General features: G+C 44.7%; 97 protein-coding genes (1 of these 97 running past the window's edge). 45 read left to right on the top strand and 52 right to left on the bottom strand.

The annotated features are described in order from the left end of the window. Positions 1-537 precede the first annotated feature (537 nt). Positions 538-1,677, bottom strand: a complete 1,140-nt coding sequence (locus tag MD535_RS12310; RefSeq protein ID WP_265675318.1) for a carbohydrate porin — start codon at positions 1,675-1,677, stop codon at positions 538-540. A 607-nt stretch (positions 1,678-2,284) separates the two neighbouring features. Between MD535_RS12310 and MD535_RS12315 the strand changes: the two genes are divergently transcribed. After that, positions 2,285-2,464: a hypothetical protein gene (locus tag MD535_RS12315; RefSeq protein WP_265675319.1), complete on the top strand. Its 180-nt coding sequence runs from the start codon at positions 2,285-2,287 to the stop codon at positions 2,462-2,464. Positions 2,465-2,598: 134 nt separating this feature from the next. Here MD535_RS12315 and MD535_RS12320 read toward each other — a convergent pair whose 3' ends face one another. Further along, positions 2,599-3,129, bottom strand: a complete 531-nt coding sequence (locus MD535_RS12320; protein ID WP_265675320.1) for a GNAT family N-acetyltransferase — start codon at positions 3,127-3,129, stop codon at positions 2,599-2,601. A gap of 202 nt (positions 3,130-3,331) precedes the next feature. Then, positions 3,332-3,817 carry a GNAT family N-acetyltransferase gene (locus MD535_RS12325; RefSeq protein WP_265675321.1) on the bottom strand — a complete coding sequence of 162 codons (486 nt, stop codon included), beginning with the start codon at positions 3,815-3,817 and terminating at the stop codon, positions 3,332-3,334. Between the two features lie 259 nt (positions 3,818-4,076). Between MD535_RS12325 and MD535_RS12330 the strand changes: the two genes are divergently transcribed. Then, positions 4,077-4,952 (top strand): DMT family transporter, encoded by an 876-nt coding sequence (locus MD535_RS12330; protein ID WP_265675322.1) that lies wholly within the window; start codon positions 4,077-4,079, stop codon positions 4,950-4,952. A 126-nt stretch (positions 4,953-5,078) separates the two neighbouring features. Beyond that, entirely contained in the window at positions 5,079-5,726 is a 648-nt protein-coding gene (locus MD535_RS12335; RefSeq protein ID WP_265675323.1) for a hypothetical protein, read from the top strand. On the opposite strand, the gene MD535_RS12340 is transcribed toward MD535_RS12335, so the two are convergent. Next, positions 5,696-7,540: an SgrR family transcriptional regulator gene (locus MD535_RS12340; protein WP_265675324.1), complete on the bottom strand. Its 1,845-nt coding sequence runs from the start codon at positions 7,538-7,540 to the stop codon at positions 5,696-5,698. The two genes, MD535_RS12335 and MD535_RS12340, sit on opposite strands and share 31 nt — an antisense overlap. Before the next feature lie 201 nt (positions 7,541-7,741). On the opposite strand from MD535_RS12340, the gene MD535_RS12345 reads away from it, so the two are divergent. Beyond that, positions 7,742-7,879 (top strand): hypothetical protein, encoded by a 138-nt coding sequence (locus tag MD535_RS12345; protein WP_265675325.1) that lies wholly within the window; start codon positions 7,742-7,744, stop codon positions 7,877-7,879. A gap of 166 nt (positions 7,880-8,045) precedes the next feature. Here MD535_RS12345 and MD535_RS12350 read toward each other — a convergent pair whose 3' ends face one another. After that, entirely contained in the window at positions 8,046-8,474 is a 429-nt protein-coding gene (locus MD535_RS12350) for a L,D-transpeptidase family protein (RefSeq protein WP_265675409.1), read from the bottom strand. 453 nt (positions 8,475-8,927) lie between these two features. Between MD535_RS12350 and MD535_RS12355 the strand changes: the two genes are divergently transcribed. Beyond that, the gene (locus MD535_RS12355) at positions 8,928-9,647 is read left to right on the top strand and encodes an SDR family oxidoreductase (protein WP_265675326.1); all 720 of its coding nucleotides are present in this window, start codon (positions 8,928-8,930) and stop codon (positions 9,645-9,647) included. Between the two features lie 125 nt (positions 9,648-9,772). On the opposite strand, the gene MD535_RS12360 is transcribed toward MD535_RS12355, so the two are convergent. Further along, positions 9,773-10,429 carry a cupin domain-containing protein gene (locus MD535_RS12360; RefSeq protein ID WP_265675327.1) on the bottom strand — a complete coding sequence of 219 codons (657 nt, stop codon included), beginning with the start codon at positions 10,427-10,429 and terminating at the stop codon, positions 9,773-9,775. 315 nt (positions 10,430-10,744) lie between these two features. Here MD535_RS12360 and MD535_RS12365 point away from each other — a divergent pair, with 315 nt between their 5' ends. After that, positions 10,745-11,470, top strand: coding sequence for a sulfite exporter TauE/SafE family protein (locus tag MD535_RS12365; RefSeq protein WP_265675328.1), 726 nt, complete (start codon positions 10,745-10,747; stop codon positions 11,468-11,470). A 107-nt stretch (positions 11,471-11,577) separates the two neighbouring features. Here the strand turns inward: MD535_RS12365 and MD535_RS12370 are convergent, their stop codons facing one another. Continuing rightward, a complete protein-coding gene (locus MD535_RS12370) occupies positions 11,578-11,733 on the bottom strand; it encodes a hypothetical protein (protein WP_265675329.1) in 156 nt (51 codons plus the stop codon). 249 nt (positions 11,734-11,982) lie between these two features. Between MD535_RS12370 and MD535_RS12375 the strand changes: the two genes are divergently transcribed. Beyond that, positions 11,983-13,080: a DUF3541 domain-containing protein gene (locus MD535_RS12375; RefSeq protein ID WP_265675330.1), complete on the top strand. Its 1,098-nt coding sequence runs from the start codon at positions 11,983-11,985 to the stop codon at positions 13,078-13,080. A gap of 106 nt (positions 13,081-13,186) precedes the next feature. Here the strand turns inward: MD535_RS12375 and MD535_RS12380 are convergent, their stop codons facing one another. The 4 genes from MD535_RS12380 to MD535_RS12395 form a co-directional block, all read right to left on the bottom strand. After that, positions 13,187-14,278 carry an ABC transporter ATP-binding protein gene (locus MD535_RS12380; protein WP_265675331.1) on the bottom strand — a complete coding sequence of 364 codons (1,092 nt, stop codon included), beginning with the start codon at positions 14,276-14,278 and terminating at the stop codon, positions 13,187-13,189. Positions 14,279-14,310: 32 nt separating this feature from the next. Continuing rightward, entirely contained in the window at positions 14,311-15,510 is a 1,200-nt protein-coding gene (locus tag MD535_RS12385) for a carbohydrate ABC transporter permease (RefSeq protein WP_265675332.1), read from the bottom strand. Further along, a complete protein-coding gene (locus tag MD535_RS12390) occupies positions 15,511-16,521 on the bottom strand; it encodes a carbohydrate ABC transporter permease (protein ID WP_265675333.1) in 1,011 nt (336 codons plus the stop codon). 134 nt (positions 16,522-16,655) lie between these two features. Then, positions 16,656-18,008, bottom strand: coding sequence for an ABC transporter substrate-binding protein (locus tag MD535_RS12395; protein WP_265675334.1), 1,353 nt, complete (start codon positions 18,006-18,008; stop codon positions 16,656-16,658). 469 nt (positions 18,009-18,477) lie between these two features. On the opposite strand from MD535_RS12395, the gene MD535_RS12400 reads away from it, so the two are divergent. The 3 genes from MD535_RS12400 (at position 18,478) to MD535_RS12410 (ending at position 22,476) form a co-directional block, all read left to right on the top strand. Beyond that, positions 18,478-20,160 carry a glycoside hydrolase family 13 protein gene (locus MD535_RS12400; protein WP_390902929.1) on the top strand — a complete coding sequence of 561 codons (1,683 nt, stop codon included), beginning with the start codon at positions 18,478-18,480 and terminating at the stop codon, positions 20,158-20,160. Between the two features lie 299 nt (positions 20,161-20,459). Beyond that, a complete protein-coding gene (locus MD535_RS12405; RefSeq protein WP_265675336.1) occupies positions 20,460-21,650 on the top strand; it encodes an acetyl-CoA C-acyltransferase family protein in 1,191 nt (396 codons plus the stop codon). A 376-nt stretch (positions 21,651-22,026) separates the two neighbouring features. Beyond that, positions 22,027-22,476 carry a GNAT family N-acetyltransferase gene (locus MD535_RS12410; protein ID WP_265675337.1) on the top strand — a complete coding sequence of 150 codons (450 nt, stop codon included), beginning with the start codon at positions 22,027-22,029 and terminating at the stop codon, positions 22,474-22,476. 365 nt (positions 22,477-22,841) lie between these two features. On the opposite strand, the gene MD535_RS12415 is transcribed toward MD535_RS12410, so the two are convergent. The 3 genes from MD535_RS12415 to MD535_RS12425 form a co-directional block, all read right to left on the bottom strand. Beyond that, positions 22,842-23,240 (bottom strand): MaoC family dehydratase, encoded by a 399-nt coding sequence (locus MD535_RS12415; RefSeq protein ID WP_250617939.1) that lies wholly within the window; start codon positions 23,238-23,240, stop codon positions 22,842-22,844. Further along, the gene (phaC, locus tag MD535_RS12420) at positions 23,230-24,990 is read right to left on the bottom strand and encodes a class I poly(R)-hydroxyalkanoic acid synthase (RefSeq protein ID WP_390902930.1); all 1,761 of its coding nucleotides are present in this window, start codon (positions 24,988-24,990) and stop codon (positions 23,230-23,232) included. Before phaC ends, MD535_RS12415 begins: the two co-directional genes overlap by 11 nt. 124 nt (positions 24,991-25,114) lie before the next feature. Next, positions 25,115-25,465, bottom strand: a complete 351-nt coding sequence (locus MD535_RS12425; RefSeq protein ID WP_265675339.1) for a phasin family protein — start codon at positions 25,463-25,465, stop codon at positions 25,115-25,117. 778 nt (positions 25,466-26,243) lie between these two features. Between MD535_RS12425 and MD535_RS12430 the strand changes: the two genes are divergently transcribed. From MD535_RS12430 to MD535_RS12445, 4 genes are all read left to right on the top strand, one after another. After that, entirely contained in the window at positions 26,244-26,909 is a 666-nt protein-coding gene (locus tag MD535_RS12430) for a TetR/AcrR family transcriptional regulator (protein ID WP_265675340.1), read from the top strand. A gap of 86 nt (positions 26,910-26,995) precedes the next feature. Next, positions 26,996-29,278, top strand: coding sequence for an acyl-CoA dehydrogenase (locus tag MD535_RS12435; RefSeq protein ID WP_265675341.1), 2,283 nt, complete (start codon positions 26,996-26,998; stop codon positions 29,276-29,278). A 546-nt stretch (positions 29,279-29,824) separates the two neighbouring features. Further along, positions 29,825-30,586, top strand: a complete 762-nt coding sequence (locus MD535_RS12440; RefSeq protein WP_265675342.1) for an SDR family NAD(P)-dependent oxidoreductase — start codon at positions 29,825-29,827, stop codon at positions 30,584-30,586. Between the two features lie 305 nt (positions 30,587-30,891). Next, positions 30,892-32,376: a peptide MFS transporter gene (locus MD535_RS12445; protein ID WP_265675343.1), complete on the top strand. Its 1,485-nt coding sequence runs from the start codon at positions 30,892-30,894 to the stop codon at positions 32,374-32,376. A gap of 177 nt (positions 32,377-32,553) precedes the next feature. Here MD535_RS12445 and MD535_RS12450 read toward each other — a convergent pair whose 3' ends face one another. The 5 genes from MD535_RS12450 to MD535_RS12470 form a co-directional block, all read right to left on the bottom strand. After that, positions 32,554-35,085 carry a sensor domain-containing protein gene (locus MD535_RS12450; RefSeq protein ID WP_265675344.1) on the bottom strand — a complete coding sequence of 844 codons (2,532 nt, stop codon included), beginning with the start codon at positions 35,083-35,085 and terminating at the stop codon, positions 32,554-32,556. Between the two features lie 228 nt (positions 35,086-35,313). Beyond that, positions 35,314-37,470: a c-type cytochrome gene (locus MD535_RS12455; protein ID WP_265675410.1), complete on the bottom strand. Its 2,157-nt coding sequence runs from the start codon at positions 37,468-37,470 to the stop codon at positions 35,314-35,316. 14 nt (positions 37,471-37,484) lie between these two features. Then, positions 37,485-38,093: a cbb3-type cytochrome c oxidase subunit II gene (locus tag MD535_RS12460; protein WP_265675345.1), complete on the bottom strand. Its 609-nt coding sequence runs from the start codon at positions 38,091-38,093 to the stop codon at positions 37,485-37,487. A 1-nt stretch (position 38,094) separates the two neighbouring features. Continuing rightward, positions 38,095-39,504, bottom strand: a complete 1,410-nt coding sequence (gene ccoN, locus MD535_RS12465; protein WP_265675346.1) for a cytochrome-c oxidase, cbb3-type subunit I — start codon at positions 39,502-39,504, stop codon at positions 38,095-38,097. A gap of 10 nt (positions 39,505-39,514) precedes the next feature. After that, positions 39,515-39,955 carry a c-type cytochrome gene (locus tag MD535_RS12470; RefSeq protein ID WP_313897276.1) on the bottom strand — a complete coding sequence of 147 codons (441 nt, stop codon included), beginning with the start codon at positions 39,953-39,955 and terminating at the stop codon, positions 39,515-39,517. A gap of 347 nt (positions 39,956-40,302) precedes the next feature. On the opposite strand from MD535_RS12470, the gene MD535_RS12475 reads away from it, so the two are divergent. Beyond that, positions 40,303-41,190, top strand: a complete 888-nt coding sequence (locus tag MD535_RS12475; RefSeq protein WP_265675347.1) for a PA4780 family RIO1-like protein kinase — start codon at positions 40,303-40,305, stop codon at positions 41,188-41,190. Between the two features lie 129 nt (positions 41,191-41,319). Here MD535_RS12475 and MD535_RS12480 read toward each other — a convergent pair whose 3' ends face one another. The 3 genes from MD535_RS12480 to MD535_RS12490 form a co-directional block, all read right to left on the bottom strand. Beyond that, positions 41,320-42,084, bottom strand: a complete 765-nt coding sequence (locus MD535_RS12480; protein ID WP_265675348.1) for a hydratase — start codon at positions 42,082-42,084, stop codon at positions 41,320-41,322. Between the two features lie 251 nt (positions 42,085-42,335). Then, entirely contained in the window at positions 42,336-44,519 is a 2,184-nt protein-coding gene (locus MD535_RS12485; RefSeq protein WP_265675349.1) for a malate synthase G, read from the bottom strand. Between the two features lie 119 nt (positions 44,520-44,638). Then, positions 44,639-45,592, bottom strand: a complete 954-nt coding sequence (locus tag MD535_RS12490; protein WP_265675350.1) for a LysR family transcriptional regulator — start codon at positions 45,590-45,592, stop codon at positions 44,639-44,641. Positions 45,593-45,720: 128 nt separating this feature from the next. Here MD535_RS12490 and MD535_RS12495 point away from each other — a divergent pair, with 128 nt between their 5' ends. Together MD535_RS12495 and MD535_RS12500 are read left to right on the top strand one after the other, a co-directional pair. After that, positions 45,721-47,319 (top strand): isocitrate lyase, encoded by a 1,599-nt coding sequence (locus MD535_RS12495; RefSeq protein WP_265675351.1) that lies wholly within the window; start codon positions 45,721-45,723, stop codon positions 47,317-47,319. Between the two features lie 163 nt (positions 47,320-47,482). Then, positions 47,483-48,067 (top strand): hypothetical protein, encoded by a 585-nt coding sequence (locus tag MD535_RS12500; RefSeq protein WP_265675352.1) that lies wholly within the window; start codon positions 47,483-47,485, stop codon positions 48,065-48,067. A 148-nt stretch (positions 48,068-48,215) separates the two neighbouring features. Here MD535_RS12500 and MD535_RS12505 read toward each other — a convergent pair whose 3' ends face one another. Both MD535_RS12505 and MD535_RS12510 read right to left on the bottom strand, forming a co-directional pair. Next, on the bottom strand, positions 48,216-49,982 hold the full coding sequence (locus MD535_RS12505) for a DUF1501 domain-containing protein (RefSeq protein ID WP_265675353.1): 1,767 nt from the start codon (positions 49,980-49,982) through the stop codon (positions 48,216-48,218). Between the two features lie 6 nt (positions 49,983-49,988). Continuing rightward, complete coding sequence (locus tag MD535_RS12510; protein ID WP_265675354.1) at positions 49,989-51,479, bottom strand: DUF1800 domain-containing protein; 1,491 nt, start codon at positions 51,477-51,479, stop codon at positions 49,989-49,991. A 489-nt stretch (positions 51,480-51,968) separates the two neighbouring features. On the opposite strand from MD535_RS12510, the gene MD535_RS12515 reads away from it, so the two are divergent. Further along, entirely contained in the window at positions 51,969-52,934 is a 966-nt protein-coding gene (locus MD535_RS12515; RefSeq protein WP_265675355.1) for a LysR family transcriptional regulator, read from the top strand. Between the two features lie 61 nt (positions 52,935-52,995). Here the strand turns inward: MD535_RS12515 and MD535_RS12520 are convergent, their stop codons facing one another. Further along, a complete protein-coding gene (locus MD535_RS12520) occupies positions 52,996-53,427 on the bottom strand; it encodes a hypothetical protein (protein ID WP_265675356.1) in 432 nt (143 codons plus the stop codon). A 437-nt stretch (positions 53,428-53,864) separates the two neighbouring features. On the opposite strand from MD535_RS12520, the gene MD535_RS12525 reads away from it, so the two are divergent. The 3 genes from MD535_RS12525 (at position 53,865) to MD535_RS12535 (ending at position 57,745) form a co-directional block, all read left to right on the top strand. Then, positions 53,865-54,911, top strand: a complete 1,047-nt coding sequence (locus MD535_RS12525; protein ID WP_265675357.1) for a hypothetical protein — start codon at positions 53,865-53,867, stop codon at positions 54,909-54,911. Between the two features lie 265 nt (positions 54,912-55,176). Then, positions 55,177-55,740, top strand: coding sequence for a DUF3124 domain-containing protein (locus tag MD535_RS12530; protein ID WP_265675358.1), 564 nt, complete (start codon positions 55,177-55,179; stop codon positions 55,738-55,740). 325 nt (positions 55,741-56,065) lie between these two features. Then, positions 56,066-57,745 carry a glycoside hydrolase family 9 protein gene (locus MD535_RS12535; protein ID WP_265675359.1) on the top strand — a complete coding sequence of 560 codons (1,680 nt, stop codon included), beginning with the start codon at positions 56,066-56,068 and terminating at the stop codon, positions 57,743-57,745. Positions 57,746-57,797: 52 nt separating this feature from the next. Here MD535_RS12535 and yjjG read toward each other — a convergent pair whose 3' ends face one another. Beyond that, on the bottom strand, positions 57,798-58,472 hold the full coding sequence (gene yjjG / locus MD535_RS12540; protein WP_265675360.1) for a pyrimidine 5'-nucleotidase: 675 nt from the start codon (positions 58,470-58,472) through the stop codon (positions 57,798-57,800). Positions 58,473-58,722: 250 nt separating this feature from the next. After that, positions 58,723-59,136, bottom strand: a complete 414-nt coding sequence (locus MD535_RS12545; RefSeq protein ID WP_265675361.1) for a helix-turn-helix domain-containing protein — start codon at positions 59,134-59,136, stop codon at positions 58,723-58,725. Positions 59,137-59,206: 70 nt separating this feature from the next. Here MD535_RS12545 and MD535_RS12550 point away from each other — a divergent pair, with 70 nt between their 5' ends. Further along, on the top strand, positions 59,207-60,496 hold the full coding sequence (locus tag MD535_RS12550) for a serine hydrolase domain-containing protein (RefSeq protein ID WP_265675362.1): 1,290 nt from the start codon (positions 59,207-59,209) through the stop codon (positions 60,494-60,496). A 245-nt stretch (positions 60,497-60,741) separates the two neighbouring features. On the opposite strand, the gene MD535_RS12555 is transcribed toward MD535_RS12550, so the two are convergent. After that, positions 60,742-62,613, bottom strand: coding sequence for a fructose-specific PTS transporter subunit EIIC (locus MD535_RS12555; protein ID WP_265675363.1), 1,872 nt, complete (start codon positions 62,611-62,613; stop codon positions 60,742-60,744). 217 nt (positions 62,614-62,830) lie between these two features. On the opposite strand from MD535_RS12555, the gene MD535_RS12560 reads away from it, so the two are divergent. Next, complete coding sequence (locus tag MD535_RS12560) at positions 62,831-63,133, top strand: PTS fructose transporter subunit IIB (RefSeq protein WP_265675364.1); 303 nt, start codon at positions 62,831-62,833, stop codon at positions 63,131-63,133. A gap of 9 nt (positions 63,134-63,142) precedes the next feature. Then, entirely contained in the window at positions 63,143-63,919 is a 777-nt protein-coding gene (locus tag MD535_RS12565; RefSeq protein WP_265675365.1) for a PTS sugar transporter subunit IIA, read from the top strand. Between the two features lie 4 nt (positions 63,920-63,923). Here the strand turns inward: MD535_RS12565 and MD535_RS12570 are convergent, their stop codons facing one another. After that, on the bottom strand, positions 63,924-64,763 hold the full coding sequence (locus tag MD535_RS12570) for a helix-turn-helix transcriptional regulator (protein ID WP_265675366.1): 840 nt from the start codon (positions 64,761-64,763) through the stop codon (positions 63,924-63,926). A 379-nt stretch (positions 64,764-65,142) separates the two neighbouring features. Between MD535_RS12570 and MD535_RS12575 the strand changes: the two genes are divergently transcribed. The 5 genes from MD535_RS12575 (at position 65,143) to nqrM (ending at position 71,095) form a co-directional block, all read left to right on the top strand. After that, positions 65,143-67,047 (top strand): PTS fructose transporter subunit IIABC, encoded by a 1,905-nt coding sequence (locus MD535_RS12575; protein ID WP_265675367.1) that lies wholly within the window; start codon positions 65,143-65,145, stop codon positions 67,045-67,047. 75 nt (positions 67,048-67,122) lie between these two features. After that, on the top strand, positions 67,123-68,340 hold the full coding sequence (gene manA, locus MD535_RS12580; RefSeq protein WP_265675368.1) for a mannose-6-phosphate isomerase, class I: 1,218 nt from the start codon (positions 67,123-67,125) through the stop codon (positions 68,338-68,340). A 382-nt stretch (positions 68,341-68,722) separates the two neighbouring features. After that, a complete protein-coding gene (locus MD535_RS12585; RefSeq protein ID WP_265675369.1) occupies positions 68,723-70,111 on the top strand; it encodes a fructose-specific PTS transporter subunit EIIC in 1,389 nt (462 codons plus the stop codon). A 211-nt stretch (positions 70,112-70,322) separates the two neighbouring features. Next, complete coding sequence (locus MD535_RS12590; RefSeq protein WP_265675370.1) at positions 70,323-70,862, top strand: NifB/NifX family molybdenum-iron cluster-binding protein; 540 nt, start codon at positions 70,323-70,325, stop codon at positions 70,860-70,862. A 2-nt stretch (positions 70,863-70,864) separates the two neighbouring features. Beyond that, on the top strand, positions 70,865-71,095 hold the full coding sequence (nqrM, locus tag MD535_RS12595; RefSeq protein ID WP_265675371.1) for a (Na+)-NQR maturation NqrM: 231 nt from the start codon (positions 70,865-70,867) through the stop codon (positions 71,093-71,095). Here nqrM and MD535_RS12600 read toward each other — a convergent pair. Further along, positions 71,079-71,360 carry a DUF134 domain-containing protein gene (locus MD535_RS12600; protein WP_265675372.1) on the bottom strand — a complete coding sequence of 94 codons (282 nt, stop codon included), beginning with the start codon at positions 71,358-71,360 and terminating at the stop codon, positions 71,079-71,081. The two genes, nqrM and MD535_RS12600, sit on opposite strands and share 17 nt — an antisense overlap. A gap of 65 nt (positions 71,361-71,425) precedes the next feature. Here MD535_RS12600 and MD535_RS12605 point away from each other — a divergent pair, with 65 nt between their 5' ends. Further along, positions 71,426-71,860 (top strand): PaaI family thioesterase, encoded by a 435-nt coding sequence (locus tag MD535_RS12605; RefSeq protein ID WP_265675373.1) that lies wholly within the window; start codon positions 71,426-71,428, stop codon positions 71,858-71,860. Between the two features lie 131 nt (positions 71,861-71,991). On the opposite strand, the gene MD535_RS12610 is transcribed toward MD535_RS12605, so the two are convergent. The 3 genes from MD535_RS12610 to MD535_RS12620 all read right to left on the bottom strand — a co-directional run bounded on the left by MD535_RS12610 (position 71,992) and on the right by MD535_RS12620 (position 74,029). Beyond that, positions 71,992-72,297 carry a GyrI-like domain-containing protein gene (locus tag MD535_RS12610; RefSeq protein WP_265675412.1) on the bottom strand — a complete coding sequence of 102 codons (306 nt, stop codon included), beginning with the start codon at positions 72,295-72,297 and terminating at the stop codon, positions 71,992-71,994. 206 nt (positions 72,298-72,503) lie between these two features. Next, a complete protein-coding gene (locus MD535_RS12615; protein WP_265675374.1) occupies positions 72,504-72,959 on the bottom strand; it encodes a GNAT family N-acetyltransferase in 456 nt (151 codons plus the stop codon). Positions 72,960-73,486: 527 nt separating this feature from the next. Continuing rightward, positions 73,487-74,029, bottom strand: coding sequence for a cysteine hydrolase family protein (locus MD535_RS12620; protein WP_265675375.1), 543 nt, complete (start codon positions 74,027-74,029; stop codon positions 73,487-73,489). A gap of 86 nt (positions 74,030-74,115) precedes the next feature. Here MD535_RS12620 and MD535_RS12625 point away from each other — a divergent pair, with 86 nt between their 5' ends. The 3 genes from MD535_RS12625 (at position 74,116) to MD535_RS12635 (ending at position 76,393) form a co-directional block, all read left to right on the top strand. Continuing rightward, positions 74,116-75,033 (top strand): GlxA family transcriptional regulator, encoded by a 918-nt coding sequence (locus MD535_RS12625; RefSeq protein WP_265675376.1) that lies wholly within the window; start codon positions 74,116-74,118, stop codon positions 75,031-75,033. 175 nt (positions 75,034-75,208) lie between these two features. Then, complete coding sequence (locus tag MD535_RS12630; protein ID WP_265675377.1) at positions 75,209-75,805, top strand: sugar O-acetyltransferase; 597 nt, start codon at positions 75,209-75,211, stop codon at positions 75,803-75,805. 3 nt (positions 75,806-75,808) lie between these two features. Next, on the top strand, positions 75,809-76,393 hold the full coding sequence (locus MD535_RS12635; protein WP_265675378.1) for a GNAT family N-acetyltransferase: 585 nt from the start codon (positions 75,809-75,811) through the stop codon (positions 76,391-76,393). A 44-nt stretch (positions 76,394-76,437) separates the two neighbouring features. Here MD535_RS12635 and MD535_RS12640 read toward each other — a convergent pair whose 3' ends face one another. Beyond that, a complete protein-coding gene (locus MD535_RS12640; protein ID WP_265675379.1) occupies positions 76,438-77,121 on the bottom strand; it encodes a DNA alkylation repair protein in 684 nt (227 codons plus the stop codon). Positions 77,122-77,382: 261 nt separating this feature from the next. On the opposite strand from MD535_RS12640, the gene MD535_RS12645 reads away from it, so the two are divergent. Continuing rightward, positions 77,383-78,645: a metal-dependent hydrolase family protein gene (locus MD535_RS12645; RefSeq protein ID WP_265675380.1), complete on the top strand. Its 1,263-nt coding sequence runs from the start codon at positions 77,383-77,385 to the stop codon at positions 78,643-78,645. A gap of 80 nt (positions 78,646-78,725) precedes the next feature. Here MD535_RS12645 and MD535_RS12650 read toward each other — a convergent pair whose 3' ends face one another. From MD535_RS12650 to MD535_RS12670, 5 genes are all read right to left on the bottom strand, one after another. After that, the gene (locus tag MD535_RS12650) at positions 78,726-79,376 is read right to left on the bottom strand and encodes a DUF3299 domain-containing protein (RefSeq protein ID WP_265675381.1); all 651 of its coding nucleotides are present in this window, start codon (positions 79,374-79,376) and stop codon (positions 78,726-78,728) included. An 86-nt stretch (positions 79,377-79,462) separates the two neighbouring features. Further along, positions 79,463-80,860, bottom strand: a complete 1,398-nt coding sequence (locus MD535_RS12655) for a metal-dependent hydrolase family protein (RefSeq protein ID WP_265675382.1) — start codon at positions 80,858-80,860, stop codon at positions 79,463-79,465. A gap of 84 nt (positions 80,861-80,944) precedes the next feature. Next, the gene (locus tag MD535_RS12660; protein WP_265675413.1) at positions 80,945-82,150 is read right to left on the bottom strand and encodes a carbohydrate porin; all 1,206 of its coding nucleotides are present in this window, start codon (positions 82,148-82,150) and stop codon (positions 80,945-80,947) included. A 275-nt stretch (positions 82,151-82,425) separates the two neighbouring features. Further along, on the bottom strand, positions 82,426-83,664 hold the full coding sequence (locus MD535_RS12665; protein WP_265675383.1) for an NADH:flavin oxidoreductase/NADH oxidase family protein: 1,239 nt from the start codon (positions 83,662-83,664) through the stop codon (positions 82,426-82,428). Positions 83,665-84,040: 376 nt separating this feature from the next. Continuing rightward, a complete protein-coding gene (locus MD535_RS12670) occupies positions 84,041-84,478 on the bottom strand; it encodes a carboxymuconolactone decarboxylase family protein (protein ID WP_265675384.1) in 438 nt (145 codons plus the stop codon). A 126-nt stretch (positions 84,479-84,604) separates the two neighbouring features. Here MD535_RS12670 and MD535_RS12675 point away from each other — a divergent pair, with 126 nt between their 5' ends. The 3 genes from MD535_RS12675 to MD535_RS12685 all read left to right on the top strand — a co-directional run bounded on the left by MD535_RS12675 (position 84,605) and on the right by MD535_RS12685 (position 87,340). Beyond that, positions 84,605-85,513, top strand: a complete 909-nt coding sequence (locus MD535_RS12675) for a LysR family transcriptional regulator (RefSeq protein ID WP_265675385.1) — start codon at positions 84,605-84,607, stop codon at positions 85,511-85,513. Positions 85,514-85,915: 402 nt separating this feature from the next. Next, positions 85,916-86,107, top strand: a complete 192-nt coding sequence (locus tag MD535_RS12680; RefSeq protein WP_265675386.1) for a hypothetical protein — start codon at positions 85,916-85,918, stop codon at positions 86,105-86,107. A gap of 12 nt (positions 86,108-86,119) precedes the next feature. Beyond that, positions 86,120-87,340, top strand: a complete 1,221-nt coding sequence (locus MD535_RS12685; RefSeq protein ID WP_265675387.1) for an MFS transporter — start codon at positions 86,120-86,122, stop codon at positions 87,338-87,340. A gap of 53 nt (positions 87,341-87,393) precedes the next feature. On the opposite strand, the gene MD535_RS12690 is transcribed toward MD535_RS12685, so the two are convergent. Next, positions 87,394-88,290, bottom strand: a complete 897-nt coding sequence (locus MD535_RS12690) for a LysR substrate-binding domain-containing protein (protein WP_265675414.1) — start codon at positions 88,288-88,290, stop codon at positions 87,394-87,396. A gap of 109 nt (positions 88,291-88,399) precedes the next feature. On the opposite strand from MD535_RS12690, the gene MD535_RS12695 reads away from it, so the two are divergent. Then, positions 88,400-89,731 carry a 6-phospho-beta-glucosidase gene (locus tag MD535_RS12695; protein WP_265675388.1) on the top strand — a complete coding sequence of 444 codons (1,332 nt, stop codon included), beginning with the start codon at positions 88,400-88,402 and terminating at the stop codon, positions 89,729-89,731. Positions 89,732-89,746: 15 nt separating this feature from the next. Then, the gene (locus tag MD535_RS12700) at positions 89,747-90,517 is read left to right on the top strand and encodes a carbohydrate deacetylase (RefSeq protein ID WP_265675389.1); all 771 of its coding nucleotides are present in this window, start codon (positions 89,747-89,749) and stop codon (positions 90,515-90,517) included. A 144-nt stretch (positions 90,518-90,661) separates the two neighbouring features. On the opposite strand, the gene MD535_RS12705 is transcribed toward MD535_RS12700, so the two are convergent. From MD535_RS12705 to MD535_RS12740, 8 genes are all read right to left on the bottom strand, one after another. After that, entirely contained in the window at positions 90,662-92,884 is a 2,223-nt protein-coding gene (locus MD535_RS12705; protein ID WP_265675390.1) for a TonB-dependent receptor, read from the bottom strand. A gap of 175 nt (positions 92,885-93,059) precedes the next feature. Continuing rightward, positions 93,060-94,400 carry a lysine N(6)-hydroxylase/L-ornithine N(5)-oxygenase family protein gene (locus MD535_RS12710; protein ID WP_265675391.1) on the bottom strand — a complete coding sequence of 447 codons (1,341 nt, stop codon included), beginning with the start codon at positions 94,398-94,400 and terminating at the stop codon, positions 93,060-93,062. Between the two features lie 10 nt (positions 94,401-94,410). Then, a complete protein-coding gene (locus tag MD535_RS12715; RefSeq protein ID WP_265675392.1) occupies positions 94,411-96,204 on the bottom strand; it encodes an IucA/IucC family protein in 1,794 nt (597 codons plus the stop codon). Further along, positions 96,197-97,027 (bottom strand): GNAT family N-acetyltransferase, encoded by an 831-nt coding sequence (locus MD535_RS12720; RefSeq protein ID WP_265675393.1) that lies wholly within the window; start codon positions 97,025-97,027, stop codon positions 96,197-96,199. Before MD535_RS12720 ends, MD535_RS12715 begins: the two co-directional genes overlap by 8 nt. Before the next feature lie 4 nt (positions 97,028-97,031). Further along, positions 97,032-98,783, bottom strand: coding sequence for an IucA/IucC family protein (locus MD535_RS12725; protein ID WP_265675394.1), 1,752 nt, complete (start codon positions 98,781-98,783; stop codon positions 97,032-97,034). A gap of 349 nt (positions 98,784-99,132) precedes the next feature. Beyond that, positions 99,133-101,124: a Fe(3+)-hydroxamate ABC transporter permease FhuB gene (fhuB, locus tag MD535_RS12730; protein ID WP_265675415.1), complete on the bottom strand. Its 1,992-nt coding sequence runs from the start codon at positions 101,122-101,124 to the stop codon at positions 99,133-99,135. Positions 101,125-101,132: 8 nt separating this feature from the next. Further along, a complete protein-coding gene (locus MD535_RS12735) occupies positions 101,133-102,047 on the bottom strand; it encodes an ABC transporter substrate-binding protein (RefSeq protein ID WP_265675395.1) in 915 nt (304 codons plus the stop codon). A gap of 49 nt (positions 102,048-102,096) precedes the next feature. Continuing rightward, the gene (locus MD535_RS12740) at positions 102,097-102,864 is read right to left on the bottom strand and encodes an ABC transporter ATP-binding protein (RefSeq protein WP_265675396.1); all 768 of its coding nucleotides are present in this window, start codon (positions 102,862-102,864) and stop codon (positions 102,097-102,099) included. Positions 102,865-102,999: 135 nt separating this feature from the next. On the opposite strand from MD535_RS12740, the gene MD535_RS12745 reads away from it, so the two are divergent. Beyond that, on the top strand, positions 103,000-104,214 hold the full coding sequence (locus tag MD535_RS12745; RefSeq protein ID WP_265675397.1) for an MFS transporter: 1,215 nt from the start codon (positions 103,000-103,002) through the stop codon (positions 104,212-104,214). A gap of 200 nt (positions 104,215-104,414) precedes the next feature. Here the strand turns inward: MD535_RS12745 and pstB are convergent, their stop codons facing one another. From pstB to MD535_RS12765, 4 genes are all read right to left on the bottom strand, one after another. Then, complete coding sequence (gene pstB / locus MD535_RS12750; RefSeq protein WP_265675398.1) at positions 104,415-105,164, bottom strand: phosphate ABC transporter ATP-binding protein PstB; 750 nt, start codon at positions 105,162-105,164, stop codon at positions 104,415-104,417. 101 nt (positions 105,165-105,265) lie between these two features. Continuing rightward, a complete protein-coding gene (pstA, locus tag MD535_RS12755) occupies positions 105,266-106,129 on the bottom strand; it encodes a phosphate ABC transporter permease PstA (protein ID WP_265675399.1) in 864 nt (287 codons plus the stop codon). A 5-nt stretch (positions 106,130-106,134) separates the two neighbouring features. Beyond that, positions 106,135-107,067 (bottom strand): phosphate ABC transporter permease subunit PstC, encoded by a 933-nt coding sequence (gene pstC, locus MD535_RS12760; protein ID WP_265675400.1) that lies wholly within the window; start codon positions 107,065-107,067, stop codon positions 106,135-106,137. Between the two features lie 92 nt (positions 107,068-107,159). Next, a complete protein-coding gene (locus MD535_RS12765) occupies positions 107,160-107,981 on the bottom strand; it encodes a phosphate ABC transporter substrate-binding protein (protein WP_265675401.1) in 822 nt (273 codons plus the stop codon). A gap of 699 nt (positions 107,982-108,680) precedes the next feature. On the opposite strand from MD535_RS12765, the gene MD535_RS12770 reads away from it, so the two are divergent. From MD535_RS12770 to pyrB, 5 genes are all read left to right on the top strand, one after another. Then, positions 108,681-110,132, top strand: a complete 1,452-nt coding sequence (locus MD535_RS12770) for a YfcC family protein (RefSeq protein ID WP_265675402.1) — start codon at positions 108,681-108,683, stop codon at positions 110,130-110,132. A gap of 918 nt (positions 110,133-111,050) precedes the next feature. After that, a complete protein-coding gene (arcA, locus tag MD535_RS12775) occupies positions 111,051-112,271 on the top strand; it encodes an arginine deiminase (protein WP_265675403.1) in 1,221 nt (406 codons plus the stop codon). Between the two features lie 87 nt (positions 112,272-112,358). Beyond that, positions 112,359-113,270: a carbamate kinase gene (gene arcC, locus MD535_RS12780; protein WP_265675404.1), complete on the top strand. Its 912-nt coding sequence runs from the start codon at positions 112,359-112,361 to the stop codon at positions 113,268-113,270. 120 nt (positions 113,271-113,390) lie between these two features. After that, positions 113,391-114,401: an ornithine carbamoyltransferase gene (locus MD535_RS12785; protein WP_265675405.1), complete on the top strand. Its 1,011-nt coding sequence runs from the start codon at positions 113,391-113,393 to the stop codon at positions 114,399-114,401. 402 nt (positions 114,402-114,803) lie between these two features. Further along, positions 114,804-115,343 carry the 5' portion of an aspartate carbamoyltransferase gene (gene pyrB / locus MD535_RS12790; protein WP_265675406.1) on the top strand. The gene runs 396 nt beyond the window's last position, so the window shows 540 of its 936 coding nt (coding positions 1-540); the start codon lies at positions 114,804-114,806; its stop codon lies off the right edge, out of view.

Raw genomic sequence — 115,343 nt, forward strand, 5'->3', positions numbered from 1 at the left:
TCGCTTCGGCGAGCCTTTTTTATTGCAGCGCTGCTTCACCCGGTCGAGTTCTATCTTCGTTAATCATTGCGGTTAACTTTGATAACTAGTACGACGCCCCTCACTTCGACAGACACTCCTAACATATCCCCATAAGTGCCACAGCCAGTTCAAAGCCATGAGAGACTGATTATCGCTTACTGGAAGCCAACCCATACATGCAACCGTTCAACGGACACACAGGGCGATATAGAGCTCGATACTGTTAATGTGCATTCACCTCCCTAAGCAAACTAAGCGGCAATACTTCTAGCAACACGTTCATCCGAGCTAACGCCTTAGAATACGACAACGTAGATAACGGTTATGTGGCCTCACAGCGTCGCTGTGAACCTATAACATCCTACGTAACAGAGGGACGTCTATAACCACGACAGGGAAGTCCAGAGTTCGGTTAATGATTAACTGCTGCGCCAAACAAACAAAAACGGAGCCAACAGGCTCCGTTTATCTACATTTATCAGCAGTGTTTTAATTCTATACGTTTAAGCGATACGCTTAGAAGAAGTATTTGAAACGAACACGAACGCCTTTGTCGTCATCTTCAGCAAAGTTACTTGATGCAGTCTGAGCTGCATCCGTTTTGTCATCTACTGTTGTGTAGTATGCACCTAGGTAGATAGAGAAATCATCAACCGTGAGAACATCAGCAAATTCATAAGATGCATACCAAGTATTCACGTTCACATCACCCGAAGCGTAGCTAGTAGATACTTCTTTGTTTTCATATTCGTTAGCGGCGTGGATAAAACCAAGACCAAAGCCTTTGTATAGAGCGTTAACACCAACAGACATGTTGTTCTCATCAACTGCATCCATGTACGCGAAGTTAGCAATCAAGTTCCAATCTGTTGTTGAGTAGTTCGCCGTTAAGCCATAACCTTTACGGTCTGAGATATCAACTTCACCATTAACGCCATCCACAACTACCGCATCTTTAACTAGGTTTGCTTCCATTGAGGCAGCAATTCCGAAACCACCCATTTGGTAGCCGACTACCGGACGTAATAATACTGCGTCTTTCGTGCTCTTAACATCCTTTCCGTGGTACTGACGTTGACCTACGTTACCGGTAGTGCCAAATAGCACATCTCGCTCGCCTATCATTGAAGCAACTTCAACATATAGATTATCAAATGATTGGCTATACATTAGCTGACCGCTAGAGCCACGACCACGACCTTCTTTCATTTGGTATACATAAGCAGAACCATCCTGAACAAGATCGTTCGCTGTATCACCAGAGTACTCAAGGAAAGTATCTTGACCTACTGGGAACATATCAAATGCTTCGAAACGACCCATACGTAGGTTCCAGCCTTCTTGAGCACCGAACGCAAACCATGCATCATCTAGCGCAACATTGCCGCTGCTTTCCATTAACGGTTGCACATTAACCTGTAAAACGTGGCCATTTTGTGTGTAACGCTCTCCAGCAAATTCAAGAAGAATACGCCCTGTTTGGTCGAACTCTTTTGACGTTTGTGATTCACGATCTTGGAAGTTGAAATCGAATTCAACGTCACCGCCGATTGAGAAGTTACCTGTTTCATTATCAACAATGCTGATTCCAGCATTGGCACCCATTGCTGTTGACACTAAGATTGCAGCAAGCGAAAGCTTAAATGTGTTTTTCATTATGAACCCCGAGAAATGTAATAAAATTTTTATTGTTCGGCTCTTATCTTCGCCTTTACTTAGTTAACTTCTATGAGCCAATCATTTGCAAAGGGAATAACCAAGATGCCTAAAAGTTATATATCCAATGAACGAGGTAAAGTTTCACTAAAAAAAAGAATATCGACAATCCTAATAATTTAAAAATGCCTATCTAAATCACGCTTTTAGATAAATAGAAATATCGTTATATATCAACATCTTATATATAAATAAATATATGTTTAGCATAAAAGATATTTTTTAATATAATTGATGGGAACTTTTTATCAGGAAAAATAAATTCAGTGATTGAGATCACGGTGTAGACTAATGAAACAATAAGAAACATTGCTGCAATAGTGTTAACTAATAGTTTTGTAATTGTAAGTTATTGACTAATCTAGGAGCAATTCAAACCTCGATAATACGACATAGCAGCTCGTCGCTATACTCATACTAAGGCGCCCCTTTCTAAGGTGTCGCCATTTCAATGCATAAGCAACACGTTCCTTAATAACTTCTTGCTATTAGCCGAGATTGAACTAGTTTAAAATATAGAAGCTAGTTTGATTGGAGGCATGGCGTTATGGAAAGAACTCTAGAAAAGGAAATCGTAACGACGGTGCATGATCTTAATAACGCTCAATTACTTGAAGTGAAACGCTTTATAGAAACCATGACGTCAACCAAGCACAGTAGAGAACTGCTGAGTGAGGAAGAGATAGACATGATTCGTTCACTCACCTCTCGCCATCAACGTAAATAGCAAGACTGTATATAGTCTTATTGGACAGATTAAACACAAAGAGGCCAGCATTCTGCTGGCCTCTTTGTGTTTAACTATTTTAAGATGACACGAAGCTAAAAAGTGACAGCGTCACCAAGGTGCGCATCCATTCATTATCTAGATGCCGTAACTAACTCCTGAGGCGTTGGCCATGTATAAACAAACTCATCTACTTTCTTCCCACAAGGTGAATCTCCTCGCTGGCTTAATGTTTTTACACCACCAACAGACTCATAAAAGTGCACCGCCTCTTTATTGTCTGCAAGTACTTCCAAAAACACGCCATTGTCGGGGTAATATTTATCAGCCCATTCCATTGCTTGCAACAGTAAGGTCTGACCAACCCCGCGTCTTTGCGCAGAAGAAGACACATGCAAGTTGTCGATGATAGTTCCATATTCAGCACTATGATTACCAAATAAGCAAATGAAGCCTAATAGCTCACCCTGCTCTTCCGCCAGAATAACGTGCTGGCTGAATGGAGGGTTTAACAACCTCGCCTGCCAAATCAACAACTTATCATCCAGGGCTTGTTCATCAAGATACGATTGTCGCATCATCCCTTTATAACTCAATTGCCAACTTTCAGCATGCAACTGAGCGATACGTTTATAATCAGAATATTCTGCTATTTTAAAATCCATTTAATAGTACCTACTGCTTAACTATTGTCATATCCATTGATTACATACTAATAAAATGTAAACAAATTGCAATCTATGCTACGTAAAAGCTAATGGTTCGCGCAATTATCCTTCGAAACCGACCGTTTACAGCGCATGATTTTACGCTTAGCCAAAAATGCCTTACCTTGCATACAGTCGGCCTCATCGGTCGTGAGCTTGGTTAAAGTAAAGACTTTGTCATCCAAACATCACAACCGTTATGCAGTGTGCCCGGATAAGGCTTATCTAAATGCTGGAAACCCACCGATTCATACAGGTGAATCGCTGACTTCATCCCAGCTAGCGTATCCAAATAACACGAGGTAAACCCCTGCTCTTTCGCAAAGGATAAGCATTGGGTCGTCAGCGCCTTACCAATTCCATGCCCCCGGCTTTCAGGAAGTAGGAATAATTTTTTTAACTCGCAAACGTTAGATTCGCGACCAAAAGGCGCTACGCCACAGCCTCCAACTACCTTGCCGTCAAGTAATGCGACCAAGTATCGACTTTTCAGACCAATACCATAATGGGCACTCATCGCATTGACTTCATCATCCGAAGGACCAAAGCCTTCACCGATCGCTCCAAACTCGGCACCGACTCGCTTAATAATATCTCGAACGGCATCATTATGTGGTTCCGTTATTTCTAAAATGTCTACCTGCATAATGACTCTCCATCAATGTTAAGTTATGCGCGCAATAAAATCAGATTAACGATAACCCCTTACGATTGAAAGGAATTTATTGGCATAAACCATACCCTTAACCATTGATCTAGCGAGAGCATTTAATAGATACATGAAAGCATAAGATAGAAGATAGATGTGATTTCACTCCCACACTCAACACGCTACTATCACCACTTAAGTAGGCTGATCACACTCACACTCACGATGACAGTTTAAAATCACAATGGCTAACACTATGAATTCAAGATATTTACTGGCAACCATCACTATGACGGCGTTTGCGCTCAATTCGTTATTTGCGCGTTATGCGTTGGGGTTCCAGGCCATCGACCCGATGAGCTACACGCTTGTTCGCCTCTTAAGTGGCGCGATCACATTAACCTTACTTGCCCTGGTATCATTCAAATCAGCACGTAGCTCAGACTCATCTTCACTTGGATTTCTACCTTCTTGTTATTTAGGGGGGTCACTCTTAGGATATGCTATCTTATTTTCTCTTGCCTATGACCGCTTAGATACCGGAGTGGGTGCACTGATTCTTTTCGGAACGGTTCAACTAACGCTCATTGGTTATCACCGACTAACAGGTCATGTCATTTCAAAAATGGAAGTGGTTGGTATTGGGATTTCCATAGCGGGGTTTGTCACGCTCATGCAGCCTTCTCAACAGCAGCCTGATTTCGGGGCAGCGATATTAATGTCACTATCGGGGTTAAGTTGGGGGATCTTCACAATTTTAGGTAAGCAAACCAACCAAGCGCTAATTGCAACCAAACAGGGCTTTATATTCGGTGCTAGTTTAATGGTGATCCTCTACTTAAGTAGTGCGCTCTTTAGCGTGACCCCACTCCACCTGACAACGCAAGGCGTTAGCTTTGCGTTACTTTCTGGTATCGGCGCGTCAGCTATTGGCTACTATTTATGGTATTTACTGCTGCCGAAAATCGACCTTTTACAAGCCTCCTTGTTACAGCTTACGGTCCCTGTCATTGCATTAGTGCTTGGGATGATATTTATCAATGAGAAAATAACCGTCTATTCTTGTATTGCTACCCTACTGATTCTAGGTGGTATTGCACTCGTCTCATACAGCAAAGTGCGCTCACAATAATACCGCTAAGAAAACAAACAGTATCGCCAATACCACTTCAAATTAGATACAAAAGGATAATTGGTAACTCAGCGCTATTTAGTCTAGTTTAGGCGTCGATTACGCTTCCACCTTTTAGGATGAATTATGTTGAACTTCAGTCTCAAATCGCTGCTTTTAAGTCTATTATTTTCGGTCATAAGCACGGCTAATGCCAGTTCTGATGACGCTCTACCGCCAGACTCGGAAGCGGGACAACCTCTCGTCAACCTCACTATGATGCTTGACCTCAAAGGCATTGAAGCGTCTATTAATCAATCGAGTCAATCCATTGATAACCTAGCGGTATCTTTAACGTTACTATCAAAGAATAAAAGTTTAAATGAAGAACAACGACAAGTTCTTGTTGATACGATTGAAAATATTGACGAACTTACTGAATTATCAAAAGCATCTTTGATTGCTTTACCGGGAGCATTGGAGCAGTCACAGAATTCGATCGCAAAAAGTACCAAAAACTTTGTCTATGATGTTCGTTTTAATGTTTTATTACTGCTTGGTGTTGTCGTTCTCGCTATCGTATTAGCGCTAATTGCCGCTTACTGGTTTATTTTACGCCCAATGCAAGGCACCATTTTACTCGCCACAAGAAATGTATCTAAAATGGCGAGCGCCATTCACAAGACGGCAAGTGCACTGGAAACAACCACAGAAAATCAGAAAGTCATTACCCAACGCCTCAATGATAAAGACGCCGAACAAACTCAATCATCGGACCAAACCTCTCTCAATTGAGGCCATCCCCATGTGGTAATTTCGACCCCTTTAATCACACCATGAAAGCTCAATGTTTGTCTATGATGGAACATTGGGCTGACGTAACCTTCATAAATTAAAGCCGAGCAAATGGGCTCTAAGTGCTCGAGATAATCTCGAGCGACAATGGACTCCCTTACTGTATTAAGTTGATCGCGTAACCAGCCGTTGGATTCTTCACTCAATACTGATTCAATCACCGGGTCACTTGCAAACGCCAGCATCGCCGACACTTGACGGTTATCATCCAAGTTGAAATTCGTTAACACTAAATCATAATCCAACACGCCCTCCCTCGCCTGCTTTAGAAACTCTCGGTGCGGCAAAACCGCGATCGAGACGGTCACATTAAGGCTCGCTAGGATAGACTGGATAGCTCGACTACAGCGAATTAACCCACGATGATCATAAACCGCAATAGTAAGTGAGGATGGAAGATCGGTAGGCATTGCGCGAATTCGCTTAACCTGATGCCAGAAAGGGAAAAAATTATGCGCTACCTGTGCCCCAAAAGTCATTTGAAGTTCCACTAGAGCTTGCCAAATCTCTTCCCCTCGCAAACATTCACTCAACCACTTTCTCTGTTCTACGCCTAAGCATTGAGTTCGTTTGTTTTGATTAAACAGCAAAAACAAACACCCATCTTCGATACGTATTTGAGAGCCGTGGTGCGATAACGCGCTCTGATACTGAGTAGGCGTCATTGAGTGACTTCGAATTGAGTCTTGTGCTAGCAAATTATTATTATGAACATCAATCAGCGGCGCAGCCGGCGCCGTATTACCACTGTCGGTATTAATGACTTTACCGCCAAGCAATGCATGCTCACAAAGTACGGAAGGATCATCGGGTACCTTATTATTAAGCAACCAAATCGTCACTTCATCTGTTAATGCTCGTAATGAAAAATAGCGTTCATTGGCTAATAGAGACACTTTCTGGTCGGTATGCTCTTGTAACAAAAACACTCCTGACCCCACAATTCTATTTGTGAGGCTCCAAGCATCATTAAGCTGTTGCGGAGGTTGAATTGAATATTTCAGATCACTTAACAGTGCACAAAAGCCACGGTCTGGTTGAGCTAGGGTTACCACAAACTTAAGATCATGAACGACCTCAACGGACATCACATGGTCCAACTCATACTTGTAGAAAGGCAGCTTAGACAAGATTAATAATAAATTACAAACCACTTGAGCCGTGATCGCGTCACCGTTATCAAATTGTAGTCCCGGTCTTAAATGAAAGCTCCAACGACGAAATGAGTCCTCACTTTGCCAATAATGGGCCAATTCAGGCTGCAAATTACCGTCTTCCCCCATCGAAACCAAACACGAATAAAGCTGACGAATGAGAAAACGCTCACTATTTCGCTGAGGCTTGTGAGGAACAAGACGTTCAAAAGAGCGATCATAAGTAAGCTGAACATTGACTCGCCCTTCTTTTAATACCGCTCCCGAGGTTTGCTGTAGCAAAGTGCCAAACAACACTTGGTCGCCATCAAGAAAGTCGAGAGCTTTTTCATATTTGCCCGCCGTCACCCAAGACTTAGCAACTTGCTTTTTTACCTCTTCTGCACTGTATAAACGTGCGAGTGTGGAGCGTTGGTTCCTACCTGACTGTGGCCGCCAGTTAACCCATCCTAGCTCAGTCATCTGCTTGAGTAATGTGCGGGCATGCCTAGGACTGGTGAACAAATCCTCTGCAACATCGCCCAACAGTACCTTACATTCTTGACCAAGAGGATAATCTAACAGTCTAGAGTAATAGCGAAAAAGGTTTGATGATTCCAAGATACCTACCGACAACAAGCTAAGTTTGTTCCTCATTTTAGTATAAGTCGGCGAAGTTTTGAATTATTGGCTTAAATCTCCAATAACCGGAACAAAAACCAATAAAATCACTCTCTTTTTTTCTTCCTTATAAATACGATAATAGCAACATAGCAATCGGCGTTAGTTTATTACCCCCCACTGATAACAAGGCAGCTTCCTATGAAACACTCAACCACACAACAAACTGACAATAACAGTCGCCCTATGGCCAAGTACTACCTGAACCAATTAAATGGCGATAAAAGTAAGCTACACCGCTTAGCATTAACGCTACTCATTGGGCTTTGCCAGTTTTAAACGCACATTTTGATTTGCGATGGCTTCAGCATCACGGTTTATGCTCCAACCCCCAACAAATCACTATGTTGTTGCCATCGCTCCCTCTACTATCGAATACAGTGACTATCGAATACAGTGACTATCGAATACAGCGACTATCGAATACAGCGACTATCGAATATAGTTACCATCGAATATAGATCGGCGTCCCAATTTTAACCAAGGTGATCAATTCATCCATTTCTGTGTTAGTAATGGCAATGCAGCCATTGGTCCAATCAAAGCTTTGAATAAACTTAACGGGTTTGGTGTAGCCATTTTTGAGGCCGTGTATTTTGATATTGCCCCCTGCACTGACACCTAACTCTTCAGCACGGCGGCGATCACGTAAGTTCGGATAACTGATGTGCATCGAACGATAGAACGCAGAATCATTCATGACAAAATCCAAATAGTACTTTCCTTCTGGTGTGCGGTTATCTCCCTCCTGGACTTTATGCCCTCTCGGGTTCGGCCCGAGTGAGATCCGATATTCTCTTACGACAACTTCGCCTGACATTAAAAACATTCTTCGTATCGATTTTTTTACTTCGACACGGTCTATCACCGCCATACGGTCAATATTTGTTTTTAATTCAGGGTCGAGGGGTAAGCTGGAACTCACGGGGAGGTTGACTGTAGTGCCGTTTGGAACCACCGCACGTTGTAGCATTGGTGGGGATGACTTAATGGGTTCAGCATTTACTGGTTGATCGACAGGCGCATTATCTGTGCGCAGCTCAAATGCCTGCGCTGCCCACGTCACTACAATGGCGAATATAACGACCACGGCTCTCATCAACATTCACCTCCCTTATTTATTCGCCCGGAGTTTATACCGACTCGAACCACATGCCAAGACACTGCCGTCTACTAAAAGTATAGGTTAGAGATTAATAATCTTATTGTTGCAATATGACAACACAGATTAGTTAAAATGACTATATATCAACAATAATTTCTACCCTACACTGTATTGGTCGTCAAAAAGAGGGTGTGACCTCTTAACTATGAAAGGTTTTATAAGATGAAAAAATTGGTCGTTATTACAGGTGCGAGTTCTGGTATTGGTGAAGCTATTGCACGTCGCTTGAGTGCAGCTGGACACCCTCTTCTACTGCTTGCACGCCGTGTTGAAAAACTAGAGCAGCTGGGTTTACCTAATACGCTTTGTGAAAAAGTAGACATTACCGATAAAGTGACCTTCGAAAACGCTATCAAAAAAGCCGAAGCGCAATTCGGTCCTGCAGACGCATTAGTCAACAACGCGGGTATGATGCTGCTTGGTCAGATTGATACTCAAGACGCGGCTGAATGGAAGTCCATGTTTGACGTTAATGTGATTGGCCTTCTCAATGGTATGCAAGCGGTACTTGCTCCAATGAAAGCGCGCAATTCCGGCACCATCATCAACATTAGTTCAATCGCTGGGCGTAAGACATTTGGTAACCACGCCGCATACTGTGGTACTAAATTTGCTGTGCACGCAATTTCGGAAAATGTCCGCGAAGAAGTCGCTGAATCAGATGTTCGCGTCGTCACTATTGCACCTGGCGCCGTTGAAACTGAATTATTATCTCATACTACATCACAAGATATTAAAGATGGTTACGACCAATGGAAGGAAGTCATGGGTGGCGTATTAGCCGCTGATGACGTGGCAAGAGCCGTAGAGTTTGCCTATTCGCAACCACAAAATGTCTGTATTCGCGAAATTGTATTGGCTCCTACTCGCCAGCAGCCATAGCTCTTAAACTAGAAACTAGAAACTAGAAACTAGAAACTAGAAACTAGAAACTAGAAACTAGAAATAAAATACCTCAGCAATTCGTTAATTGCTGAGGTATATACGCAATAGGCGACGAACACCGCTTATTGCGCTTCTGGTAAGTGCCCAGATTTAAACCAAAGCGTCGTAGCGCCACTAACATAAGGCTCATGCTGGCTTCCATGTGGACTGCGGGTCCATGTGCCTGCGGGGTAAGTACCTAAATCGTCTTTAAGCTCTCCCTCCAAAACAAAAATCTCTTCACCACCAAAATGGCCATGAGAATGATAACTGTCGGCGCCCGCCCAACGAATAAGCGCGACTTGCTCGTTCGCATGCTTATGTAACACCATTACCTCAAGCTTTTCACCACATTTGTCCCAAGTGGACTGCGTGGTATCAATGCGTACAAACTGACTATCATCTTCGGCAAACTGATTAAGTTTCACCAAAATAATACAGCCTTGCTCGCTAAAAGGTGTATGACGACTGCCTGGTGGATTCCTTAAATAGGTTCCCGCCCCATAATCTCCTGTTTCATCAGAAAACACGCCTTCTAACACGAGTATCTCTTCCCCGTGTGGGTGAGCATGTTGGCTAAAACTGGCCCCAGGGAGATATTCAACAATACTAGTGACATGACCTGACTCGCGAGCTTCTCGCTCCAAAGGTTTACGGCGTACACCGCTTGCAGGAGAGTCGACCCAAGGTTGTGATGCCGTATCGATCACAACACGCTTACTAAAATCCATATTCAACATTTCGACAACTTTCCATTGTTGATACTAATCGTCATCGCTTAAGCTGCTGGTAAAGAGCGCCAACAACAACCTCCATCAGCGAAAGCATAACAAATTATTCATGTAAATTTCACTTCAACATGGCGTGCATCCAGTGAAAAGCCCCGAATCGACACAGCACTTAACGCGTTTCAGCAAGGAAAGCGTTTAAAGTAGAAGGGCTGAGTCATTAGCTTCATTATATTTCTGGCAACGCCACAATAATTAGGATACTCAACATAATATCCGATACACTATCCCTTCATCTTTATTCATTACGTTTATGTAGGCGCCTCTATGTACAGTGACTGGTTCAGTCAACCTGCACTTATTGCTATGTTACTGATCTTTATTGGATCATTTGTGCAGACTTCTATCGGGTTTGGTTTAGCGATTGTTGCAGCGCCGTTGCTATTTCAAGTCTCACCCGATTATGTACCCGCACCAATTTGCTTGGTTGCACTGTTTATCTCTATTCTTAATGCTGCCAAGCATCGCAGTAGTATTGCGCTTGGCGGGTTAAAGATGGCATTGATTGGTCGAGTCCCAGGTTCGCTTGCAGGCGCACTCTTGCTGCTCTACGTCTCAACGCAAGTCTTATCTTTATGGCTAGGGTTGCTTGTTGTATTTGCGGTCGTAATTAGCTTGTTGCCATTTAGAATTGAACCCACACCCGCCAAAATGGGGATTGCTGGTTTTTTCTCAGGATTTTTTGGTACTAGCTCCGGCATTGGTGGCCCACCAATGGCTTTGCTGCTTCAACATCAAGAAGCAAACCAGTTACGTGGTAATTTGTCTGCGTTTTTCGTCTTTAGCTCAGTCATTTCACTGCTTGTACAAGCGCCAATTGGTTTTTTAACACCCCATCACCTACTAATCACCATCCCACTGATTCCTGCGTCGTGGCTTGGCTATAAACTTGCTCTATTAACGACGCACTCCTTGCCTAAAGAAAAAATCCGAGTCGCAGCATTATTATTGTGTTCAATTAGTGGGATGACTGCTATATATCAGGGGTTATAACTGGCTAAGTGTATAAAATAAAATTCATACACCACTAAAATCAAATAGAGTCAGCATATAGCTGACTCTACTCATTATTTTATATAAGTAGCTAAACAGAATAAAGTTTATAGCTTTTTCATATCTTGGGGACATGATTGAAGATGTGTTGTCACAACATGGCCATCACCAGTCAGGCAAATAGTCCCTGGTGCTCCACCTTCTTCTGCCACACTACTAAACGACAGCGCTAAAAACCCGAAAAAAATCATCATGAGTCTCATAAGCCATTTCCTTCCCTTGATTTATTATTAATAGGTAGCTGAATATAACTACATTAAAAGTGTAGAAGAATAATTACCTATTTCAAAGTTCGCGGTGATTAACATTAAATTACTGACCTAATGTCACATTACGTATATATCATTCTAATTTAATCATTTCCAAATCAAATAATAATTGACCTAAAAATAACATTTAGACATACATAGCCATATACAATGTTTAAATAAGTCACGAGTAAGGTCGTTAGCATGCGTATAAAACTGGGGGTTCTGAGTATCGTAGCAAGTGTCTGTATGGTCACTGGCGCGGCAGCCGTTCACTTTGATTCACTCACGTCTCCGAAATCGTTTGATACTTATGCTCAAATTATTAAACAGACCTATGAAACGCAGCTTTTTACGCTTTCCGTGTATAAGCAAGGTCATTATGGGTTGAGAATGTACCGCCAAACTCAAGATCCCAAATATTCTGTCGTGGTTTGGAATGACATGGCCAACGTCGTCAACCGTCTCAATACCCTCTCCAAATATGTAAAAACTCGCCAAGAGATTCAAGACTATTCCAACGACCGCCTCAATGATTATAAAAAAGGCAAAGATGAACGTAGCCAACGCCGCTACGCCGCCAGCAAATCAGATCCCGAATACTTTTATATGGGATTAGATTTATTACGTTATATGGCCAGACTCAATGAATATGGACTGCAGCATAAAGACGACAAAGCACTTCGCGCACGTCTCAAACGCTATGATTTCCAATCTACCCTAACCGACCCGACTATGATAAAAGCGTGGGCGGCACAACTTGCTAACCAAGCCTATTGGCTTAAGCAAATAGGTGAGCAAGATTATACCCAATCCTTTATACAAGCATTCCAAGACACCTATCCAGAAGGTGAAGACTACCGCCTTAATGAGCAGCAATTTGCTAATAAGCTGTACGGTATGACTCATATTATTTTGGCCGACTCCGAGTATTATCAACGAACGGTTAACGAAAGCGACCATAAATGGATATACGACTACTTTAGAAAAAATATCGACGATATCATTACGCATACTAAAGAAGACGTTATTGCCGAAGTAGGGCTAACCTTCTTACTTGCGGGTCTTGAAGACGACCCGGTGGTACATAAAACTCGACAAGCCATCATCAAGGCCATCAACAAAGAAAAAGGCATGATTCCTTCGGCATCTGGGGACTTTGACTTTGCTTACGGCGAGCACCGTAATGTGCTTGCCATCATGCTACTCAGTTGGCAAACACCCAAAGCTGGACCTAATCTGCATCTAACACCAAAAATATTTGCCAAACTTCCCTACGGCGCGGTAAAGAAACCGATCTAACAAAAATGCCCCTTAAGACAAGGGGCATTAACGCTTCACTTCAAACAATGGTTCTAACTCAACAGCGTCAAAATATGCTGGCTGCCGTTTAGTCAGAAAACTACCATTATAGATACTTAAGAGAATCTCCATCTTCAGTAAAGACATGCACTTTTTCTGGCTGAGCGGTCAGATGAATACGCTCACCTTTATGAAAGTCTAAAATACCTGGCAGTTTGGCCACCGTACTTTCCTCGTGACCCTCTACACGAATATGCAGCAACGTCACCTCTCCTAATGATTCGACAAACAGAACCTCACCAGAAATTAATGCCTCACGCTCAGTTGATACCAAGAAGTCCTCCGGCCTGATCCCAATCTGTAGGGGCAACCCATTTAGGGTATCGGACGCGGAGATCGGTAAGTCAACCTCAACGCCATTCTCGGCGCGTATACGAGAGACGTCTCCTGCTTTAATCATCGATGCAGGGCTGATATTCATTGATGGTGAACCAATAAACTGCGCCACAAACACATTACAAGGATTCGTATAAAGCTCCAATGGCGTGCCCACCTGCTCGATACGCCCGGCAGAAAGCACCACGATACGATCAGCCAGCGTCATGGCTTCTACTTGATCGTGCGTGACATAAATCATTGTCGTTTCTGTCATTGCCTCTTTAAGGTTGGCAATTTCAATACGCGTCTGTACTCGCAGCGCGGCATCAAGGTTTGACAACGGTTCATCAAATAAGAACACCTTAGGTTGACGAACAATAGCGCGCCCTATGGCCACCCGTTGACGTTGACCTCCCGACAAGGCTTTCGGTAGGCGATCTAAATAAGGTTCGAGCTGCAACATACGCGCCGCTTCCATTACTCGCTCATGAATCGCCTCTTTCGGCTCTTTGGCAATGCGCATCGCAAAGGCCATGTTGTCATACACCGTCATATGCGGATAAAGTGCATAGGTTTGAAAAACCATTGCAATACCACGCATTGCGGCAGGCAGTTCATTTACCCTAGCGCCTTCAATACACAGCTCGCCTGCGGTGATCTCTTCAAGCCCCGCAATCATTCTCAATAGTGTGGATTTACCACAGCCAGATGGACCAACAAATACGATGAACTCACCTTGATTGATGTCGAGATCAATCCCATGAAGTACCTGTGTTTCACCGTATGATTTTTGTATGTTTTTTAAAGATAATCCTGTCATCTCATTATTCTCATCGTTGAATCAAGTACTGTTTATTTAACAGAACCAGAAAGTAGCCCACGCACCAAATAGCGCTGCAAAGTAAAAAAGACGCCCAATGGTACCGCAATTGATACAAATGCGGAGGCAGTTAAGATTTCCCAGTTCCCGCCCCGAGAACCAAGCAATTCACGCAGGCGAGCCGTCAGTACCATATGCTCTTCCCCCGTGCCTAAAAACACCGTTGCGACAAGTAAATCGTTCCAAACCCACAAGAACTGGAAGATAGCGAACGACGCTAAAGCTGGAAATGACAGAGGCAGCACGATTCTCATAAAGATTTCAAAGTCTGTCGCTCCATCGACTCGAGCCGACTCTATGATTTCTCTTGGGAGACTGGAAATATAATTGCGTAGCAAGTAAATCGCCAGCGGCAAACCGAAGCCAGTATGAGCAAGCCATATACCTAGGTAGGTCTTTGCCCCCACACCAAAAAACGCACCAATATCATTGTAAAGACGCAGTAGTGGAATCAAGGACATTTGCAATGGCACCACCAACAAGCCTACCACTACCGCAATCAGTAAATTGCGCCCCGGCATTTTCATCCACGACAATGCATAAGCCGCATACGCAGCAATCAAGATAGGGATGATGGTCGCTGGAATCGTCACCGTTAAAGAGTTAATAAATGATCGTCCAATCCCTTCCGCAGTTAACACCTCTTTGTAGTTATCCAATCCGAACTTGGGAGGAACAATCGCCGTATAAAATACTCGCTTGCCACGTTTACCTTTAAACGGCTTTAACGATGTCATCTTGTAATGACCATCCGTCGTCATACTTAACGAGCCACCATTTTTCATCTCGGCGACATCGCCAGGTTTATATGCCGTTGGAGCACGAGACGAAAAGCCAAAAGCTTGAACTTGTGTCGGTTTACCGTCGACCAATACTTGTCCCGTTAAAACATAAACCCCATTTTCCTGAATTTGTGAGTCCGGCGCACCGGTTCTGTCGACTAAGTTTTGCTCTGAATTCGTCAGTGACGTCCACCAGCCCGTTAAAGCTAGCTGATCTTTATCCCGAAACGATGAAATGAATAACCCAGCCGTTGGGAGCGTCCATAAAATGACAATCACAAGCACCGACAAATGCACCAACAGCGTTAACGGAGAACGACGCAATTTACTCAAGCTAAACGCTGCTTTACTCACATGACCGGCAGAGGGAGTGGCAATTTTATCCGTCATTTAACGTCCCTCCATTTGCGCATGAGCTTGGCGCATATTCCAAACCATAACAGGAATAACCGCCACCATAATAATCACCGCAATGGCGGCGCCACGACCAAAGTCGCCGCCCCCTCGGAACATCCAATCAAACATCATATTCGCAAGAACCTGTGTACTCCATTGACCATTCGTCATCGCCAGCACAATATCAAAAACCTTCAAAACCAAAATCGTGATCGTGGTCCATACCACTGCAATCGTCCCCCAAATCTGCGGAATCAAAATCTTGAAAAAGATTTGTACCCCATTCGCACCATCAAGCACGGCTGCCTCAACCGTTTCTTCGGGAATACCACGTAACGCCGCGGACAAAATAACCATCGCAAATCCGGTTTGTATCCAAATCAAAATCACCATGAGAAAGAAATTATTCCAGAAAGGCATTGTGACCCATGCTTCTGCCGTCCCACCAAAGAACTCAACAACAGCATTCAGAATCCCAATTTGATCAGATCCCGGCGCACGATAGTCGTAGACGAACTTCCAAATAATGGATGCGCCAATGAAAGAAATCGCCATTGGCATAAAAATTAAACTTTTCGCAATGTTGCCCCAGCTGACTCTATCGGTCAGCGCCGCGATAACCAACCCAAAAAATGTCGACGCGGCTGGCACCACTAAAAGCCAAAGAATATTATTAAACAGTGATTCTCTAAACTCACCATCGTTAAACAGCCACACATAATTGCTCATGCCGACAAACTGATCGCCATTACGATCATGCAAAGACAAGTACACCGACTCAAAGACGGGATAAACAAGATACAAACCAAGAAAAGCCAACGCTGGCCCAAGAAACAACCAAGGTCTTACCGAAGCGGCGCGGCGCAAGTTCTGAGCCATTTTTTGATTGGATACGCCGCGAGCAGGAAAGATAATACCTAATAGCCAATTGCTGCCAACGAAATAGAAAACACAGACCGCAACGCCCAATGCCATGATAAATAAAGAGGAATAAAGCTGTTCCATTACTGCCTCACTTGCAGCCCTAGACTACACAAAAATACAATCAAAAACCGGCAATCGCTTCACGGTGAACCGATCGCCGGTGATACTACTTTACTGTTGGGTTTAAACACTCAAACCCAATATTGAACTGTTCGCTATTTAAGCGCGTCCCACGTTTTCTGAATGTCGTCCGCCACTTCTTGTGCCGGTTTGCCACCGCTGTAGTCCACCATACCGGTCCAGAACGCACCCGCGCCAATCTTACCTGGCATTAAGTCTGAACCATCAAAGCGGAAGGTCGTGGCATCCAGCAAAATTTGCCCCTGCTTCTTCAAGGTATCATTGCCATAAGTCTCAACATTGGCGCCTTTATGAGGCGTTAAGAAACCAGATTGCGCCATCCACACTTCGTGTGCCAATGCTGACTGTAGGTATTCCATGAAGGCACGAGACGCTTTTGAGTCTTTAGTAATACTCCACAACGTACCCGCCCCTAAGACTGGCTTACCTAACTCTTTTGACTCATAAGAAGGGAAATAGAAGAAGTCTGCATCTTCGCCTAACTCTGTTCCTTCAGGGAAAAAGCTTGGGATAAATGAGGCTTGGCGATGCATGTAGCACTTCGCAGGAGACGTAAACAACCCTTTTGGTGAATCACGGAAATCCGTCGCTGCTACCGCACGTGCACCACCATCAACAAACTTGTCATTACGTGTGAACCAGCCATATTCTTCAATTGCCTCTACCACTTTCTTATCGTTAAATTTAAGCTCGTTGGTCGTCCATTTGTCGTAATCTGCTGGAGACTGCGTACGTAACATCATGTCTTCTACCCAGTCTGTCGCTGGCCAGCCAGTCGCGCCACCAGAACCCACGCCAACACACCATGGTGTTTCACCATCATCTACGATTTGTTGAGTTAACGCTTTCAGCTCTTCCATTGTCTCTGGAACGTCATAGCCAGCATCTTCGAAGTTCTCTGGCACATACCAAACCAGCGATTTCAAATCCACTTTGTAGAAGAAGCCAAACAATTGCTCATTGCCCTTTTCGTCTGGGAAAGTACCCAAATCTACCCAAGAAGAACCAGCGGCGTAGTTTTCTTCAATCCATTCACTCGTTTTAGGATCGAGTGGGGACAAAAACCCTTTCGACGCCAGATCGGCGGCAAGGCCCGGTTGCGGGAAGATAACAATGTTAGGTGCGCTGCCAGCCTGAACATCAATGGCGATTTGTTGCTCGAATGAGTCGGAGCCTGAATACTTAACATCAGCTCCCGTCGCGGCTTCAAAATACGCAATTACGCTTTCAACCAACTCTTTATCTTCGGTCAACCACGGACCAAAAATGGTGACAGTTTCGCCCTTGAGATCCAGTTTCTTCAGCTCTTCGTAGTTTTGCCACGTAAAGCGGTCATCATCACCCGGGGTAAATTTAAGATCAGCAGCGAATGCGGAAGAAGCAGAAATCGCAACAGCTACTGCAGTAGCAAGTAGGGAGGTTTTCATCGGTCAGACTCCATGTATTAGATACTCTGGTTTAGTAAGTCAGTGCTTTGACTCTTTTTATAATATGTCGCTTGGTTTAAATCGGATTGCTCTGGCGTTTTACTGTATGCCAAAGAAGCTCAGACATCACCGTTTATATCCACGGTTAATTGGCTAAACCTATAAATCACACATTAAAACCTTATTGATACTTCAACCAGTTCTTATCTGAGTGTTGTGCCTGAGATCATGTTTTACAAACTGCCATCCACCATAGGGTGATGGAGTTCATAATAATAGCCAGCGCCATGAAATTTCATCCGCTTTATGTTGCTTGAACCCCTTAGACTGTTTGATAAAACTTAGATAACCTAGCCATTATTCCAGTGAATTAGATATTAGAATATACCTCTTCTCAACCAAGAATTATCCGTTAGATGTATAGACGTCATTCGATATCACTCTCTTTTGAAGGAGCATAACAATGAGTATGGAACCAAGATGGTGGCACGACGCTGTCGTTTATCAAATCTATCCACGCAGCTTTAATGATTCAAACGGTGATGGTATTGGCGATATTCCCGGCATTATTGAAAAGCTAGATTATATTCAGTCCCTCGGTAGTAACGTTATTTGGCTTAGTCCTGTCTACCAATCGCCAATGGAAGATAACGGCTACGACATTTCAAGTTACCGTGACATTGCCCCTGAATTTGGAACCATGGCGGATATGGAAAAGCTATTATTCGAAGCTGACAAGCGGCAAATTAAGATCGTGATGGATCTTGTGGTCAACCACACCTCTGATCAACACCCATGGTTCCAAGAGTCTAAAAGCAGTAAAGACAATCCCAAACGAGATTGGTATATATGGAAAGATCCTAAATCAGATGGTACGCCTCCTAACAATTGGGAGTCTTTTTTTGAGCCACAAGCGTGGACCTTAGATGAAGCAACAGGTCAGTACTACTTACATCTGTTTAGCCACCAACAACCCGACTTAAATTGGGCAAACCCAGACGTTCGTCACGCGGTTTATGACATGATGCATTTCTGGCTTAAAAAAGGCTTAGGCGGTTTTAGAATGGACGTCATTAACATGATCGGTAAGCCGTCAGACTTCCCAGATGCGACCATTTTTGATGCTGGCGTCGCGGGCTGGGAGCATTGGTCAAACAACCTACTTGCGCACCAATACCTGCGCGAAATGCATGATCACGTGCTGCAGCACTATGATGTGCTCACCGTTGGTGAAACACCCTTTACCACTACTTTAGATGGACGTTACTACTCACACCCTGATCGCAACGAAATTAGTATGATCTTCCAGTTTGAGCACGTGAGTATCGATCGCGAAGAACATAACGCCGTGAAAAAACCGTTTGACCTAGTGCAGTACAAAGAGATCATGTCACGATGGCAGCAAGACCTTTATCAAAAAGGTTGGAACAGTGTTTACTGGAGCAATCACGACCAACCTAGGGCAGTATCTCGTTATGGTTCAGACTGCCCTCAGTATCGCGTTGTCAGTGCTAAAATGCTCGCCACCACGCTTCATTGCATGAGCGGCACACCTTATATTTACCAAGGTGAAGAGCTTGGGATGACAAATAAGCACTTTGAGTCTATTGAAGAATTTAATGATCTCATGGCGAAATTTCATTATGAAAAAATGATGAAGAAAGGTCTGTCGCCAGAAGAAGGGCTAGCGTTTCTTAATGACTTTTCTCGTGATCATGCCCGTGTGCCAATGCACTGGGACAGTAGCAACAATGCTGGATTTACCAACGGACAACCTTGGCTACCATTAAATAGCAATTATACCGAGATCAATGCACAACAAGCCGTCGACGACAAAACGTCGATCTATCATCACTACCGCCAACTGATTGAATTGCGCAAAGCATCCCCTTATAGAGATGTGATTGTTTATGGACGTTATGAGCTCATCGAACCGGAAGACGCACACGTTTATGCCTATTTGCGCCGTCATGAGCAACGAGCATTGTTAGTTATAAGCAACTTTACCGACCAACTTCAAACTCGTCATTATTCATTCAACATCGAAAAAATGGTGCTAAACAATTACTCTGATGATGAACTCAATTGGACATCACTCAAGGCGGTGACACTAAAACCGTATCAATCGGTTATTATCGAAGTCGCTTGTTAGCGATTAATTGATTATTTAAAACGCAAATATCAAGATCATGAAAAGCCGTTCACGCCGCGGCTTTCTCTTTTCATTCACTTACAACACCGCAAGGCTCTATCGTCAGTCCTCAAGCTATTGTCATCCAGCCGACTAGCCATTCCATTAAAGATACTGATACTTCCCTCCCTAAAAAATAACCACTTCCGATACGTCCGCGTAGCGTCACATGAGCAATTGTAAGTGAAATGTTATTGTTGATGACAAGTCGTTACCAATAATGACCTTTGTCACCCGATAACAAAGAAAATGGAGTTTACATGTCTCAAAGAGAAGTTGTTGTACTGAGCGGTGTACGTACCGCAATCGCAGATTTTGGTGGAGCATTGAAAGATGTGGCTCCCACTGATCTTGCTGGCCAAGTAATCGCAGAAGCCGTAAAAAGAGCCAATATCGCCCCCGAAGACGTGGGACACTGCGTTATCGGCAGCGTCACGCATAGTGATCGACGTGATATGTATATGAGCCGTGTCGCTGCGCTCAAAGGAGGCTTACCAATAGAAACGCCAGCGCTAACCGTAAATCGACTATGCGGATCCGGGCTTCAGTCTATTATCTCTGCTGCACAAATGATTTTGCTTGGCGATTGTGACGCCGCCGTTGCTGGCGGAGCGGAGTCGATGACGCGCGTCCCTTACTGGTCACCTAGCGCACGATTTGGCTCAAAAATGGGGGATACTCAACTGATCGACCCAATGGTCGGCGCCCTCACCTGCCCAATTAACGATACCCACATGGGGATCACCGCTGAAAACTTAGCCGAGCAGTACAATATTAGCCGAGAAGAGCAAGATGCTTGCGCATTAGAAAGCCATCGACGGGCGCAACGCGCCATTGAAGAACAGCGCTTTGGCGACCAAATCCTCCCTATTGCTCTAAAAACTCGCCGCGGAACCACACTCTTTGATACAGACGAACACGTCCGCTTTGATGCCGAAGTAGGGAGCTTTTCTAAATTGCGCCCCGCCTTTAAAAAAGAAGGAACCGTCACCGCTGGTAACGCATCAGGAATCAACGATGGCGCAGCGGCACTAGTGCTTATGGAAAAAAATGCAGCAAAAGCTAAGGGGCTAAAGCCCATGGCAACCATGTTAGGCTACGCTATCGCGGCCGTTGACCCAGCGGTGATGGGCATTGGTCCTGTGCCGGCTGTTCGACAATTACTCGATAAAACGGGGGTGAGTGTCGATGACATCGACATCTGGGAAGCCAACGAAGCATTCGCCGCGCAAGCCCTTGCAGTGACCAAAGGACTAAACCTAGATCCTGAAAAAGTGAACCCTAATGGCTCAGGGATCAGCTTAGGCCATCCAATTGGTGCTACAGGGTCACTGATTTCCGTTAAAGCCCTTTACGAGCTTCAACGCATCAACGCTCGCTATGCCGTCGTCACCATGTGTATTGGTGGCGGCCAAGGAATTGCTGCACTTTTTGAGCGATATCAAGACTAGCGCCAAGATTATCATTCTACAGATAGACGCTATTCAGCGTCTATCTCATTCCAGTTCATATGTTTACATGTTTACATGTTTACACGTTTACACGTTTACACGTTTACACACCGTCTCTACCTCGCTGTCGGAAGACAATAAAGATAGATCGTTTTGGTACTATTAAGTTAGACGGGGCTTAGGTGAGCAAAACAGATCTGCCCCAGAGTTTGTTAGTACTGCTCTGCGTTCAATGAATTTCACGATTTTGAACTAATTGTAGGCAAATGACTGGATCTGTCCCCATTGCCTGCGATACGCCTCTAGTTTTAGCGTATGTGATGTTAACATACCAAATACGCATGGAATGACCTCTAATATACTGATTAACTACAATATGACAGTAACTTATCGCGCAATAAAACAAGATGAATTTGCCATGATGGCGCAGCTAGAACAGCAATGCTTCGGCGCTCATGCTCTGCCAGATTTCTTTTTTCGTCAGTCTTACGATTGCTGGCCAAAAGGATGCTTTGCTGCGTTTCAAGAGCAAAAGATGCAGGCTTTTTTGATCCTCGCGCAAAGTGAAACGCAAGATATCGGTTGGATTCTATCTGTAGCAGTGTCGCCTGAACTGCAAGGTCAAGGCATTGGGCGCAAGCTACTGACCCGATTACTGGAGCAACAGAATTACGCTCGTGTGCGCTTGACTGTTGACCCTGCAAATCCCGCGGCGCTGCGTCTATATCAATCACTTGGCTTTAGGAAAATTGCTGAAGAAGCAGATTACTTTGGACCTAACCAAACGCGGTGGGTGATGGAATATAGTCTCAACTTATTAATATGAGAGCTTACTAACACGTGACTTGTGACAGTTAAGGCATTCTAAGTGCAGAGAAGAAAAGGATTCTATTAATGTTAAAAAGCACCAAGCTTGATAACGAAGATAAACTGGTTAAAAAGGCACTAGTGAATAGCCACTAACTTAATAAACGCGATCGAATTAGACTCAGTGCTTCATTTACCCAAAGTCAGCTTATCCGAAAGAAGTCGACTTGAGCGTCAACTCAAAAACGTTTTAAAAACTAATCAATTTTTATTGTTTCTGTTAGCATCAAAAAAAGCTTAGCCTTTACAGACTAAGCTTTTATACAGCGATGAAATTTAGCATTCATCTTAATCAACAAGCATGCCTTAATTTTCGAGCGTAGACTAATTAGGAAGCATAACCGTCGCTTCACCCTGTATTGCCACCTGCCCCTCTTCAGTCAACACTTCCGTGAGCAATGTAACAATCGGTTTATCTTCACGGATGTGTTTTACTTCCACACGTGCTGTCACCGTTTCTCCAACACGAATTGGGCAAGTAAACTTCAACGTTTGTCCCAGATAAATCGCGCCAGGGCCCGGTAGTTTTGATGCTAATAATCCCGAGACTAAGCTCGATGCCAACATGCCGTGTACAATCGGCACCTCAAACGGCGTCATAGCAGCAAAGGCTTCATCTAAGTGAACGGGGTTATAATCTTCCGCCAGTGAAGCAAACGCTTCGACAGCGGCTTTATCAAGCGTCTTAGTAAGACTTGTATGTTGACCAACCTCAAGCGACATCTTTCTTTTCCTCATCGTTGGCTAGGACTTCTTCAATACGTTGTTTCACGTAAGTGCCAGGAGCATCAAGATCACCCGTCAGCGTTCTTGGGTCTAACTTTTCAGAGAAATTACGCGTATCCAACCACTCTTGCCAGTGCGGCCACCATGAACCCGTTTGCTTGTCTGCGGCTTCTAACCAAGTATCGGCGTCAGTTTTCACGTTCGGGTTGGTCCAGTAGCCGTATTTAGTTGAGTTAGCATGATTCATAGGACCGGCAATATGTCCGCTTTCTGCTAACACAAATGTGCTCTGTCCGCCTAACAGTTCAGTCCCTTTATACGTTCCTTTCCAAAGGGCAATGTGATCCTCTATGGCAGATAAGAAGTAGATTGGGGATTTCACTTTAGACAAATCAATACCCACACCATCAATCTCTATGGCATTAGGTTGGCTCAGTTTATTCTCCAAATAGAACTGACGGAGCATTTGGTTGTGACAAGCCGCAGGAACGTTGGTGTTATCACAGTTCCAATGAAGCAGATCAAATGCGACCGGTTTTTCACCTTTTAGATAATTCGTCACGTAATAGTTCCAGTACAAGCTGTTTTCACGTAACAAACTAAATGACACCGCCATCTGGCGACCGTCCATATACCCTTTCACGGAATTTTGCGCTTCAATTGCCGAGATCATCGCATCGTTAATGAAGATACCTAGCTCTCCAGGCTGCTTGAAGTCCAAGATAGTGGTGAGTAGCGTTGCGGACTTTATCCGTTGTTTACGCTTTTTCCCTGCCATGTAGGCCATCGTGGCGGTCAATAAGGTGCCACCGATACAGTAACCCAAACCATTAACTTCACGCTCTCCGGTTGCGGCCTCGATTGCATCCAGCGCTGGGATCAGGCCGTCAGTGACGTAAGTACCGAAATCAGTTTCACTGTATGTTGCATCTGGATTAATCCACGACACCATAAAGACGGTGTGTCCTTGATCGACCAACCACTTCACAAATGAACGCTTTTGACTCAGGTCCATAATGTAGTACTTGTTTACAAACGGCGGCACAATCATCATTGGGCGCTTGTAAACATTTTCTGTTGTCGGCTGATATTGAATCAACTCAAACATATGATTCTTAAAGACGACCTTACCCGGTGTCGCAGCAATATTCTCGCCAAGCGTAAAGGCTTCAGCGTCTGTCATACGAATATTTAGCATGTCTACACTACGAGTCATGTCTTCTTGCAGTTGCTCTAGCCCCTTAATCAAATTAGACCCATTGGACTCCAATGTGAGCTTCATAATTTCTGGGTTAGTGGTTACAAAGTTGCTTGGTGACATCGCATTAAGAAACTGACGAGAGAAAAATTCCAAGCGTTCCTTTGCATCAGGGTCGAGATCTTGCGCTTCATCAATGGTTTGTTGTACAGACTGGCAAACGAGTTTGTAGCTTTCTTTGATATAATGATAAAGCGGATTAGATGCCCAGCTTTCATCTTTAAAGCGGGGATCTTTTTCAGGTGCGTTAGGATCGCCAGCGCCTAAAATACAGTCATTGAAGAGATTGATTTGTTGATTCCACCAATTCATCTGCTGCTCTAGCACCGTTGTTGGATTTTTAGTGACGGATTGCGCTAATGCACTCCAATCTTCAACCTGTGACTTAAAAATCGTCGATTGAGTTGGTTGTTGGAAGTTGCCGAGCCAGCTCTCACTTGCTTGAAAGTAACTGTTTATAATGTCTTGAAAGGGTGCGTTGTTATTCATCATCTCATCCCTGTACTGTGAATGAAGTGGCGGCCCTGCTCTACGACAAAAGAGTTATAAAATAGCGGAGCTCTACTGCACAATCGCTCAACCTAAATAGCTCGAAGCATAGACCGCCTAAGCATTACTTGCTTTTTGCAGCGTTGATAGACGTTGCTGAAATCTCATCGACTGCAGCTTTGAATTCATTGCCAATTTCGCTAAGTTTTTGACCATCTTCAAGTAGACGCTGGCTAACTTTGCTAATGATTTCTAGTTGCTTGCTGCCGTGATTAGCAAGATCTTGTGGCTGCTTAATTGCCACTAGGCTTTGTAGGTTTTCATTTGACAATTCACTGTATGCCGTTAGCGTTTCCAGTTGCATTTTCGACAATGTTTCCATGTTTTTTGCAACGAGCGAACCAAAGTTAGCAAATGGGTTAATAACAGTTTGTAGCTGTGCGTTTACTGCTTCGAATGCGGCTTGGTTAGACATAATATGTTCCCTTTTAAATGTGGCCAGCGGCGTACCGCGCTAAGCTCTGATTGACTTTACTTATGTTCATTGATCTTCATCAATAAATATTCAAACAAGCGTTTGAATATGTTCATTCTGTACAAACCATCACATGTTGTCACCCAAAATAATCGTGAAAAAATCACAGGAAAACACGATGTTTATATTTACTTCGTTTGAATAAAAATAGGAAAAAGAATAGAAAATCTTAGTTAACAAAGAACTTACAACCAAATCAATGCGTCATCCCGTTTGAATTTCAACATATGCAACCGATATAAAGTTATAAAAAATAAAACATGCATCACAGTTTCACATCCTGCTCTCATTTTGTTTCATGCGCACAAGCCATGAATTTACAATCTAATATTCGAAAGTTAAATAAAACACACTGCGTGATATTTAAATATCAAATACTAAGGCAGCAATTTATCCACCCAGTAAATACCCAGTATTTACTAGCAGCACAACCCATTCCCCCTAGATATTATGTATTAAACAACAATAACCTAGCGTTATTCAAACAAGAAATTAAAACTTAACCTGCTGATTTAAAACAAAATAAATACAAATTAGAATTTAAAGAACGGTAGCGGAAAATATTTTTACCACGAAAAACACTTATGTTTCATATAGTTAATAGTTAAACAAATTACATATACATTGTTAAATTTAAAAATTTGATGTTAATCACTTGTTGAGTTAATTTTTAACCCGTAGTATTAAAACATATGTTTAATACGAGTGTTTAAATCACATGGAATATAAAACAGAAACAAGAGACAAAATATTAGACGTCGCAGAGACTTTATTTACTAAACATGGTTACAAAGGCACATCCTTACGTACCCTAACCAGTAAAGCAAAGGTTAATGTTGCTTCTGTTAATTATCACTTCGGAGATAAGAAAAGTTTAATTCGTCAGTTGTTGAATCGTTATTTAAGCGAACTAATGCCCGCCATTCACGATTCGCTTGAGCGTTTAAATCAGCAGGCACACTTCACATTGGAAGACGTATTCAAAGCGGTCAAAGGGCCATTATGTTCATTGAATAGCATCAAGCCGAATGGGATGAGTCGCTTCCTGCTGCTACTAAGTAAAGGGTATTCCGATATCCAAGGTCATTTACGCTGGTTCATTCTGACACGATACAAAAAGACATTAGATTTGTTTGTTACATCCGTCCGCGCAAGCTGCGGAGAAATCGATGACGCAGAGCTATTCTGGCGACTTCATTTCTCGCTCGGTACTTTTATTTTTGCTATCGGCTCTAGCAAAGCGCTCACGGAAATCGCATCCAGCACATTTAATCAACATAACGCTGATGCGGAAGCGATTATCGATAGGCTAATCCCCTATTTAGCGGCAGGTATTGTCGCCGAACCGAATGCAACGCTCTCGACCCCTACGCCATCAATATAAATAGAACTTTTACACCGATCACGAGTGACAAAGCTACCGCTCTAATCATTAAACAATGACTCAATTGAACAAAAGGAACAGTACTTATGAGTTTTATCAGCCAAAAATTAATCAGTGAACCGGCATTTAGCTTGTTTAAAAAAGTACTTCCTCCGCTGTCTGCGACAGAGCGAGAGGCAATGGAAGCCGGTAGTGTATGGTGGGACGGTGAGCTATTCTCTGGCAACCCTAACTTCAACACACTTCATCAATACCCTACACCGACGTTAACGGAAGAAGAGCAATCTTTTATCGATAATGAACTAGAAACGCTGCTTGCGATGCTTGACGATCATAAGATGGTCAAAGAAGATCGCGACCTTCCAGAGGCAGTCTGGGCCTACCTTCGTAAAGAGCGCTTCTTTTCTTTGATTATTTCCAAAGAATACGGAGGCCGTCATTTCTCTGCACTTGCCAACTCGACCATCGTTGCCAAGATCGCCTCACGTAGCATGAACGCCGCCATCACCGTAATGGTACCTAACTCACTCGGACCCGGTGAACTGCTTTCACACTATGGAACACAAGAACAAAAAGATTATTGGTTGCCACGCCTTGCTGATGGAACCGATACGCCATGTTTTGCTCTAACTGGCCCAGAAGCGGGCTCAGACGCTGGCGGGATACCAGATACCGGTAAGGTTTGCTATGGCATGCACGAAGGCAAAGAAGTGCTGGGTATTCGCTTAAGCTGGAATAAACGCTACATCACCTTAGCACCGATTGCGACGGTGATGGGCCTCGCGTTTAAGCTTGAAGATCCCGACCAACTGCTAGGTGATAAGAAAAATATCGGCATTACGTGCGCCTTAGTACCAAGCGATCACGAGGGCGTCATTATCGGTGAACGCCATGATCCTATGCATCTCGCATTCATGAACGGCACCATTCGCGGCAACGATGTCTTTATCCCTATGGATTGGCTGATTGGTGGTGCCAATTACGCCGGACGTGGTTGGCGTATGCTGGTGGAGTGTTTGTCAGCAGGTCGTGGTATTTCTCTACCCGCGCTGGGGACGGCTGTCGGCCATTTAACCGCGAGAACCACGGGTGCTTATGCTTACGTACGTAAACAATTTGGCATGTCTATTGGTAAATTTGAAGGTGTCGCTGAGGCCATGGGGCGCATTGGAGGCATGACATACTTGCTAGAAGCCAATCGCACACTAACGACTACCTCACTTGATATGGGTGAAACTCCGGGAATCGTCACCGCCATTGCTAAATATCATATGACTGAGATCTCTCGGACTATTCTTAACGACTCAATGGACATTCACGCGGGTCGCGCAATTCAGTGTGGTCCAATGAACTACCTTGCTTCCGCTTACATGTTCATGCCTGTCTCTATTACCGTTGAGGGGGCGAACATTCTAACTCGTAACCTTATGATCTTTGGACAAGGCGCGACCCGCTGTCACCCTTACGTCCTACAAGAGATGGAGGCTGCTGCGAATCCAAATCATGCAGAAGGCGCAAAAGCATTCGACAATTTGTTGTTTAAACATATTGGTCATGCCACAAAGAACTCCATTGGTGGCTTGTTTGCTGCGCTAACGGGTTCAGCCTTTACTTCATCACCGATTTCAGGCGAAACCGCACGTCATTACAAGAGTCTGAAACGTCTGAGTAAAGCACTTGCAGTGAGTGCCGATTTCGCCATGCTCACACTTGGCGGCGAACTTAAGCGCAAAGAATTAATTTCTGCTCGACTAGGTGATGGACTGGCGTATCTCTACATGGCGTCAGCTGTATTGAAAAAGTTTCATGATGAAGGCCAGCCTGCTGCCGATCTTGATTACGTGCATTACGCCGCCGAGCATTGCTTTTACCACGCGGCAAAGTCTCTCAATGAGGCGTATCGCAACTTCCCAAGTGGCTTTGCTGGGAAAACACTTAAGGCGCTGCTTTTCCCACTAGGCAACCACTTTAAGCAACCGGATGATAGCCTAAGCCTCAGAATTGCCGAAAAACTCATGGTGCCGAGTGAAGACCGCGACCGCCTAACACACCTGTGTTACATCGGAGACCATGACGACGACAATGTCGGCATCATGGAGCGTGCATTCGTCGCCATGTATGACATTCGAGATCTAGAGAAGAAGCTCTTTAAAGGGGTTAAGGCAGGCAAAGTGGCGAAGAAAGGTATTCTTGCAGACCGCCTACAACAAGCCCTAAAAGCGGATGTTTTAACGCAAGCTGAAGTGGATAAGATTGTTGCAGCTGATGCGCTTCGTTATCGTGCAATTCAAGTGGATCACTTTAGCCACGATATGAAAGAGACGTTAACCAACCAACCTGACACGCCAAACCTTACGCATGTCGCATAAATAATGTGGTCACGCTCAAGTTAGCTTGAGTAATTACCTCCCCTATCCCCAGTGCAGACTCATCGTCTCTCTGGGGATTTTTATGGCACGTTCAAACAAAACCAAGACGACATCCTGGCATTGCTTGCCGAAACCCTTGCACCATTTAGACAAAAAACAACCGCTATCATTTCGGTGACCAATACATGCCTTTATAAAAAACTCGCGCTATTGTGCCGAAACTTTGGCCTATTTCTTTCATTAAAACACAAAAAATATAGAGGTAAGACCAGCTAACGATCTTGAGTCGCGCCAATACCTGATCTTTCCTTGACCACCGTCAGCTCAAGCTTGTGGCGTATTTTTTACTTTTCACTACTCATTTTGTGCTTACACTTAATACGTCGCTTACAAATACGCGGGGATGATTATTTCAATAATCATCATCTGTAATAAAAATAAAAAGTAACACCAAGTGAGTAAATTCAAACAAAAATTATCACTTTAATAAATAGTTCTCTATTTCATACATAGAGACTCAGCCGCTCAATAACAAAAGGAAGCTCCATGAATATTAAAGATTCCGTTGTCGTCATCACAGGTGGCGCCCAAGGCCTCGGTTTTGCCACTGCTAACATGCTCTCCAAAGCAGGTGCTCACATTGCCATCATTGATAGCAATGAAGAACAACTGGTCTCTGCTGCTGCAGACCTGCAAGCGAATGGGACACAAATAGGCACCTACTGCGCGAACATTACCGACGAGACAGCAACAATTAATGTGTTTGAGCAAATAGTAAAAGACTTTAGTAAAGTGAATGTCTTAATCAACAATGCTGGCATCTTAAGAGATGGCTTAATGGTAAAAGCGAAAGATGGCGAGATACTGGATGAAATGTCCTTAGATCAATTTAATGCCGTCATTAACGTCAACCTTAGCGGGACGTTTTTATGTGGTCGAGAAGCCGCAAAAGCTATGATTCGCTCTAACCAACCTGGTGTTATCATCAATATTTCTTCAGTGGCTCGCGACGGGAATATGGGACAAAGTAACTATAGCGCAGCAAAAGCGGGCGTAGCATCTTTAGCGATGGTTTGGGCTAAAGAACTGTCCCGTTACAACATTCGCGCCGCGGCTATCGCGCCTGGCGCTTGTTACAGCGCTATGACTGCGTCTATGAAGCCAGAAGCGCTCAGCAGACTTGAACAAATGGCTCCCGTTAAACGCCTTGGGCAAGATGTCGAAATAGCGAAATCCGCACAATTCATCATCGAGAATGATTTCTATAACGGTAAGGTTTTGGCTGTCGATGGGGGGCTTGTACTGTAATACTTTTAGTAAACAAGCAGAGCCTCATCTGACTTCACAAGGCAAGGTGATCGCGTTTGATTCACCTTGCCTTAGACTCCTCTGAACCACGACCCGACACCGCTACACGGGTTTAATGCTCGTTCAATAGTTAAGCAACCTGCTCACCATTCCATCAAGCACAAATAAAACTAACGCTTTGGATTAGAAATTGTCGTGCTCACACCCCACACAATACGGCCACATCTCAATATGTAACATATCGTGTCTGTTACTCTACAGTCAGTTTTATAAACTAGTTTTTATTAACAGTTAAGGGTTTTATTATGTGGAATAAACTAAATAAGTCCATGATGTTCTGTCAGATGATGTTTGGTCTGTCGTTCTATGGTGTCATGGTTATCCTCACGCGATTTTTCTTAGAAAACTTGGGTTACAGCGAAGCTGACACCATGATGGTAGTTGGGGCATTTTCATCAATTGGCCCTCTCTTTGCTATTGCCGGTGGATTTATTGCCGATAAGTTCTTAGGGGCATATCGCTCGCTTAGCATCGCCTATTTCGGGTTTAGTGCTGGTTACGTTCTATTAGTACTTGGCGCGTCTACCATCAACGTTCCAATGAGTTTGGCTGGTATTGCTCTCGCCAGTTATGCACGTGGCTTAATGTCCCCTTCTTATCCAAGCCTTTATAAGCGCACGTTCAAAAGCCAAGAAGATTTTGAGAACGGCTACCCAGTAAACTATTCTGTGAACAATGTTGGTGCACTTCTCGGCCAGTACTTATTCCCTATGTTTGTCCTTGTTATTGGGTTTTACGGTAGCTTCCTATTGTCAGGATTGCTTGCCTTCGCCGCTTTTTGCATGCTTATTCTCTTCCGAAAACAGCTTCAAGGCGTTGGTGCAGACATCGATCAGGCTGCAGTTTCAACTAAAAACTGGATACTTTTTGCCATCACCTCACTTGCCATGATCGGTATGGTATTTTTCATGTTCTCTAACATGGATATTGGTAAAAATATCGTTTATGCCATTGGGCTCGCGGCCATTGGCTACTTCATCTCGTTGATGCTAAAAGCGGAAAAAGCCGACAGTTTGCGTATGGGTACCATTCTTATCGTCACGGCGCTGACTACTGCATTTTTTGTCTATTATGGTCAAATGATGACATCTATGACCATGGTAACGATCAACACCATGCGTGGCGATTTATTCGGTCTGATCCCAATTGCGCCAGAAGCCTCCATGTCAATGAACCCGCTATGGTGCATCGTCGCAGGCCCAGTGATTGCAGGTACGTTTTCTAGTTTAGAAAAGCGTAACATTCACTTTACCACTGCTACAAAGATAGGGTTTTCCTTTATCTTGACCGCTATCGCCTTTGGTATTCTGGCGTTCGCAGTGAAGAACATTGGTGAGAGTGTCGTCATTCGACCAGAAGTGTTCTTAGTGATTCACTTCTTCCAAGCCTTTGCTGAAGTCATTGTGGGCTCGCTTGTTGTGGCGTTTATCTTATCTGTTGCACCAAAGCACATTGAGAACTTTTCCGTCAGCTTATTTTCAGTTGCGATTGCCTTATCTGGCATTGTTGGCGCAGTATTCTCCACGTCAATTGCAGCGGAGAAAGGACAAGAAATTACTCAAGAGTTTGTACAGCAAGTGTATGGTGGTTACTTTTCATTACTGACTGTATTAGCAGTTGTCATGGTGTTGGTGGCATTTATTGCCTCAATTGCGATTCGCAAAATGTTGGCGGCCGCCGATCAATCAAAACCTCAACAAAACATGGAGCTTAATGACGCTGAAAGCTAACTAATACAGTATTCAACATCATAGACTGCTCAAAAGCCCCCGCGTGAATCACGTAGGGGCTTTATCATTTCAGTTACGCCTCACCTAAATGATGTCAATTAGGCAACGTATTAGGGGGATTGAGTCGCTTACTGCATACGTGCTAGTTTCTAGGTTCTGGTTTCTAGGTTCTACACACTAAATAAACAAACGTTCTGGCCTTTGGGGCTTACTGAATAAATAGCCCTGACCGTATTCGCAGCCTTTTTGTTTTAAATATTCAGATTGCTGTGAGCTTTCTACCCCTTCAGCAACGACTTTAAGGCATAGCGCCTGCCCCATTGCTACAATGGCATTTACAATGGCATTACTGTCATTATTGTCTGGCACGTCTTTTACAAATGATTGATCTATTTTAAGTTTGTTAATGGGTAAACCTTTTAAATAAGACAATGACGAATAACCCGTGCCAAAATCATCAAGTGAAATCTCTATCCCCAATGAACTCAACTGCTCCAATGTTGCAATCGCTTTCTCTGGGTTAAACAGTAAAAATGTCTCGGTAATTTCAATATCGAGTCGCTTCGCTGGAAAACCGGTTTCCTCTAATACTGCTTCAAGCACAGGAAAAAAATCTGAATTTTGTAGTTGTAATGCAGACACATTGACAGCGATACGGCCAAAATCCCGACCTTCAGCCAACCAGCGATTGCCCTGAAGGCAAGACTCTCTTAGCACCCAAGCACCAATTTTTTGAATTAAACCTGTTTTCTCGGCAATCGGGATAAAGCTACTCGGCGGGATAAGACCTAAATCAGGATGTTGCCACCGGAGCAGAGCTTCCACGCCAATTAAGCGATTATCCGCAAGTGAGTATTGAGGCTGATAAACCAAGTAGAACTGATTCTTTTCCAACGCCTCATGGAGTGCAGATTGAATCCGAACGTGTAGTACCGAACTTTTCGTCAGATCCGGAGAGTAGAATGCATACCCATTGCGTCCATTCTTTTTCGCAAGGTACATCGCCGTATCGGCATTCTTTAACAAAGTTTCGCTGTCGTGGCCATCTTTAGGATATAAGGCGACTCCGATACTCGCAGAGACTCTTAGTGACTCGTTTTGGTCGAATACAAATGATGAGTTAAACACCCCCATAATACCATCAATCGTATCAAGGAGTTCAGCCTCAGAATTAAAGTCGGATAATACAACGACAAACTCGTCACCACCAAGACGAGCAATATTCGCTCGATGTTCGAGTACTGTATTCAACCTCTGGGCAACCTGCTCTAACAACTGGTCACCGTATAAATGCCCTTTGCTATCATTGATATGCTTAAAGTGGTCTAAGTCTAGAAACAAAGTAGCAAATGACTTGTGATACTTACGCCCTAGGTCAATATGCTGCTCCAATAGACTACTTAGATGAGCACGATTGGGTAAATTGGTCAATGGGTCGTAGAACGCCATTCTTCGCAAGCTCTCTTCATCCGCCTTTTGATCTGAGATATCTTCAAACACACAAATATGATGCATTAACGTATTGTCTTCATCCTTTAGGACACTGATTGTTGTCATTTGAGGATAAATCGAGCCATCTTTTTTGCGGTTGATAAACTCACCCCGCCATTGACCATCCGTCATCAACTTTTCCCATAAACCTTGATAGAACGTGATGTCATGGTGGCCAGATTGAAGAAAACGGGGATTCATGCCAATGACATCCGACAATTCATAGCCCGTAATGCGGACGAAGGCGCTATTGACATCCAAAATGTTGCCAACGTCGTCGGTAATAAACATACCTTCCTGGAAATTATTAAAAATCTCTGATGTCACCGATAGCCAAGTTTCAACAACCTTACGACGAGTGACGTTGCGAGTCATACCCAACACCCCTACCAATGAACCGCTGTTATCTCGGATGGGGGATTTTATTGTCTCCAACCAGATTTTATTTTGCTGTTCATCTAGCACAGGACATTCTTCGATGGTGACTTGTTGATCCGCGTCTATCACGGTTTTATCAGCGGTAATATACTGTTCTGCACGCTCGGACTCAAATAACTCTTCATCCGTTTTCCCGTGAACTTGAGCGCAACTGTAGTCCCATGCTTTTTCTACACTATGATTGATCATGACATAACGACCATCGGCATTTTTGACCCATGTATGATCGTCTAGCGCATCAATAAATTCCTGTAAGGTGGGGACTCGGCTCGACGCTATCTCGGCATCTATTGAAATGCCTTGCTTCTTCACAGTTACTTCATTGGAACTATTTTTCTGCGCACGAACATACATATCAAAACTGACTTGCCCAGCAACAGACGCCATCAAATGCTGTGGCTTACCATGCTGTGAATTACTATGCTGTGGATCATAGCTATGCGGCAAACAACTATGGTGTGGAGTGGCTGGGGACAGCGCGAGCACCGCTGAAAGCTGATCGTCGCCACCCCATATAGGCGCGAGGTATAGGGTTGTACTAGCTTTGGTTTTAACCAATACGTCAAGGTGAGGAAAGCGAAATTCTCGAAGAGTCGCTAACAACATGTCGTCGTCGACACCATTGTCTGTTGCCGATACGTTACACTCACAAAAACACGACCAGTTCATTGACCTATCTAATATCAATAATCGACCATTAGATTGTGTCGCCAGACAAAGTTGTTCTAAAGAAGATTGCCAACTAATCTTGAGTTCGGGTGATAGCGTCGCACAGTACATGAGTTAATAGACCAAGAGCAGGGCTGCGTATTTGCCCTTTATTCATTTAATGATCGGACTATCCTACTCAATACAACACAAAATGCCAAAGTAACCCGCTCCAATTAGTGAACTAACCGACAGCAATACGGGTTAGTTCTTAGTCAAATAATGGCTCAGCATGCGGTCCACATCGTACCATCATGCCGTTCGTGATCCTCTTTCTTCGTCAGTCGGCTTCAATCAATATTAATTAACATTGATATTTTGATCTCGTTCGTCATACATATCTGGTGTGGTATGCAAACCGCCCGTATAACCCGCCTTTTCAAGCGTCTCTCTTACCTGCCTGACCTGGTCTCGGGTAACCGGTATTTCACGTGCTCCCAAGTGTATTCGCACAAAAGAAATCAACTCAGCTAAAGCTGTATCCGATAAAACATCATTGAAACTCACCATCGGCATAAAGTTACGTTCTTCATCTAGATAGCTTGGCTGCAGTCCCCTCAACGTTACTGCAATAGTGTTGAAAGGGTCACTGTGCATGATGATGCCATTGTTTAATAACGTCGGTGCAATAGGGTCACGCCCTTTACCATCTTCACCATGACAGGCACCACAGGTTTGATTGTAGGTTGCGTAGACTTCATTGGCGTAAGCTGCGTCAGTAAACCCGGTTGGTTCTAGTACAACCGTCTCGTTGTGAATAACGTTATTCGTATCCCCAATTAGTAGATAGTAAGACATGGACTCGATGTCTTCTCGAGTCATTCGGCTCAAACTATTCTTAATAACATCCGCCATACCGGCAAAGGCCGAACCTTTGTCTGAATGTCCTGTGTGTAAAAAATCTGACAGTGACTTTTCGTCCCAACCATCCATATAGAGCTCGTTAGCACTGATATTAGGAGCATTCCAACCATCAATAAGGTTGCCTTGAAAGATCCTATCCGTGTCCAACGCTTGAGCGATATTTCTCGGTGTATGGCATTCAGAACAGTGCCCGAGCCCTGCGACCCAGTACTTACCTTTCTGCCATTTTTCGAGATCAGAAATGTTACCTTTCAGTTCACTAGGAGGTTGGTAATCAAGTACGGCGGTATCCATAAACACGAGATTCCACCCCAACAAACCAAGACGAATATTGGCAGGAAACATCATTTGATTACGATCATTCTGCCTTGAGACTGCGGCGATAGATTGCATGTATTCCCACAACGCGAGCATGTCTTGATCAGTCATATATTGATAAGACGTGTAAGGCATTGCAGGGTATAGATAGCCATGTAACCCCTTCCCAGCAACTAGGGCGGCTTTGAAGTCTTCATAGTCATACAACCCTATCCCTTCTGACGTATGAGGGGTAATGTTGGTTGAATAGATAGTGCCGAATGGCGTAACAAATGGCAGTCCACCAGCAAAAGGTTCTCCCCCTTCGGCGCTATGGCAAGCCACGCAATCTCCGGCGTAGGCCAAATACTCGCCTTGCTGCACTAACGCAGGATCCAAACTTGCCAATTTCGCATCCTCATCCAATCGAGACTTCGTCATATAGGCGCCAATCGCCAAGATTTCGTCTTGAGAAAGCTGCTGACCGAAGGCCGGCATTACGTTATTGAGACCATTTCGAATCGTATGTTGAATCTCTTCAATACTACCGCCATGCAACCAGACATGATCAGAAAGGTCTGGCACACCGAGCTGACTATTGGCTACAGAGCCATCGCCATGACAAGAGGCACAATACTGAGTGAATAGCCCCTTTCCCAACGCGACTTTCACGGCTGGCACATCGGTGTGTCGCTGATTTAATGACGCTAAATAGTAGGAAATTTTGGCAATATCATCGGGGTTAATCGCATCTACCCATCCCGGCATCGCGCCATTTCTACCCAGAGTAATAGAGTGAATAATTTCCGCATCACTCCCCCCGTAAAGCCATTCATTATCGATTAAATTAGGAAAATGCTTAGCACCTTGGGCATTATTTCGGTGACAAGCCGCGCAATGAGTTTGAAACAGTCCTCGACCCGAACTCACAACGTCAGGATTCATTGCCAAGTTCACTAAGCGTTTATCACTGATGTCCGCCATCTGATTACTCAAGCTCGTGTTCACTTGGCTTAATTTGTCGTCACTTTGCTGCCAGTTGATTAACCCTTGCCAGTTACCCAGTCCAGGGTAGAGAACTAAGTAGCCAAGTGAGAGGCTAAAAGCGATAAAATAAGAGACAAACAGTAGCTTAGGGGGAGGCGCATCGTTTTCATCGATACCGTCAAAGGAGCCAATTGTGTGATGCTCATCTGCATGGTGATTACTGCGCCAATATTTAATCACCACACCTACCATCAGTACAAAGAACACAACGGTTCCTACCACGGCCCATAGATTCCAAAAACCATTCAATTCAATTGAATCCATTACAGTGCCTCCTCTGAGGTATCAACACCTAGACTTTGAAGGTATCGAATGAGTGCTTCCCCTTTTGTTTTACCTCGGACCTGTAATCGCGCATCCGCGATGTCTTCAGCTGAGTATGGAACACCAAGATCACGAAGCGTCTCCATTTTTCCAGTGATATCATCACCCGACAGTTTTTGCTCAAACAGCCACGGGTAAGACGGCATGATGGACGTAGGGACAACTTGACGGGGGTTGATAAGGTGGATGGTATGCCATTGGTCTGAATATTTTCTGCCCATATTGGTGAGGTCGGGCCCGGTACGCTTCGACCCCCACAAATTGGGAAACTCATAAATGTCATCCGATTCTTTGTTCGCGCGACCATTCCGGGCAATCTCAGGATCAAGCGGACGCACCATTTGCGTGTGGCAGACGTGACAGCCTTCGCTAATATAAATATCTCGCCCAGCGACTTCTATTGCCGTCAACGGCAGTGCCGCGCTTCCGATCGCAATCTCAGGTCCTCTGACAATATTAGGCACAACCCAAACCAGTAAAGAAAAGGAAGCCACGACCACCGTGCTTACAATCAGTATGCCTACAGATTTAGTGAAATCAGCTGTCATCTCAAGCCTCCTTTGCAACAACAGTGGCCGGCGAGCGAACCGTTTTGAATAAATTGAATGCCATCAGAAATAAGCCAAGTACAAATAATGCGCCACCGAAGAAACGTAAAAACAGCCAAGGTGCCTTATAATCCATTGCTTCAACAAAGCTATATAACAGTGACCCGTTATCGCTTTGCGCCAACCACATATACCCTTCACCGATGCCAGCGACCCAAAGGGCGATGGCATAAATCGCCACACCAGCATGGGCCAACCAGAAGTGCCATTTTATTAGCCTATTTGACCACAGCGTTTCTTTACCCCACAGCCTCGGAATGAAGTAGTAAAACACCGCAATGCCCGACATCCCCACCCAACCTAGCGCCCCGGAATGCACGTGACCAATGACCCATTCCGTATTGTGCGCCACCATATTGAACCAACGAATCGCAAGCAGAGGCCCTTCAAACGTCGCAAGACAGTAATAGAGAATGGCTGAAAAGAAGAACAGCATGATGTAGTCTGATTTCAATTTTTTCTTATTTTGCAGTAACGTCATCGCACTATTGAAAGCGCCCCCCCATGACGGTAGCCAAAGGATAAGAGACATGACTATGCCGATGTTTTGTACCCAGACCGGCACCGAAGAGTAAATAAGATGGTGCGTCCCCGCCCAAGTGTAAAATCCCACCAACCCCCAAAAGTGGATCACCGACAGTCGATAGGAATAAATGGGTCTTTCCGACACTTTAGGTATGAAGTAATAATTCATGCCTATGACACCTGCCGTTAGGAGAAAACCAACCGCATTATGACCCCACCACCACTGTACGATGGCATCTTGAGCGCCAGCAAACACCGAATAGGACTTCATAAACGAGGCTGGCATGGCTAAGTTATTCACCACAAAAATCATCGCAACAACAATGATAAATGCCGCAAAAAACCAGTTGGCCACAAAGATATGCTGCACTTTTCGTTGACCGATGGTACCGAAAAACAGTACGGCATAGAGCACCCAAACCAATACAATGAGTAAATCAATCGGCCATTCAAGTTCAGCGTACTCTTTTGATGTGGTATAGCCCATTGGCAGTGTTAACACCGCCAGTAGTAACACTAATTGCCACCCCCAAAAAACCATCCAAGCTAGGCTTTTGTTATAAAGGTTGCATTGACCAGTGCGTTGCGCGATGTAGAGTGATGTCCCCATCAAAATATTCACGACAAACCCATAGATAACGCCCGACGTATGCAAAGGACGCAATCGACCGAACTGTATGTATTGTGAGTCAAAATTCAACACTGGCCAATATAACTGCGCCGCCAAAACCACCCCAATAATCATCCCTAAAATGGCCCATATTAGCGAAGCGACAATGAAGTATTTAACGACGTTAATATTGAATTGCGCGGACGTATCTTCCATGTGACGCCCCCTAATCAGATGTGCCAGAAACAGGCAGATTTTCATCGCTATTTGAATGACTCGCCTTATCTGTACTCTCACTGATGGAACCAAGCATTGAGTAGTAGTAAGCAATGTCCGACATGTCTTTGTCTGATAATGCATCGGCCTGTTGCTGCATTAACACAGCCAGTCCAGCGGAGCGTTCTCTCGACTGATAGCTCTTAAGTGAAGTGATGAGATAAGCCATCTTCTGCCCTCTCAAATTGGGATAGGATTCAATACTGGATATACCATTCACACCATGACACGCCATACAGACTTTGGCTTTCTGCTCTCCAAGAGTAAATTTTTCATCCGCACTTGAGAGGCTCGGCGCACCAAAGAGTAATACACACAACACAATGAGCAACAGCTTGTCGCCCATTCTGTTTGCAACCCAATTTTTTCCCATCACACACTTTCTTCCCATGACACAAATCCTTGATAGGTACGTTTTTTGATAGAAACGCTGTGTTGCTGAAGCTACTACGAAGAAATCTGCTTCAATCTATTTACCGACATCCTCTGGTTTCAGCGCAAAAAGCAACCCGACATTAGCATGAAGACGTAACCGCTTAATCCGTCTTACAAGCCTGTTGTACGCACCAAAACACGTGGATGGACAAAAAGTAACTGTGACTAAAACCATAGGAGGGGGAGTGAGGTTTAGCAAATGAACTGCGAATTTCGGCTAAGATGCTCATCATGACGCAAAAATCCCAGCTTATTTTTCAACTTAACATGCCATTTTGCCGCTAAGTAAGGTATAACGATGCGATGAAAATACCTAAACGAATACAGCCCTTGGTTGACGACGGTCTCGTCGACGAGGTGACAAGCCAACTTATGAGTGGCAAAGAAGCGTCCGTGTACATTGTACGCTGTGGCGAAACCATCCGTTGTGCGAAAGTGTACAAGGAAGCAAGTCAGCGCAGCTTTAAAAAAGCGTCTGCTTATCGTGAAGGCCGTAAGGTGCGTAATAGCCGCCGCGCGCGCGCGATGGAAAAAGGATCTGGCTTTGGTCGTGAACAGCAAGAGAAAGTTTGGCAAAATGCGGAAGTCGATGCGTTATACAAATTAGCCGAAGCTGGTGTTCGAGTCCCTTCTCCCTATGGTTGCTTTGATGGGGTTCTGCTGATGGAGCTGATCACCGATGACGAAGGCTATGTTGCCCCTCGACTCAACGACGTGACCATGTCCGCCGAGCAAGCCGTTGAGGATCACGATGTAATGATGGGTTATATCGTCAAAATGCTTTGTGTTGGGCTTATTCATGGTGATTTGTCTGAATTTAATGTGTTAGTGGATGAATATGGTCCGGTTATTATCGACTTACCACAAGCAGTAGACGCCTCTGCTAACAACAATGCTGAATGGATGTTAACGCGTGATGTCAACAATATCCGTGATTATTACAGCCAATTCGCACCAGAATTGTCCAAGACAGAGTATGCCAAAGAAATGTGGGCGTTGTACGAAAAAGGCGAACTTACACCGGAAATTGAACTCACCGGTAAAGTGCAAGAGAATACCGTTGAAGCGGATTTGGCAGCCATCATGCAAGAAATCGACGCCGCACGTAACGAAGAACGCTTCCGTCAAGAACGATTGAAAGAAGCAAAAGACGGCGTTGATGAAAGTAAATTTAACTGGAGTGAGAATTAACATCCACAATATAGCGATGTTATCCAATCTAGTCTGAACTCATATAAATAATGGTAGGCGCTTCCACGTCTACCATTATTGAAATACCGCTACACTAACTCACTACACCATCTCACTACACCATCCTCACTATTTTTTCTCATCAAACGTAATAGAGTATTCCCCTAGACCTTCATATTGAATCAATGTCGGCTGGTCAAAATCCACTTCAACAACCCCGCAATACGATCCAGTAATAATCGCCTCACCTGCTGCAAACTCCATCCCGCGACGCGTCATGGTATTGATCAACCAGTAGATAGGGTTTTGCGGTAACGAGTTAGGGTGCTTGCCTGAAAAGGCTTGAACCTGCTCTTCTTGAGTTATAGAGATGTCCACCTTCGCCGCCAAAAATGCTTTATCTCGCTCAATTTCTGGGCCGATAAACAAACCTTGGTTGACTAAACAATCCGCTAATACTTCATAAAATTCAGCGCCACTGTCCTCTGCAAAGCGAGCTTGAATCAACTCTAAAGCCATATGGCAAGAACCAATCGCATCATTAATTTGCGCTTCAGAGTACCCTGCAGGGTTAGCAGGTAATGACTTAGCTAAAACAAAGGCAATTTCGGGCTCGACCCGTGCCTGGCTATTATCAGCAAAAAGTTCGCACCGTTCGCCTCGCTGTATACTATTAGCAAAAATTGGCGCTACTATAAATTTGTCTTCAGATAACGGAAGTAAACACTTCCACCCGCCCACTTTATCGCTATGCAGCGCAATCATTGCAGACTGAATTTCCAGAGCCTCTTCAAGCGTGTTTGGACGCAACAACTCACTCATTCGTGGTGCTTTCATGCCAGCAACTCGGTGACTTAACAACTCACGAGCGGCCTGATTACTATTACTGTTCATTGTGTACTACCTAAGATCAATTTTTTTGATTGTATCCAAATCTCAACACAATGAATATAAGGTAAATCATAGATATATCTATGTGTTAATAGGAAATTATCATTGGGCGAGATAGCCATTATGAACAGCAGAAGCAGGACATTTAATGACGAAAAATAAGGTAAAAAAAAACCGCGCTTAATAGCGCGGAAACTTGGGCAGTTTACAGGGTAAACGTTTTACTATCTGGACGGCTTCTATCGTGAAGCTCTTTATTGTTGAGCTTTTAGTTTCAAGCGCATTGCATGCAGTACAGGCTCTGTGTACCCACTTGGCTGCGCACAACCTTCAAACACCAACTGACACGCCGCGGAAAAAGCAATGCTCTCTTTATAGTCCGGAGCCATATTTTGATAACTTGGATCATCGGCATTTTGTTCATCGACCACTGCCGCCATACGTTGCATGGTTTCCATTACTTGCGCTTTTCCACAAATGCCATGGCGTAACCAGTTAGCAATATGCTGGCTAGAAATTCTCAGTGTTGCGCGATCTTCCATCAAACCAACATTGTTAATATCCGGTACCTTTGAACACCCCACGCCTTGGTCAATCCAACGCACTACATAGCCAAGAATCCCCTGCGTATTGTTGTCCAATTCATTCTGAATATCTTTTGCTGTTAACTTTTGCTTACCTAACAGTGGAATAGTCAAAATATCATCGACGTTTGCTCGAACACGTTCACGGAGCTCTTTCTGACGACTCGGTACACTTACTTTATGATAGTGAAGGGCGTGTAACGTCGCTGCTGTAGGCGATGGCACCCACGCCGTATTGGCTCCTGCTTGCGGATGACCAATTTTCGCATCCATCATTTTTGCCATGTTATCTGGCTCAGGCCACATGCCCTTACCAATCTGAGCTTTGCCTTGCAACCCACACGCTAAGCCTAAATCCACGTTTTGATCTTCATAGGCTCCGATCCATGTCATTGACTTCAGTTGCACCTTCGGCGCAAATGGACCGGCTTCCATACTGGTATGAATCTCATCGCCTGTACGATCTAAAAAGCCAGTGTTGATAAAGACCACACGCTCTTTTGCTGCTCGAATACACTCTTTAAGGTTGACTGAAGTTCGACGCTCTTCGTCCATAATGCCCACTTTAATGGTATTACGTTCAAGACCTAGAGCCTCTTCAATGCGACCAAATAATTCATTGGTAAAGGCCACTTCTTCAGGACCATGCATCTTAGGTTTTACAATATTAATACTGTTCGCCGTCGAATTTTGATACGCGCTGTTGCCTCTAAGATCGTGCATCGCGATAAGCGACGTAATCATGCCATCCATAATACCCTCAGGCACTTCATTCCCATCAGCATCAATGATCGCAGGGTTAGTCATTAGATGGCCAACATTACGGATAAACAGCATACTGCGACCTTTTAGCGAAATTTCTCCGCCCGTCACACTGGTATAATGACGGTCCGCATTAAGTCGTCGTACCATGGTTTTACCGTTTTTCTCAAGCGACTCTTGCAAATCACCCTTCATTAAACCGAGCCAGTTTTGGTACGCGAGCGCTTTATCTTCACCATCGACGGCAGCAACGGAATCTTCACAGTCCATAATCGTGGTTAACGCCGCTTCCACAACCACATCCTTAATTCCCGCCGCGTCCACACTGCCAATTGGGGCGCTTGGATCAATCTGAATTTCAATATGCAGGTTATTATGCTTAAGAAGAATGCAAGAAGGCGCGGTTGCCTCACCTTGGTATCCGATAAATTGGGTGCCGTCCATTAACGTCACTTCCTCACCGTTCCCCAGCGTCGCCGTTAAAGTATTACCAATGCTCACGTCTGAAATACTGTATTGCGTGACATCTTTATGTGAAACGCCGTTTAGTGGCGCGGCTTCATCCAAAAATTCTCGTGCATAGGCGACAACTTTGGCGCCACGGACTGGGTTAAAGCTACCGCCTTTCTCTGCGCCATTATCTTCGCTGATAACATCCGTGCCATACAGAGCATCATACAAACTCCCCCAACGAGCATTGGCAGCATTCAGAGCGAATCGAGCATTCATTATCGGTACCACCAGCTGCGGCCCCGCTTGAGTGGCAATTTCAGGCTCCACATTCGCGGTTTCGACTTGGAAGTCTTCGCCTTCCGCAACCAGATAACCAATCTGTTGCAAAAACGCTTTATATTCTGCCGCATCAAGGGCATGCCCTGCACGTTCTTGATGCCACACATCTATCTGATGCTGAAGATCATCACGCTTAATGAGTAACGCCCTATTCTTTGGGGCCAAATCATTAAGAATCGTTTCAAACGACTGCCAAAATTCATCAGCATTAATCCCTGTTCCAGGGATAGCTTGTTCATTTACTAACGCGTAAAGGGAGCTATCAATGCTCAAGCTTCCCTGTTGAATACGATTGCTCATAGGATCTCTCTCGAATTTACCGATTACGTATAAAGAAAACTCTACGTAATGGATGATAATTTAGCTAATTTATGCCACTTATAGTGAACATTCACATAATAAATACCCAATTAAGGGGACTATTCCGTCACACCACTCTCTATTTCATTCGCGACGCTTTTAATCAATCGACGCATCCATTGGTGATCAGGGTTACTCTGTAATAAAGGGCTCCATGCCATCTTTACTTCAAATGGTTCGATGGCAAAAGGCGCGGGTTTAATCATGAGTTTGGGGTTATTACGCTGTGATTGCGCTGCTTTGCTCGGAATAGTCAGAATAAGATTTTTCTGTTGTGCAAAAAGCACTGCCGACAGGTAATGGCGCGTAAATACGGTAATATTACGCGTCTTACCGATTCGCATTAATGCTTCGTCGATCCAGCCCAGCTTCTGCGCTTCACTCGGGTTTATACCCACGCCTGTCCCCATTCCGGTTTTGCTCACCCAAATATGCTGCGCCTTTAGATAAGAGAAGATATCGAAGTTTTCTGCAATCGGATTATCTCGGCTAAATAAGCAAGAGAAGCCGTCATGCCACAGGCTCATCTGATGGAATGACTGGGGAATGTCATCGAAACGGTTAATAATTATATCGACGGTGCCCTGCTCAACATCTTGATAGCTCACATCACTGGGCGTCATGATATCAAGGCGTATTTTAGGTGCGATTTCACTTAGACGTTCCAATAAAGGCTGAATAAGTGTCGACTCCGCGTAATCACTAGCCATGATCCTAAAAACTCGCTCACTGTCTTCTGCACTAAATTCAGTAGTGGGTTGCAGTGCTTTCTCAACGTTGGCGAGTACATTTCTAATCACAGGCTGTAGCTTTTGCGCCCGCTCGGTTGGAATCATACCCTCGCTCGTTCTCACCAATAAAGGGTCGTCAAATACATCCCTTAATCGACGTAGTCCATTACTCATTGCTGGTTGAGTGATCCCCAACTGATTCGCTGCTCGGGTTACGTTTCGCTCTCTAAGCAAAGTGTCTAAATACACAAGTAAATTAAGGTCTATACGAGCAATATTCATAAAATAAATACCGAATATAATAACTATAAATTAACAAAATTATCACACAATCGCTTACGCTTTGTCCATGGTTAAGATTTAGCCCAGGCCGGTTTGGCCACATATCCAACTGAAACTAAGGAAGAGTTATGTCGCAAATCACACAAGATATCGAAATGATCGAAGTTGCTAAACGCACTGCTGGTGCTCCGTGGGATGCTATTAATCCAGAATCTGCGGCTCGTATGCGTGCTCAAAATAAATTCAAGACAGGTCTAGATGTCGCGCAATATACGGCAGATATTATGCGTGCTGATATGGCGGCTTATGACGCAGATAGCTCTCAGTACACACAATCACTAGGTTGCTGGCATGGTTTCATTGGTCAACAAAAAATGATTTCTATTAAGAAGCATTTTGGTGGCAAAACAGACCGACGCTACCTTTACCTTTCTGGTTGGATGGTGGCGGCACTTCGCTCTGACTTCGGCCCACTACCAGACCAATCTATGCATGAAAAAACCTCGGTTGCTGGTCTTGTTGAAGAGCTCTATACCTTCTTGCGCCAAGCCGACGCCCGTGAGCTCGGTGGTCTATTCCGCGCACTAGACGATGCCCGTGAAGCAGGCGATGTGAGTGCACAAGATGCGATTCAAGACCAAATTGACAACCACGTCACACACGTAGTGCCAATCATCGCTGATATCGATGCTGGTTTTGGTAACGCTGAAGCGACTTACCTAATGGCAAAACAAATGATTGAAGCGGGCGCGTGTTGTCTACAAATTGAAAACCAAGTTGCGGATGAAAAGCAATGTGGTCACCAAGACGGTAAAGTAACGGTGCCTCACGCCGATTTCCACGCCAAGCTACGTGCGCTTCGTTATGCTTTCCTTGAACTGGGTATCGACAACGGCATCATTGTTGCGCGTACCGATTCACAAGGTGCTGGCCTTACTAAAGAAATCGCGGTAGTTAAAGAGCCAGGTGACCAAGGTGACGTATACAACTCTTACTTAGATGTAGAAGAAATCGATGTAGCGGACATGGCAGAAGGCGACGTATGCTTTAACCGCGACGGCAAGCTAGTTCGTCCTAAGCGCCTACCTTCTGGTTTGTACCAATTCCGTCAAGGTACCGGTGAAGACCGCTGTGTATTTGACTGTATCGAAGCAATTAACGCAGGTGCCGACCTACTGTGGATTGAAACTGAAAAACCACACATTGGTCAAATCAAGGAAATGATGGATGGTGTTCGTGCAGTTCACCCTAACGCGAAACTGGTTTACAACAACTCTCCATCATTCAACTGGACGCTTAACTTCCGCCAACAAGCGTATGACGCAATGGTTGAAGCGGGCGAAGATGTGTCGGCCTACGACCGCTCAAACCTAATGAGCGAAGAGTACGATGAAACCGAACTGTCTACTCGTGCTGATGACCGCATTCGCACCTTCCAAGCAGACTCTTCACGTGAAGCAGGTATCTTCCATCACCTAATCACACTGCCAACGTACCACACAGCGGCGTTGTCTACGGACAATCTGGCTAAAGAGTACTTCGGTGACCAAGGTATGCTTGGTTATGTTGCAGGCGTTCAACGTAAAGAAATCCGTCAGGGCATTGCTTGTGTGAAACACCAAAACATGTCTGGCTCAGATATTGGTGATGACCACAAAGAGTACTTTGCTGGCGAAAATGCACTAAAAGCTGGCGGTGCGCTGAATACTTCTAACCAGTTTAACTAATCACTGATTGAACAAATCACTGAGTTAAACAAATTGAAGTAATGGATAAAAGCGGCTTTCGGGTCGCTTTTTTATCTCTAAGACTTTGTTAAAGTGGTAATTACGGCTTTTACTATTCACATTCGTTACGACCATTAACATTCATTATTTGTTGAGAATGCCTATGACTGATACGCCTTTCTATCTTCAAGATACAAAACAATTACTGTCTAGCGATGGTTTTGCCACCAGTGACATTTGGTATCACGGCACGTCATCAGCACTGCTCTCTTCCATCCAAGGTCAAGGGCTGAAACGCTCTGGTGACAAAGCGCTAAATAAAGCGGCTAGAAATACCATGGCAACGATCGGCAATAACTATACGGAATCCGTCGAACCGGTGTTTTTGACGCAGAGTAAAGAGCTGGCTTATTACTGGGCCAAGCAAACCGTAAGAGAGCGAAGTGCACGATTTGAAGGTTCAGAGCAGCCTATTGTACTTGCGGTGAAGTTGTCAGAAAAACAAAATGCCAATGTGAAACCCGACGTGGGTGCAATGAGTCTATTACTTATGGACAGTGGCGAGCAATTTATGGCGCACTTAGCCGGCCTCTATGAGAAAAATGGCTTCTCTGTCCCTAATATAGATTTAAGAAACGCCGATCGCATGGCATTTCTTAAGCAACTTGGTATGGCTTACATCAACCAAGATATTAGCTTAGCGTGTGTGACAGCACTATCAGACCCAAACGCTGAAGCCATAAAGTAACAGCGCTACCTTATCTCTCGGTATAGGTCTCTATCCTACGTACAAATAACAACCCACGCTCACAGAGTCATCTCGACACCGACTCTATGGACGTGGGTTCTGTCTTACTGCATGCGCCTGTATCTCATCCGCAGACTTTGAATGCGCGCTATTGAGTTATCCCCCACACTTCAATTTCTTGGAAATTATTCCAACGAACCAAACCAGCATTAACAGAATCATTATTGCCATTACATGTCAGTCGAATAATTTTCGCTTCCTGAGTGCCCAAATCAATATCAACGAATCCAGTACTATTGCCAGGAGAGAGATAGCTCAGCAGAGGCGTAAATGTAACACCATCGCCACTCACCGATATATCCATCAGATACTGCCTTACATCCCCTTTAGCCTGCGATACTCTAAGAACATTGACCATCGCTAAGTTCTTTAAAGTAATATCGAACTGTATCCCTAACCCTTTCGCCGTCCATTTAGTCGTAGGATCGCCATCGATCGCCATTTGGGGGGTATGATCCACTCTTGTCTCTGAAGCACTCACTTGAGCAATATCTAAGCGTTGGCTTTGTGCTAAGTCACTGCCCAAAAAGCTCAAGTAGCGACTGGGAAATGGATTGTCATTATCCGGCGACAGCGTCGGGAAAATATAATCAATTCCTGCATCGGATAACCCAAACCAACGACACAGCGTCGCCGCATACTGTTCCGATGCCGTGGTTGGAATGAATTTATTGCCTACCGCATCAGGACCATCTTTAACAAACGTCGGATATCGACCGTACGCTTTGCCGCCTTTAACACTTCCGCCAATGACAAGTTGGTTACTTCCCCAGCCATGATCGGTGCCTTGATTACTGTTGTTCTCTATGGTTCTACCAAAATCGGACATCGTAAATGTGGTCACGCTGTCCTCCAAACCATCGGCTTGCAATGAGGCATAAAAGGCGGACAGTGCATCATCAATCGTGGCGAGTAAGCCATCATGCTTACCGCGTTGATTACTATGATTATCAAAGCCACCCATTGAAATAAAATACACTTGTCTAGATTGGTTCAACCCTTGACTCGCCTGTATCAACCTTTTCACCATCTTAAATTGCCCCCCTAAATAGCCAGCAGGGATCGTCGGGTCTTCAGGGTGCTGCTCAAGCATATCTCCGAGCGTGGTTTGAAAATCTAAAATATCTTGAAAACGCTGCAAATACGCCCGACCAAACGCCGAGGCATTATTATCTGCTAGCAATTTACCAATATTGTTGTTCACTGAATTTACCGCCAAGGATGACATGGCACGAATACCCGAAGCACTAACACGTAAGTCTTGTATACCCTGCCCATTCATCAGTTCATTGCCTGAAAAAGACATATTGGGTGAAATGGTCTCAGCGCCAGAGGCGAGAATGTCCATCATCATGCCAGCCCAACCATAAGGATGATATTGTCGTGTGCCCCACCCTCTTTGCCACGCCAATTGTTGTTTATTATGTGCCCCCAGGTTGGGCGAACGTGCGACATTGCCATAATTGGCTTTGGTGGTCGGTTCTAATAGCGTCCCCACATTGACAACGCTGGTCGCCACCTTCTCTTCAAATAAAGAGGCGATTTTAGGCATCGCACCATTGAGTACTAAATTATTTTGCTGATCATCTAATAGCTTACCCAGCGTAGCCTTTTCATGATCCCACAGCTGTATTGCAGGTCGAGCATTACGATAATTATCCAAATTCTCGCCAGAATCCGGAATCAACATATTAAAAGAGTCATTGCCTCCAAACAGGAACAAGCAGACCAGCGCTTTATAATCTCCCTCCGTGTTAGCCAAAGCACTTGAAGGAAGTGACAACGTCAACGGAATTGATGTTGCAGCAGAGCCATACACGGTACTTTTCAAAAAATTACGTCTTGATAATTTCATAGCCGCTTACTCCTGAATCATAAAGTTAGGGGAAATAAAGGCAAAATAGAGCATGGCGGATATCGCGTATGGCTTATTGTTACTACTTTTGGCGTTCCATAACGCTTCTAGTCTTGGAGCAATATCTAGCGGTATTTCTCCACCATAAAAACGATCAGCAAACAAATGACTCAGTGCCTCAAAATCCCCCGCGGCAGCAACAAAATCAGACACATCAGGATATATCTCGTTAGTACTGTTTGAATTCGTTTTGTAACCGTTATCCGCCACCAGCTTCCATGCAATGTTGCTCATTTTAATCGTTTGATTCCAGTCCATAATGGCCAGCTCTGGTGCAGTTAAACCCAGCCCCTCTAGCTCTCCTGCAGGCATATAGTCGGGAGAATAGAAATTAAATACCGACGGCGAACCGAGTGGGTACTGGCCAAATGTTTCTTGGTATAACATGGCATTTCGCACCGTTGTGCCTCCACCGCCGGGTTGACTGTTGAGAGCGCGATAAAGAAAGCTCATAGCCAAGATGGGCTCTCGAACCTTTGCTGTTTCTCCGTTTAGTACAGTGTCATCAAGCAGTATCGCTTTAATGACTTCAGATAAATTCCCCTGAGTCTGACGAAATACCGTGGCGACTCGCTGCACATAAGCAGGTCCTGGGTTGGAGGTGACAAAACGCTTAATCAAAAGAGTGGCAATATGAGGTGCGGTACTGGGGTGATCGACTAATACCTGTAGGATATGCTGCAACTCTTCTTCAGCACCGACGCCCGATGGAAACGTGACGCCTAATACCTGCTTTTCTTCCCTATCGTGGTAGGTATCATTCGCTACCATCGGCTCAGACATACTGCTATCGGACATGAACCAGCCAGTAAAAATACGCGCCATACTCTCTACGTCGGCATCGTCATAGTTAGCTTCTGGTTCACCGAACTCGTTGAGATACAAGGAACCATCATCATTAAGCCGATTCAAACCAATGGTAAAAAGTTGCATCACTTCACGAGCATAGTTCTGGTCTGGATTAACGCCTGTTTCACTCTTTGGCAAATTACCAACCATCGTCAGATATGTCCCCATCACCGGAGAACGAGTTACATGATAGAGTAGTGTTTTGTAGTCACTAAACGCATGAGCCGTAAGTAGATCATAGTAATTTGCAAGCTCCAATGGGTAAGCCGCCAATTGGGCATCGCGATCCCCTACCACCAGAATTTGACTCAAAGCAAACGACATCCGTTGCCTTAATTGCGCTTGGTCCCAAAGTGCCATATCAAACCACCCGCACACTCTCATTTCCGCGCTGACCGTACTAGAACCACGATCTTGTTGTTGAGCCTGAGTTCTTGATACATGAGAGGTGTAAGGTTCCGATATTTGCTTTTCTATCCAATCACTTCGATCGTCAGTTAATAAAAACTCACTTACCTCTTCTTTCTTTACTCCCATTGTCGAACAATCTAAAAATCGAAATGCTTGCTTATATGACAAACCATCCATAGTTTATTCTCCTACTAATTTATTACTACCGCATACCTATTTACTACCGTAGTACTTCATTAGAACAACAACAATAACCAAGCCAATAAAACCTGCGAAGCGGAATAATATACAAAACAACCAACACCAATAAAAACAATGCATTACAGAACCAAAATATCAAATTAAAAACATAAAATAAATTCAATATAAAAATAGAATAATGACTTTATTAATATTACATTCAATATATCCACTTAAAATACAAAGAATATATTAATGGTCATTTTATTGACGAAACAACGCCATTATTATGTCATGAGTCTAAATTAAATAATAAACAACATAAAAACATCATTTAATAGCAGTGCCTATTCGTTCATAAATTATCGCTATAAGATCAATGCATCAAACTAACCGCTCTCACGGCGTTAAGTGGCACTCTACACTTGAATTGCTATCCATTCCGATGTACAAATTTACTAAGAAATATTACTTTGGTGCATTTCAATGGTCACATTAGAGCAACAACTGTCTCGGTTAGATCTCAACCTTTTGGTGTCACTGAGTGTCTTACTTAAAGAAAAGAACGTTACTCGCGCAGCCCAAACGTTATACCTTTCCCAGCCAGCTATGAGCCGCACTCTAAGTCGCCTACGAGACTTGTTTGACGATCCGCTTTTTTATCGGGAGTCTAATGGCTTAGTACCAACACAGAAAGCGTTAGACTTAGAAATGCCACTCGCAGAACTGTTGCGCGCGACCCAATCCCTAGTCGCAAAATCGGCCTTCGCTCCGGAAAAATGTGAGCAAACTTTTGTTATTTCTATCCCGCCACTGATGAGTAGTTTTCTTTCCGCTCCCCTTGCTACCGCGCTTATCAAGCAAGCGCCGCACGCAAGCCTGGTTGAATTCCCTATAACGACCAATCCGGTTCAGCAATTGGCATCACGCGATGTCGACTTTTCAATACATATTAACGCACCGGCCGATAGCATTGAGTTTCCCTATCAAAAAATAGGGACCACTTACCCTGTTTTTTATGTTGCCAAAAACCATCCACTTACTCGTGCAGATTCGGTCACACTGGAAGATTGTTTACGCTATCGGTTTGTCGACATGAGCTTAGACATTCGCTCGGCAATTGGCATTAGCAACCCCGTCGATGTTCACCTTGCGAAACAAGGTATTGAGCGAGATATTGTCTTTAAAAGTGCACAATTGTTTACCCTTGTCGAACTCATGCAGCATACCAACACTGTTATGGTCGCTTCCCACAGGCTCACTGATTTGAGCCACATTGGCGATCAACTGGTTCCGGTACTCTCACTGAATAACGAGCCCGATCTTGCCGTTGATCTTTACCTTATCGAACACAAAAGAACCGCAACAAGTGCGGCTCATCAATGGCTAAAACAATTAATTATCTCTACTACTCAAGACGCAGTGCTTCCCTCAACAAATGATGAGTCATAGCTTACTAGTCAACATCAACTTCGCAGCAGAGCTTAGGTGGCAAGTATCGAGCCGCCTAACGTTAATTTAGCGCGACATAGTGTTTATCAATCATACAGTTACGTAAAACCGTCTTATACGAAGCCTCCGCTTGTTCTTGATTAGCCTTATTCTCTTGGCGAGCTGACAGCCTGCCGCCCACAACACCAATGGCCGCTCCAGTTTTTGCCGCATCTGTGCCACTGTTACCACTGACCGACCCAACGACCGCACCAGCTGCAGCCCCTTTCGCCGCGCCTCTAGCACCTGATCCTCTTGTTTGTGTCGTGGGTTGCGTGCTTGCTTGGGACGCAATAGACACGCATTCATTAAGTTCGGCTTGAGCCACATCCTGAGTCACATTGTCATAGTCAAAAGCTAAGTTGCTGTGGGGATCCACTAACGCGCCTCCATTTGAATAGGATGCCGTAGACCAAGCCATCATTGCCGTGACGAAAAGGGATTGATATCGCAAGTTGTACCACCTCATTAGTTACATTCTGGGCACTCAATAACTCATTGAGTTAAGCCCTACCGATGAGGAAAACATACGTTAATGCGGCACGGGCTGCGAATCGTATTAATGCATAGCACTTATGCGTGTAGGTTATATCGAAGCTATGCCGCTCGGGCCACATTATGTGTCGTGTAACTGTTCGTGAGCCACTTTAACTTTATGATTATTAGAGGATATACACTAAGAACATGACTGATATCCGTGGATATCATTTCAAATCATACTCATTGGCCGTTAATGTCACGACTAGATGACGAACAGCGTACTTATTAAGCGCGATAAGTGATTAGGATTCACACGTAAAGTTTACGTCAACGGACTTGCTGGATTCATCGGACTCATTAGTAAAAAGCGCCCTTTTACTTCAAGTAAAGCCAAACACTGAGAGAACTACTATGAACATTGCCAATATCGCTACGTTAAGCCTAATCGCAAGTGCCTTTATCACAAGCTCGGTTGTTGCTGCCGACACAACGCAGACACACGACACGCAAACCATCAAGATCACTGAACAAAACTTTACCCATGCAGAAACCGCGCGTAACTATCGTAACTGGGCAAGCAAAGGCGCGACTCACGAATTTGTCAAAATGCAAGGGCTGCCTCCACGCGGTAAAGCTGCGCCTACGGTGCAAATGAATGATGACACGTTATACGGCGTAGCCATTGTCAAAGCCATCGATGGCTTTGTGACGTTCTCTATTCCTAAAACGAACAACTACATGGCGGTTCAAGTCGTCACAGAGCGAGGACATGGACAGCACTATGTTGTGGAAGATGGGCACTACAGTGTGAGTGTGGAATCTGAATATGCATTCGTGCTGTACCGTTCGGGAACAGAAAACGGCATCTCACAAGCAAAAGCGGAACTCGATAAAATTGATACTTCCGACTTTAACTTTGCAACAGACTATCAAGTCCAGCCTTATAATTATGATGATGTCGAAGCCTGGGTCAAAAAGTACACTCAGGAAGTGAACAACCTGAAAAACTTCACTTACACGTTCCCAAGAACCAGTGACAAAGTCACCGACCTTCACCAATGGAATCTTGAAAATGCGGCTGGCTGGGGTGGTGCAAGCCCAGAAGCCTTAGTGGGGAACAAATACTCCAACAGCCCAAAACTGAAGGCGAACGTCTGCTACACCACCACATTTGCAGACCCAGAAAACCAATTTTTTACCTCAATCACCGCCTATGATGCAGACAAATATTTAATCGAAGGCGTTCGTCATGTGAGTTCAAATACATGGCAGAAAAACGCTGACGATTCTGTAACGGTTTCTTTCAACTGTGGCGACTCTGCTAAAAATAATATTGATACGAAGGGCAAAGACTTTACCTTTACTTCACGTCACTATGGTGTCACCCCTAAAATCATGGCAGCAAAGCAAGATCCTGTCATTTCAGCGCTTAAAACGTCAGCGCTTGCCACTCAATAACCCTTAGCTTACGACTTAGACATTCAACAATAGCGGCTAGTGGCAGAGCTAAATGCTCTGCTCACTATTCACTTATCCTTAATAAAATCAAGCCTTAGCAAAGTAATTAATCGTTCATTGTCGCACCACATCTTTTCATCACAAAATACACACTTACTAACAAAACCTATCACCCTACAAGGCAATAACCTACCTAAACACCCCCACATACCGCTGCTTTATGAGTACAATAGAACACTACCCTAGCAACGATTGAGGAGAGTCTATGACCGCTAAACACAATGCCAGCCAGTTTGTTTCCATTGTTTCCATTGTTTCCGTCATCTTAGTGCTTGGTTTAGCCATTTATCTAGGCAACCTTGTAAAGTCGGTTGATACCATCGAAGAAAAGCTCAGCCATCAAGCGCAGCAAATTGAAAGGGCTGCGATTGCACCCACGAGTCAAAACACCACAGGTCATGGCACAAAAGGCGCCTATGTGCCCGTTTACTCTCACATTTATACCGATGGTGGTAAAGCGGTCTTACTGGAATCGACGCTCGTAATTCGCAATACCGACCCAGACAATACCATTAACATTCATAGCATTGATTACTACGACACCAGTGGTAAGCGTGTCAGGCAGTTTATTTCCGAAGGATACGAGCTCAACGCGATGTCTAGTGCCGAGTACTTAGTTGAAAAGCGCGAAGTCAGCGGCGGCGCTGGTGCTAACTTCTACATTCAGTGGTCCAACCCAAATAGCGCATCTGCCCCTATTTTCGAAGCGGTCATGATTGGCGCGGGTGAAGGCAACAATATCTCATTCACTAGTCGCGGCGTGAATTAACGACTAGCAATCATCTCGCTCATTCTTATCTCCGCTCTAGGAGCTTAGCGTTCAAATAACCTAACCGTCATTAACCGGTCAGCAGCGCCTAAAAAAGTGTAACGCTGACCGAATGCTTCTTTTTTGCGTTATCGCCCCCCCACTGCCCCTCTAAACGAATGAACTCAAGATATATTTCACCGTGAGTCACATTCATCTAATTTAGTATGCATGTAATTTGGGAAACGGACTTCTGTCATCCTAATATGATTACAACACACCTAGCACCATAAAATATCGTCTGTTTCATTGCATTGAGCCGTTCTCTACTTCTTAAGGAATACCTATGAGTCGCTATGTTTTTTTAGCTTTGATTGCTTTCACTATCCACGTCCCCGCTAGCACTCTAGTTGTAAACCAATTGGGCTATCAACCTAACACCCATAAAAAAGTTTATGTCCTTGAGCCGACATCCGAGCACATCACTCTCATCTCTATGCCCAGTAATAAGGCGCTGAAAACGTTAACGCTAAAGTACAACAGTAAATTAGCCGACGGGAGAAGTGTCCATGTCGCCGATTTTTCAGCTCTCAATAAGCCTGGTTGGTATTATTTACGGGCGGGTGAAGACACTTCCGTTCCATTCGAAGTCCGCTCAGATGTGTATCACAGCTTAACTCAGGGTCTGGTCCATGCTCTTTATTTACAGCGTTCAGGAGAAGCCGTCTACTCACCGATTACCGGTATGGCAAGGCCGCCTAGTCACATGCATGATGGGATCATATTTAGACGTGATGAGATTAACCCACAAGGCACCTATATTAACGCGGCTGGAGGTTGGTATGACGCGGGCGACTTTGGTAAATACATATCCACTGCGACTATCACCATCGCCAGACTGCTAGAAGCGTATCGCCAAGCTCCAGACCTGTTCAGTGCAACTAGCCCTGAGACAATGCCCACCATTCTTCGCGAGGCCCAATATGGATTGCTGTGGATGGAAAAGATGCAACGCTCTGACGGAGCGGTATATCGCAAGCTTTCAGGGCTGGCATGGCCGGCAAAAATACCACCTTGGTTAGACAATCAAACTCGCTACATTTTTGGCGTCAGCACACCAGACACAGCAAAATACGCCGCCACAATGGCGTTTGCTGCTCGCATTTATCAAAACTATGATGCCAAACTCGCCGCGCGGTGGTTACGCTCTGCACAATCTGCATGGGCGTATTTACAAACTCAGCCTACCCAGTATATCGACTGGCAAAAAGCAGACGATAGTGGCTCTGGTCCCTATATTCGAAATGAACATGACATGGAAGAATCCCTCGCGACCGATATCGACGACAGAATGTGGGCTGCAGCAGAGCTTTACTTAACAACAAACGATACGTCGTTTCTTGACTATTTTGACCACCACTATCACGAGACTATTGGCGCAAACATCGCACTGTTTGACTTTTTTGAATGGAAAAACCCAGCCATTATGGGCATTTGGCATCTGATGCAAGCATTAGATAGCCCGCTCTCACATCTGATGCAAAACGATTTACACGCGCTCGCTGAACGCTACGCGACGCTCGCCACACAGTCGCCATTTTTCGTTGCAAATCAGAATTTTATTTGGGGATCCAATAAAATGGTGGCAGAAGTCGGCATTGTGCTTGCTTGGAGTGACATGATATCAAACCGTACACAACATCGCTGGCTCATCCAATCGCAAATCGATTACCTACTCGGTGCCAATGCCTTCAACATGAGTTTTGTCACGCAGTTTGGGACGCACAGCGTTCGTCACCTTCATCATCTGTATCGAATCGGCACGGGAGTCAGCCTACCCGGCTTTCTAGTAGGCGGACCTAATATCAAAGCGCAAGCTGATATCGCGCCAAAAGACATGGGGATGCTTAGCTATATCGACAGCGAAAAATCGTACGCTGTCAACGAGTTCGCTATCGACTATAATGCTGCGCTAATTGGTTTATTGGCGATTCAATCGACCTATTCAGGCAATAGTGATCATTAGGTTCGTCGCTGTTAACACAGTGTCATCGCTATATAACAGCACAACTACATCGCTAAGCAATCAGAATTTGCTGTAATTGCTGCAATGAATTCACTTCATAGTGAGGCTCAATACCTTGTGGCTTTTCTTGTCCTTGCGTATTTAGCCAGCACGTTTCAATACCAAAATTGAGCCCGCCTAACACGTCTGAATGCGGGTTATCCCCCACCATTAGTACGCGTGTTTTGCATGGATTCCCCATCAGGGTCATGGCGTGAGAGAAAATGCCTTCATCTGGCTTGGCGATGCCCACTTCTTCAGAGATCACCACATGATCGAAGTAATGCGTCATGTCGGTGCGCGCTAATCGAATCGCTTGAAGTTCAGTAAAGCCATTAGTAATGATACCCAGCTTCGCCTTACCCGATAACGCATCCATCAGTTCCCGAGCACCCGGCAGCAAGGTACAAATGTCCGCCATCGCATCTAAAAAGGCGCTATTCAAAACAAGTGGCGTGGTATCAAGCTTCTCTGCCCACCCTTCAAAGCGAATCTGTTTTAGTTGCGCAGCGGTGATTTTTCCATCTTGATAGTCAACCCAAAGCGGCTTATTAACTAACTGATACTCTGCGTAATCATCACGAGTGAAATCCACACCGAGCCTTTCAAACATCAACCTCATGCCAGCAAATGCATCGAAGTTAAAAATGGTTTCATCAGCGTCAAACAAAATCCAATCGTATTTCATCAATCGTGTTCCTTGGGTCATAAGCGGGGGCGATAAGTGCACTGGATTTTGCTACAACAGGAATATTTGTCAATCGGCTATTACAAATATTCCTCCTCTCACTGTCGCCACACATTAACGTTCTGGAGCGTTGTATGACAGAGTTCGATTATTGACGAATCACACGCTACACCACCTTAGTTTTCTAACGAGACTGACCTACTTTTTCTAATCTTGGCACTTACCAAATACACCTCTGTAGAATTAATGCTTACGTCTCTGCTTCTAAACGGTGCTGCTTAATCGTTTTGTACAACTTATTGAGAAGCTCAATGTCAGAGGGTTCAGCAGCAAGCATCTCATCTAAGAACTTTAAAGAGCTAGCAGGTAATGGCACTAAATTAGGGTGTTTTCGATCCACATCATCGATAGGGAGCAATTGTACAATACTGATATCAAATGACTTAGCGATACGAAACAATTCAATGATGGTGAAATAGCTTTGTTCGTTCTTATCCATCTTCTGATATAGGCTTGTTTTTGGTAGACCAGCGAGTTTCGCCAGTTGGTTTTTAGACAGACTCTGGTGAGCAAGTAAAACCTCAAGCCGTTCAATAAGCTGTTTCCTAAACCACTTTTCACTGTCACCAAAAAACTCAAAACCTCGAGTATCAAATTCATTCATGATTTACACCAATACCATTTCCCAAATACGAACAACATATAGGTTAGCTTACCGCATTTAGGAAATCGAGATGAATATACTTTCTCCCGTTAGCAAATCACTTTCAAATAAATCGAGAGAGGTCATCATGACATTAATTAAACGCAAACTAGCATTAGTACTTGGTACAGCATTGATCACAGGCTCTCTGCAGGCTGCTTCAATAAGTATTGAAAACACTGCACCACTTTCCAATCAATCCATCATTAATATCGACAACTGGCAGCAACAACGCGCCGCTGGCTTAGACAAGCTAGAGAAAATTATGCCCAATGTTATGTCGGTCAATGCCCAAGATGTTTACCCGCTTGAATATCAGGCCACTCACTATGATTTATATGAAATTCCGAGTGTGAAACGTCTGATAGACCATCCGGCGGTTGCTTCTATCGTGGTCACTAAAGGAAACGAAGTGATACTGGAGCACTACAAGAATGGTTATGACCGAGCCTCCGTATTTTCGGCACAGTCTTCAACCAAAACCATCATGTATATGTTACTTAACAAGGCACTAAAAAAGGGGGCTTTGTCAATGGATGACAAAGTGGAACGTTACCTGCCCGATGTAGGGCCGGGTTTTCGAGGCCGCACCATTGGTAACCTAGCTGCAATGGCGGTAAATCATAATGTTGCAGAGCTAGCGGCCTACTTAGGTGACAAGCAAGCCGAAGAGATGTTTGACCGCGATGAACAAGTGATTGGCTTACGTCGAAATGATGATCGCGAAACCACAGCGCAATTTGTAAAAGAGATTGATATTGCGCCAGGTTCAACTTCTAATGAGTGGACTAAAGGCCACGCGAACTACGCGTCCATCAATACCGCAACGCTTGGTTTAATTGTTGAGAAGGCCACTGGCGTTCCATTGCAAACTCAGGTGCGTAATCTGATGCATCGTATTGGTGGCCAGCATACTGTACATATGGGTACCGATTATGCGGGTTACCCTTCAGTGAGCGCATCAATGTTGGCGTCAACGGTGGATTTTGCACGCTATGGCCGCCTGCTCATTGAAGATAAAAAACAGTACGAAAACGATCTTGAAGCAGCCAAGCAGAACGGCGAATTTGTTCCGGCTGAATGGCATTACGTTGATAGCTATTACTACAAATCAGCCATCTTTAATGATTACGGTATCGGCCACGGTGGATGGGCTGGCCAGCTAATCTGGGCTGACCCGCAATCTGACACGGTAGTTGCAATATATAGCCAGATGAATGCCAAACTGCCTAATCCATCGTCTCACCACTATAAGTTAAACAACGCCGTTATCGATGTTGTAAAGCAATTACGTGCAGATCAGGCGCACGGACAAAAATAGAGGACTCCGTTCGCCACTAGTCACCGTTCTCTAGGTCCAAGGAGAGGACCTCGTGTCGAAATCTTGAAGTAAACCGACATCCTATCACCGTTATAGTATGACTGTTCACGCGCCCTAGCCCTACTTGCGATAAAACGACATGATTTATCGCCTAGTAAGAGAACGACTCAATATAAAAGCGCCAAAGGAAGCCTCACAACTTAGAGCAACATAGATAGACGACCGCCGTGCAAGAAATACGTCACTTACCGTCTGGTGTGAAGTAGCCCAACGGCATTAAGAATGGCGTCTTTCGTGCACACATCCACAACCTTGATGTTCTTAAATCGCTCAGGCTCTTGAATGGCGACATCATGCGCCAATATCACCATTCTTGCGTGCTCTACATCTTTCGCTGTTAGCCAATTATTCACCCCATCCGCGCCTTGCGTCTCGACTTTAATTTTGACGCCCATTGAGTAAGCCGCTTTTTCTAATGACTTAGCGGCCAAAAAGGTATGAGCGACACCCGACGGACACGCCGTCACAGCCAACACTTCCGCCTCTCCTTCCCCTTTCACAGAGCGATAAGAACGAACCAATTCACTTTCATTATCATCTTGTTCAGAGATGGTTTTCTTTAATGCAATAACGATACAGGCGGTAGTGAGCGCGCCTAACAATGTTCCTATGATGTAGCCAAGCTTTCCATCCACAACAGGTAAAACAATCCACCCTCCCCAAGGAGCATGGTTAACAACGTGAAACATAAAGCCCGTCACGTTGCCCACAATGCCACCAGCAACAATGGCTGGTAACACGCGAGCGGGATCAGACGCAGCAAAAGGTATCGCGCCTTCACTAATCCCTATCATTCCCATAATACCTGCTGCTTTTCCCGCTTCACGCTCATCTCGCTTAAATTTATTGGGCGATAAAAACGTTGCGAGAGCTAAGCCAAGTGGGGGTGTACAAATGGCGATGCCTACCCCACCCATCAACCAAGGCTGGGTGTTGACTTGGGTTTGAGCAAACAAGGTTGCCACTTTATTTATCGGGCCTCCCATATCAAACGACGTCATGGCGCCTAAGATGGCGCCTAGCGCAATCTTCCCCGATCCTGCCATGCTGGTTAGCCAATCATTCATCACGAACATGGCAGTGGCGATAGGGTCACCAATCACCCACATAACCATCCCACAAGTGGCAAAGGTGCCAACGAGTGGATAAATAAAGATTGAATTGAGTGAACTCATGCTATCCGGTAGCTTTATTTTTTTGAGTAATTGCACGACAAAGCCAGCAAAGAACCCCACCACAATCGCGCCGAGAAAACCCGTACTGTATTGGTTAACCGCCACCCATGAGCCAATCATGCCGGGGGCAAGGCCCGGTTTATCGGCAATGGAGTAAGCAATGTAACCGCCCAATATCGCGGTAAATAAGGTCAGCCCTGCAATCCCCATCTGTGCGATGTCTGCCAATACCCCACTTTCAGGTACACCGCCATGACCGGACATCATCACAGACAACGACAACAATACCCCTCCCGCAACAATAAAAGGGATCATATGGGACGTACCAAACAACAAGTGTTCTTTAATGTGGGCAACGCGAAGTTTCCACGGACTTAACGGGGTATGATTGGATTCAGATAAATCATTTTGATAGGCGTATACAGGCGGTTGTTGGATGTCGGTCAGTAACTTTCTGGCTTGCTCGGTATTTTCTGCGGCTTTAAGCTTATCAACAAACCCCTCTTCGATGAGTTTACTAGAAAGCTGCGCTAAAACTTCAATATGATGGTGATCACCGCCATCAGGCGAGGCCAGCATAAAGAAAACATCGGAAAGTTCACCATCTTCAGCGCCATAGTCAATCCCGGTACGGCTAATACCCACCGCAACCGCAGGCTGAGCAACCGCATCACTTTTTGCATGAGGGATGGCGACACCATCTTCAAAGCCAGTATTGCCTATCGCTTCACGCTTCCACAAATCCGTAAGAAACTGATCTTTGTCTGCCAATTTTCCCGCAGCGGAAAGTAACTCCACTAGTTCTTTAAGCGCGTCTTCTTTGGTTTTTGCCTTAAGATCTAAGCAGATCGTGTCTAGCCCAATAAGATGAGTAATATCCATTGTTTCTTCCTTGCCTATTCCTACCCTGAAATGATCACGCTTGAACATAGATTAATCAGCCTCCATACCCTTAGATATAGGACGGAAAAGTCATTAACTGGATTATTGTAACAGTCCAACCAAACTGTGACGCTTGTCTTTCAATTGTGGCTGCTAAATTAATTAATCCCCGTCACACTGTGCTAATATCCGCAAAAATCACCCGCGGAGATAAACCGTGAAAATTGTCGCTGTCACCGCCTGCCCGACAGGCATTGCACACACTTATATGGCCGCTGATGCATTGGTCAAAGCGGCGCCTAAGCATAATGTGCAGATCAAAGTCGAAACGCAAGGCGCAATGGGGATCGAAAACTTGCTCTCCGCTCACGATATCGCACAAGCCGATAAAGTCCTCATCGTCTCTGATATTGATGTCGACCAACAGTCTCGTTTTGAAGCGGCAAACACGGTTCGAATTTCCATTGAAGACGTGTTACTTAATGTCGACAAGGTCTTTCTTGTTCACTGCCGCCGGTAAACCATTAAGATGAACGAATATCAGATCACTTTTCTTGTCGACAGTACAGAAGCCAATGTGCTCGCAGCCCAGCCTTTACGTACTCTGGCCAGAAAATTCAAATCGACTATTCACATCATTAATATTACTCAAAACCGCTCAGCGGATCTGACTCGCTCTCTCGCCATGCTTCAAGCTGGCTTAAATCAAGGCGACTTATGTCAGATTACCGCGATTGGTATTGATGCTGAACTCACCTGTTTTGTGCTCAAAGACATCATCGCCGAACATTACACTCTCATTGGCTCTTACATCAATTATGAGTTCTCTAGCCAACTCGCAGAACGCCTGCCACAACTTTGTCCACCGAGCGAAACTCAATGGCATTATGCCAAAGCACATACGGTGCTCACTAAGTTCGAATGCCTAAAAGGGCTGGCACACCTGATCTACCCAGATGATCCCGATGAGCTCATTCTTGCCTTTATCAAACGTGAAGAGCGTTCATCCACCTGTGTCACACCAGGTATCGCCCTGCCCCATGTGATGTTTGAGGATATTGATCACATCGCCATCGCTGTCATTGCCAGTGATACTCCTATTGATTGGGCATCAAAGATGGGACATGTCAACCTAGCAATAGCACTGGTGATGCCAAAAACGCCTAACCGAGAACAGATCATCGCCGCCACAAACCTGACACGAAACTTATTGTGCGATCAAATTTCAGAGCGCCTTTTAACAACTCGAAGTCGTGTCGATTTACAGGCGCTATTAATGTACTTCATGTCTCGGCTACTACCTTAAGATCCTAAATTAAACCTCGATATTCCGTTGGCGTTTTGCCTGTTCTGTTTTTAAAAACACGGCAAAAGTAATTCACATCTTTAAAGCCACAACGTACCGACACTTCATTGAGCTTGAAATTGTACTTCTTGAGCATGAACTTGGCTCGGTCAATACGGACCCAAGTGATGTAGTCTGCCAACGTCATATGCCCTTGCTGACGAAACATACGCGATAAATGATTAGCAGAGAGACTAAAACGGGCGGCGATGCTATCACGGGTGATTTGTCTGTGGAAATTCTCTTGAATATAGATACAAATGCCCTGATACAAATCTTGAACACGGCTATGTGATTTTTCCTCTGGCGCATCCAACATGCTCTTACTGTACTGAAGTAACGCTTGCAGCAATAACTCATCCATTGGCTGTTTGTGGCTTTCACGCGCTAAAGAACTCAGCGCCTCTAATATGTTATCGATCGCGAATCCAGAGCGGGTTTGCAGGCTGTGTTTTTGAATATCATAAAAATTTGCCTCACCTTTACGCTTACTGACCAAACTGAGTCCCAGCTGTCTGCGGCCAAATAGCATACTCAGTACCGAGCAATTCGTATCCCAATCCGGCTTATTCCAGCAGTTTGGCGGAATAAAAATCGCATCCCCCGCTTTCGCAACGATATTCGTCACCTTGCGTTCGTGGCTTTCCATTTCGTTGATATATTCACCGTCTAACACCAACTCTAAACGAGGGAAGTTCACCTGATAGCTAAACGCTGGTGGCGTATGAAAGTCGCCTGCAAACCAGATGTGATGAAACGGTTCTCGCTCACTTAATACCGATGAGATTAAATCATGAAATATCATTGTTCGAACTCTTTGCACGTAGCATTAGTGCTATAAGCATAGGTATACCCTTAAGTGAAATATTGTGCTATTGAGCAAAATCACAATTATCAAACTAGGTTACAATAATCCAGTTAAAGCGATAAATTTACAGTCACTTCTCAGTATATACCGAACCAAAAAATATTCTCATAGCTAATATAAACACTTAATAATTCTATTTATTTTTCCACATCCATTTGTCAAAACAGTGGTTTTACAAATACCATGGCTGATCAAAATCACACTCCAACCACAACGCAACAATCTTCCAGTGAATGCATTTTTTCTTCACTACAGAAAACAACTTACACGTTTCAAAATACCCCTAACAAAACAATAAATAGATTAGGGGTTCATTATGATCACGAAACTGATCAATCAAGATTTGATTAAGCTGTCGCTTGAAGCTGATTCAAAAGAAGCCGTGTTTAAAGAGTTGATAGAGGTACTTCATGCACAAGGACGTATCTCAGACAAAGCACAATTTCTTGCCGACATTAAAGCGCGAGAAGCACTAGGTAACACCGGCTTTGAAGACGGGATCGCGCTGCCACACGCAAAAAGCGCCGCAGTTATCGAGCCTGCGGTTGTCATTGGCGTTCATAAGACGGGAATTGAATACGGTGCCGACGACGGTCAACCATCAAAGCTATTCTTCATGATCGCCTCCCCTGATGGTGGTGATAACCACCATATTGAAGTGCTCGCCGAGCTCTCTTCCAAATTGATTGAAGAGGGGTTTATTGAAAACTTCCTCAATGCCGATTCACCACAATCTGCACTGAATTTATTACTAGAAAAACCTCAGTCGTCCATCCCAGAAACCAACACCGAGAAGCAAGGCTTCATCATTGGCGTGACTGGTTGCCCTGCAGGCGTGGCCCATACCTATCTCGCAGCAGAAGCACTTGAAAAAGGCGCACTAGCTTTGGGTTACGACATTAAAGTTGAGACCAACGGCTCCATTGGCGTGAAGAACAGCCCAAGCCAAGCTGAGATTGAACGCGCAGATGCAATTGTTGTCGCGTGTGATAAGCAAGTGGACATGGCACGATTTGCCGGTAAACGCGTCATCGAAACTAACGTAAAAGCCCCGATTCGCGACGCACAAGGTTTGATAGAGAAAGCCTTGAACGCCCCTATTTATCAAACACAGCAGTCCACATCCCATCAATCTGTTGCCGGCAAAGCTTCTCAGGCGCGGTCGGATCTTTACCGATACTTGATGAATGGCGTCTCTCATATGATCCCATTTGTGGTCACGGGTGGGTTGTTAATTGCGCTTGCACTTGCTATTGGCGGAGAGCCAACGGAAGCGGGCATGGCTATCCCTGCTGGCAGCATGTGGAACCAAATTCTTGAAGTCGGCGTGGTTGCCTTCACCTTAATGATCCCAATTCTTGCCGGCTACATCGCTTATGCCATTGCTGACCGCCCTGCGCTCACCCCTGGCTTAATTGGCGGTTGGATTGCTAACAATGGTTCTTTCTACGGTGCTGACGCCGGCACAGGATTCATCGGTGCCATCATTGCAGGCCTATTAGTGGGCTACTTCGTCAAGTGGATCGTTTCGTTTAACTACCACAAATTTGTTCAACCACTTGTCCCTATCATGATTGCTCCTATCACGGGTTCGCTTTTCATCGCAGGTCTTTTTATCTTCGTGATCGGCGCGCCTATTGCAGGGTTAATGGATGGATTGACTGCGCTATTAACCAGCATGAGCACAGGTAACGTGGTTCTGCTCGGTATCGTTCTTGGTGGAATGGCGGGCTTTGATATGGGTGGCCCATTCAACAAAGTGGCGTTCCTATTCTCTGTTGGCATGATTGCAAGCGGTCAAACCCAGTTCATGGGTGCAATGGCGTGTGCCATTCCTGTCGCCCCGCTCGGTATGGCCATTGCCACCACGCTTGGACGTAAATTTGACCTGTTTGAATCCTCTGAAATTGAAGCAGGTAAAGCGGCAGGTGCAATGGGACTGGTTGGTATCTCTGAAGGCGCAATTCCGTTTGCCGCTCAAGATCCAATGTCCGTGATTCCAGCCAATGTGCTTGGTTCCATGGTTGCGGCTGTCATGGCCTTCTCTTTTGGCATCACCAACAGCGTGGCGCATGGCGGCCCAGTTGTGGCTTTACTCGGGGCAATGAACTTCCCATTGCTTGCGTTGCTATGCATGGCAACAGGTGCAGGTGTGACAGCAGTAACGTGTATCGCACTTAAAAACCTACGCAAAGCAAAACTAACGGCAGCGACCGCGTAAGCCTCCCCTTCCTACCAATACCATGGCATGAGCGGATTATTCGTTCATGCCATGTTTCAATTCATGGTGATTTTGATGTCTGATTTTTCTATCGCTGATCATGTCGTAATACAACGTATTTTCTACCCAATGACCAACGTCATTCAAAACTATGCGTGGGGTAGCCCATCGTCATTTGGACTCCTATTTGGCACGCCGAATCCATCCGGTGAACCACAAGCCGAAATATGGATGGGTGCACACCCAAATGGCTGCTCGACGGTTATGTCTAACAATCAAGAGACGAAACTATCGAGTCTAATTTCTCAGGATTCAAGCCTATTTTTGAGCGAAAGCATTGCTAACCGTTTCGGTGAGCTGCCTTATCTATTCAAAGTACTCGCCGCAGAAAAAGCACTATCCGTTCAGGTTCACCCTAATAAGCAGCAGGCTGAGCAAGGTTACGCACTTGAAGAGCAACGAGGGGTGCCGCAAACCGCGGCGAACAGAAACTACAAAGACGCCAACCACAAACCAGAACTGGTTTATGCGCTTACTGACTACACCGCAATGAATGGATTTAGACCAATCTCCGACATTCTTGAACATTTCATGTTCCTCGACATTGCTGAGCTCAATTCATTGGTTAACGATTTATCAGGTGATCCAACACCAAACGGACTGTCTGTCTTTTTCTCTGGCCTTCTTTCGCTGCAAGGCGAACAGAAAGAAGCTGCGCTGATGAAGCTGTTAATGAAAACTCAACGGGCAGATGGTCCCGTTTGCGCTTTGATCGCCGAACTAGAACAGCAATACCCCGGTGATGTTGGGCTATTCACACCATTATTACTCAATGTCGTTACCTTACAGCCAGGGCAAGCGATGTATCTAGATGCCGAAACCCCACACGCATACATTAAGGGGACGGGGCTAGAAATTATGGCAAATTCCGATAATGTACTGCGCGCTGGCTTAACGCCCAAGTTCATGGATGTGAATGAACTCGTCTCCTGCACCCATTTTGATGAAAAGCCCGCTGACCACTTATTACTGGCTCCAACAGCGATAAACGGCGTACTGGAGTACCCTATTCCCGTGGATGATTTCAATTTCGCCATTGTGCAACACTCTCAGCAACGTCAAATCAAAACGAAAGGGGCCGAAATTCTTCTGCCACTCGATGAAGCTATGACATTAAGCCACCAAAGCGGTGAAACCTGTGTAATAAACAAAGGGCATTCGGTATTTGTCCCCGCCTATGCCGATAACTACACCATTCATTGTTCCGGCCGGGTTGCCCGCGCTTACAGTTAACTAAAAACTATTTCACATAATTTTCAAATCAACTAAGACCCTGCTTTTGCAGGGTCTTTTACTTTTTGTAACTTTCACCCAACACCATGAATCTATTGATAATCATGACCACTATCACATACCAGAACGGATACATATCACACTTAGTTTTGCTGGGTACAAATGTATAGTGAAAGGCTTTTTTTTACTATTTCGAGTATTCAAACAATCCACTAATTTAACTGTATGACCTCAAAGGTTATTGAATTATTCGCTACCACATTTGCTACCACTAATAACCATTGCGGTTTGAGTAATTCATAGCAATAACGATCAAAAGAGAACCATAAAAAAGACCACACCCGATTATTAATATTTTATTAAATTCATAAGGCGTATAAACATGAGTACCCTAACCGCTCAAACTAACAATAATAGTGATATTAAAAAACTCCTCAGCACCATGAAAGGACACCTTTTATTTGGCACTTCCCACATGCTCCCATTCATCGTTGCAGGTGGTGTATTACTTGCTTTGGCCGTCATGGCTTCTGGTAAAGGTGCGGTTCCGGCAACCGGGATTCTTGCTGATATTTCCAATATTGGTATTAAAGGTTTGGTTCTCTTCCCAATCATCCTTGGCGGGTTTATCGGCTACTCTATCGCCGATAAACCCGCTCTTGCTCCTGCTATGATCGCATCTGGCATCATGGCCGATATGGGTGGCGGTTTCCTTGGTTGTATTGTGGCTGGCTTTATTGCCGGGGGCGTCGTATTCCAGCTTAAGAAAATCCCGCTTTCAGCCAACATGACCGCTTTAGGTGCTTACTTCATCTACCCTCTGATCGGCACGCTCATTTCAGCAGGCATCGTTCTTTGGGGGATTGGCGAACCTATTAAGTTCTTCATGGCGTCTATGAATGAATTCCTCGCTTCAATGGCTGGCGCGTCTAAAGTCGTGCTCGGTACCATCCTTGGTGGTATGACGGCGTTTGATATGGGCGGTCCAATCAACAAAGTGGCGACTTTGTTTGCACAAACACAAGTGGATACGCAACCGTGGCTAATGGGCGGTGTTGGTATCGCAATTTGTACGCCTCCTCTTGGCATGGCACTGGCAACGTTCCTATTTAAGAAGAAATTTTCAAAACAAGAACAAGAAGCAGGTAAAGCAGCGGCGATTATGGGCTCAATTGGTATCTCTGAAGGTGCAATCCCATTTGCGGCAAACGACCCTATGCGTGTGCTTCCTTCCATTGTTGCAGGTGGTATCGTTGGTTGTGTATTTGGTTTCTTGACTGACGTACTGCTTCACGCCCCTTGGGGTGGCCTTATCACCGCTCCCGTTTCTAGCAACATCCCGATGTATGTGGTGGGTATCGCTCTTGGTTCTTTAACCACGGCTCTTATCGTTGGATTCTGGAAGCCTGTAGCGGAAGGGTCTGAAGAAGAACAACCAGCCCCGGTTCAAGTCACCGCTCCAGAGGCAGGGGAAGGCGAGTACGATGTTGTTGCCGTGACCTGTTGTCCATCAGGGGTTGCACATACATTCATGGCAGCAAAAGCGCTAGAAAAGGCAGGGGCAATGGCTGGCATAAAAATCAAAGTGGAAACTCAAGGCCAAAACGGAGTGAACAACCGAATTACGGACTTAGACGTACGCAATGCGAAATTGGTTATCTTAGCCCATGATATTCAAGTAAAAGACGCTCACCGCTTTGCCAATGCAAACGTGATTGAATGCTCGACTAAAGAGGCGATGAAAAAAGCGACTGAGCTCATACAAGGGTAGTGGCATTTACAATTAGCAATTAGCAATTAGCGATTTAACTACTCGCCACTCAACAAAGCCCTAATGAAACGTTAGGGCTTTGAGTCGTCACACGAATAGAGAAATACCTATCACCTTCGCAATATGGATCCTAATTTTCCACAAGTGATTATTGGCATATGCCAATAATCAGCTCTATAGTATCCCCGCTAGCTAGATAAAGGAGTTCACTATGTTGCTTGCTATTCCCTGTCGAAAATCGTCCCTTTCTAATCATTTTTCCAAAGCACCTGAGATCATGCTTTGGGACAGCCAAACCAATACCAAACGAATCCTCGCCCTACCTGAGGCTTCGACGGATTGCGGTCAAAAAAAGTATTGTGGTCATAAGAAGTATTGGAGCAAAGTTCTGCAGGAGCATAAGGTGGATGCTGTCGTCGTTCGTTTAATTGGCACAAATATGCTTAGTGCACTGTTTAAGCTCAATATGCGAGTATTGAGTGCACCACGAGGATTCGATACGGACAAATTCGATATAGATAGGTTTGACGTAAACCAATTAACGCCAGTTACTCAAATTGAGTTTGCTCGTCCTTCGGCTAAGAAAAATAAAGCGCATTGTTCAGGACAAAGTACCACGTGTTCGTCCACTAACGGTTCATCGACTAACAGTATAACGTCAGGCAAGCGAGCATCCGTTAACAGGCTTTCATCAAGGACAATGAGTCACCTGACTAAGGTTTTTAAAATAACCGCAAAAACAGAACAATAGCGATGACGTATTTGATCAGTTATGTGGTGTTTTTGATCATCACAGCTTTAATGGCGGTAGGCGTCATGTTGAAACGACAAACAATACAAGGAAGTTGCGGCGGGCTCGCTAACCTTGAAATAGAAAGAGCATGCCACTGCGTTGAAACCTGCGACGAGCACCGACGCGTGCTCTATCACATTCAGGAACCGCACGCATCAAGCTCCGCGACCAGTATTATTGATCGCGATTGAACATCAACGCATGACCATGAACCAAACTTTGCGCAACTTTCGCTCGTGCACGTTTAACAATATTGCCAAATGTTTGCCTAGATACTCCCATACGAGTCGCCGCTTCTAATTGACTTAGCGACTCTAAGTCAGCCAAGCGTAGCGCTTCGAGCTCTTCCGCTAGTAGCTCAATTTTATTGAGCTTGGAAAGTGGCACTCCATTGGGTTTAAAACAATCGTATGGCGCATTACCGCAGATATTTCGCTCTATTTTTGGTCTCGCCACTTGGTTTCTACCTTGTCTATTATTTTGTCTAGGCTCAGTGTAGGTATCTCACCCAACGGTATTTTATGTCTATCCACACTCCCAAAAATCATCAACATTGTGCGGTTTGTTGTCTGCCTTTTTTCAACCACAACACGGTCATTCACTTTACCTTAATGCCCGATGGCGGAGTGCAGAGCGAAATTGTACCAACAGAAAAAGTACAAGGCTACCAAGGTGTCATGCAAGGCGGTGTCATTACCACCTTGCATGATACAGCGATGACCCACTGCCTGTTTTCTCGCCATGTTTACGCAATGACAGCGCAATTGGATGTCCGCTTTATCAAACCTATCCCGCTCAATACAGCCATTCAGGTTCAGGCTCATTGCCTAAAAAGCAAGCGAGGGGTGCATTTTCTACAAAGCAACATTTATGTAAATGGTCAGTGCTATTCAAAGGCTGAGGCGAAATTTATGTCACGTCATGGGATGCTTGGTGGTAACGATACGACAGAATAGCTTGGTGATCACATATCAGCCGTACCGTTTATATGAAGCTTTTAGACAAAAATCTCTTAGAGGGGTTACTCGAAATGACTTCTACACGATTAGAAAAAGTATCTTGAAACCTTAAATGATCGTTATGCAAATTATCTCAGTGCAATGTAGACGCTAACTTTACTAGCGCTTTCGAAGTGCTCAAAATCTGTGGTATATGCCCTTTCGTGCTCGCAATTCGAAGAAGCAAAGTACGACCAAATGGACTGCCATGCAGCAATAACGGCGGCAGGAAACTCACCTTCGGATTCAAACTTAAGGTAAGAGCCTGAAAGTACAGATACTGATGACAACTCAACATTTGAAGAGGATATTTCGTTCGAACCCATTAAAACGTCAAAGTCACCATTAACATCTGACTCATAATTGCAGTAGACACTATATGCCCTCGCTCCGATTGATAATCGATAACTAAATTCGAGTCAACGTATTCAACGTGTCTGGGGATATTCGCCGTTTCGGGGTTCATTTCAATTTTATTGCGGGTTATTAGGGTTAAGCCTCTTATTTCAAAATATTTTACGTCAACGACTGCCATGTTTTGGTCCATTTACATAACGCCAAGCGTTGCGAATCACTGTTAAATGCTATGTTAGCAGATAACCTACAACGCGAGTTTAAACCCTTCATGTGTCGCTTTGAATCCAAGTTTCTCATAGAACCTAATTGCATCAGGACGCTGCTTGTCACTTGTTAACTGAACGATTGTACAGCCTTTGTTTTTTGCCAGTTCAATAGCATATTCGAACATTTGCTCACCAAAACCTTGTCCACGATAGTCACTATGGATTCGAACACCTTCGATAAGACAACGCCAACTACCAATATGCGTCAGGTAAGGAATAAATGTAATTTGAAGCATCCCAACTAGAGAGTTTTCCAGTTCAACAACCAGTAATTCGTTGTTTGGGTCTCGCGCAATTGCTTCGAACGCTTCAAGATACGCACTATTCAACGGAACAGATGCATCTTCTCTTTTACTACCAAGCGGGTCATTTGAAAGCAAAGCAACAAGACTTTCCAAATCTTCAAAATCAACTGAACGATACTTTAATTCCATTTATAGATCCTTATTACTTCTGACTGCTAACGCTAATTAGACGGCTAACACCCGCCTTTAACTCTCACATAATGCCGTCTTTCACTTACTGACTCAATTACACATCGATACCTTATCAACAATGCAAGGAAGTTAGGTGCTAAGAGGTCCATAATTCCCAGATTAGCGGTGTTCGCATAACTTGCTGTAGTACAAATTTACACTAACAAGATATGAATGAGTATTTACTCTGAATGATTTTGGGGGCAAAAGTGAGTTAAACCGTAACCTTATGCTCTGTGACCTTATGCTCACACAGTATTCTGTAAATGCTGTAGAGTAGAATCCTGCCGTGTAGGCACACGGCTAGTAGAATGACTATATTTGGTCTTGGGTTCTTTCTGTCAGTAGCTCCGAAACGGGCGGCTCGGTGTCAGAGCAAGCTTGCTCTGACATTACGGGGGTATTCTTAAAGTGTGTGTTCCTTTAAGTACTTAATTATAACTCACGCACCTATTCTTAAGGTGGGCATATACACCTAAAAGTGTTCATCTATTTATGATTTCATCACTATTTAAAAGGTTCACGATATTGGACACCTCAGCGAGTGCTGTTAGATGTACCTGTTGAGCAGGAATCATCTGTTCAAAAATAGATAATGAGCATGTCGTACATGCATCATGAGCGATTGTGGCATTCAGGCCGTACTCTACTGTTGCGCGAGCGGTGCTACTGATACACATGTGCGTCATCATCCCTGCTAGAACTACATCTGTAACTCCTAGTTCGCTTAAAACATTGTTTAGGTTAGTGCCCGCAAATGAATTGGGGTAACGCTTGATAATCAAGATCTCGCCTTCCAGTGGTTTTACACTCGAATGAATTTGCTGTCCTTTTGTTCCCTCTAACATAAACCCAAGTTCTGGTTTAGCGGCTAAATGTTGAATATGAATTATATTTTTTTTGGATTTGCGAAAGTGATTCAATAATTTTGCGGCATTTTCTGCCGCCTTTTCTGGATAACTCAAAGGCATAGCGCCGCCTTCGAAGTAATCATTTTGGATATCGATAATAATCAGTGCTTGGCTCATGGTCGTTCTCCTTGATTTGACACTGACTACTTTACACTCAACCTACTGGTTGTATAATGTCCAAAACAGACTAAACCAAGTCATATATGGACAATCACACAATCAAGGTAACCGTCCTCGCTACCGAGCATGCGATGGCTTCCGCTGTCACTGGTATTGGTGACATTTTATCCATTGCAAATCATGTAACAGACACCCTCCTTTTTGACGTACAAACCGTATCGCCGTCCCAAGTGGATGCTAGCCATATCCCAGATTTAGTTTTTATTCCCCCAGGAAAGCTCGGTTCGTTCAATCAGTATGATGACGAGATACTAGAGATGCTCAAGCGTTGGCACATGCAGGGCTGCACTTTAGCCGCCAATTGCGCCAGCGTATTCTGGTTAGGTCATGCAGGGTTACTTAATCAGCGCGCCGCAACGACACATTGGAAGCTATGCGAGCAGCTCTCCGATGAGTGTCCTTTAATAGTAGAGGTAAAACACCATGAAATGATCGTTGATGAAGGCAGTATTATTACCGGTTCTGGACTATTCGCTTTTCAAGATTTAACACTACATATAATTGCACGCTATGCTGGATTTGAATTAGCCAAAGAAGTCGCTGATATTTGCCTGTTAGATTTCTCTGGGCGACTACAGGCCCATTACGAACGATTTATACCTGACTACAGTCATGGTAATTCAATAGTTTTGAAAGCACAAAAGTACTGTGAGCAAACTCCATGGAATGAGCAAAATAACCAAGTTATGGCCAACCTTTGTTGCGTAAGTGAACGGACATTAACTCGTGCATTTAAGAAGGTGTTGCGCTTAACCCCACAGCAATATCGATTGCGTTACAAAATGGATGTCGCTAAACGGGAGATTAATGTCAATAAACGTACAATTGAACAAGTCGCTTTTATGCTTGGATATAATGATGTAAGTAACTTTACACGCGTTTTCAAAAAAGTTGTTGGAATAACCCCTACTCATTACCGTTCACGTTTTTCAGCTGAGTGAACAGTTTAGGTAAAAAAGTTCTACGGAATATTGGGGCTATTGGTTGAACAGGGATAGTTCATATTGAGAGCATGAGGCCAACTTCCCCCGATATTCTACTTCTGATGCATAGATGATACCGCCAGTGATACAATGTTTCGGTTAGAAACCTACACATAATGAGTTGAGAAACAATATGACCGAATTCGAAAAAATGCTTTCAGGTGAGGAGTTTGACGGGGGCGCAGAGAGTGTTATCAATATTCGGCAAAATGCTTCGAATTTGTTGCATGCTATTAACCAGAATACAGATGACGACCAACGTAGTGAACTGTTTCAACAGTTAATGAGCAATATTTCCGCTTCTAGCATCGTCCGCTCTCCATTTTACTGTGAATTCGGCAAGACGATCTCTATTGGAGAAAAGACCTTCATCAATATGAACGTGACCATGCTAGATGGCGCTAAAATCACTATTGGCAATAATGTGTTGATTGGTCCAAATACGCAACTTTACTGTGCTAGCCACGAACTGAACTATCTCAAACGTCGTAACTGGAAAACAATCTGTGCTCCAATTACCATTGAGGATGATGTGTGGATAGGTGGCAATGTTGTGATCAACCAAGGTGTGACTATTGGCGCTAGATCTGTGATTGCCGCTAACTCGGTCGTCAATTCTGATGTACCACCTGATTCTCTGTATGGTGGGACACCTGCCAAGTTAATTCGGGTGATTCATGAAAATGATCAGGGACATGAAAAACGATTTGCGGAGCAAATAACGAGGTAACCCATGTCATATTCAAAACTAAAACAAGGCGAGTCAGTACCGTTTAGCGAAACGCTGTCTATTCAGTTAATTCAACAGAAAGATCTCGTTGATATCTTCAAGATGCTCGCAGACGAAAACGTTAACCAGTACCTGTTCTTTGCACCGGCAGACGAAAGCGTATACCAAGGCTTTTTTGGTCCTATCGTTGAGAACACTGAAGCAGCACTTAAAGAACAACAGTGGCCAGACAATCCAACATTTGTCATTAGAAATCATCAGGGCCAGTACATGGGAATGACCGCGATTACTCAAGTGATGTTCTTAGACGGCAATCGTGAAGTAGGCTATCAACTTCCAGTACATGCGTGGGGTCAAGGCATCGCTACCCGCGCGTGCCAGCTCATGACTGAATTAGCATTTAAAGCGCTAGGCTGTCATAAGGTGTGTGCGGACTGCTATGGCTCAAACATTGGCTCGTACACAACACTTGAAAAGTGTGGCTTTGTTCAAGAAGGTGAACATACTGAATATTACCAAACTGCACAAGGGTTTGACTCTAAGCGGTTCTATGGCCTCACTAAGCAGCAGTACTTAAACAACGGTTGATAGCCTTGCCTACCCACTTAGTGAACGTGAAGTGGTTAACATAGTCAAACAAGCTTTTTGCTCTTTAACCACTTCAACCCTTCTCTTTTGGCAAGCCCTTCGATTTTCTCTGTTTCTATAAACCGAACGACAGATTCTGCATCGGTTTTTGAGTACTCTCTTAACACCCATCCAATGGCTTTTTGAATGAAAAACTCTTTGTCTGAGCGATTCTCTCGAATAAGTTCAAATAGTAGATCTTTGTCGGTATCTTGTTTGAATTTAAGCTGATAAAGCAATGTAGCGCGGCGTAACCAAATATTATCCGAAAGGCGCCAGCGCTCAATTACCTCAGCCGTTTTTTCAGGAAAGCGAACAAAGAAGCTCGCAACGATGTGAGTCGCTAACATGTCCACCGTATCCCACCAGGACTTCGTCGTGATCCAACGCTCTAAGCCCTCTAACATAGCTAACGGCAATTGGTTCTTTAGTTTGATAAGCAGGTCTACCGCGACCATTTGAAACTCTCGTTCGGGCTGTGCCCATAACTCATCAATCACGTCAGGAAGCTCATCGAAAGAAGGGCGTTGGCTTTTAGCAAATAACGGCTTCAATGCCGTTCTTCGTGGCATCGACTGAATACCAAAGAACTGATATTGGTCGCGCATGTATGCTTTCATAAAACAGGCATTTTCAACGTTCGCCAGAGGTACTAGCGCCAGTTTTACAGATTGGTTCCATGAATGCATCGCTTAACTCGACCCTTCGATAATACTCTTTAGGTTAGCATGTTAGTCTCGCCATTCTAGGATTTCAAACCCAAGCGTTGATTTAGGTGCGCACCTAGCGCATTAAGAAACTCGGCCGTAGCAACGACTGAGCCCGAGTAATTGACTTACACGATGCAAGAAAACCCTCTTTGTTGCCGTGTCGTAAAATGGCAATTATCCCCCATTGGACAAGGTTATGATCTCTTCATCAGCTAATCGCAGTCCACTGGGGAATCTAATATGAACAAGCTAATTACCAACGCTAATGTCTTTAACGGTACAGATAACAAACTGATTGAAAACGTCTCTATTTTAATTGAAGACAACCTGATTACTAAAATTGGTCACATTGACCCAACGCTCGCAGATGAAATCATTGATGCTCAAGGTGGCACTGTGATGCCGGGTCTTATTGATGCGCATGTACACATTACACTATCGGGTGGCTTCACCATGATGGATTCGATGACTCACGATGAAATAGCGATTCGATCTGCAAAAATTTCACAAGAAATGCTCATGCGTGGTTTCACCACTTGTCGCGATGTCGGTGGTAATACGCTGGGTCTTAAAAATGCGATTGATAGTGGCTACGCTACTGGCCCACGCATTCTTCCTTCACAAGCGGCCATTTCTCAAACCTGTGGGCATTCGGACTATCGCCAGAATCAAGCTCAAGAGCGTTTAACCAATGGGCATGAAGATTCACCACTCATGAAAACAGGCACCTTTAAAGTGGCAGACGGTCGCTCTGAAGTGCTTAAAGCGGTGCGTGAACAGCTCTTCATGGGCGCGTCTCAAATCAAGATCATGGCAGGTGGAGGGGCATCATCCACATTCGATCCATTAGATACGCTGCAATACACGCTTGATGAAATGAAAGCAGCAGTAGAAGCCGCCTCAGACTACGGCACGTATGTCGCGGCGCATATCCATACGACGCCCGCGATGCACCGCGCAGCAGAAGCTGGCGTGATGTGTTTTGAGCACGCGACCATCATGGATGACGACATTGCCAAGGTCATTAAAGATAAAGGTATTTGGGTTGTCCCGTCTTACTTTACCTCTTCATTGATTGCTGAGCGTAAGATTCCCCTACCCAATGAGGAGACTTACAAAAAAACCGAACGCGTTGGTAAAGCGATGTTCAAATCAGCGGACTTGATTAAGAAATATGGTATTGAAAATCTGGCTTACGGCACAGACTGTGTGGGTACCGCGAATGTTCATGAAACCCAAATGCAAGAGCTCGGTGCGATTGAAAAAACATTCGATACGATTACCGCGCTTCGTATGGCGACGTCGAACTGTGGTCGCTTATTTGAAATGTCGACATACCAACACCCCTACCAAGAAGGCAAGTTAGGTCAAATTGTTGAAGGCGCTTACGCAGACCTTTTAATCATTGATGGTAACCCGTTAGAAGGCGTTGACTGTGTGATGAGTGACGATGCGAAGAAAGTGATCATGAAAGACGGCGAAATCTACAAAAATACTCTATAACCCTAAATACAAAAAAAGTGAATAATCTGAAAGCAAAAAGAGCCTAGTGATAGGCTCTTTTTGTACGCGATAACAATAGACTATTCATGGTAGTTAACGACCGATGAAGCACTGAGTTGATAGCCCATCGTCACATCGGTATCCCCATCAACAAGATAGACATTATCTGTCTTTAAGTGAGAGGAAATCACCCCTTCAACCCAAACAGGATACTGCACAGTTTCTACTTCATACCCTTGCGGGTAAGAGACCCTAACAATTTGATTCGCTGGAGGGGGTGGCATATGAATGCACGCCCCAGCGGTAGGAACCAGCAAAAACTCCGTTGCAACTAAAGGCGCGCTAAATTCTATTGGAACGAGAAATCCCGGAATTCTAACATTTTTCCCATCAAAATCAGACGTTACCGCTTCTGCGGCGCGTTGTTGCTTTTCGATATACTCAGCGCGAAGTGTTAATAATCCATCGGCATCTAGCCCGTCAGCTCTTAAGGTTGCTTTTAGTTCAACTAAATCTTTATTGGTCTTAGGATCATCATACTGGCTAAGCGTGAATATTTGCTGAAGAATCATTTTTTGCTGATAGCTTAACTCTGGCAACACCATTTGATTTTGCGCTTGGGCTGGTTTTAGATCCTGCCAATCTAATTGGGTTGGTTCACCAGAAAAACTACAAAATGAAACTGTCGATAATGAAACAATCGATGCAAAGAGGACAAATAATCTATTCAATGCTTGGGTTCACTTATTGGTTGGTGGGAGGTCATTTCGAGGACTTCATCGGCTTAATAACAAGCCGATGAAGCATACCATGCGACTTAAAGAGCATTTTTATATATAACGCCATCTTTCATAATCAATGCGATTGATTCTGGAGACTCCGGTCGTTTGTCTGCGCCAAACCATTGATCACCCGTTCCCACAACAGAGAAATCTTCAAACGGGTTACCATCAAGAAGCAAAATATCGGCGTACGCCCCTTTTTCAATCACACCTAACTTAGCGTCTGGGTACGGGTTCATGAAATCACCCGATAGCGTGGCAATTTCACCCCCTACGGAAGTGAGTGTTTTCAAAGACTCATAGGCACCAAAAAAATCATTATTTAGCTTTTTCTCATAAGCAATTTGAATATTACAGGCATCAACTGAGCCTACACAGTCCGTTTGGAAGCCACGAGGCGCTGGACATTTTTTCATGTTTGGAATGTAGTCTTTAAACGCGGCAGAGGCCGATTTTGCTTTAGCCAAACTAGACGGAACGCTTTTCACCGCTGGAATTTCTAAAAGATTAGGGTCAAACGCCGTTAGGTTAGTCGTGATATACGCGCCTTTTTCCTTCATTAAATCTGAAATCTCACAGTCAAACATAAAGCCATGTTCGATTGATTTCACCCCGGCTTCTAGCGCCGCTAAGATGGCTTCTCTTCTGTAAGAGTGAGCCATAACATAGCTTCCATAAGTATTCGCCACCTCTACAGCCGCGCCTACTTCTTCCGGCGAACCCGCTAACAACTGCCAAGGGTCAAAGGCAGAAACGACCCCACCCGACTGCATGTACTTCAGCTGGGTTGCTCCCATGCGAAAGTTATTACGAGCATACTTCTTCACGTCGGCAACACTGTCAACTTCTTGAGCCATGTTTAAACGACTGAAGTTCGTTTCTTGCCCCACAGGCGCTGTGTAGTTTGCAAAATCTGCATGGCCACCACGAGTACCTAAAAATGCACCCGATGGGTAATAACGAGGACCGACAATTTCCCCCGCATCAATCGCTCTTCTTAAACCACCATTAGCACCACCAGCGTCACGAACAGTGGTGAAACCTTGCATCAAGTACATTTCAGCCATGCGTGTGCCATGTATTGCAAAGTCTTCCCACGTCGTATTCGACTCCATGGCGGGTAGCGTCGGCCCCATCAACATTAAATGGGCATGATTTTCTATAAAGCCAGGCGTCAATGTTTTACCGGATCCATCTATGATAACGGCATCATCACGCACTTCGATCGTTTTGGCTGAGATCGATGCGATCTTATTGCCTTCAACTAACACAAAATGATCTTCGTATAACTTGTCTTCAGTACCGTTAAATATGTCCACATTTTGGAATAATGTTTGTGGAAGTTGCGTCTCTTGCGCAGCGCTGCCTTCTTCCGTAGCAAAGCTAAATGACGTCATCAACGCTAAAGATGAGGCGAGTAAAGTCTTCTTCATGATATATCCTTATAGTGAAGTCCTTCGTTATGTTCAGATGATTCCTAACCGCTTCAGGGAATGACTTAAGCTAAAATGACTTAGCTAAATAAACACCCTTGCCCTTATACCCATTACCCACGCCGAACTCTCGCTGGAGAAAGAAGGGTCTTTGATGTATTGAATATCAGGCGTAACTTGCAAGTAATCTCCAAACTGCATGTTGTAGTACAGTTCAGCGGTCCACTGTTGTTCTGAGTTGGCGATTGGTTGCAATATTTCTTCATTTATCTGCGACCAATTCACGGCAAAGCCTAGATTATTGGTTGGCGCACCCAGACCAAAATAGCCAAGCCCCGCGCTCAAAGATTTGTCGTAAAGGGCTACTTGTCCATCAGAGATACCGCCACGAACGAACGGCATTATTTGCGGTGTTATAAACTGACTCCAAGAAACATTGACGCCCTTACCTCCATCGGTAAAACCAGGTGTTGGATAATTCAAATTGTGTCTTGTACCCTCACCAAAATTCCATAACGTCACATGAAAGTTGTCGGTATAGATCTGCTCTTGTGAAGCCGTCCACCCCAACTCCAGTGTAGAGAAGTAAGCCGCGTCATTACCAAAAGCGCTATTAAAGCCGTCAAAAATATCCTCGGACTTACCATTAGCATCGGCGATACCACCGACGACATAAAAGTTCTCTCCTAGCATATGACCCACCGATAGTGCCAATATGCCGTCATCAGGCAATCCCATGACACCCGAACCCGTGGAAAATGCGAGGTTAGTAAAGCCAGACCATGGACTCGCTAAGGCATACACGTCGACATAATTGGTGACATCTTGCCAACCCACTATGATGGTGCCTTTACCATCGTTGACTTTTTGCTTCCAATTTAAATCTGTGACTCGAAAGCCTTGGTCGCTATACGCAGGCGCGATCAAGCCTGCATATCCAAGGCCATCTTGTCCTGAGAAATTGTCGATAAACGCAAAGTTCTTGGGCGAACTGTCGCCATAGGCATGACGATGCTCGACCTTCCAAACCAAACTACCACTTTCATTACTGCCTTTATTCAATAAATGCCAAGAACCATAAACCCGCGCGACGCCAGAAGACGCACTTACCGAGTTACCCTCGGAGCCGTTAGGTGAGGTTAACCCTAATGCAAAATAATCAGCACCAAAGGTAAAACCATTCTCCGTGAGGTGTTCACGCCAATTGAGCTGCTGTGTTTTTTGTTGTGCGATGGTATTTTCTACCGAATTTGGACCTTCAAAATTGGCACTATTCGCAGAGGTGAGCATAAAAGAGGTAGAAGCCGCTATGCATAGACACGCTATTCTTGTGTGATTAAAGATCGTTGCCATTCAGCCGAGTTCCTTTCGATGAAATAAACGTAACTCTATAAAACTAGCACATTTTCTCCTATGTGCTCCGGCTAACACAGAAGACTCCCCCCTCCCCGTTTAAACACAACTTTGGTCGCGTAAGCGATGAATGATGACTAAAGGAAGGCGTTCTCTTCAAAAATAGCAGAACCTCGAACACCCAAAGTTCTGCCATGTGACAAATTAACGCTCTAGACTCGACGTTTTTTAAACGCATGCCAGCCCGCGCTTAACATCGTTTTCACCACTACGCCAAGCGCACTTAAATGAGGATCGGCATTTTTCCCCGCGGCAATCCGCCACATTTGATGCTCGTACCAAACCAACCCGACCATCGCCATTTTATCCAAGGCGGGTTTACCGGTCGTCGGGGCAATGAGTGGCATGCCGTAGTCTGGGTTGTCGATGAGCTTATTGGGGAAATCGGGATCCACCGCCATGGTGCGTGCTAGACCAATAAAATCCGTCACGGAAGTGGATAACGCTTCATTCATTGCGGGCGCCGTGCGAAAACCGCCCGTGACCACTAGCGGTGTGTCTACCAGCTTTCTCACTTTTTCCATGTAATCCAAAAAATACGCTTCGCGTTTTACTGTGCTGGCCTTAACGGGTTTATCTTTAGAGCCCATCATGGACGGGCTTTCATAAGTCCCACCTGATATTTCGATGAGATCAATGCCATTTGCACTGAGCGCTTGCACTACCTGCATAGACTCTTCTTCAGTAAAGCCCCCCTTCATAAAGTCGGCGCTATTGAGTTTAATACCCACCGGAAAGTCATCACCCACCTCGTGACGGATCGCCTGATACACGTCAACGACAAAACGAAGTCTATTCTCTAGTGATCCTCCCCATTTATCCTGACGCTGGTTGTGCCTGGCAGATAAAAACTGACTAACCAAATAACCATGCGCACCGTGAATTTGCACCCCTGTAAATCCGGCTTGCTTCGAAAGTTTGGCACTTAATGCAAATTTATTGATAATGTCATAAATTTCAGTTTCACTCAGCTCACGTGGTGTATTGAAGCCTTTTTCTAATCCACGTCCGAGTGAAATAGCAGAAGGAGCAACCGGCTCATCACATAAAAATTTCGGGATCTGCTTGCCTGGGTGGTTAAGTTGCATCCATATTTGAGTGCCACTTTGTTTTCCAGCTTTTGCCCACGCCCTAAAGCGTGCTAAATCACTTTTCTCATCTAACACCACGTTTTTAGGTTCGCCCAACGCACGTCGATCCACCATAACATTACCGGTAATCGCTAAGCCGATACCGCCTTTAGCCCAACGTTGATAAAGGGTTACTAAGCCGGCGGTAGGGTTATGTTGCTTGTCAGCGAGCTGTTCACTCATCGCCGATTTAAACAACCTGTTTTTAATCGATTGACCATTAGGTAGGGAGAAAGGTTCGCTGAGATTAATTGAATTCATATGTGCTCTTATCTGCTATCTGGCTTGATTTGGTTGATTGATTGATTGGTTGGTTGGCCGAGTGCGATAGTGTCGAACCGAGGGTATCGCAAATATCAGTATTGAGAAACATCATGGGCGGTGTCGCCCACTTCAGAACATCGACAATCGATACGCTACACTCTTTAACAAAACTCGGTCAACTCATGATGCGTTAATTGAGACACGATCCGCCTCTCTTCATCGCCGACATGAGACCCAGAATATTCAAATAAGGACACCTTTAACTCTCGTAATGTGGTTGAACAAGAGCAAAGCACGGACCCAATAAAACGCCATGGCCTAAGATATGTCACTGACCTTCGATCAGTGACATCCCCTACTCTCTATGCATGTCCTATGCATGCTTCATTTTGGTAGCAAGCGCAAATCGGTTCCAAGCATTGATCATTATGACTTGCATCATGGCTTGAGCGACGAACTCTTCACCTAAAAGTTCAAGGCACTGCTGATAAGTGGATTCCGATACGCCAGAGTTGGCGATCAGTGTCATTTCATCAGTAAGCGTTAGTAGCGCCTTTTCTGTTTTGCTAAACAATGGTGACTCTTGCCACGCTGCAAGCGCAAATAATTTCTGTTGTTCAATGCCTATCTTGATCGCTTCCGTCGTGTGCATCTGAATACAGTACGCACACTGATTTATTAAGGAAGCTCGTATCTTAATCAGCTCCTTTAGCTGACTGTCTAACTCGGTTTCCGTTAGATAATTTTCTATCGATAGCATTGCGACTAGTGCTTTTGGTTGAACTTCCGCAAGATTTATACGTTTAGCCATTGTTACACCCTCATAGGATTATTTAGCATCGCCTTAATACGATGTTGGTATTGTGCATCATTCGATTTAGTCGCAGAATATGTGATAAAACTGAATCAGTTTTGCATAAAACGCAAAGGTAGGATCATGTTAGAGTTAATCAAAGTATTTGATCAGGTGGTGGAGTCAGGAAGTTTCTCTCAAGCAAGTAAAGCGCTCAATATGGCGCCCTCCTCTGTTGCCAGAAATATTGATAACCTTGAAGCTAGAATTAAGACCACGCTTTTTAAGCGCAGCACTCGCCAACTCATACTGACTGAAGAAGGGCAATATTTTTACCAACAAGCGTCGCAACTATTACACGATAGCAATAAGCTACTGGCAGAAATGCGCGGGAACCATGGTGTGCCAGAAGGCATGCTACGCATTTCGGTTTTTGAGAGCTTTGGGAATTTGTGCCTCACCCCATTGATTCCAGAATTTCTTGAACGCTACCCGAAAATACACATTGAATTAGAGCTAGATAACAACGTCGTAGATTTACACAGTGACAATATCGACATCGCCATCCGCATCGGAACGCCACAAGATAGCCGCCTCAAAGCCCGTCATTTGCTGACCAATTATACGTCCTTGGTCGCGTCACCCTCTTACATAAAGCAGCATGCGCCCATAGAAAAGCCTGATGACCTTCAAGATCATAACTGCTTACTCATAAGCCATGAGCGGCAACGACACTACTGGCACTTCAGTAAAAAATCCGTGAATAAAAAGGTGTCAGTCAAAGGAAACTTAATTTCTAAAGGTGGCTCACCGTTGCTGTATGCGGCATTACAGGGAAGCGGTGTTCTACTGCTGTCGGACTGGATGCTAAAACCGTACTTAGAAAATAATCAACTAGTAAAACTGCTACCTATTTGGACAGCAACCCATGGTGAGCAAAGCAGCGGAGAAATTTTTGCTATCTATAAAAGCACCCAATATCCCAAGCCTCATATTCGCGCCTTCATTGACTTCTTGGTGGAGAAACTGCAATCCATGACACCGGTTATTTAACCTATAGCTAATGACAAGTCGCAAACGGTCATCTACGACAGGAACGCAGCGCAACTGAACGACTCATTGATAGATTACACGGTGCTGTCCAAAGTGATTTAGGTCGATCTTGGATAGATCGATCTTCTGTTATCGAAAGTATTCAGCAGACACTCTCCACCTCTTTACGTTTAATGTCGATAACATTAGGTCTCACCTTTGTACTGTGCTTATTCAGTTCACCTCATACATTTCATCACTGGAAGCGAGGCAAGCTTGCCCGAAGTCGTGTCAACGCTTAGACCCAAACTAGTCTATGCATTTTATGCATAGACTAGTTCACATAATATCATTTGAGTCACCTCTTTCATCTCATTACACTGCGCGCTCTTTTTTATCACCATAACATCACGATTGAGCGCCATGTTTTCACAATCAATTTTGGCTCAACTGTTTAGGATGCTTGCACTGCTTACCGTCACACTGGTTGCTGTGCATCATTCCCCGACATTACTTGAACTGTTTGCTGGGCAAGCCATTAATTCTGGCTGCCACCAACAAAACCCAACGGGTGAACCTCATCATTCACACCAATCAACACACCACCATCATTAGAGCCTGATTTTTATGAGTATTTTCCGCTTTCCTATTTTAGTTTGGCTCGGTATTGGCATTTTAATTACTAGCCTAGGTATCCGTCAGTCCTTTGGCATTTTTATGATGCCCATTTCTGAGCATTTCCAAACTGGACGCGAATTTTTTAGCTTCGCCATTGCCTTACAAAATCTCATGTTTGGCGTATTTCAGCCGTTTGTTGGCATGGCTGCCGATAAATGGGGGTCGAAGCGTATTATCTTAATGGGGGCTATCGCGTACGCGGCGGGATTATATCTAACGTCTATTGCCACAATTCCTTCGCAACTCTACTTCTCGCTAGGCGCGTTAGTCGGGCTTGGTTTAAGCGCCACTAGCTACGTCATTGTACTCGGCGCAGTCGCCAAGGTTGTCCCAGCACAACACGCAGCGAAGGCCTTTGGGCTGACGACAGCAGCAGGATCCTTTGGTATGTTTGCCATGATCCCCGGTGCACAAATGATGCTAGAAACGATTGGTTGGCAAGGCGCCCTGCAAGCGTTTGCTATGCTTTGTACGATGATGATTGCGTTTGCGTTGTTTATGAAATCCAATAAAGCAACAAGCGCTTCGCAAACACACCAAGTTGAAGAGCCCGAGCAAACACTGGGTCAAGCACTCAAAGAAGCCTTTAACAATAAAAGCTATTGGCTCATTCATGCTGGCTTCTTTGTTTGTGGCTTCCACGTCATGTTTATTGCCACCCACTTACCCAGCTATCTAGCAGACAAACACTTGCCTGCCAGCAGCGCTGCTTTAGCACTGGCATACGTCGGTATTTTCAATATCTTTGGCTCCTACTTTTGGGGCGTGATGGGGGATCGTTTCAGTAAACGTCACGTGATGTCTGCGCTTTATTTAGTTCGCACTGTCGTTATTGCTTGCTTCGTCACGCTGCCCGTCACAGAAAGCACAGCGGCTATTTTTGGGGGGGCCATTGGTTTTTGTTGGTTAGGTACGGTTCCGCTTACATCAGGGCTTGTTCGCCAGATTTTTGGGGCACGCTACCTCTCAACGCTTTATGGCTTGGTTTTCTTCACTCACCAAATCGGTAGCTTTTTAGGGGCGTGGGTTGGTGGCCGTATCTATGATTACTATGGTTCTTATGAGCCTATTTGGTGGTCAACGGTCGTATTGGCCTTCCTAGCGGCGCTAATTCATTTACCTATCAATGACAAACCACTGCGCACCTTCAAACCCTTAGCTGTGGCTTAACCAAGTATCATCCCTTTCTCATAGCCTCTCTTAGGAGAGGCTATCTTTAGAACCTATCCAATCTCTTCTAGCTGACTGTGCAACCAATCCGAAAAAACGCGATACTTCGAACGATGTTGCATGCCTTGCGGGCAAACTAAGTCATAGCCTTTACCTGAGTCAACCTGTGCAAAAGGTGCAATAAGGACACCTTCTTCAATTAATGGTTTAATGAATTCGTATCGACCTAAGGCCACCCCCATCGACCCGCATGCCGCCTCTATTGCCAAGCGATTATCACTGTACAGATCACAACAACGTTGACAGTCAATGCTCCATTCCCCTTCCTGCAACCAATGCTGCCATGACCGACTATCACCACTATGAATAAAATTCGCATCGGCTAGCCGTTCAACCCCAGCCATTAGATCCAATTGATTTGCATATTCAGGCGAACAAACCGGGGTTCGGACACCATTAAATAGCCGCGTGCTGTAATGATTAGGGTAATGACCGTCACTATAAAATATCGCTACATCATAAGGATCAAACTGGAACTCAATTTGGTTCTGTTTTGTCTGCAGCTTAATACTTAAATGCGGGTACAAACGCCGAAACGAGTTAAGTCTTGGCATTAACCACGCCGACGCAAAATAAGGCGAGGTCGCAATATAGATCTCCCCAGTAAGTTCACCGTTTTGGATATCACCTAGCTCATTAAAAATGAGTTCAAACGATGTGTTTAACATCGCAAGGACTCTTTCACCTTCAGGAGTCAATGCCAGCTTACGCGTTTTACGGACAAACAGGCGAAAGTTGAGCTGCTTCTCCAACTTTTTGATTCGGTGACTGACCCCGCCTTGAGTCAGGAATAATTCATCAGCCGCCAAGGTAAAACTTAAATGCTTAGCCGCAATACTGAACGTATGCAATAACGCTAGCAGCTGTTGACGATTTGAGAATGACACAATGCATTACCTCCAGTAATCCATAACAGCAAATTATGAGTTTGTAGAGTATATCCAATCCGATTTAAATTAAACCACGTAATCCAAATAACATTAACTACGAGGTTATTCTATGAATCCTAACCAAACTCTAAAAGTCGTTGTCATCGGTAGTGGCTCAAGCTATACACCTGAACTCGTTGAAGGTTTACTCGCTCGCCACCATGAACTGCCGATTGCGGATCTATGGTTAGTCGATATCGATGCTGGAATGGAAAAAGCCCACATCATCGCCGACCTAACAAAAAGAATGATTGCAAAAGCTGGCTGTGATATTCGAGTTCACCTTACAACTAATCGAAAACAAGCGCTAGAAAATGCCGATTTTGTGTGCTCTCAGTTCAGAGCTGGTCGTATGGAAGCACGCTTAAGAGATGAACGCATCGCTTTGAAATATCGCATGATTGGTCAAGAAACTAATGGTCTTGGCGGGTTTTCAAATGCTTGCCGTACTATTCCCATCGCATTAGACATTGCCAAAGAAATGGAAGTGCTCTGCCCCAATGCGTGGCTACTTAACTTTACCAATCCCTCTGGTATGGTGACCGAAGCACTGTTGAAATACTCCAACATTAAAACCGTTGGTCTTTGTAATGTCCCCGTCAATATGGAGCGTGGCGCGGCCAAAATGCTTGGCGTCGAACGAGAAGATATCACGATGCAAATTGCCGGGCTAAACCACTTAGTCTGGGCTCGACAAATCCTGCACGATGGTCAAGATAAAATCGCCCAAGTCACTCAAGCCTTGCTCGATGGTAATGACCAAATGACGCCCAAAAACATTCCTCCATTTCGCTGGGATCCAGAATTAATTACCAATATGGGTATGGTGCCATGTGCGTATTTACGCTATTACTACCAATCTCGAGACATCATTAACAAAGAGTTCGCAGCATCAGAGTCAAAATCGAATCGTGCTGATCTTGTCGCTGAAGTTGAAGAACAGCTATTAGAAATCTATCGAGATCCGACATTAGACACGAAACCGAAAATACTAGAACAACGTGGCGGTGCTCACTATTCTGAAGCCGCCTGTGAATTGATGAGCAGTATCTTCAACAATAAGCGAAGCATTATGCACGTAAATACTCGCAACAACGGCGCGATTCAAGGTTTACCTGATGATTGCGCGGTCGAAGTCAGTGCTGTCATCACCAGCAGTGCGATAATACCGCTTAATGTTGCCCCCTTTGATCAAGATACGCTGAGGTTAATACAGCTGATGAAGGAATTCGAAACGCTCACTGTAGAGGCCGCTATTAATGGTGATACCAACGCCGCTAAACGAGCGCTAATTCTTAATCCTATTGTTGACAGTGGCAGCCATATTGACGAAGCGATCAAAGAAACGGTGCAAGAGAATATTGAATTCATGCCTGCATTCGCTCACGTTCTTAATCGATAGACGGAAGGTAATCGTATGAAAATCATTCTCAATGCTGATGACTTCGGTTTAACCGAAAGCGTCAACAACGCTATCGTCGACTGCTTTAAGATGGGCATCGTTAAATCGACGACCATCATGATGAATCAACCTGGTACACAACATGCTGTGGATTTATATCATCAGGGGTTAATTCGCGAAGTAGGGCTGCATTTCACTGTCACGGCAGGAAAACCCATTTTAGATGCGAAGCAGGTATCCACATTGGTTGATGAGCAAGGGTATTTCCTAAAACGACGTGAATTATATCGTAAAACCGACGTCTGCTCAGAGCAAGTCTACCAAGAGATTAAAGCGCAATATCACGCTGCAATCAATGCAGGCTTGGCTATTAACCACCTCGACACACATCACTTTGGCGGTATATTTCCTCGCCTAAAAGCGGCGTTTACCCGCTTTGCAAACGACGTTAACTTACCAGTACGGCGCACTGACAGCATCATCGTCGGGCAAGATGTATTAAAAGTCACGACTCCCGATGCGTTTGATCTCGGTTTTTATGACGAAGGGGCAAACCTAGAGCACCTCAAAGCAATGCTCATCAGCTATCAGCATAAAATGCCAAGCGGTATTGTGGAGTTCATGTGCCACCCGGCAAAGACCGTCACAACCGAGCTTGAACAGCTATCAGGATACACGGATAAACGCGTTAACGAATTCGATATCCTCACTTCTATCGAATTAAAGGATTGGCTAGCCGCGAACAATATCGAGTGCATTGGGTTTGATGCGCTGCACTCGAACTAAAGATTAAAGCGATTACATTCAAACAAACCACGCACATATACTCTGTTCAACAAGAACATAAGCCCCTTTTTAAAAGGGGCTTATAAATGTTAATCGTTCACCGAATGTTAATAGCTCACTTGGATCTTAATAATTCACTGAGTGTTAATAGTCCACTTGATAATTCAGAGCAAAAGTACGACCTCGCCCTTTGTAGTTATAACGCTCACCACCGCGATATAGGATTTGAGCTTTTTGCCCCCAGACTGTGGTGTAATCCTCATTAAATAAGTTATTAACCGAGAATGCTACGCTGCCAACGGGTAATTGAACCGTTGTTAAGAAGTCAACCGTGGTATAGCCATTGAGCTTGCCGCCTTGATCGTCTTCTCTGTCCAACATCGTTTGGCTTTGTAAGCGAGCAGAGTAACTGTCTTGTGCATATCCAAGCCAAGAGCCGACTTTAGAGGCACTGGAGTACCCTACACCCACTTTCTTCCATTCGCCGGTGGTCTGGTCTTTATCTTCTGTTTCGACAAGGTGACCGTTGGCACCAATACTCCAATTATCATTGATGTAGTAACCCACCGACGCCTCTAGGCCATAGGTTCTCTTATCTTTGTTTTCAACGATAACATCGTAGTTTTTCGTCTTAATTGATTTATCCGATAACGCATAGTACGCCGCCGTTTGAATACTCAAGCGATTCATATCTATGCGGTAGCCTATTTCATAGCTATTCGTTTTAACGCCTTCTAAACGAGCGGAGTCAATATCATAGGCTTGAACCAGCTTTCTATGCCCCGGATTCGCCGCGTCATCTTCGTACTTACCTTTACCGTAATATTTAGCGGCATCGGGTAAATCAAAGCCTTGCGAGAAGTTCGCCCAAACCTGACTGTCATCCGTGAGCTTATATAGAGTGCCTGCGTTAAACAGCCCGATGTTATAGTCCGTCGAACCGCCTTTGACTGCGTCTGCAGACGTGGCTGATCCCATCGCGATATTGACTTGCTCGTTCGCTGCAATGAAGTCATCCACCTTGTTATGCATATATTGGAAGCGATAGCCCCCTTCCACACTCCATCTATCCGTGATCTGGTAGCCCAATTGAGCAAAAGCCGCTACCGATGAGGTTTCCACACCAGGGTAACGCCCGATCGTATGGGCGGTGTTATTCACCATGCCACCTGAGGCTGTGCTCGTCGCCTGATCAAAAATAACCTGATTCGACTCTAACGTGTCCATATAGCCATCAAGGCCATAGTTTACGCTCAGTTGATTGAAATCTTTTACCAAAGCGGTTTTAAAGCTGATGACTTGTGTCTTCTGTTGAGAAGCTCTGAGGTGGTCGCCATTTCTTGAATCTGAATAAAGGTAAGGTGCGAAAGTGTAATCTTCATTTCTAAACGACAATTGAGCTAAGAGTTGTTGCTGTCCAATGAAATCCGTATCGGAGTATTCGGCGTTAAGTAGCACTCTTTTCGTGCCTTGCTGACGGTCAGAGGAAAAGCCATCAGAAACCGTTGGGTGAGTCTTGTTAGCAAAATTAGGGCCGTAGTTTAAGCCATAAGGGCTGGATTGCTGGTTACTGTAATACTGAGCCAATAGATTAACGGATTTTGAATCAGCAAGATCAAACGTTAATGAGCCCATGGTGTCGAGCACTTCATTGAACTGCGACGAACCTTGCGTGGTATCCGGTACCACCATTTTGCCATTGGCATCATAAAAGGCTTGGGTTTTACCATAAACGACCGATGCACGGCCTCGTACCTTGTCATTGCCGCCACTCACCGACTGAGCAATTTTAAAGTCTCCATCCTCGCTGGAATTAAATCCAGATTGACCACTCACAAACGACTCAAATTGTAGCGCTTCCGAATCGGCTTTCTTAGTAATGATATTGACCACACCACCTGTCGCGCCCGCCCCATAAATGGCTGTCGCACCAGATAACACCTCAATTCTTTCAATATTAAACGGATCAATCGAATCTAACTGGCGACTCACCGCTCTTGATGAGTTCATAGAGACACCATCAATCATGACAAGCATTGGGCGACCACGAAGGTTTTGTCCGTAGTTGGTTCGGCCTTCCGTTGAAATATCCAGTGAAGGCACTTCCTGAGCTAAAATTTGACCGAGACTTTTACCACTGCGGTTACCACGCTCTATCGCCTCATTGTCTACGTACCAAACTGTCGCTGGGATTTCACTAATACTTTTAGGGGCACGGCTCGCCACCACCACTAATTTTTCATCTGTTTTGCGTTCCACATCCGATGTATCCGATTCAGCCTGTGCTGACATTGATACACTAAAACCTGAAGCAACCATCGTTGCCAGAATGCCGTTGAGCGCAAATTTCCTTGAACTGATTTTCATTGTTTTCTCTTATTATTTAAACCACTAACACTAATGACTACCGGATGTAGCACGCCACAATCCAACTCTCGCAAGATAATAAATGATAATCATTTCCATTTCTATTTCTAATTGTGCTTTTATTCTCATTAATGATATAAATGCGCGAGTTAAGTCGATGATTTTTGCTATTCAATTAAGCAAACTGATGATTTTCATCATGATTCATTGATGAGCTAGTATTACTAGGCGTATTCCAATCGATAAAGTCACCTCGGCTACCAATATCAAAAATCATCGAATTTGCCACCGAATTAATAATCTTAGCCGCTCGCCACGCCGCCAAACTTAGCTGTGGTTCAGCGATACCGTGACTATGAATCCCTGCATTCACAATAAATACCTCACCGTAATTTTGTTGATCGAATTGAGCAATATTGAATCCCTGACCAAGGCAAATATGCTGGTTGTGATCGCGTTGAAAATGCGCTTCTAGCGGTTTTGCGCAGCTAGGTAAACTCCCTTGATAGCCGGTTGCCAGAATAACAATATCCGCGTCTTCCTGTTCAGCGCCGCTCGTTAGACCATTTTGATAATGCAATCTAAAAGCGTCCCCTACTTGCTTCATCTCAACCATCGTCCTATGTGGCAGTAAATGCACCCAACGCTCTTCACCAGCGACATCAAACCTTTGATACAGCGCTTGGTATATTTCCAGTAAGCACTTCTGGGTCACCCCATCCGAAGTTAACTTCTGGCTGGCCACCTCTTTTTCCTTAATGGCATGATTTAGCTTGTAAAAATTTTCAACGTAGTCTGGCGTAAAGTACTCATTAGTGAAGGAAGCTTCATCCAAGGGTTGATAATTGGCTCGTCTCGAGATCCAGTTAAGTCTCGCTGGTTTACCCCACTTCTCATTAAGAATATTAAGGAAAATGTCCGCACCAGATTGACCACCGCCAACAATCGTCACTTTACGCCCCGAAAAGTCTCGGTCACGCAGCGCAATTTCAGCAGCATGGAACACGTTAGCGCCCAAAAGCGGCTTAGCTGATTCGGGGAAAAATGGCGCTTTCCCTGTTCCCAAACAAAGGTGTCTCGCTTTAAATATTTGTCCATTCGAGTGCACATGATAAAGACCGTCGCGCTTTTCAATCTGCTCGACCGGGTGATTAAACTGTACGTTGGGCATTTCATTACTGGCCCAGTGCAGATAATCGGAAAACTCTTGCCTGCTGATACAGTTTTGCTCTGTACTTAAAAAGCGATAATATTTTTTCTTGGTCACTAGATAATTAAGAAATGAGTATGGACTCGTTGGGCACACCGCACTCACGAGATCTTTTAGAAAGTGAGTTTGCATGTGTGCGTTATCGAGTAATAAGCCTGGATGCCAAGAGAACTGGTTTCGGGCCTCTAGGAAAAGGCTTTTTACCGTGGATGTTTCATTAACCAACGCGGCAACACTTAAATTAAATGGACCAGCGCCTACGCCGATCAAATCGTATATCTCTTGATGAACTGTGGTGTGTTTCATTTAATGTTCCTTATTGTTCGGCAATATAAAGTGGGTTGTCCATATATCGGTCCATATCCGGTAGCATGCGATCGCTGCTCTTATCGGTGTTGTGTCGGAATTTAGATAAGTTCAGCCCCAGCCTTAGGATTTTTGGCTTGAATAGATCAAGGCGTTCAAACCGTTCAGCAAGATCGGGATGTCGATGTTGGTACTGTCTAATCACTCGAGAAAGGCAGCGGTAAAATTCCAGCTCTGACACATCTAAATGATGAAGCAGTGGTGAAATAAACCGCAAAACCGTAACAAAGTGCCCCGTCTGCAAGTCATGTATAATCAGTTCTTCGGGAAGGCGAGTTGTCACTTGCCTAACAATATCGGGAAGCCCGTCAAGTTCAGGGATATCGGATTGAACTAATCGCATATCACCTTGAAAATCTTTCAATAGAATGCGCTGAGGTATATTGTCCCGGCAGATAAGCGTCACGTTCTGACCATGGGCAATCAAGGAAATACCGTGCTTCGCTAACAAGTGGTAATAAGGGATCACCACGACTTCAAATAGCGTATTTAGCCACTGTTTTGGCGCAAGCCCCGATCGCTTGATTAACTCAACAATGACCGAGTTATCATGACTGTCCTGCTCAAACAGCATCGCCATGACATACGCATGCTCGCCTTGTTTTAATTGGCTTTCTGCCGACTCTCGCCAAATGACTCCCAGTAATTCATGATAGCGGTACGGGGCGTCCGTTAACGGCGTATAACACTGAGCGTTAATGTAGGCACTGGCTGGCTCCTCCAATGCTTGTGTCCCAAGACGTCGTAATTCACTATCGTTGCTGCACAGCGCCTTAATCCAACTTGACGCATAAGGTCCAGCCTTGATATATCGCCCTGGTATGCCGCGATAGCAAGAGGTATTCATTATCGTCAGCGGCAACTTAATATCATAGTGTGGCGCAGTCGTATTCGCGCCGGATGGGTGAACTGATAATGTTCGAATCGATAACTGAGATGAAACGAAAGCCCCCGCTTCACCTAAATAAATCAGTGTGTGGTCGCTCAGTTCCTTGATAAAAGCTAACGATACTTTGTTGCGCCATTGCCATGGGTGCACGGGTAAAATCACGTAGCTGGCAATATCCATACCCAAGGCATGGATTTGTTGGTGAAACTGCGACCATTCTTTGGCAGAAAGCACACTCGAATTCAAGTGTTCATTCCAATCGAGGTGGCAGGCAATACCCTGCTGCAATGTGTCGCGACATACTGCAACCCACATTAGTTGAAACTGGGCTTGATACTCAGGCGCGTAAGCTTGTAAGTCATTAATTCCCCATCCTCGTCGGCCTTTATTGAAAGCAAATTTGGGATGACCATTAACGATGGCTTGCTGCTGTAACAAGGAAATTTCACACAAACGCTCTACCGAGTAATCGGCTCTATTTGCCATCATACGACAGTCCGAATAGAGCGTAGCGTTCATGTCCTCAACATGTTCTGCAACTTGCTCATCGGTCATTGGTAAATGATGTTTTAGATCTTCAAGCAGATGAAGCGCGTCGATAGTGTCGCTTTCCGTGCCATTATCTATCCGGCGGATCGATGCAGGATCAATCTGGATATTGTCCCATATATACCATTGGCCTATAAAAAGATACTTAGACTCACCAACCCACGCGTAATACTCTTGCGTGTTGACGAATGCTTCACTTCTACCAATATCAAATGCGCCTTCATAATAAAATTCACTTAATATTTTTGCGACCATTTGCCGATTCGCGGCCGCCCAATAACAAGAGATAGCGGTCATATCATCCATTGCGCGCCTCCGTAAAAAAGCGATCTCTTCGCATCATCATGAGTGCCGATCTTTTATGAGGAAAATTAAACTCAAAGCGCTTTTCAAAACAGGTGTTCGTTAAGCGATGAAATAACTTTGCATTGTCAACTCTAGGCTCCATGACGATTTGCGTGGTGCGAACATCATCTAGAAAAATATAGTGGCATAGCGCCCATAGCCACGAGTCAAAATGCGCTTTTCCTCGAAAACTATTTTCACCCACTAAAAGGTGTATGCCCCTATCAAAGGTTTGGCAGTCGTAGTAAGGCGCGAGTCGATCCTCTTGAACCCAATAGACTTCAAAATACCCAAAAGGCTGCCCATTAAACTCTCCGATTAACGGCAATGTGAAAGAATCAGAGAGTCGCTCAAGAATAAACGCTTCGAGTTTATCTTTGGTCCATGCTTGCTCCCAGAACTCAGCGACTCTGGTATCATTCATCCACTTTTCAAACCTATCCATATCGCGATTTGGATCGAAGGTACGAAACGAAATCACCTTGTCTAGCGTGACGTCAAAACGGCTGTAGACCTCCCCTGTTGGCTTCGCAGGGCGAAGCGGGTTATAGCCCTTTCGTGGATCTCGCTGTTCCAGTATTAAAGGAAAGCGATCAGAGGGTTGATGTTTGTGTCCAGTAGCCGTCAATTGATAAAAGGCGGCTTTAGACAGTTCGTTATTCTCAAGCCAAGATGGACATAGATTTAGGCGACGGCATTCATCGTCAGAAAGTGCAACGCCCTCATTGTTTGTTGAGTAAGTTAACTGCGCTTCTATTTTTTTAACTAATGCATCAGAGTTCATCGACTCACTCCTGTGTTTCGACGAGAGGGTTATTCAAATCAAAGTAAATAATGGACGGATCAGGAATCGAGTTCTCATTAAGTCCATGTAAATAGCAGAAAAAGTTACCTTTACAGCACAAGTTCGGCGAGGTCAGTACGTACTTCAAGCACTCATGATCGGCTGGGTTACTTTCATACAGCGCGAGTAACCGCAATCTTAATATCATGAATAGTTGATCTTCATCCACCAAGCTCGATAGGCTGGCAATGACACCATAAGCGGAGTTAATAATGAGGTAGTAGGGAAAGTAACGATTCACTTTATCGTCATTCCAATAATTATCGGTCTCAGTCGGACTGCCCAAATGAGGGAATAGACTAAACGCCAATTTCGTCAGCCCAACGCCTTGACAGTCTCTAAAGTAGCTTTGAGTTGGCAAGCCCTCTTCCATTTCGACAACGATATTTTGCTGGTGGGCTAATAGCACGATGCCCAGTTGGCTCTGAAGCGTAAAAATAGGCAACACAACCTTGTCACAAAACCGCTCGAACCACTCCAGCGCAACAGACTCAGGGGAAACCTTTTTCCTCTTACTTTGGGTATGAATCATAGATGACAACACAGAGCTATCACTGGAGTAAGGCGTTTGCTGGCACAGTGTGGCTAGCACGGCTTGGGAGCGATGAGCGCACTCAAGTGATGCCCTAAAAGGGTTCTCACGAATGGTAAGCAGCGATTCGTCAATGATCAGCCCATCGCCATCAACTAACCCCATATAGGCGGGTTCTTGTAAAATCCTAAGCTCATGGCTGATGAGTTCATTTTGCGATGGAGTGAGATGTTCACAAATAGAAGCCAAAGCAACGCCGCGTTTTACTTCTTTTTCAGAGAGTAAACGAATCGAATTCGTCAGTTTGACACTCAAAGAGTATTTGAGCATGAAAGGAGAGTCTGGATTAAACAGTGCGCGTGTTGAGGATGTAGCAGACCAAGATTGTCCAGCAAAACCTAAATCAACTAACTGACCCGATTTCACATGTGCCTGTATGTTACTAAGCGCCAACATTTGCTCCGCCTGCCACGGGTGCATTGGAAAGACGTTCCATCCCTGATGATGATCATACTCATGTATTTCATCTGGCAAACTACTGTCACTTTGTCGCAATTTAAGCAAATAATCTTGCCAACTTTCAGTCCCAGCTGAATCGCCGACCATAATGTCATCAGAAGCTGCAAACCACCTTAGACAGAATGATGCTTTCAGTTCTGGTGAAAGTTGCTGGCTTAGCTCGACACTCAGATTCGAGCGACTCTTTGGCGCTGGGTGCATGGAGTGACCAATGAACAAACTTTGTTCAGCTTCAAGAAACTGCCACATTTTATCGTCCTGATGATGGCCATATCGATCCAAGGCAACCCAAGTATTTCTGTGACTTTCCATCACCGCATCCAAAAATGCAGATTTTTGCGAAGCGGAAATATCGCCCACAAGCTCCGCGTTTGAAACAATACACTCAACCGCACGCTCGAATGTGATGAACTCCCACCACTTACCCTCGCTATCACCTCGAACAATCGTCGATGAATAACAATTCATGCCCGTTTTAGACATTCGTAACACTTTGACTCGTATGTCACTATTGCTGCCTATCGGTATCGTTAAAAACCGGTCTTCGCCTACCGCAACAATACTCGCTAAGCGAGACTCTCGATAAAGCCCGTTAAAGAAACAATTTGCCGCTACATCCGTAGTACGTGCTTGACTAGGATTCATCTGTCATTACCTCTATAAGTTGAACTATAAACAACAATGCGAATGCTAATTATTATCATAATCAATTACAATAACTTTGTTGTGCGGGTAATTTGAGGAATAAGCCGTATTATCGAGATTGGGACGAACTGATGACGAGAAATGGTCAAAATGTAAACGTAACGTCGGGGAACTGACGTGCAACAGGTTGATAGAACCATCAAAAAGACCAATAAAAAAGGCACGTTTTCGTGCCTTTTTTTGTGACTTTACTCACATGAGTATTATTGATAGTTTGAGTTCATAGTACTATTCACTCATCGAGTTACTCTCAAACTCATAGCGAAAAGGACTCACTTCAACCATAGTATTAATTCTTACGCAGCAGCAAAAGAAAGTATCCGCCGCCCACGACTGACGCCATCAACCCTGCCGGAAACTGCCAAGGGAACCATACTGTACGGCCAAGCCAGTCAGCTGTAACCATTAAACTGGCGCCCACTAAGCAGCTAACCACCAATTGATGGCGAGCTCGATATTGACCAAGCCCCCTGGCAATGTGCGGAGCAAGTAAGCCAACGAAGCTCAGTGGACCTATCACTAATGTGGCTAATGCCGTCAGCAGTGATGCCATAATTAGCAATACTAAACGCGTTCGTTTCGTGTTGATACCAACCGAAACGGCGGAGGTTTGCCCTAAATTGAGTATGTCTAACCATCGGCAGGACAAATACGCCCCTCCTCCCAGAACCAACACCCCCAACGCTAACGCCAGCACGTCTTGATAACTCGCTAAATAAGTAGACCCCGAAAGCCAAGTAAGTAACGCCTGCACATTATCTTGTCCCGATGACAAAGCGACCCTCAAAATGGCGTCAAGCGCTGCGCTAACGGCGATACCCGTCAATAACAACTGGGTGGGTGCATAATTGGATCGCTTGCTAAATTGAAGAATTGCCATCATCACCAACGCCGCACCAATGCCACCATAAAGAATTTGTTCCGCTCTGGTTGGTGTTAAACCCAACCATGCACATAGAACCAAAGCAAGTGCCGCACCCGAGCTAATACCCATCACTTCCGGGCTTGCCATTGGGTTAACGGTAATCCTCTGCACAATCGTTCCAGCCAGCGCCAGTCCACAACCTGCAAATATCGCCCCCAGTACCCTAGGGAGCCTTAGGTCAATAATGCGCCAATCATAAGAGAGCTGCCAGCCTGTTTGAGTTCGCCCTAAAAACACAGCAATACAAAAGAGTGCAACTAATAACAAACAAAGGAGGCTCGATATTCGTAGAAAGGAGCGAGGATGATAGCGCTTCGTCGCGACATTTTCGGCTTTAAAGCTCGCTGAGAACTTGTTGGTTGCGAGCAGCCATAAAAGACAAGGTGCGCCTAGCAACGCGGTTATTGCCCCAGTGGGAAGTAACTCACTAGAGACGCCAGAGAATGGTTGAATCAGTAAATCAGCAAAAAGCAGCAACAACGCGCCAACAAGAGCACTGATGAAAACACGATGGATAAATCGGCGAGCACCCAACATTTTAGCGACCGTTGGTGCAACTAAGCCAATAAAACCAATCACGCCCACCGTTGCAACAACGATAGAGGTAATGAGCACCGATAAGGTCAGCCCAAATAATCTGACTCGAGCGACATTCACCCCTGAAGACTCAGCCACCTCACTACCGAGTCCAAGCGCTGCAAGTGGTCGCTGAATCACCACAATCACCACAATAGTAAGCGTAAGAATAGCCAAAACGAGTTGCGTATTTCCCCAACCTTGCTGAGTGAGTGCGCCTGCGCCCCAAACAAACAAACTGGTTAACTGTTGCTCATTTAGCATCACTAGCATCATGTTCGTCGCGCCTAGAAACAGCGTCACAACCATTCCTGCTAATACCATTTGTAGTGGTGCGAAGCCTTTTTTAGCGGTTAGCAAAAACACTAAGCCCGCCGCAAGCAGTCCTCCGGAGAAAGCAAACATATATTGAGTGAGCCCACCAGCGACGGAGCCCACGAGTAAGCTTGCGGTCATACCCAGCTCAGAACCTGCCGCGACACCCAATGTCGTTGGAGAAGCCATGGGGTTTTGCAACAAGTGCTGCATTAAACACCCGGCAACGGCTAATGATGCACCGCAAACCAAGGCCATGGATAAACGTGGGAAGAAGGTAAAATGCAGAATCAGTTGTCTAAAGTCGCTATCGTCACGATGGAACAGAAAGGTCTGCCATTCAGATAACGTTAACTGATAGGGAAGCGCGTGAACCAACAGCCAGCCTAGGACTAACAGCGTCATAAACGCCAATAGATGAAACCTGCTCTGTTGTGTTTTTAATGAGGAAATGGCTAATTGCATCATCAGCCCTATTGCGCATGCAGCGCTGCAACGCGAGTGACCACTTCATCACTCAACCTTTGCATTGCGATTAAACTACCAAACGTCCACACCTTGGGAACAATGGCCACGCGCTGCTCTCGGGTAAATGCCATCGCACCCCATAATGGCGATCCATTGAGCGTCGCTTGTTCCTGCTCACTCAAAGGACCAAAGATCAACACATTACTGTTTTGATGCTTCGCTAACTGTTCAACGCTAGCAGAAGAGAAACCCCAGCTGTTAGTGGGACCTTGCCAGCCGTTGGTCATCGACATCGCCGCTATGGTGTCGTTCATGAGTGAGCCATCACTATGGATCCTAACGTGTTTGTCACCAATGAAACGAATCATGATAAATGAACGACTATCTTGCCACTGCGCCACTTTCTCTCCGTTCGTTGCCAATTTAGCGGCGGTGTCATCAATCAACCTCTGCGCGGCTTGTTGGCGTTCAAAAACATCACCGAATGTCTGGATGACACGCTTGGCATTTTGATACGGCTGTTTGCTATCGTTATAAATAGTGAGGGCCAGCGTGGGCGCGATCGAGTTAAGTTTTTCATAAGCAGGCGCGAGGTGGGCACTCATAATAATCAGATCAGGTTTTAAGCTGGCAATCAGCTCCAAATTTGGTTCTCGACGAGAGCCCACATCCACCGTGTCTGAAGGTAATGTCGGCACCCCTACCCAATCTTGGTAGCCTGGAACATCAGCAACGGCTAGAGGCTGAATGCCTAATGCCAGCACAGATTCCGCCAAAGCCCAATCCAGCACGACAATTCGCTTTGGGATGCCTTTAAGCGCTTGCTCACCTAAATCATGCTGAATCATGCGGGCAAACGTCGACGTTGAAAGTAAAAGACATAGCGTCATAAAAAATGTAGAGATAATTCGAGTTAACACGTTGGCATTCCTAATTCTGTTTCTATTTCTATTTCTATTTCTATTTCTATTAACGAACGTAACTGATGAGGTTGCAAGATTCAGGGTCTTTAAAAATACGTAATGACATGCCGTAAATTTCACTCAGCGATGCTTCTGTCATCACATCATTCGGGGCACCATCAACAACGATTTTGCCTCGCTTGAGTGCCACTAGCCTGTCGCTAAACCGGGCGGCCATATTGACGTCGTGTATCACCATGATCACGGTGAGTCCTAAACTTTGATTAAGCTCGCGGATCAGCTTTAGTAATTCATATTGATGGGTCACATCCAATGCTGACGTAGGTTCATCTAGCAAGATGCACGACGTTTGCTGAGCCAATAGCATAGCGACCCATGCCCGTTGGCGCTCTCCTCCAGAAAGCGTGCTGACAAATCGATCTGCGAATGCCATTAAGCCCACTCGGTCAATCGCTTCTTCAACAATACGATGGTCATCGTGGGTATACCGCCCTAACACTCCTTTCCAAGGATAGCGGCCAAACATCACTAACTCACGAACGGTCACGCCATCCGTGACAGGAGGGTGCTGAGGAAGGTATGCCACTTTTTTTGCAAACTCTTTTGCTGTCAGACCCTCAATATCTTGATCTTCTAGCATGACTTCACCTGAAGACACTTGGTTTTGACGGCTTAACAATTTAATCAGACTTGATTTTCCACTGCCATTGTGTCCAAGCAAAGAGGTCACTTCACCCGCGTTAAAGCTCAAATCAAACGGCGCTAATATTTCATGCGACCCTATGTGGTAACTGGCTTGCCTTAATGAAAACATAATCTAGGAGCTATCTCGCGCTATGCGCAACGTTAATTAATGACGAAATTAATTTGATTGCGAATGAGAAAAATTTGTATCCGCATTATAATTACTTTAAAGTCTGCTGTCATTACCCTATGAAAACTCATTGATATGCTTAACGATACGTCCATTGCTGGTAGTGCACGAGCTTCAAATACATCGCTCTACACTATTTGTTTATTTGCGTCACTTATTGGGTTTGGGCAAAATGCTCTTCTTGTCTCATTGCCAACGCTGGTGGCAACCACAGACATCACCATCGCAAGTTGGTCTGTGCTAATTGCCATTGGAACCGTGTTGTTCATCCCTACCGCACCTTACTGGGGAAAACGCAGTGATCGACGTGGTCCTAAGTCTATTGTCTTAACCGCGCTATTGGGGCTTTCTCTATGCTTTTCAGGTATGGCCGCGATCTTGTATGCCCTCGATAAAGCGTTACTGACAACCACCGCAGCGCTAGTGCTGCTCGCAATGCTAAGAATCGTTTATGGGGTTACTGTCTCTGGGTTGGTCCCAGCATGCCAGCATTGGGCGATATTAACGGTTGGGGAACAACATCGATTATCCGCTATCACTTCCATCAGCGCATCGCTAAGTATGGGCCGAGTTCTTAGCCCTGTATTGGCCGTTGCTCTGATAAAACTCGACCCTTTGTTCGCCATCACAGTGGTCGGATTCGCCGCTTTAGGGTTGTTCGTTGTCTGCCTCATGACACCAGCATTGACACCAAAACCCATGGCACACACCGTGTTAGATAAGCCAATAACCATGACGATTCCACGCTATCTCATCATTGCACTGTTACTTTGTTCGGCCCTGGGTGTGCTGCATTACTCTCTCACTCCTTTACTAAGCGCAGTCTCTTCCCTTTCGGCTGAATCTCTCTCTGATTGGGTCGGATACTTGTTAACCCTCAGTGCGATCGTCACACTCGCAACCCAGATAGGGGTCGTCAAAAAGAAAAAACTGTCTCTGGAGCAAATGCTATTTTGGGGTGGCCTGTTACTCATGATCGGCTATTCACTGTTTCTCTTTGCCAACATCACCGCCTATTTAATCGGCATCAGTATATTGTCTGTGGGCAATGCCATCTTGACCCCGGCCTACACGACCAAAGCCATGAGTAAACAAAGTGGTCATCAGGGACAGATCAGTGGTTTACTGGCCACCAGCCACACCTTAGGCTTTGCTCTCTCGGCGCTCTTTGTCGCCGCAAGCACTTCACTATTCATTAACCCCCTATGGTTTAGCGTATTATTTGCTGTTGCGTTATTTACCACCATCACATCCATGTCCTTTCAGCGAGGGCTAGAAACTAGAAACTAGAAACTAGAAACTAGAAACTAGAAACTAGAAACTAGAAAAAATAATCGCTACCCAAAAAATACCTACTTACAAGACAAAAAAAGCCCCTCATATAGAGGGGCAAAAGTTCCATCGCTTATAGTTATAGTGATTATTTAGCTTGAGTTATCTTAATTTGTGCGCTCATCCGCTCCATCAAGATAACGACAAAAACGTTAAAGTTAACCAAAGTCACCGTTCACGTAACCTTGAGTACGATCATCACTAGGGTTAGAGAAGATCACTTGAGTATCGTTATGCTCGACCAACTCACCCATTAAGAAGAAAGCAGTGCGATCTGAAATACGACGAGCTTGCTGCATCGAGTGAGTCACAATAACAATGGTGTAGTCTTTTTTAAGCTCTTCCATCAACTCTTCGATCTTATGCGTTGCAATAGGATCGAGTGCCGACGTTGGCTCATCCATTAAGATGACATCCGGCTCCATTGCAATAGTACGCGCGATACACAAACGTTGCTGCTGACCGCCAGAAAGACCAAATGCGTGCGACTTAAGACGGTCTTTTACCTCATCCCAAAGCGCCGCGCCGCGTAATGAACGCTCAACGACCATGTCGATGTGCTTCTTGTCTTTAATGCCTTGAGCACGCAAACCAAACGCCACGTTCTCGTAAATACTCATTGGAAATGGGTTTGGTTTTTGGAATACCATGCCTACTCGGATACGTAAATCTGATACATCGATATTGCCGTAGATGTCTGTGCCATCCATTTCAAGCAAACCGTTAATTTTAACGCCTTCAATCAAATCATTCATACGATTCAAGCAACGCAGCAATGTTGACTTGCCACAACCAGAAGGGCCAATCAGCGCCGTCACTTGACGGGTTGGGATAGGCAAGTTGATCGATTTAAGCGCTTGGTTCTCACCATAAAATAGGTTTAGGTTTTCAATGTTAAATTTGTTCATTATCTATAATCTCTTCATTCTTAATGTCGTGGTTTTGCAACGTGCACTCTTTGTGTTCTGGTGACGTTGCAGACGTTCTGCTATTCGAACTGGCGTGTCTATTAATAGGTTGCCGTGTTAAAGCGGCTTGCAATCAACTTGGTTACCATGTTGATTAGTAGCACTAATACGATAAGCACTGTGGCGGTACCGTAGGCTTGGTTCCACTCTTCAATAGTAAACAGCTCAGTCGTGAGTTTGTATAAGTGAACCGTTAAGGTACGGCCTGAATCCAATAGTGAATCTGGGATTCGGGCTACCATGCCTGCTGTTAAGAACACAGGCGCTGACTCACCAATGACACGACCAATACTAAGAATGACCGACGTTAAGATACCTGGCATTGCACTTGGCAAGATTAAGCGCCAGATAGTATAGATTTTTGAGGCACCCAAACCGTAAGACCCTTCACGGTAAGTTTGTGGTACCGACATTAAGGCTTCTTCAGTAGTACGAATAATGACCGGAAGAATCAAAATACTTAATGTAAGCGCACCGGACAAAATCGAGAAGCCAAGGCCTAGAATGGCAACGAAGAACGTCATACCAAACAAGCCAAAGATAATCGATGGAATACCTGCTAGAGACTCGGTACAGAAACGAATCACTTTAACCAATTTACTGCCAACTTTGGCATATTCGGTCAAGTAGATTGCTGTCATGATGCCAAGAGGTGCTGCCACTGCAATAGACGCAATCACCATGTAAATTGTTGAGATGATCATCGGGAAAATGCCGTGCTCATCGCCGGTACGAGTGTAATCGTCGGTAATGAAACTCCAGCTTACATGTTGAAGACCATTGGATAAAATGTACCAAATAATCCAAAACAAAAATCCAACGGTAAGGGCTGCAGACGCCCAAACAAATACACTCAGCAACGTATCTTTATTCTTACGTGCTTGTTTTAGTTTTACAGTATCCATAATCGTTACTTCGCTTTTTCACGGTTCAAGTACAATAGTGCAGCATTGAGCATCATAATGAAGACCAATAACACAACGCCCGTCGCGTACAGTGCATTGGCGTGAATGCCACTTGCATAGGACATTTCAATGGCAATGTTCGCTGTCAGGGTACGAGCAGAGTCTAAAATCCCTTCTGGCATCGCAGGGGCATTACCCATCACCATGATGATTGCCATGGTTTCACCCAATGCACGACCAATACCCAAAATGACGCCCGTCATGATGCCGGAACGCGCCGCCGGTACGAGTAGCTTAAAGATAGTGAATATCTTTGAAGCCCCTAACGCTAAAGAGCCTTCTTTATACGCATGAGGTACCGCACGAATTGAGGTTTCAGAAACCGTAATAACCGTTGGGAGAATCATAATGCCTAACACGATAATACCGGCTAGGATCGTGTTACCTGCTGGTACTTGAAACACTTGCTGAATTAACGGAACGATAATAACCAGACCGAAGAAACCGTACACCACTGATGGGATACCCGCTAACAGTTCCACGGCAGGGCGAATGATATCCGCCACTCGTTTCGGGGCAATTTCAGCAATAAAGATGGCCGTTAATACGCCAATTGGCACACCAACTACAACGGCACCAAGCGTGGATACAACGGAAGCAACAATCATCGTTGCAACACCGTATAACGCAGGTGGTAACCAGTTTTGACCTAGGACGATTCCAGAAACACCCGCAGCTTGGAACGCTGGAATACTTTCTCGAACAATGAAGTAGGCGATAACGGCAAGGGAAACAATGCCAATCACTGCGCTGGATAAAAACAGTCCGTGGAAAATACGTTCTTTCCAGTCGACTTTTTTCTTGGCCTTCAGGCTACGTGCTGCAGCTTGAGTCGCTTGTTCGCTCATAAGCTTCTCACTATTTGTTGCGATGGTCATAATTAAACTTCTATTTGTCGATAATTCGAAAGATAGAGAAAAGGCCCAGCCCCAAAGTGTGGGCTGAGCAATATTGATTCTTTACTTACAGATTAGTTTACTGAGATGTAACCTTTCTGTTCTACTAGCGCTTGAGCGTCATCTTCAAGCATCCAATCTAGGAATTTTTGAGTTTCTGCTGAAGGCTTACCTTCTTTGTATAAGACAAGGAATGGACGCGCTACTTTGTAAGAGCCGTTTTTCACGTTGTCTACTGTTGCTGGTGTGCCATCGATTTCTAGAGCATGAACGGATTGGTCAACCGTGCCTAGAGAGATGTAACCGATAGCGTATGGGTTGCTTGCTACCATTGTTTTTAGTGCGCCGTTACCGTTAGCAACTTGAGCACGCTGAGAGATAGCAGTTACTTTCATGCCACTGATTTTTTGCTTAAGGCTCATGATGTCTTCAAATGCACCGCGAGTACCTGACGCTGTGTCACGAGTGATAGCAACGATAGGCTTATCAGCACCGCCAACATCTTTCCAGTTAGTCACGTCACCTTTATAGATAGCCGTTACTTGCTCAGCTGTCAGACCCTTTAGGTCGTTCGCTGGGTTAACAACAACCGCGATGCCGTCACGAGCAACAACTTCTTCTACTAGAGTCGACTCTTTTTCTTCCGCTTTAAGGTTACGAGAAGACATGCCTAAATCAGCAGAACCGTTTTTCGCTGCTTTAACGCCTGCAGAAGAACCCGGTCCTTGGACTTCAATGTAAACGTTTGAGTGTTGCTTCATATATGTTTCTGAGAAAACTTCCATCAGTGGCGTTACGCTGCTAGAACCTACCGCAGAGATAGTTTCTTTAGCTGAAGCTGGAGTCACTGCGAGTGCGCCTAGTAGTGCGATAGCACCGATAACTGTCTTTTTCATCACAATTTCCTTTATTGGCTTGATTGCCTGTTTCATTTCAACGAGGTCAAGATTAGAGGCTAAATATGACAGTTGTGTTTCACTAAATTGAAAGGTGTATGACAGTGCCATTTTTTTTACGCGGAGCAAAAAACAGTCATTAGCCATAAATTCAGTAAGTTGCAGACAGTACTGATGCTTTTATCGCCAAAAAGATGACTTTCAACTGAGTATAGTTGTCACATTTCTCGACCATTTAACCTGTTGGCTGTCATAAACCAGAGTCGTTGCGTCTCTTTACTGCTTAGGAAACGCAGTCATCATTCAATTGATTTAAATCAACAATAGCTCCGATTTGTTTTTATGGTCGCTTGATAACCAGGATGAATAGAATTTCGGACAAATTGCTTTGTGGCTCTATACTTAAGTAATGATAGTTACGTTAGTTGTTAATCTATGAATATTGATGCGAGATATCATCAATCTTATCCAGCTTATTTAAGACTACGATTTCCGCTTCTATTCTAAACTCGATTTTTTGTGAACAACTACATAGTTACTTTCATCCATTAATCATAAACTACCTGCACTAACACTTCTTAATACAAGAAGTTTGCTTTCTATATTTATATTATTAGTTTCAACGTGGTACTTGATATAACTTAATATATTCTACTGGCGTTCTATTTGGTGGTCACTGGATAGAATAAGGAGAAAGCTATGACTACACAAACGATACCCCAAAAAACCAATAAACGGGGGTTCTTTGCTAATTTCAAGTTCCCATCCGCTTATACCATTCTATTTATCTTAATTGCACTCGTGGCAATGTTGACTTGGATAATTCCTGCTGGGCAATATGACCGAGTAATGAACGATGACCTAGGTCGTGAAGTGCCTGTCACCGGAACGTATCAATCTGTTGAAAGTAATCCACAAGGTGTCATTGATGTCTTACTGGCACCCATTGATGGTTTCTACGACCACAATACCTATGAAGCCGCCGCTATTGATGTCTCTTTATTTATCTTAGTTATTGGTGGTTTTCTAGGGTTGGTGACGAAAACTGGCGCCATTGATGCAGGTATTGAACGTGTCACCGCTCGGCTACATGGCCGAGAAGAGCTCATGATTCCAATCCTGATGGCGTTATTCGCGGCAGGTGGCACAGTGTATGGCATGGCGGAAGAGTCTCTCCCCTTTTATACCTTGTTAGTCCCAGTCATGATGGCGGCTCGCTTCGATCCATTGGTCGCTGCGGCAACCGTACTCCTTGGTGCTGGTATAGGCGTACTAGGCTCAACCATTAACCCATTTGCGACGGTTATTGCTGCCAATGCTTCGGGAATACCCTTTACCGACGGTATAATGCTGCGCGTATTCATGTTGGTTGCCGGCTGGGGGATTTGTGTCGCCTATGTCATGCGCTACGCTAGAATGGTACAAAAAGACCAAACTAAGTCGATCGTATACGACAAATATGAAGAGAACAAAGCACATTTTCTTGGCAATCAAAACGGAGAAAAACTCGAATTTACCATGACACGCAAAGTCATCTTAGCTATCTTCGCGGGTTCTTTTGCTGTCATGATTTATGGTGTATCTGTCGCCGGTTGGTGGATGGCCGAAATATCTGCGATGTTCCTCGCCGCGACTATTCTGGTTGGGCTCGTCGCAAGAATGAGCGAAGAAGATTTTACCAATAGCTTTATTGATGGCGCACGAGACCTTCTTGGCGTTGCACTCATTATTGGTATCGCACGCGGCATCGTCGTGATTATGGACCGTGGAATGATTACAGATACCATTCTGAATTCAGCAGAGCATATGATTACCGGTCTGTCTTCAGTCGTATTTATTAATGTGATGTTCTTTTTAGAAATACTGCTGTCATTCCTAGTACCATCAACGTCGGGACTTGCTGTTCTTACCATGCCAATCATGGCGCCATTAGCCGATTTTGCTGGCGTTGGACGTGAGCTCGTGATCACGGCATATCAATCAGCATCGGGACTGGTCAATCTCATCACCCCAACATCCGCCGTGGTTATGGGTGGTCTTGCGATTGCCAAAGTGCCCTATGTTCGATGGGTTAAGTGGGTCGCACCATTACTCGGAATTTTGACCGTATTTTGTGTCATCGTGCTCAGTATCGGTGCGCTAATCGCGTAATGAAACGCAGCTAATACAAATACACCTAAATACAAGGCTCCTCTATATTGCAATTTTAGTTAACCACTACAAATATATAGCGGACACGACCTAACGCAACACATCGCTCTATCAGGATGTGTTGCGTTTGTATATCGCTAACCTTAGCCCTTCATTACATCTCTCTACTCACATCTAAACGCGAACACACCGTGCTAAACGCTAAATCCTACTAAGGTACAGACAAAACCTTAAAGCGACCACGTGCGGCTCACCAGTGCCATAGGCTTAGACCACGCGCTTTTATACGTTCTCTTTCATCACACCAATTAAGCTCATTGGCAAATATATTCGCTTCAACTTTGTCATTTTACTATCGAACTTAATTCGATACTCTATCAATAAAGAATCCTATTAATATTCTTTTACCTTGGGATTAATATAGGTAAGTCATATTAATTAGAATTTTTAATGACACATCTTAAAAACTGAAACCCCACCAGCATAAAACTGTGATATAAGTAACAAATTACCACACTAAGTTTGTTGCAAAATTATTAATTCACATTGAAAAATAATATATCTAGCGGTTATGAGTGCATAAATACTCTCACAGGTCGCACTTTAGTGATTTTGCAATTGCATGAAATTCTGCCTGCAAACCAAAACAACACTCAGATTGAATGAAATATGAATATTATTCCATTCAACTAGCTATTAAATTTTAGCATGCGTAAATCCACGCTGAATACATATTGTTATTTAACAGGTCATTTCAGGTTTTGAGCAATAAAATACATTTGTGATTGAACTCAAATAATCACTTCGAATATTGAGTAATATAAATAACACCACGACAAAGCTAATAAATAAAACGTACCCTAACTATGATGGTTTATTAACAATCAATAACCGTCATATAATAAGAGAGATAAGATCATGAATAAACTTTATGTCGGTTCAGAAGTTGGTCAACTACGTCGCGTACTAATTCATCGCCCAAGACGCGCTCTTACTCACTTAACGCCTTCTAACTGCCACGACTTGCTGTTCGACGACGTATTGTCCGTAGAGCGCGCTGGCGATGAGCATGATGTATTTGCACAAACGTTAAGAGACCAAGGCGTTGAAGTCTTACTACTCACTAACTTACTTGCAGAAACACTTGCCGTACCAGAAGCAAAAGAATGGTTATTGAATACACAGATCTCTAATTATCGTTTTGGCCCTACCTTTGCCAATGACGTTCGTTGCTACCTTGGCGACATTCCTAACCTAGAGTTAGCGAAGATACTGACTGGCGGCTTATCCTTTGGTGAAATGCCAATGAGATCTTCCTCTATATTGCAGTCTATGCATAAACCAACCGATTTCATTATCGACCCACTGCCTAATCACTTATTCACTCGTGATACGTCTTGCTGGGTTTATGGCGGTGTTTCAATCAACCCAATGGCTAAAGTCGCTCGTCAAAGAGAGACCAACCATGTCAGGGCTATCTATCGCTGGCACCCAACCTTTGCTGGCCAAGATTTTGTCAAGTATTTCGGAGACGAAGAAAAATCCTATGACCGCTCTACCATTGAAGGTGGCGACGTACTTGTCATCGGCAAGGGCTCAGTATTAATCGGTATGTCTGAAAGAACCACTCCTCAAGGGGTAGAACAACTGGCATCCGGGTTGTTCAAACACGGCCAAGCGAAACAAATTATCGCCCTTGAACTCCCGAAAGATCGCTCATGCATGCATTTAGATACCGTTATGACACACATGCGTGAAGATACCTTCTCCGTTTACCCAAATGTCATTCCTGACGATGTGAAATGCTGGAGTCTAACGGGTGATGAATCCGGTTTTGTCAAAGCCAAACAGCAAGACTCCTACATTCATACGATTGAGAAGGCCCTGCAAGTCGACAAACTCAACCTCATCACAACAGGTGGCGATAACTTCGAAGCAGAGCGTGAACAGTGGAATGACGCGAATAACGTGCTGACGGTGAAGCCGGGTGTGGTTATCGGTTACGAACGTAATACCTATACCAATGAGAAATACGACAAGGCTGGTATCACAGTACTACCAATTCCTGGCGATGAGTTAGGGCGTGGACGTGGTGGTGCTCGCTGCATGAGCTGCCCAATTGAACGAGATGGCATCTAAAAAGCACGAATAGACAAGACTACGTCACTCTCATATATCTCTATGGGCAAAGCGAACCACTTTGCCCTAGTAATAGGAAGTTAAATCATGACTAAACAAACCATTGTTGTTGCCCTTGGTGGAAACGCATTATTGCGCCGAGGCGAGCCACTAGAAGCTGACGTGCAACGTCATAATATAGAAATTGCCGTAAACACCATTTCCAAAATTGCCGAAGAATATAATGTCGTCCTCGTTCATGGCAACGGTCCACAAGTAGGATTACTGGCGCTACAAGGCCTGGAGTACAAGAAAGTCAACCCGTACCCACTTGACGTACTAGGCAGTGAAACCCAAGGCATGATTGGCTACATGCTGATGCAAGAGTTCAAAAATCAAATGCCTGCAGTTAATGTTACATGCATGCTGACACAAATGACGGTTGATCCAAACGATCCCGCTTTTGCTGACCCGACCAAACCGATTGGCCCGGTTTATAGCAAAGAAGAAGCGTGCGAGTTAGCCGAGAAATTCAACTGGACCGTAAAACCCGATGGCGAATTCTTCCGCCGCGTCGTCCCTAGCCCTCAGCCTACTGGCATCGTTGAACATGAGGCAATCACTACGCTCATTGACCAAGGACACTTGGTCATTTGTACTGGCGGTGGTGGTATTCCAGTCAAAAGAGAGAATGGCAAGCTTGTTGGTGTCGAAGCCGTCATCGACAAAGACATGTCAGCGGCGTACCTAGCAAGACAACTCAACGCCGATGCTCTATTGATCCTAACCGACGCCGACGCCGTCTACCTTGATTGGGGTAAACCAACCCAACACGCGCTGCGCTCAACCACACCAAGTGAACTCGCGAAACACCAATTCGATGCAGGCTCAATGGGACCCAAAATTGAAGCCTCATGTGAATTCATCAACCATGGCGGAAAAGTAGTTGGTATCGGTTCACTAGAGCAAGGAATTAAGATCCTAGAAGGGACTGCTGGCACCAATATTGTCAAAGGCTAACCGCCTATTTACAAACAAATCACTAGATAGAGTTCAACATACTCAATACCTAACTGAACTCTATCATCACATAGATAATATCGGTCGCATGCATCGCGACTAATCAAAAAGGAAATCATCATGGCTTTTAATCTTCGTAACCGTAACTTCCTTAAACTACTTGATTTTACTCCACGTGAAATTCAGCACTTTTTAGACTTGTCAGCTGAGCTTAAAAAAGCCAAATACAATGGCTACGAGCAGCCGCGCCTAAAAGGCAAAAATATCGCTCTCATCTTTGAAAAAACATCCACACGTACGCGCTGTGCATTCGAAGTCGCGGCGTTTGACCAAGGCGCTCAAGTTTCTTACCTTGGCCCAACAGGCTCACAAATCGGCCACAAAGAATCCATGAAAGACACAGCTCGCGTTCTAGGCAGAATGTACGATGGCATTGAGTATCGTGGCTTTGGACAAGAAATCGTCGAAGAGCTAGGTGCTTACGCTGGCGTTCCAGTTTGGAATGGTTTGACGGATGAATTCCACCCAACTCAAATCCTCGCTGACTTCTTAACGATGATGGAGCATGGTCGTGGCAAGCAATTGCATGAAATCAAGTTTGCTTACTTGGGTGATGCTCGTAACAACATGGGTAATTCATTGATGGTGGGCGCGGCGAAAATGGGTATGGATATTCGCCTTGTCGCACCAAAGCAGTTCTGGCCTGAAGCTTCTTTAGTGGCTCAATGCCAAGAGATTGCGACGCAGACTGGTGCGAAAATCACGCTGACAGACGACGTAAGCGAAGGCGTTCAAGGCTGTGATTTCCTTTATACTGACGTTTGGGTATCAATGGGAGAAGCAAAAGAAGCGTGGGCTGAGCGCATTAACTTAATGCTTCCGTATCAAGTGAACATGGACATGCTAAAGGCTACGGGTAACCCACACGTGAAGTTTATGCATTGCTTACCGGCGTTCCATGGCGAAGATACCGTTGTTGGTAAATCTCTTGCTAAAGACTACCCTATCTTGGCGCAAGGGTGTGAAGTCACTGATGAGGTAGTGGAATCTGAGCACTCGATTGTTTTTGATGAAGCAGAAAACAGAATGCACACCATCAAAGCGGTGATGGTTGCAACGCTAGGCGACTAATTATTATCTCGTTTACAAGCCGAGCCTTATTTACAAATATACCATTAAGGTAACTATGAATAAGGCTCGCATAATTTTTCACTTTCCCTTACTGACATCCCCTTTATTCTATTCATCAATATAGATAAACAAGGCCTCTGGCAGGGACTAAAAAGGATGGCAGTTTGGATAATTATCCAATTTATGGATACTTTACCAAGCATATTGAACGATAGTAATTTCACCGTATAATCTATATAAATTGACGAGAGATTATTCATGAAAAATAAGAGCCACCCACTTATCGACTCTAAAAATAAAAACTCAACAAATAATTTCTTTCATTGTTGTTGTACTAAATAGCCTCCTCTTCATAGGAGGCTTTTTTATATCTAATTGGCTATAATTAAGGAGAAATGTGTCATGCCACATTCACTATTTAATAAACACATCATTTCTATACCGGAGCTTAGTCGTAAAGAGTTGGAGCTGATTGTAGAAACCGCTACACGCCTCAAGGCGGAGCCCAATCCGGAGCTGCTTAAGAACAAAGTCATCGCTAGTTGCTTCTTCGAGCCATCAACTCGAACCCGCCTCTCTTTTGAAACTGCTGTCCAGCGCTTAGGAGGAACGGTCATTGGCTTCGATAATGGCGGCAACACCTCCCTAGCTAAAAAAGGCGAAACTCTTGCAGACTCCGTTCAAGTCATCGCTTCTTACGTCGATGCTTTTGTCATGCGTCATCCTCAAGAAGGTGCTGCAAGACTCGCCTCTGAGTTTTCCAATCACGTTCCTATCATTAATGGCGGTGATGGGGCTAACCAGCACCCAACCCAAACCTTGCTCGACCTATTTTCTATCTATGAAACACAAGGGACGCTTGATAACTTGAACGTAGCTTTTGTCGGGGATCTAAAATACGGACGCACCGTGCACTCACTCACCCAAGCACTGGCTAAATTT

It is taken from the genome of Vibrio qingdaonensis, assembly GCF_026191675.1.
Classification (GTDB): domain Bacteria; phylum Pseudomonadota; class Gammaproteobacteria; order Enterobacterales; family Vibrionaceae; genus Vibrio; species Vibrio qingdaonensis.

Coding starts and splice junctions, on each gene's coding strand:
- MD535_RS12705 (WP_265675390.1), bottom strand. CDS start 92,884: ATGAAAATCAGTTCAAGGAAATTTGCGCTCAACGGCATTCTGGCAACG.
- MD535_RS12640 (WP_265675379.1), bottom strand. CDS start 77,121: ATGCATTCATGGAACCAATCTGTAAAACTGGCGCTAGTACCTCTGGCG.
- MD535_RS12720 (WP_265675393.1), bottom strand. CDS start 97,027: ATGAACTCTGATGCATTAGTTAAAAAAATAGAAGCGCAGTTAACTTAC.
- MD535_RS12545 (WP_265675361.1), bottom strand. CDS start 59,136: ATGAATGAATTTGATACTCGAGGTTTTGAGTTTTTTGGTGACAGTGAA.
- fhuB (WP_265675415.1), bottom strand. CDS start 101,124: ATGCAATTAGCCATTTCCTCATTAAAAACACAACAGAGCAGGTTTCAT.
- MD535_RS12485 (WP_265675349.1), bottom strand. CDS start 44,519: ATGAGCAATCGTATTCAACAGGGAAGCTTGAGCATTGATAGCTCCCTT.
- MD535_RS12745 (WP_265675397.1), top strand. CDS start 103,000: ATGCTTAACGATACGTCCATTGCTGGTAGTGCACGAGCTTCAAATACA.
- MD535_RS12335 (WP_265675323.1), top strand. CDS start 5,079: ATGTTGAACTTCAGTCTCAAATCGCTGCTTTTAAGTCTATTATTTTCG.
- MD535_RS12415 (WP_250617939.1), bottom strand. CDS start 23,240: ATGTCGCTTGAGGTTGGTCAACATACAAGTCTTACTAAGACGCTTGAT.
- MD535_RS12585 (WP_265675369.1), top strand. CDS start 68,723: ATGAGTACCCTAACCGCTCAAACTAACAATAATAGTGATATTAAAAAA.
- MD535_RS12345 (WP_265675325.1), top strand. CDS start 7,742: ATGAAACACTCAACCACACAACAAACTGACAATAACAGTCGCCCTATG.
- MD535_RS12660 (WP_265675413.1), bottom strand. CDS start 82,150: ATGCTCACCTCTGCGAATAGTGCCAATTTTGAAGGTCCAAATTCGGTA.
- MD535_RS12565 (WP_265675365.1), top strand. CDS start 63,143: ATGAACGAATATCAGATCACTTTTCTTGTCGACAGTACAGAAGCCAAT.
- MD535_RS12590 (WP_265675370.1), top strand. CDS start 70,323: ATGTTGCTTGCTATTCCCTGTCGAAAATCGTCCCTTTCTAATCATTTT.
- MD535_RS12570 (WP_265675366.1), bottom strand. CDS start 64,763: ATGATATTTCATGATTTAATCTCATCGGTATTAAGTGAGCGAGAACCG.
- MD535_RS12675 (WP_265675385.1), top strand. CDS start 84,605: ATGTTAGAGTTAATCAAAGTATTTGATCAGGTGGTGGAGTCAGGAAGT.
- MD535_RS12615 (WP_265675374.1), bottom strand. CDS start 72,959: ATGGAATTAAAGTATCGTTCAGTTGATTTTGAAGATTTGGAAAGTCTT.
- pstB (WP_265675398.1), bottom strand. CDS start 105,164: ATGAACAAATTTAACATTGAAAACCTAAACCTATTTTATGGTGAGAAC.
- MD535_RS12770 (WP_265675402.1), top strand. CDS start 108,681: ATGACTACACAAACGATACCCCAAAAAACCAATAAACGGGGGTTCTTT.
- pstC (WP_265675400.1), bottom strand. CDS start 107,067: ATGACCATCGCAACAAATAGTGAGAAGCTTATGAGCGAACAAGCGACT.
- MD535_RS12320 (WP_265675320.1), bottom strand. CDS start 3,129: ATGGATTTTAAAATAGCAGAATATTCTGATTATAAACGTATCGCTCAG.
- arcC (WP_265675404.1), top strand. CDS start 112,359: ATGACTAAACAAACCATTGTTGTTGCCCTTGGTGGAAACGCATTATTG.
- MD535_RS12470 (WP_313897276.1), bottom strand. CDS start 39,955: ATGGGAAGAAAGTGTGTGATGGGAAAAAATTGGGTTGCAAACAGAATG.
- MD535_RS12740 (WP_265675396.1), bottom strand. CDS start 102,864: ATGTTTTCATTAAGGCAAGCCAGTTACCACATAGGGTCGCATGAAATA.
- pstA (WP_265675399.1), bottom strand. CDS start 106,129: ATGGATACTGTAAAACTAAAACAAGCACGTAAGAATAAAGATACGTTG.
- MD535_RS12330 (WP_265675322.1), top strand. CDS start 4,077: ATGAATTCAAGATATTTACTGGCAACCATCACTATGACGGCGTTTGCG.
- MD535_RS12450 (WP_265675344.1), bottom strand. CDS start 35,085: ATGTACTGTGCGACGCTATCACCCGAACTCAAGATTAGTTGGCAATCT.
- MD535_RS12490 (WP_265675350.1), bottom strand. CDS start 45,592: ATGAATATTGCTCGTATAGACCTTAATTTACTTGTGTATTTAGACACT.
- MD535_RS12535 (WP_265675359.1), top strand. CDS start 56,066: ATGAGTCGCTATGTTTTTTTAGCTTTGATTGCTTTCACTATCCACGTC.
- MD535_RS12325 (WP_265675321.1), bottom strand. CDS start 3,817: ATGCAGGTAGACATTTTAGAAATAACGGAACCACATAATGATGCCGTT.
- MD535_RS12695 (WP_265675388.1), top strand. CDS start 88,400: ATGAATCCTAACCAAACTCTAAAAGTCGTTGTCATCGGTAGTGGCTCA.
- MD535_RS12355 (WP_265675326.1), top strand. CDS start 8,928: ATGAAAAAATTGGTCGTTATTACAGGTGCGAGTTCTGGTATTGGTGAA.
- MD535_RS12725 (WP_265675394.1), bottom strand. CDS start 98,783: ATGAATCCTAGTCAAGCACGTACTACGGATGTAGCGGCAAATTGTTTC.
- arcA (WP_265675403.1), top strand. CDS start 111,051: ATGAATAAACTTTATGTCGGTTCAGAAGTTGGTCAACTACGTCGCGTA.
- MD535_RS12365 (WP_265675328.1), top strand. CDS start 10,745: ATGTACAGTGACTGGTTCAGTCAACCTGCACTTATTGCTATGTTACTG.
- MD535_RS12575 (WP_265675367.1), top strand. CDS start 65,143: ATGATCACGAAACTGATCAATCAAGATTTGATTAAGCTGTCGCTTGAA.
- MD535_RS12440 (WP_265675342.1), top strand. CDS start 29,825: ATGAATATTAAAGATTCCGTTGTCGTCATCACAGGTGGCGCCCAAGGC.
- MD535_RS12710 (WP_265675391.1), bottom strand. CDS start 94,400: ATGAAACACACCACAGTTCATCAAGAGATATACGATTTGATCGGCGTA.
- MD535_RS12395 (WP_265675334.1), bottom strand. CDS start 18,008: ATGAAAACCTCCCTACTTGCTACTGCAGTAGCTGTTGCGATTTCTGCT.
- MD535_RS12680 (WP_265675386.1), top strand. CDS start 85,916: ATGTTTTCACAATCAATTTTGGCTCAACTGTTTAGGATGCTTGCACTG.
- MD535_RS12480 (WP_265675348.1), bottom strand. CDS start 42,084: ATGAACAGTAATAGTAATCAGGCCGCTCGTGAGTTGTTAAGTCACCGA.
- MD535_RS12385 (WP_265675332.1), bottom strand. CDS start 15,510: ATGACGGATAAAATTGCCACTCCCTCTGCCGGTCATGTGAGTAAAGCA.
- MD535_RS12555 (WP_265675363.1), bottom strand. CDS start 62,613: ATGGATATTACTCATCTTATTGGGCTAGACACGATCTGCTTAGATCTT.
- MD535_RS12505 (WP_265675353.1), bottom strand. CDS start 49,982: ATGAAATTATCAAGACGTAATTTTTTGAAAAGTACCGTGTATGGCTCT.
- MD535_RS12630 (WP_265675377.1), top strand. CDS start 75,209: ATGACCGAATTCGAAAAAATGCTTTCAGGTGAGGAGTTTGACGGGGGC.
- MD535_RS12700 (WP_265675389.1), top strand. CDS start 89,747: ATGAAAATCATTCTCAATGCTGATGACTTCGGTTTAACCGAAAGCGTC.
- MD535_RS12425 (WP_265675339.1), bottom strand. CDS start 25,465: ATGTCTAACCAAGCCGCATTCGAAGCAGTAAACGCACAGCTACAAACT.
- MD535_RS12645 (WP_265675380.1), top strand. CDS start 77,383: ATGAACAAGCTAATTACCAACGCTAATGTCTTTAACGGTACAGATAAC.
- MD535_RS12525 (WP_265675357.1), top strand. CDS start 53,865: ATGAACATTGCCAATATCGCTACGTTAAGCCTAATCGCAAGTGCCTTT.
- MD535_RS12670 (WP_265675384.1), bottom strand. CDS start 84,478: ATGGCTAAACGTATAAATCTTGCGGAAGTTCAACCAAAAGCACTAGTC.
- MD535_RS12405 (WP_265675336.1), top strand. CDS start 20,460: ATGTCTCAAAGAGAAGTTGTTGTACTGAGCGGTGTACGTACCGCAATC.
- MD535_RS12500 (WP_265675352.1), top strand. CDS start 47,483: ATGACTGATACGCCTTTCTATCTTCAAGATACAAAACAATTACTGTCT.
- MD535_RS12410 (WP_265675337.1), top strand. CDS start 22,027: ATGACAGTAACTTATCGCGCAATAAAACAAGATGAATTTGCCATGATG.
- ccoN (WP_265675346.1), bottom strand. CDS start 39,504: ATGGAAGATACGTCCGCGCAATTCAATATTAACGTCGTTAAATACTTC.
- MD535_RS12765 (WP_265675401.1), bottom strand. CDS start 107,981: ATGAAAAAGACAGTTATCGGTGCTATCGCACTACTAGGCGCACTCGCA.
- MD535_RS12380 (WP_265675331.1), bottom strand. CDS start 14,278: ATGACAGGATTATCTTTAAAAAACATACAAAAATCATACGGTGAAACA.
- MD535_RS12605 (WP_265675373.1), top strand. CDS start 71,426: ATGTCTATCCACACTCCCAAAAATCATCAACATTGTGCGGTTTGTTGT.
- MD535_RS12665 (WP_265675383.1), bottom strand. CDS start 83,664: ATGAATTCAATTAATCTCAGCGAACCTTTCTCCCTACCTAATGGTCAA.
- MD535_RS12310 (WP_265675318.1), bottom strand. CDS start 1,677: ATGAAAAACACATTTAAGCTTTCGCTTGCTGCAATCTTAGTGTCAACA.
- MD535_RS12550 (WP_265675362.1), top strand. CDS start 59,207: ATGAATATACTTTCTCCCGTTAGCAAATCACTTTCAAATAAATCGAGA.
- MD535_RS12685 (WP_265675387.1), top strand. CDS start 86,120: ATGAGTATTTTCCGCTTTCCTATTTTAGTTTGGCTCGGTATTGGCATT.
- MD535_RS12510 (WP_265675354.1), bottom strand. CDS start 51,479: ATGGATGGTTTGTCATATAAGCAAGCATTTCGATTTTTAGATTGTTCG.
- MD535_RS12530 (WP_265675358.1), top strand. CDS start 55,177: ATGACCGCTAAACACAATGCCAGCCAGTTTGTTTCCATTGTTTCCATT.
- MD535_RS12655 (WP_265675382.1), bottom strand. CDS start 80,860: ATGAAGAAGACTTTACTCGCCTCATCTTTAGCGTTGATGACGTCATTT.
- MD535_RS12390 (WP_265675333.1), bottom strand. CDS start 16,521: ATGGAACAGCTTTATTCCTCTTTATTTATCATGGCATTGGGCGTTGCG.
- MD535_RS12620 (WP_265675375.1), bottom strand. CDS start 74,029: ATGAGCCAAGCACTGATTATTATCGATATCCAAAATGATTACTTCGAA.
- MD535_RS12475 (WP_265675347.1), top strand. CDS start 40,303: ATGAAAATACCTAAACGAATACAGCCCTTGGTTGACGACGGTCTCGTC.
- MD535_RS12315 (WP_265675319.1), top strand. CDS start 2,285: ATGGAAAGAACTCTAGAAAAGGAAATCGTAACGACGGTGCATGATCTT.
- yjjG (WP_265675360.1), bottom strand. CDS start 58,472: ATGAAATACGATTGGATTTTGTTTGACGCTGATGAAACCATTTTTAAC.
- MD535_RS12495 (WP_265675351.1), top strand. CDS start 45,721: ATGTCGCAAATCACACAAGATATCGAAATGATCGAAGTTGCTAAACGC.
- MD535_RS12715 (WP_265675392.1), bottom strand. CDS start 96,204: ATGGATGATATGACCGCTATCTCTTGTTATTGGGCGGCCGCGAATCGG.
- MD535_RS12400 (WP_390902929.1), top strand. CDS start 18,478: ATGGAACCAAGATGGTGGCACGACGCTGTCGTTTATCAAATCTATCCA.
- MD535_RS12515 (WP_265675355.1), top strand. CDS start 51,969: ATGGTCACATTAGAGCAACAACTGTCTCGGTTAGATCTCAACCTTTTG.
- MD535_RS12375 (WP_265675330.1), top strand. CDS start 11,983: ATGCGTATAAAACTGGGGGTTCTGAGTATCGTAGCAAGTGTCTGTATG.
- MD535_RS12430 (WP_265675340.1), top strand. CDS start 26,244: ATGGAATATAAAACAGAAACAAGAGACAAAATATTAGACGTCGCAGAG.
- MD535_RS12460 (WP_265675345.1), bottom strand. CDS start 38,093: ATGACAGCTGATTTCACTAAATCTGTAGGCATACTGATTGTAAGCACG.
- nqrM (WP_265675371.1), top strand. CDS start 70,865: ATGACGTATTTGATCAGTTATGTGGTGTTTTTGATCATCACAGCTTTA.
- MD535_RS12360 (WP_265675327.1), bottom strand. CDS start 10,429: ATGTTGAATATGGATTTTAGTAAGCGTGTTGTGATCGATACGGCATCA.
- MD535_RS12370 (WP_265675329.1), bottom strand. CDS start 11,733: ATGAGACTCATGATGATTTTTTTCGGGTTTTTAGCGCTGTCGTTTAGT.
- MD535_RS12350 (WP_265675409.1), bottom strand. CDS start 8,474: ATGGCGGTGATAGACCGTGTCGAAGTAAAAAAATCGATACGAAGAATG.
- MD535_RS12785 (WP_265675405.1), top strand. CDS start 113,391: ATGGCTTTTAATCTTCGTAACCGTAACTTCCTTAAACTACTTGATTTT.
- phaC (WP_390902930.1), bottom strand. CDS start 24,990: ATGAATAACAACGCACCCTTTCAAGACATTATAAACAGTTACTTTCAA.
- MD535_RS12435 (WP_265675341.1), top strand. CDS start 26,996: ATGAGTTTTATCAGCCAAAAATTAATCAGTGAACCGGCATTTAGCTTG.
- manA (WP_265675368.1), top strand. CDS start 67,123: ATGTCTGATTTTTCTATCGCTGATCATGTCGTAATACAACGTATTTTC.
- MD535_RS12635 (WP_265675378.1), top strand. CDS start 75,809: ATGTCATATTCAAAACTAAAACAAGGCGAGTCAGTACCGTTTAGCGAA.
- MD535_RS12445 (WP_265675343.1), top strand. CDS start 30,892: ATGTGGAATAAACTAAATAAGTCCATGATGTTCTGTCAGATGATGTTT.
- MD535_RS12625 (WP_265675376.1), top strand. CDS start 74,116: ATGGACAATCACACAATCAAGGTAACCGTCCTCGCTACCGAGCATGCG.